The sequence below is a fragment of the uncultured Sphaerotilus sp. genome (genome assembly GCF_963924895.1).
Lineage (GTDB): Bacteria > Pseudomonadota > Gammaproteobacteria > Burkholderiales > Burkholderiaceae_C > Sphaerotilus.
Genome location: NZ_CAWURG010000012.1, coordinates 113,070 through 199,486, shown reverse-complemented (window position 1 = coordinate 199,486; position 86,417 = coordinate 113,070). Strand labels below are relative to the sequence as shown.

94 protein-coding genes, 1 tRNA gene and 2 pseudogenes (1 of these 97 only partly in view) are annotated in these 86,417 nt (G+C 68.8%); 22 read left to right on the top strand and 75 right to left on the bottom strand.

Features of this window, described 5'->3' with window-relative positions; translation table 11 throughout:
• Positions 1-284: pseudogene (locus AABN02_RS05145) on the bottom strand (transposase); the annotation flags it as partial.
• A gap of 96 nt (positions 285-380) precedes the next feature.
• The gene (locus tag AABN02_RS05140) at positions 381-1,124 is read right to left on the bottom strand and encodes a UPF0149 family protein (protein WP_338413841.1); all 744 of its coding nucleotides are present in this window, start codon (positions 1,122-1,124) and stop codon (positions 381-383) included.
• A 75-nt stretch (positions 1,125-1,199) separates the two neighbouring features.
• Between AABN02_RS05140 and AABN02_RS05135 the strand changes: the two genes are divergently transcribed.
• Positions 1,200-1,781: a cob(I)yrinic acid a,c-diamide adenosyltransferase gene (locus AABN02_RS05135; RefSeq protein WP_338413840.1), complete on the top strand. Its 582-nt coding sequence runs from the start codon at positions 1,200-1,202 to the stop codon at positions 1,779-1,781.
• Positions 1,782-1,799: 18 nt separating this feature from the next.
• Here the strand turns inward: AABN02_RS05135 and AABN02_RS05130 are convergent, their stop codons facing one another.
• The 3 genes from AABN02_RS05130 to tldD form a co-directional block, all read right to left on the bottom strand.
• Positions 1,800-2,108 (bottom strand): hypothetical protein, encoded by a 309-nt coding sequence (locus AABN02_RS05130; RefSeq protein ID WP_338413839.1) that lies wholly within the window; start codon positions 2,106-2,108, stop codon positions 1,800-1,802.
• Positions 2,109-2,168: 60 nt separating this feature from the next.
• Positions 2,169-3,290: a 3-deoxy-7-phosphoheptulonate synthase gene (locus AABN02_RS05125; protein WP_338413838.1), complete on the bottom strand. Its 1,122-nt coding sequence runs from the start codon at positions 3,288-3,290 to the stop codon at positions 2,169-2,171.
• A gap of 243 nt (positions 3,291-3,533) precedes the next feature.
• The gene (gene tldD / locus AABN02_RS05120) at positions 3,534-4,997 is read right to left on the bottom strand and encodes a metalloprotease TldD (protein ID WP_338413837.1); all 1,464 of its coding nucleotides are present in this window, start codon (positions 4,995-4,997) and stop codon (positions 3,534-3,536) included.
• A 79-nt stretch (positions 4,998-5,076) separates the two neighbouring features.
• On the opposite strand from tldD, the gene dinB reads away from it, so the two are divergent.
• Positions 5,077-6,333 (top strand): DNA polymerase IV, encoded by a 1,257-nt coding sequence (gene dinB, locus AABN02_RS05115; protein ID WP_338413836.1) that lies wholly within the window; start codon positions 5,077-5,079, stop codon positions 6,331-6,333.
• On the opposite strand, the gene AABN02_RS05110 is transcribed toward dinB, so the two are convergent.
• The 26 genes from AABN02_RS05110 to petA all read right to left on the bottom strand — a co-directional run bounded on the left by AABN02_RS05110 (position 6,288) and on the right by petA (position 23,202).
• The gene (locus AABN02_RS05110) at positions 6,288-6,773 is read right to left on the bottom strand and encodes a YbaN family protein (protein WP_338413835.1); all 486 of its coding nucleotides are present in this window, start codon (positions 6,771-6,773) and stop codon (positions 6,288-6,290) included. The genes dinB and AABN02_RS05110 overlap by 46 nt on opposite strands.
• The gene (locus AABN02_RS05105) at positions 6,757-7,221 is read right to left on the bottom strand and encodes a hypothetical protein (RefSeq protein ID WP_338413834.1); all 465 of its coding nucleotides are present in this window, start codon (positions 7,219-7,221) and stop codon (positions 6,757-6,759) included. The genes AABN02_RS05110 and AABN02_RS05105 overlap by 17 nt, the downstream gene beginning before the upstream one ends.
• Before the next feature lie 31 nt (positions 7,222-7,252).
• Positions 7,253-7,543, bottom strand: coding sequence for an addiction module antidote protein (locus tag AABN02_RS05100; protein WP_338413833.1), 291 nt, complete (start codon positions 7,541-7,543; stop codon positions 7,253-7,255).
• A gap of 5 nt (positions 7,544-7,548) precedes the next feature.
• Positions 7,549-7,842 carry a type II toxin-antitoxin system RelE/ParE family toxin gene (locus AABN02_RS05095; RefSeq protein ID WP_338413832.1) on the bottom strand — a complete coding sequence of 98 codons (294 nt, stop codon included), beginning with the start codon at positions 7,840-7,842 and terminating at the stop codon, positions 7,549-7,551.
• Positions 7,843-8,731: 889 nt separating this feature from the next.
• The gene (locus AABN02_RS05090; RefSeq protein ID WP_338413831.1) at positions 8,732-9,076 is read right to left on the bottom strand and encodes a hypothetical protein; all 345 of its coding nucleotides are present in this window, start codon (positions 9,074-9,076) and stop codon (positions 8,732-8,734) included.
• Positions 9,073-9,417, bottom strand: coding sequence for a hypothetical protein (locus AABN02_RS05085; RefSeq protein ID WP_338413830.1), 345 nt, complete (start codon positions 9,415-9,417; stop codon positions 9,073-9,075). Before AABN02_RS05085 ends, AABN02_RS05090 begins: the two co-directional genes overlap by 4 nt.
• 47 nt (positions 9,418-9,464) lie before the next feature.
• Complete coding sequence (locus AABN02_RS05080) at positions 9,465-9,902, bottom strand: single-stranded DNA-binding protein (protein WP_338413829.1); 438 nt, start codon at positions 9,900-9,902, stop codon at positions 9,465-9,467.
• The gene (locus tag AABN02_RS05075) at positions 9,899-10,303 is read right to left on the bottom strand and encodes a hypothetical protein (protein ID WP_338413828.1); all 405 of its coding nucleotides are present in this window, start codon (positions 10,301-10,303) and stop codon (positions 9,899-9,901) included. The genes AABN02_RS05080 and AABN02_RS05075 overlap by 4 nt, the downstream gene beginning before the upstream one ends.
• 361 nt (positions 10,304-10,664) lie before the next feature.
• Positions 10,665-12,518: a DUF927 domain-containing protein gene (locus AABN02_RS05070; protein ID WP_338413827.1), complete on the bottom strand. Its 1,854-nt coding sequence runs from the start codon at positions 12,516-12,518 to the stop codon at positions 10,665-10,667.
• Positions 12,511-13,497: a toprim domain-containing protein gene (locus tag AABN02_RS05065; protein WP_338413826.1), complete on the bottom strand. Its 987-nt coding sequence runs from the start codon at positions 13,495-13,497 to the stop codon at positions 12,511-12,513. The genes AABN02_RS05070 and AABN02_RS05065 overlap by 8 nt, the downstream gene beginning before the upstream one ends.
• Positions 13,494-14,066, bottom strand: coding sequence for a Bro-N domain-containing protein (locus tag AABN02_RS05060; protein WP_338413825.1), 573 nt, complete (start codon positions 14,064-14,066; stop codon positions 13,494-13,496). Before AABN02_RS05060 ends, AABN02_RS05065 begins: the two co-directional genes overlap by 4 nt.
• Entirely contained in the window at positions 14,063-14,467 is a 405-nt protein-coding gene (locus tag AABN02_RS05055; RefSeq protein ID WP_338413824.1) for a hypothetical protein, read from the bottom strand. The genes AABN02_RS05060 and AABN02_RS05055 overlap by 4 nt, the downstream gene beginning before the upstream one ends.
• A gap of 1 nt (position 14,468) precedes the next feature.
• On the bottom strand, positions 14,469-14,780 hold the full coding sequence (locus tag AABN02_RS05050; protein ID WP_338413823.1) for a hypothetical protein: 312 nt from the start codon (positions 14,778-14,780) through the stop codon (positions 14,469-14,471).
• Positions 14,777-15,151, bottom strand: coding sequence for a hypothetical protein (locus tag AABN02_RS05045; protein WP_338413822.1), 375 nt, complete (start codon positions 15,149-15,151; stop codon positions 14,777-14,779). Before AABN02_RS05045 ends, AABN02_RS05050 begins: the two co-directional genes overlap by 4 nt.
• Entirely contained in the window at positions 15,148-15,324 is a 177-nt protein-coding gene (locus tag AABN02_RS05040) for a hypothetical protein (RefSeq protein WP_338413821.1), read from the bottom strand. The genes AABN02_RS05045 and AABN02_RS05040 overlap by 4 nt, the downstream gene beginning before the upstream one ends.
• Positions 15,325-15,758: 434 nt before the next feature.
• Positions 15,759-16,142, bottom strand: a complete 384-nt coding sequence (locus AABN02_RS05035) for a hypothetical protein (protein WP_338413820.1) — start codon at positions 16,140-16,142, stop codon at positions 15,759-15,761.
• Between the two features lie 10 nt (positions 16,143-16,152).
• Positions 16,153-16,374 (bottom strand): helix-turn-helix domain-containing protein, encoded by a 222-nt coding sequence (locus AABN02_RS05030; protein ID WP_338413819.1) that lies wholly within the window; start codon positions 16,372-16,374, stop codon positions 16,153-16,155.
• Between the two features lie 172 nt (positions 16,375-16,546).
• Positions 16,547-17,143, bottom strand: a complete 597-nt coding sequence (locus tag AABN02_RS05025) for a hypothetical protein (RefSeq protein ID WP_338413818.1) — start codon at positions 17,141-17,143, stop codon at positions 16,547-16,549.
• A 94-nt stretch (positions 17,144-17,237) separates the two neighbouring features.
• A complete protein-coding gene (locus AABN02_RS05020; protein ID WP_338413817.1) occupies positions 17,238-17,474 on the bottom strand; it encodes a hypothetical protein in 237 nt (78 codons plus the stop codon).
• Positions 17,475-17,485: 11 nt separating this feature from the next.
• Positions 17,486-18,772: an integrase arm-type DNA-binding domain-containing protein gene (locus tag AABN02_RS05015; RefSeq protein ID WP_338413816.1), complete on the bottom strand. Its 1,287-nt coding sequence runs from the start codon at positions 18,770-18,772 to the stop codon at positions 17,486-17,488.
• A 175-nt stretch (positions 18,773-18,947) separates the two neighbouring features.
• Positions 18,948-19,023 (bottom strand) — tRNA-Thr (locus tag AABN02_RS05010).
• A gap of 40 nt (positions 19,024-19,063) precedes the next feature.
• Positions 19,064-19,564 (bottom strand): ClpXP protease specificity-enhancing factor, encoded by a 501-nt coding sequence (locus AABN02_RS05005; RefSeq protein WP_338413815.1) that lies wholly within the window; start codon positions 19,562-19,564, stop codon positions 19,064-19,066.
• Positions 19,565-19,607: 43 nt separating this feature from the next.
• Positions 19,608-20,222, bottom strand: coding sequence for a glutathione S-transferase N-terminal domain-containing protein (locus AABN02_RS05000; RefSeq protein WP_179634374.1), 615 nt, complete (start codon positions 20,220-20,222; stop codon positions 19,608-19,610).
• 150 nt (positions 20,223-20,372) lie between these two features.
• Complete coding sequence (locus tag AABN02_RS04995) at positions 20,373-21,152, bottom strand: cytochrome c1 (RefSeq protein ID WP_338413814.1); 780 nt, start codon at positions 21,150-21,152, stop codon at positions 20,373-20,375.
• 32 nt (positions 21,153-21,184) lie between these two features.
• Positions 21,185-22,588 carry a cytochrome bc complex cytochrome b subunit gene (locus AABN02_RS04990; RefSeq protein WP_338413813.1) on the bottom strand — a complete coding sequence of 468 codons (1,404 nt, stop codon included), beginning with the start codon at positions 22,586-22,588 and terminating at the stop codon, positions 21,185-21,187.
• Positions 22,589-22,605: 17 nt separating this feature from the next.
• A complete protein-coding gene (gene petA / locus AABN02_RS04985; protein WP_338413812.1) occupies positions 22,606-23,202 on the bottom strand; it encodes a ubiquinol-cytochrome c reductase iron-sulfur subunit in 597 nt (198 codons plus the stop codon).
• Between the two features lie 242 nt (positions 23,203-23,444).
• Here petA and mscL point away from each other — a divergent pair, with 242 nt between their 5' ends.
• Entirely contained in the window at positions 23,445-23,864 is a 420-nt protein-coding gene (gene mscL, locus AABN02_RS04980) for a large conductance mechanosensitive channel protein MscL (protein WP_338413811.1), read from the top strand.
• A 71-nt stretch (positions 23,865-23,935) separates the two neighbouring features.
• Here mscL and AABN02_RS04975 read toward each other — a convergent pair whose 3' ends face one another.
• The 8 genes from AABN02_RS04975 to AABN02_RS04940 all read right to left on the bottom strand — a co-directional run bounded on the left by AABN02_RS04975 (position 23,936) and on the right by AABN02_RS04940 (position 30,070).
• Positions 23,936-25,327 (bottom strand): amidase, encoded by a 1,392-nt coding sequence (locus AABN02_RS04975; RefSeq protein WP_338413810.1) that lies wholly within the window; start codon positions 25,325-25,327, stop codon positions 23,936-23,938.
• Between the two features lie 119 nt (positions 25,328-25,446).
• A complete protein-coding gene (locus AABN02_RS04970; RefSeq protein WP_338413809.1) occupies positions 25,447-25,749 on the bottom strand; it encodes a high-potential iron-sulfur protein in 303 nt (100 codons plus the stop codon).
• 266 nt (positions 25,750-26,015) lie between these two features.
• Positions 26,016-26,441, bottom strand: coding sequence for a helix-turn-helix domain-containing protein (locus AABN02_RS04965; protein WP_338413808.1), 426 nt, complete (start codon positions 26,439-26,441; stop codon positions 26,016-26,018).
• On the bottom strand, positions 26,413-26,751 hold the full coding sequence (locus AABN02_RS04960) for a transcriptional regulator (RefSeq protein WP_338413807.1): 339 nt from the start codon (positions 26,749-26,751) through the stop codon (positions 26,413-26,415). The genes AABN02_RS04965 and AABN02_RS04960 overlap by 29 nt, the downstream gene beginning before the upstream one ends.
• An 88-nt stretch (positions 26,752-26,839) precedes the next feature.
• Positions 26,840-26,995, bottom strand: coding sequence for a BrnA antitoxin family protein (locus tag AABN02_RS04955; RefSeq protein WP_338413806.1), 156 nt, complete (start codon positions 26,993-26,995; stop codon positions 26,840-26,842).
• Between the two features lie 127 nt (positions 26,996-27,122).
• On the bottom strand, positions 27,123-27,986 hold the full coding sequence (locus AABN02_RS04950; RefSeq protein ID WP_338413805.1) for a cupin domain-containing protein: 864 nt from the start codon (positions 27,984-27,986) through the stop codon (positions 27,123-27,125).
• 50 nt (positions 27,987-28,036) lie between these two features.
• A complete protein-coding gene (locus AABN02_RS04945; protein WP_338413804.1) occupies positions 28,037-28,786 on the bottom strand; it encodes a sigma-70 family RNA polymerase sigma factor in 750 nt (249 codons plus the stop codon).
• 87 nt (positions 28,787-28,873) lie between these two features.
• Positions 28,874-30,070, bottom strand: a complete 1,197-nt coding sequence (locus AABN02_RS04940; protein WP_338413803.1) for an amino acid aminotransferase — start codon at positions 30,068-30,070, stop codon at positions 28,874-28,876.
• Between the two features lie 215 nt (positions 30,071-30,285).
• Here AABN02_RS04940 and AABN02_RS04935 point away from each other — a divergent pair, with 215 nt between their 5' ends.
• Positions 30,286-31,173 carry a response regulator gene (locus AABN02_RS04935; protein ID WP_338413802.1) on the top strand — a complete coding sequence of 296 codons (888 nt, stop codon included), beginning with the start codon at positions 30,286-30,288 and terminating at the stop codon, positions 31,171-31,173.
• 41 nt (positions 31,174-31,214) lie between these two features.
• Here the strand turns inward: AABN02_RS04935 and lplT are convergent, their stop codons facing one another.
• On the bottom strand, positions 31,215-32,495 hold the full coding sequence (gene lplT, locus AABN02_RS04930) for a lysophospholipid transporter LplT (protein ID WP_338413801.1): 1,281 nt from the start codon (positions 32,493-32,495) through the stop codon (positions 31,215-31,217).
• Positions 32,496-32,669: 174 nt separating this feature from the next.
• Here lplT and alr point away from each other — a divergent pair, with 174 nt between their 5' ends.
• The 3 genes from alr to AABN02_RS04915 all read left to right on the top strand — a co-directional run bounded on the left by alr (position 32,670) and on the right by AABN02_RS04915 (position 34,629).
• Positions 32,670-33,800 carry an alanine racemase gene (gene alr / locus AABN02_RS04925; RefSeq protein WP_338413800.1) on the top strand — a complete coding sequence of 377 codons (1,131 nt, stop codon included), beginning with the start codon at positions 32,670-32,672 and terminating at the stop codon, positions 33,798-33,800.
• On the top strand, positions 33,797-34,207 hold the full coding sequence (gene arfB / locus AABN02_RS04920) for an alternative ribosome rescue aminoacyl-tRNA hydrolase ArfB (RefSeq protein WP_338413799.1): 411 nt from the start codon (positions 33,797-33,799) through the stop codon (positions 34,205-34,207). The genes alr and arfB overlap by 4 nt, the downstream gene beginning before the upstream one ends.
• 122 nt (positions 34,208-34,329) lie before the next feature.
• Complete coding sequence (locus AABN02_RS04915) at positions 34,330-34,629, top strand: hypothetical protein (RefSeq protein ID WP_338413798.1); 300 nt, start codon at positions 34,330-34,332, stop codon at positions 34,627-34,629.
• Between the two features lie 10 nt (positions 34,630-34,639).
• Here AABN02_RS04915 and AABN02_RS04910 read toward each other — a convergent pair whose 3' ends face one another.
• The gene (locus AABN02_RS04910; protein ID WP_338413797.1) at positions 34,640-35,272 is read right to left on the bottom strand and encodes a LysE family transporter; all 633 of its coding nucleotides are present in this window, start codon (positions 35,270-35,272) and stop codon (positions 34,640-34,642) included.
• A gap of 42 nt (positions 35,273-35,314) precedes the next feature.
• On the opposite strand from AABN02_RS04910, the gene radA reads away from it, so the two are divergent.
• Both radA and AABN02_RS04900 read left to right on the top strand, forming a co-directional pair.
• On the top strand, positions 35,315-36,691 hold the full coding sequence (radA, locus tag AABN02_RS04905; protein WP_338413796.1) for a DNA repair protein RadA: 1,377 nt from the start codon (positions 35,315-35,317) through the stop codon (positions 36,689-36,691).
• Positions 36,692-37,039: 348 nt separating this feature from the next.
• Positions 37,040-37,528, top strand: a complete 489-nt coding sequence (locus AABN02_RS04900) for a hypothetical protein (RefSeq protein ID WP_338413795.1) — start codon at positions 37,040-37,042, stop codon at positions 37,526-37,528.
• 27 nt (positions 37,529-37,555) lie between these two features.
• On the opposite strand, the gene AABN02_RS04895 is transcribed toward AABN02_RS04900, so the two are convergent.
• From AABN02_RS04895 to AABN02_RS04875, 5 genes are all read right to left on the bottom strand, one after another.
• Positions 37,556-39,997, bottom strand: a complete 2,442-nt coding sequence (locus AABN02_RS04895) for an ATP-binding protein (protein WP_338413794.1) — start codon at positions 39,995-39,997, stop codon at positions 37,556-37,558.
• The gene (locus AABN02_RS04890) at positions 39,994-40,488 is read right to left on the bottom strand and encodes a hypothetical protein (protein WP_338413793.1); all 495 of its coding nucleotides are present in this window, start codon (positions 40,486-40,488) and stop codon (positions 39,994-39,996) included. The genes AABN02_RS04895 and AABN02_RS04890 overlap by 4 nt, the downstream gene beginning before the upstream one ends.
• A 187-nt stretch (positions 40,489-40,675) precedes the next feature.
• Positions 40,676-40,996, bottom strand: a complete 321-nt coding sequence (locus AABN02_RS04885; RefSeq protein ID WP_338413792.1) for a pyrimidine/purine nucleoside phosphorylase — start codon at positions 40,994-40,996, stop codon at positions 40,676-40,678.
• A gap of 10 nt (positions 40,997-41,006) precedes the next feature.
• Positions 41,007-42,317, bottom strand: a complete 1,311-nt coding sequence (locus AABN02_RS04880) for an argininosuccinate synthase (RefSeq protein ID WP_338413791.1) — start codon at positions 42,315-42,317, stop codon at positions 41,007-41,009.
• A gap of 47 nt (positions 42,318-42,364) precedes the next feature.
• Positions 42,365-43,717, bottom strand: a complete 1,353-nt coding sequence (locus AABN02_RS04875; RefSeq protein WP_338413790.1) for a Fic family protein — start codon at positions 43,715-43,717, stop codon at positions 42,365-42,367.
• A 174-nt stretch (positions 43,718-43,891) separates the two neighbouring features.
• Between AABN02_RS04875 and AABN02_RS04870 the strand changes: the two genes are divergently transcribed.
• Complete coding sequence (locus AABN02_RS04870) at positions 43,892-45,625, top strand: long-chain fatty acid--CoA ligase (RefSeq protein ID WP_338413789.1); 1,734 nt, start codon at positions 43,892-43,894, stop codon at positions 45,623-45,625.
• A 67-nt stretch (positions 45,626-45,692) separates the two neighbouring features.
• Here the strand turns inward: AABN02_RS04870 and AABN02_RS04865 are convergent, their stop codons facing one another.
• Both AABN02_RS04865 and AABN02_RS04860 read right to left on the bottom strand, forming a co-directional pair.
• Positions 45,693-46,088 carry a type II toxin-antitoxin system VapC family toxin gene (locus tag AABN02_RS04865; RefSeq protein WP_338413788.1) on the bottom strand — a complete coding sequence of 132 codons (396 nt, stop codon included), beginning with the start codon at positions 46,086-46,088 and terminating at the stop codon, positions 45,693-45,695.
• Positions 46,085-46,336 (bottom strand): AbrB/MazE/SpoVT family DNA-binding domain-containing protein, encoded by a 252-nt coding sequence (locus AABN02_RS04860; RefSeq protein WP_338413787.1) that lies wholly within the window; start codon positions 46,334-46,336, stop codon positions 46,085-46,087. Before AABN02_RS04860 ends, AABN02_RS04865 begins: the two co-directional genes overlap by 4 nt.
• A 303-nt stretch (positions 46,337-46,639) precedes the next feature.
• Between AABN02_RS04860 and AABN02_RS04855 the strand changes: the two genes are divergently transcribed.
• Positions 46,640-47,575, top strand: a complete 936-nt coding sequence (locus AABN02_RS04855; protein WP_338413786.1) for a pyridoxal-phosphate dependent enzyme — start codon at positions 46,640-46,642, stop codon at positions 47,573-47,575.
• Between the two features lie 30 nt (positions 47,576-47,605).
• Here AABN02_RS04855 and AABN02_RS04850 read toward each other — a convergent pair whose 3' ends face one another.
• The 3 genes from AABN02_RS04850 to AABN02_RS04840 all read right to left on the bottom strand — a co-directional run bounded on the left by AABN02_RS04850 (position 47,606) and on the right by AABN02_RS04840 (position 51,145).
• Complete coding sequence (locus AABN02_RS04850; protein ID WP_338413785.1) at positions 47,606-48,439, bottom strand: sulfite exporter TauE/SafE family protein; 834 nt, start codon at positions 48,437-48,439, stop codon at positions 47,606-47,608.
• A gap of 13 nt (positions 48,440-48,452) precedes the next feature.
• On the bottom strand, positions 48,453-50,120 hold the full coding sequence (locus AABN02_RS04845; RefSeq protein ID WP_338413784.1) for a TIGR01244 family sulfur transferase: 1,668 nt from the start codon (positions 50,118-50,120) through the stop codon (positions 48,453-48,455).
• Positions 50,121-50,248: 128 nt separating this feature from the next.
• On the bottom strand, positions 50,249-51,145 hold the full coding sequence (locus tag AABN02_RS04840; RefSeq protein ID WP_338413783.1) for an MBL fold metallo-hydrolase: 897 nt from the start codon (positions 51,143-51,145) through the stop codon (positions 50,249-50,251).
• A gap of 252 nt (positions 51,146-51,397) precedes the next feature.
• Here AABN02_RS04840 and AABN02_RS04835 point away from each other — a divergent pair, with 252 nt between their 5' ends.
• The gene (locus AABN02_RS04835; protein ID WP_338413782.1) at positions 51,398-52,789 is read left to right on the top strand and encodes a sigma 54-interacting transcriptional regulator; all 1,392 of its coding nucleotides are present in this window, start codon (positions 51,398-51,400) and stop codon (positions 52,787-52,789) included.
• Here AABN02_RS04835 and AABN02_RS04830 read toward each other — a convergent pair.
• Positions 52,756-53,142, bottom strand: coding sequence for a hypothetical protein (locus AABN02_RS04830; protein ID WP_338413848.1), 387 nt, complete (start codon positions 53,140-53,142; stop codon positions 52,756-52,758). The genes AABN02_RS04835 and AABN02_RS04830 overlap by 34 nt on opposite strands.
• Between AABN02_RS04830 and AABN02_RS04825 the strand changes: the two are divergent.
• Positions 53,039-53,382, top strand: a pseudogene (locus AABN02_RS04825) (hypothetical protein). The gene AABN02_RS04830 and the pseudogene AABN02_RS04825 overlap by 104 nt on opposite strands.
• Before the next feature lie 53 nt (positions 53,383-53,435).
• On the opposite strand, the gene AABN02_RS04820 reads toward AABN02_RS04825, so the two are convergent.
• Complete coding sequence (locus tag AABN02_RS04820; protein ID WP_338413781.1) at positions 53,436-54,557, bottom strand: YeeE/YedE family protein; 1,122 nt, start codon at positions 54,555-54,557, stop codon at positions 53,436-53,438.
• 288 nt (positions 54,558-54,845) lie between these two features.
• Between AABN02_RS04820 and AABN02_RS04815 the strand changes: the two genes are divergently transcribed.
• Positions 54,846-57,239, top strand: a complete 2,394-nt coding sequence (locus AABN02_RS04815; protein WP_338413780.1) for a hypothetical protein — start codon at positions 54,846-54,848, stop codon at positions 57,237-57,239.
• Positions 57,240-57,260: 21 nt separating this feature from the next.
• Here the strand turns inward: AABN02_RS04815 and AABN02_RS04810 are convergent, their stop codons facing one another.
• Both AABN02_RS04810 and AABN02_RS04805 read right to left on the bottom strand, forming a co-directional pair.
• Positions 57,261-58,685, bottom strand: a complete 1,425-nt coding sequence (locus AABN02_RS04810) for a bifunctional serine/threonine-protein kinase/universal stress protein (RefSeq protein ID WP_338413779.1) — start codon at positions 58,683-58,685, stop codon at positions 57,261-57,263.
• Positions 58,686-58,698: 13 nt separating this feature from the next.
• A complete protein-coding gene (locus AABN02_RS04805) occupies positions 58,699-59,442 on the bottom strand; it encodes a metallophosphoesterase family protein (protein WP_338413778.1) in 744 nt (247 codons plus the stop codon).
• Between the two features lie 98 nt (positions 59,443-59,540).
• Between AABN02_RS04805 and AABN02_RS04800 the strand changes: the two genes are divergently transcribed.
• The 6 genes from AABN02_RS04800 to AABN02_RS04775 all read left to right on the top strand — a co-directional run bounded on the left by AABN02_RS04800 (position 59,541) and on the right by AABN02_RS04775 (position 65,345).
• On the top strand, positions 59,541-60,884 hold the full coding sequence (locus AABN02_RS04800; RefSeq protein WP_338413777.1) for an NAD(P)/FAD-dependent oxidoreductase: 1,344 nt from the start codon (positions 59,541-59,543) through the stop codon (positions 60,882-60,884).
• Positions 60,881-61,858, top strand: a complete 978-nt coding sequence (locus AABN02_RS04795; RefSeq protein WP_338413776.1) for a Rid family hydrolase — start codon at positions 60,881-60,883, stop codon at positions 61,856-61,858. Before AABN02_RS04800 ends, AABN02_RS04795 begins: the two co-directional genes overlap by 4 nt.
• Positions 61,855-62,703: a MipA/OmpV family protein gene (locus tag AABN02_RS04790; protein WP_338413775.1), complete on the top strand. Its 849-nt coding sequence runs from the start codon at positions 61,855-61,857 to the stop codon at positions 62,701-62,703. Before AABN02_RS04795 ends, AABN02_RS04790 begins: the two co-directional genes overlap by 4 nt.
• Positions 62,696-63,451: a lysophospholipid acyltransferase family protein gene (locus AABN02_RS04785; RefSeq protein WP_338413774.1), complete on the top strand. Its 756-nt coding sequence runs from the start codon at positions 62,696-62,698 to the stop codon at positions 63,449-63,451. The genes AABN02_RS04790 and AABN02_RS04785 overlap by 8 nt, the downstream gene beginning before the upstream one ends.
• 20 nt (positions 63,452-63,471) lie before the next feature.
• Positions 63,472-64,257, top strand: coding sequence for a glycosyltransferase family 2 protein (locus AABN02_RS04780; protein WP_338413847.1), 786 nt, complete (start codon positions 63,472-63,474; stop codon positions 64,255-64,257).
• Between the two features lie 140 nt (positions 64,258-64,397).
• Complete coding sequence (locus AABN02_RS04775) at positions 64,398-65,345, top strand: hypothetical protein (protein WP_338413773.1); 948 nt, start codon at positions 64,398-64,400, stop codon at positions 65,343-65,345.
• On the opposite strand, the gene AABN02_RS04770 is transcribed toward AABN02_RS04775, so the two are convergent.
• The 14 genes from AABN02_RS04770 to AABN02_RS04705 are packed head-to-tail and all read right to left on the bottom strand — an operon-like array spanning position 65,269 to position 77,971.
• Positions 65,269-66,657, bottom strand: a complete 1,389-nt coding sequence (locus AABN02_RS04770) for a cation:proton antiporter (protein WP_338413772.1) — start codon at positions 66,655-66,657, stop codon at positions 65,269-65,271. The genes AABN02_RS04775 and AABN02_RS04770 overlap by 77 nt on opposite strands.
• The gene (fabG, locus tag AABN02_RS04765) at positions 66,654-67,376 is read right to left on the bottom strand and encodes a 3-oxoacyl-ACP reductase FabG (RefSeq protein ID WP_338413771.1); all 723 of its coding nucleotides are present in this window, start codon (positions 67,374-67,376) and stop codon (positions 66,654-66,656) included. Before fabG ends, AABN02_RS04770 begins: the two co-directional genes overlap by 4 nt.
• Positions 67,373-67,846 (bottom strand): hydroxymyristoyl-ACP dehydratase, encoded by a 474-nt coding sequence (locus AABN02_RS04760; protein ID WP_338413770.1) that lies wholly within the window; start codon positions 67,844-67,846, stop codon positions 67,373-67,375. The genes fabG and AABN02_RS04760 overlap by 4 nt, the downstream gene beginning before the upstream one ends.
• On the bottom strand, positions 67,843-68,682 hold the full coding sequence (locus AABN02_RS04755; RefSeq protein ID WP_338413769.1) for a beta-ketoacyl synthase chain length factor: 840 nt from the start codon (positions 68,680-68,682) through the stop codon (positions 67,843-67,845). The genes AABN02_RS04760 and AABN02_RS04755 overlap by 4 nt, the downstream gene beginning before the upstream one ends.
• Positions 68,682-69,869, bottom strand: coding sequence for a beta-ketoacyl-[acyl-carrier-protein] synthase family protein (locus tag AABN02_RS04750; RefSeq protein WP_338413768.1), 1,188 nt, complete (start codon positions 69,867-69,869; stop codon positions 68,682-68,684). Before AABN02_RS04750 ends, AABN02_RS04755 begins: the two co-directional genes overlap by 1 nt.
• Entirely contained in the window at positions 69,866-70,606 is a 741-nt protein-coding gene (locus AABN02_RS04745) for a class I SAM-dependent methyltransferase (protein ID WP_338413767.1), read from the bottom strand. The genes AABN02_RS04750 and AABN02_RS04745 overlap by 4 nt, the downstream gene beginning before the upstream one ends.
• Positions 70,603-71,415, bottom strand: a complete 813-nt coding sequence (locus AABN02_RS04740) for a polysaccharide deacetylase family protein (protein ID WP_338413766.1) — start codon at positions 71,413-71,415, stop codon at positions 70,603-70,605. The genes AABN02_RS04745 and AABN02_RS04740 overlap by 4 nt, the downstream gene beginning before the upstream one ends.
• A gap of 49 nt (positions 71,416-71,464) precedes the next feature.
• Entirely contained in the window at positions 71,465-73,894 is a 2,430-nt protein-coding gene (locus AABN02_RS04735; RefSeq protein ID WP_338413765.1) for an MMPL family transporter, read from the bottom strand.
• Positions 73,891-74,475, bottom strand: a complete 585-nt coding sequence (locus AABN02_RS04730) for an outer membrane lipoprotein carrier protein LolA (RefSeq protein WP_338413764.1) — start codon at positions 74,473-74,475, stop codon at positions 73,891-73,893. The genes AABN02_RS04735 and AABN02_RS04730 overlap by 4 nt, the downstream gene beginning before the upstream one ends.
• Positions 74,396-75,427 carry an acyl-CoA synthetase gene (locus AABN02_RS04725; protein WP_338413763.1) on the bottom strand — a complete coding sequence of 344 codons (1,032 nt, stop codon included), beginning with the start codon at positions 75,425-75,427 and terminating at the stop codon, positions 74,396-74,398. Before AABN02_RS04725 ends, AABN02_RS04730 begins: the two co-directional genes overlap by 80 nt.
• On the bottom strand, positions 75,424-75,771 hold the full coding sequence (locus tag AABN02_RS04720; protein WP_338413762.1) for a 3-hydroxyacyl-ACP dehydratase: 348 nt from the start codon (positions 75,769-75,771) through the stop codon (positions 75,424-75,426). Before AABN02_RS04720 ends, AABN02_RS04725 begins: the two co-directional genes overlap by 4 nt.
• Positions 75,764-77,185, bottom strand: coding sequence for an AMP-binding protein (locus AABN02_RS04715; RefSeq protein ID WP_338413761.1), 1,422 nt, complete (start codon positions 77,183-77,185; stop codon positions 75,764-75,766). Before AABN02_RS04715 ends, AABN02_RS04720 begins: the two co-directional genes overlap by 8 nt.
• Positions 77,182-77,694, bottom strand: a complete 513-nt coding sequence (locus AABN02_RS04710) for a hypothetical protein (RefSeq protein ID WP_338413760.1) — start codon at positions 77,692-77,694, stop codon at positions 77,182-77,184. Before AABN02_RS04710 ends, AABN02_RS04715 begins: the two co-directional genes overlap by 4 nt.
• Before the next feature lie 7 nt (positions 77,695-77,701).
• Entirely contained in the window at positions 77,702-77,971 is a 270-nt protein-coding gene (locus AABN02_RS04705; RefSeq protein ID WP_310461372.1) for a phosphopantetheine-binding protein, read from the bottom strand.
• A gap of 183 nt (positions 77,972-78,154) precedes the next feature.
• Here AABN02_RS04705 and AABN02_RS04700 point away from each other — a divergent pair, with 183 nt between their 5' ends.
• Positions 78,155-78,889, top strand: a complete 735-nt coding sequence (locus AABN02_RS04700) for a class I SAM-dependent methyltransferase (protein WP_338413759.1) — start codon at positions 78,155-78,157, stop codon at positions 78,887-78,889.
• A 10-nt stretch (positions 78,890-78,899) separates the two neighbouring features.
• Here AABN02_RS04700 and AABN02_RS04695 read toward each other — a convergent pair whose 3' ends face one another.
• A complete protein-coding gene (locus tag AABN02_RS04695) occupies positions 78,900-79,028 on the bottom strand; it encodes a hypothetical protein (RefSeq protein ID WP_338413758.1) in 129 nt (42 codons plus the stop codon).
• A gap of 86 nt (positions 79,029-79,114) precedes the next feature.
• Positions 79,115-79,930, bottom strand: coding sequence for a class I SAM-dependent methyltransferase (locus AABN02_RS04690; protein ID WP_338413757.1), 816 nt, complete (start codon positions 79,928-79,930; stop codon positions 79,115-79,117).
• A 333-nt stretch (positions 79,931-80,263) separates the two neighbouring features.
• Here AABN02_RS04690 and AABN02_RS04685 point away from each other — a divergent pair, with 333 nt between their 5' ends.
• Entirely contained in the window at positions 80,264-80,584 is a 321-nt protein-coding gene (locus tag AABN02_RS04685) for an EthD family reductase (RefSeq protein WP_338413756.1), read from the top strand.
• A 414-nt stretch (positions 80,585-80,998) separates the two neighbouring features.
• Here the strand turns inward: AABN02_RS04685 and AABN02_RS04680 are convergent, their stop codons facing one another.
• The 4 genes in view from AABN02_RS04680 to AABN02_RS04665 are tightly spaced (at most 11 nt apart) and all read right to left on the bottom strand, a layout consistent with a single transcriptional unit that may run on beyond the window.
• Positions 80,999-81,853, bottom strand: coding sequence for a hypothetical protein (locus AABN02_RS04680; RefSeq protein ID WP_338413755.1), 855 nt, complete (start codon positions 81,851-81,853; stop codon positions 80,999-81,001).
• The gene (locus AABN02_RS04675; protein WP_338413754.1) at positions 81,853-83,088 is read right to left on the bottom strand and encodes a hypothetical protein; all 1,236 of its coding nucleotides are present in this window, start codon (positions 83,086-83,088) and stop codon (positions 81,853-81,855) included. Before AABN02_RS04675 ends, AABN02_RS04680 begins: the two co-directional genes overlap by 1 nt.
• Positions 83,085-83,735, bottom strand: coding sequence for a hypothetical protein (locus AABN02_RS04670; protein WP_338413753.1), 651 nt, complete (start codon positions 83,733-83,735; stop codon positions 83,085-83,087). The genes AABN02_RS04675 and AABN02_RS04670 overlap by 4 nt, the downstream gene beginning before the upstream one ends.
• Positions 83,736-83,746: 11 nt before the next feature.
• Positions 83,747-86,417, bottom strand: the 3' portion of a protein-coding gene (locus tag AABN02_RS04665) for an ATP-binding protein (RefSeq protein ID WP_338413752.1). It continues 1,133 nt past the right edge of the window; only the last 2,671 of its 3,804 coding nucleotides appear in the window; its start codon lies off the right edge, out of view — the gene reads right to left on this strand; the stop codon is at positions 83,747-83,749.

Below are 86,417 nucleotides of genomic sequence, written 5' to 3'. Positions count from 1 at the left end.
CGCCAGTTCAGTCGAGCCTTCTTGAACTGCTTGCGCCGGGCGGCGTACTCCTCACAGACGAGCTGCACCGTCGCGCTGCCCACCCGCACGCCCTCGCATTTCGAGTACCCCGCCGTGAGCCTCTGCAGGTCGAACCCGCTGAAGAACTTGCGCCGCTCCCGGATCGCCCGCGAACTCGTCTCGTTGCAGTAGTTCCACACCTGATTCACCTCGCGCGCCATCGCAGACAGCACGCCAGCGTGCTTGTCCTTGATGCGCAGCTTGAGGGTCTTCACGGCTTCCATCCGGCAACTGTATTTCCATACATGTCGGTTGACAAGCCGGAACGGCTTGAACGCTCGACCCCGGGCTGAACCCCGGGGCTTGTCGCTTCGTCCGGGTCAACTTTGATCGCGCCCGTGACAGAGCTTGAACTTGCGGCCACTGCCGCAGGGGCAGGGTTCGTTGCGGCCCACCTTGGGCATGCCGCGGCGCACGGTCGACACCCTCAGGCGCTCCGTCCGGCCGATCGCCGCCAGATCGATGACGGTGGAGACGAGGTCCTCGATCGCGGCATCCAGTGACTTGAGCGGCTGCTCTTCATCGAGTGCCTTGGTGTAGGCCTGTTCGTCCTCGGTCTGCTCCGGCAGGTGGCGGCGCAGGCAGGCCAGCAGGTCGGACAGGTCGGTGTGGCCCAGCTCTTCCAGCGCGGGGAAGTGGTTCAGCGCGTGCTCGAAACCGGTCACCCACGGGGCCAAGGCGCCTTCGATCTCGGCACGGCCGGTCAGCGGCTCATCGTTCTCGTCGAGCGGCTGCATGACGACGGGGTCGAACCATTCGTCCTCGACCATCGCGCGGTGGATGGCGTCATGGCGGCGCTGGGCCAGGGCCATCAGGCGCTCGTGCTTGGCGCCATGCCATCCCGGGGTGTCGGGCGTCAGCACCTGACCACCTTCGCCCAGGTTCCAGTCGCAGGCCGGCGGCAGCCACTCGGCGATGTCGATGGCCACCGGCTGCGCCAGCACGCCGCAGAGGTAACCGTCCAGCATCACCACGTCCAGCGCGTCGAGCGGCTGGGGGATGGCGGCGAGCAGGTCGTCGAGTTCGCCGATTTCGGCGTCGTTCAGATCGTGGACTGTGGTCATGTTCAGGCTGTTCGAGTGTGGCGGTATTGTGCCGGTTGCAGCCAGCCGATGGCGTCGGGGCGCTACGATGTCGACATGGGACATCGACTCACTCAGATCAGCACACGCACCGGCGACGACGGCACCACCGGCCTCGGCGACGGCACCCGCGTGCCCAAGGACCACCTGCGCATCTCGGCGATGGGCGACGTGGACGAACTCAACTCGCAACTCGGCGTGCTGCTGGCCGAGCCGCTGCCCGACGACGTGCGCGAACTGCTGGTGGTGATCCAGCACGAACTGTTCAATCTGGGCGGCGAGCTGTGCATCCCCGGCTACACGCTGCTCAAGGACGAGGCCGTGCTGCGGCTGGACGAGGCCCTGGCAACGCACAACGCCACCCTGCCCCGCCTGGAGGAGTTCATCCTGCCGGCTGGCACCCGCAGCGCCGCGCTGGCCCACGTGGCCCGCACGATCGCGCGCCGGGCCGAGCGCGCCGTGGTGACCTTGACCGCACAGGATCCAAGCGCGGTCAACGCCGCGCCGCGCCAGTATCTCAACCGGCTGTCGGACCTGCTCTTCGTGCTGGCACGCGTGCTGAACCGCGCCAATCTGGACGGCCTGGGCGGCGATGACGTCTACTGGCGCAGCGAGCGCCTGCTGCGCAACGCCGAATGACGCGCTTGGGCGGAACGCTCAGAAGTTGAGCGTCCGCCCGGCCACGTCGATGTGGACTGTGGCGCGGGCCGTGGCCGCGCCAGCCGCTTCGGCGAATCGCCGTGTCCAGGCATCCCCGGCCGCGAACGCTTCCGCACCCGCGGCGTCGGCAATGGCCAGCAGCTTGTCGGCCACAAGCACCTTGCCCGAGGCGCGCAGCGGCTCGCAGTCAAAGTCCAGGAACTGCTCGTCGAGCCAGCGCCGCGCGTCGTCGGCGCCCATCGACGACTCCACCGCAATGTGGAACTCGCTGTCCGGGCCGAAGGAAACGGTCATCTCGTGGTGCATGGTGCATTCTCCAAGGTGCGGCCGCACAGGGGCCGCGCAACCGCTTCCATCCTAGCGCGCTCAGCCGCGGCGTGCCTTCACCGCCCGGTCGAGGATCGCCAGAACTTGCTCTGAATCATCCCAGCCGATGCAGGCGTCGGTGATGGAGCGGCCGTATTCGAGCTTCGACGGGTCGTCCTTGCCGGCGCTGAACTTCTGCGCGCCGGCCTTGAGGTGGCTTTCCACCATCACGCCGAACACGCTGCGGCTGCCGCCGGCCAGCTGGTCGGCGATGTCGCGGGCGACAACGATCTGGCGCTCGTGCTGCTTGCTGCTGTTGGCGTGGCTGCAGTCGACCATCAGCGAGGCGGGCAGCTTCGCGGCTTCCAGGTCCTTGCAGGCGGAGGCGACGCTGTCGGCGTCGTAGTTGGTGGTCTTGCCACCGCGCAGGATGACGTGGCAGTCCTTGTTGCCGCCGGTCTCGACGATGGCGACCTGGCCGTTCTTGTGCACCGACAGGAAGTGGTGCGAACGGGCCGCGGCCTGGATGGCGTCGGTGGCGATGCGGATGTTGCCGTCGGTGCCGTTCTTGAAGCCGATCGGCGCGGACAGGCCGGACGCGAGTTCGCGGTGGACCTGGCTCTCGGTGGTGCGTGCACCGATGGCGCCCCAGGCGATCAGGTCGCCGATGTACTGCGGCGAGATCACGTCGAGGAACTCGCTGCCCGCGGGCATCCCGAGGCGGTTGATCTCCAGCAGCAGCTGGCGCGCGATGCGCAGGCCTTCGTCGATGCGGTAGCTCTCGTCGAGGTAGGGGTCGTTGATCAGGCCCTTCCAGCCGACCGTCGTGCGCGGTTTCTCGAAGTACACGCGCATGACGATTTCCAGCGTGTCCTTGTACTGCACGCGCAGCGGCATCAGGCGACGGGCGTAGTCGATGGCGGCGGCCGGATCGTGGATCGAGCACGGGCCGATGACCACCAGCAGACGGTCATCCTGGCCGCCCATGATGTTGCGGATGTTCTGCCGCGTGTCGGCCACCAGCGTCTCGACCGCGGTGCCGCGGATCGGGAAGAAGCGGATCAGGTGTTCGGGCGGGGGCAGCGGGGTCACGTCGCGGATCCTTTCATCGTCGGTCTGAGAGGTCTTGTCCACGGGTGAGGGCCAGCCTTCGGGGGCGGTGGTGGTGCTCTTGGCGTTCATGAAAGGATCTCCTGGGGATGGGGCGTCGTCGGATGCGGATGCGGAGGCTTCGGATCGGAACAGGCAAAAAAAAACCGCCGGGTATCCGGCGGTTTCTGGGAGCGCTTGCGGGCTTGTTCAGCTACGCGTTGGCCTCTCCGCCGCCGGTGCGGTGCGAGAACCAAAAGTAGCTAAAAAACACGGCGAAGCGCTGCATAGACGTCAAATGTAGGGGGCTGGATGGGGCCGCGTCAAGCCCGTTGCTCAGGCCGTTCCGCCAACCGTCAGGCCGTCGATGCGCAGTGTGGGCTGACCGACACCGACCGGCACGCTCTGCCCGTCCTTGCCGCAGGTGCCCACGCCCGAGTCGAGCGCCAGGTCGTTGCCGATCATCGACACGCGGTTCATCGCGTCCGGGCCATTGCCGATCAGCGTCGCGCCCTTGACCGGGTAGAGGATCTTGCCCTTCTCGACCCAGTAGGCCTCGCTGGCCGAGAACACGAACTTGCCGCTGGTGATGTCCACCTGCCCGCCGCCGAAGTTGCTGGCGTAGAGACCGCGGTCGATCGACGCGATGATCTCTTCGGGCGTCTTGTCGCCGGCCAGCATGTAGGTGTTGGTCATGCGCGGCATCGGCACATGGGCGTAGCTCTCGCGGCGGCCGTTGCCGGTGGGCGAGGTCTTCATCAGGCGGGCGTTCATCGCGTCCTGAATGTAGCCCTTGAGGATGCCGTCCTCGATCAGCACGTTCTTCTGGCTGGCATGGCCTTCGTCGTCGATGTTGAGCGAACCACGGCGATCGGCGATGGTGCCGTCGTCCAGCACGGTCACGCCCTTGGCCGCCACACGCTCGCCGATGCGGCCGGAGAAGGTGCTCGATCCCTTGCGGTTGAAGTCGCCCTCCAGCCCGTGGCCGACCGCCTCGTGCAGCAGGATGCCGGGCCAGCCCGAGCCGAGCACCACCGTCATCTCGCCAGCCGGCGCCGGGCGGCTGTCCAGGTTCGTCAGCGCGGCGTGCACCGCCTGGTCGACATAGGTCTGCAACAGGGCGTCCGTGAAGTAGCCGAAACCGAAGCGCCCGCCGCCACCAGCCGAGCCCACCTCGCGGCGCCCGTTCTGCTCGGCGATCACGGTGATCGACACGCGCACCAGCGGGCGCACGTCGGCGGCCAGCGTCCCGTCGGCGCGTGCGACCATCACCACGTCGTACTCGCCCGCCATGCCGGCCATGACCTGCACGACGCGCGGATCCTTGGCGCGCGCCATCTTCTCGACCCGCTCCAGCAGCGCGACCTTCTGCACGCTGTCGAGCGAGGCGATCGGGTCCATGCCCGCGTAGAGGCTGCGGCTGGCCGCGACCTGCTGCGGGGTGTCGATCTTCACGCGGCGGCTCTGGCCGGCGGCGGCGATGGTGCGCACGGTGCGCGCGGCGTCCAGCAATGCGGCTTCGGAGATATCGTCCGAGTAGGCAAATGCCGTCTTCTCGCCCGCCACGGCCCGCACACCGACGCCCTGGTCGATGCTGAAGCTGCCGCTCTTGACGATGCCCTCCTCCAGGCTCCAGCCCTCGCTGCGGGTGTACTGGAAGTACAGATCCGCATCGTCGACGCGGTGCGCCGAGATGGTGTTGAGCGCCCGGGTCAGGCTGGCCTCGGTCAGGCCAAACGGGTCCAGCAGCAACTGGCGCGCAATGGCCAGTCGTTCGAGGGTGGGTTCGCGAGAGATCATGGCCGCATTCTAGGGACGCGGCCGGACAGCGTCTGCGACAAACTGCGGAGCCCTCGCGCCAGCCCGCACAATTCGCGCGATGAGCGTACTTCCCCCGCTGCCCCGCCTCGTGGCCCACCTCGACATGGATGCGTTCTACGCGTCGGTCGAGTTGCTGCGCCGGCCGGAACTGCGCGGGCAGATGGTCGTGGTGGGCGGCAGCCGGCACCGCGCGGCCGAGTACGCCGGCGACTGGCCGCGCCTGGGCGACTACACCGGCCGCGGCGTCGTCACCACCGCCACCTACGAGGCCCGCGCCCGCGGCATCCACTCCGGCATGGGGCTGATGAAGGCCGCCGCACTCGCGCCGCAAGCCGTGCTGCTACCGGCCGATTTCGAGGAATACCGCCGCCTGTCGCGGGCCTTCAAGGCGGCGGTCGCGGAGATGGCGCCGGACATCGAGGACCGCGGCATCGACGAGATCTACATCGAACTGACCCACCTGCCCCGCGTGCGCGACGCCGTCGGCCACGACCCGCTGGGCGGCGCGCGGGCGCTTGCGCAGGACATCAAGAACAACGTGCGCCGCGCCACCGGCCTGTCGTGCTCGATCGGGCTGGCGCCGAACAAGCTGCTGGCCAAGATCTGCAGCGACCTCGACAAGCCGGACGGGCTGACGGTGGTGATGGCGGGCGATGTGCCGACACGGATCTGGCCGCTGCCGGTGCGCCGCATCAACGGGATCGGCCCGAAAGCGGGGGCCAAGCTGGACGAACTGGGCGTGCACACCATCGGCGAACTCGCGGCCTGCGCGCCGGACTGGCTCGTCACCCACTTCGGGTGCAACCACGGCCTGTGGATGCACCAGGCCGCGCAGGGGCTGGACGACCGACCGGTGGTCACGCACAGCGAGCCGGTCTCCATGAGCCGCGAAACCACCTTCGAGCGCGACCTGCACGCCCGCCACGACAAGGCCGCGCTCGGCGCGATCTTCACCCGGTTGTGCGAGCAGGTGGCCGGCGACCTGCAGCGCAAGGGCTACGTCGGCCGCACCATCGGCATCAAGCTGCGCTTCGACGATTTCCGCATCGTCACACGCGACCTGACGCTGCCCGCACCCACCGCGCAGGCCGAGGCGATCCGGCGGGCCGGCGGGCTGTGCCTGAAGCGGGTCGATCTGAGCCGGCGGCTGCGGCTGCTGGGGGTGCGGGTCGGCGGGCTGTCGAAGGCCGGTGCGCGCCCGACACCGGGCAGCCGATCAGCGCTGCAGGACGCCAGTGCCACGCCAGCCGAGACGCCGACGTCGATGCGTCAGACCTTGCCGCTGTTCCCCGACGACGAGGCGCCTTCGTCCTGAGGCTGCATCTGGGGCTGCGGCGGCAGTGCCTCGCGGGTCGGCAGGTGCCACAGCCACCACGCCACGGCCGCGCAACACACGGCGGGCAGCCATTGCAGGCGCGGCAGCGTGAACGCCGCCGTGACCGAGCCGATGGTCATCATCACCAGCGCCAGTTGCTTGGCGCGCAGGGGCACGGCGCGGTGCGCGCGCCAGTCGCGCACCATGGGGCCGAACTGGGGATGGCCGAGCAGCCAGGCTTCGCAGCGCGTGCTGCCACGCGAGAAACAGGTCGCCGCCAGCAGCACGAACGGCGTGGTGGGCAGCAGCGGCAGAAAGATGCCGGCAATGCCCAGCAACAGGCTGGTGCCCCCCGCCAGCAGCCACAGCACACGCTGCCAGGTGGGGCGACGCGGAACAGGCAGCAGCGCCGGGCCGTCCATGTCAGACCTTGCCGCCATAGGCCAGCAGGCGCAGGGCCGCCAGCACCTGGGCGTCGGCCGCGTGGAAGGTGGTCAGGTGCATGGCGCCGGAACGCACCACCAGCCGGGGCACCACCAGCCAGGACAGCCGCGGCACCTGCAGGAGCTTGACCTGGGTGATGTCCGCCAGCGCGACCTCCTTGGGCCAGAGCCAGCTCTGGCGGATGCAGCGGTCGTCGATGCTGGTGCGGCTGGTCAGGATGCCCCAGTAACCCGAGGCGATGACGACACCCACCGCCAGCACGAACAGCCCGGCTTGCCAGCCGAACGCACGCCAGGGCTGGCGGTCGATCAGCTGCCAACCCTGTGCGCACAGCAGCCCCACGAACAGCGTGGCCAGCACCTTCACGGCCAGCGGAAACGAAGGGCCCTCGATCCGCACACCTGCGGCTGAGGACGGCGGTGGATTCGTGGAATTCAGGGTCATCGGTTCAAGGGTGTTTGTTCACCGATATCGGTCATGCCTGCTGCAGTGTCCACTTGAACCCCATCGCCCGGCTGACCTTGAGCACCGTGGCGAAGCTCGGGTTGCCTTCACCAGACAACGCCTTGTACAGCCCCTCGCGGGTCAAGCCGGTGTCTCGTGCAAGCTGGGACATGTTGCGGGCACGGGCCACGATGCCCAGCGCATGGACGATGAACGCGGGATCATCGCCGCCTTCTTCCATCACGGCAGCCATGTACGCTGCAACGTCCTCTTCGGTCTTGAGGTACTCGGACGAATCCCATGTGGTGGTCTGAACGGTCATGAGGGTCACTCCAGTTGCCCAGCCATCGCCAGGGCGGCTTCAATGTCCTGCTGCTGCGTGCTCTTGTCTCCGCCACATAGCAGGATGACCAGCAGCGATCCGCGCTGCACAAAGTAGACCCGGTATCCCGGCCCCACGTCGATCTTCATCTCGGACACGCCACCCGTGAGCACCCGGTGTTGTCCAGGGTTGCCGCAGGCCAGGCGGTCGATGCGAGCCTGAACACGCACACGCACCATGCGGTCACGCAGTCCCTTGAACCAGGACTCGAACTCATCTGTCTTGCGGATGTCAACCATGTGTCAACTGTAGTCAACACATTGAGCATCTGTCAACCAAAGTTGGCAGATGAGACAACTTTCGGGGCTCTTCGGGCATGAAAAAAGCCCTAGAGCGTTGATTCTCTAGGGCTTTTCTTGTCTGTCGTGGCCTCTCGGGGCCTGATGTGGTGGACTATCCGAATCGAACAGCCGGCGTAAGTGGTTGATCTGAAACGGTTTCACGCTGGCGCTCGTTGGAACCTGCCCCCAAACCTGCCCCCACGCCTCGCCGCAGCGCCCCGATTCTGCCTGATCGGCCGGAAACAGCCCCGGCCCGGACCATCTCGCGCACGTCCTCCAGATGGTCGGCACCGGCTTCTCTGCCGTGTCCATGGGACAGCCGGCCAGCGGTCGCGGGGACAGCCGGCCAGGCCGAACCGGGAAGGGTCCGGGCACGATCAGCGCCAGCCGTTTGAACACCCGTTTGAACGCGGCACTTCCAGCAGCCTGCGCACAAACTCAGCCAGGCACTCGACCAGCTCGCCGACGTTGCCGGCTGGGTGCCGGCGGTGCGCTCGCTTTCCTTTCCCGGCTCGGTCCCCTGCCCTCTTGAGTTACATGGCGCACCCCATGAACAGGCCACGCATTGCCCCGACAGACCCCGATAAACCACGGTTACTAGCGATAACTTTGCATTATCGCTAATCAGGAACCGGGCGGTTTCGGGTCATGTTTCCCGGCTCGGTTCAGGCTGGTTCCTGTAACTCGCTGGCACCGAATCCTGTAACTCGGGGCAAGTTTTCGGCCGGCGCCATACCTTGAGGGGGTCGATTCAGCCAGGAAGAGCGAGAACCCGGTTTCAGCCAGGAACGACAAAGCCCGGACGTGCCGGGCCTCGGGGTGGTTCAGAACTCAGGTTTCCTCAGGTTCACGGCCATTTCCGAACGTGAGTTTTCGGGACCACTTCGCCGACTGGCGGGACTTGCGGGACTGGAGTTTTCTGGAGCGGTGCCGGTCTGGTCAGTGTCGCCACCATGCGCCGTGCAGCGGGCCTGACGGCAAACCGGCACGCCAGCGGCGCCATCTTCAGCCAGGCGGCCCGGTGCGGCCCTTCCAGCGTGGCCAGGTGCAGCGCCAGCGCCTGAGCGTCAGCGGCAGGGCCACGGCGCAGCAGCTGGGCGGCATCGTCCAGAAGATCGGCCAGCAGCTCGCGCATCAACCCGGACACCACCAGCGGGTGTAGGTGTTCGTTCTGGTCGGCGGGTCGGCTCATGCGTCGCGCTTCGACCGATTGGACAGCGGGCCCATGCCTCCGCCCAGCGCGTCCCGTGGTCGAAGGATCTCTTCGGCCGTGCGGGGCTTGTGCTGGTGGGGCTTGCGCGGTGCCGGGCTGGTGTCGGTGGTCGGCGGTGCCTGCACTGCAGGTTTCTGCAGGTTGCCGTACTGGCTCCGCGCGCCACAGGCACCCAGCAGCGCCACAGCGAAGGCGAACGGGTCGCGCAGTGCCTCGGTGATGCTGGCGTGCGCCTGGGCGGCGTCTGGCGGTGCCTGCACGGCTCGCGTGCCGTCCTTGTCGTGGCGCAGGTGCTGCGGGGTGTTGGTGGGGCTTGTCATGGGGTCGCCGAATACTTTTCGTCCATAAAAGGCAGGGCCTGCGGAAATCAGTTTTCCGGCCAGTCCTGCGGCCCGAAGTCCTCGGGGTCGTGCTGGCGCTGCTGGTGGGGCTGCTGGTTGCCTTGGCGGGCCTGCGCGGGGCGCTCCTGCGGCTCGGGTTCACCAGCAGCAGCAGCGCGGCGGCGCTTCAGCCCGTACAGCGTCAGCACCTGGGCGGCCACGAGGTCCAGACCCGGGCGGGGGTTGCCCTCGCGGTCGATCCAGGCGCTTGGCTTGAGCGTGCCGGCCAGGGCCAGCGAGTCGCCGGCATCCAGCGCCAGCAGGGCAGCGCCGGCCGATTCCGAGAACGCCACGACGTTGACGAACACGCCTTCGGCCTCGCCGACAGCGGCGCGCACCTTCGCGGTGACGAACGGGCGCCCGCCCTTGCTGGTGCGTTCCTCGGCTCGCTGGTGCAGCTTGCCGGTGATGAGTGCTTCGATCATGGGTTCCCCCTCGTTGTGTTGATCTCGCGGGCCACGGCGGCCCATGCGTCCGGCGTGCCCTCCACGGTCCATTCGTAGCCGGTCCAGTAGTCGCGCTCCTGCAGTGCCAGGTGAACGCCTACCGGCCACACGGCGCGCCACTGGTCGCGGTCGCGGCGGTACAGCAGCACGGGCAGCAGACCAGCCGGGCGGGCCTGGGCGACTGCCTGCGCCCACCATGCCGCGATGTCGCCGCGGCTGGCGCTGGCATGGCGCTTGATCTCGACCGACCAGCCCGGCACGCCTTCTAGGTCGGAATCCCCGTCGTGTTGCCGGACCCTGCGGCGCACGTCCCAGCCGGTCAGGTCGCGGATCAGGGCGGCGGCTTCCCGCTCGCCGGTCTGGCCCTTGGTGCGGCTCATGGCACCCATCACGCGCCCCCCTTCTTGGTCTGGTGTCCGGCCTGCATCTCGGTTTGCCTGTTCTGGCGGTGTTGCTGGTGTTGCAGGTGTTGCGGCAGGCCTTCCACAGAGGGAAGACACCCCCGAATGGCCTGCAACACCGGGTGTTGCGGCCGGTGTTGCGCGGTGTTGCAAGCCTCGCCACAGCGGGCAGCGGCTCGGTTTTCAGCCACTGCAGGGGCGTTCCGACTCGCTGCAACACCGTGCAACACCGGGTGTTGCGGCAGGTGTTGCAGGCCGAACCGGGCGGTTCTCCCTCTGCGGCGGAGTCGTTGCAACACCTGCAACACCCGAAACACCGGAAAAGGCGCTGAACTCGCTTTCATGCCTCGCTGCCCTCCCAGACCTTGCCGGTGAAGACGTAGACGCGGGCGGCCGGGATGCCCGGCAGGCGCGTTGATCGGCTCGCCTTGCCGTCCTTGCCGGGCTGGATGACACCAGCCTTCACCAGCACCTGCGCGGCAGCCTTGGCCTCGAAGCCTTGGCAGACCTCACGCTTGAACACCTCGGGCAACACGAGGAACTGACGGGCTCCGTCCTCGCCATCGCGCCAGAAGCCGGCCCGGTTCGGGATGCGCTGCTCTACCGTGGCGGCCACATCCTCAAAGCGGGATGCGCCATGCACCTCGAAGAACGCCCGCACCTGCCCGAGTAGGGCGCGGTCCTCGCGGCTGCTGTCGCCCCCGAAGCCATCCAGCCAGGCCGTGAAGCACTTGCCGACAGCCTCGAATGCCTCGCCACCCTTCCAGCCCGTCAGCTCGCCGGCCAGCTCGCCAGCAGCAGCCACCAGCCCGAAGCGACGCGCCACGCGCATCACCTGCCCGGGGGAGTCCGGCCGGGTGTGTTCGGCGACGAACTCGCGCACCAGCTCGCCGGCCCGTTCAGCCAGGCTGACACGATCCGCCACCACGCGGCGCAGCCACTCGACGCCGACGGCTCCATGGTGCTGCGCGGCGCCATCCTTCAGCGCCAGCGACAGCGCGGCGCCGGTCGGGTGGTCGTGCAGCGTCTCGAAGGCTCCCAGCCCGGCCCCTGCATCCGCCTCGATGTCTGCCAGGCGCACCTCTTGCCCAGCGTTGGACCGCTTGCCAGCCCGGCCCATCATGGCGGCAAGGGATTCCTCCCCAGCAGACAGGAACAGCAGGCGCCAGCGGGCAGGCTGTCGCGCCATGCCGGCCCGGCTTGCCCGGGTCTTGCCCTGCCCGTTCGCCAGCAGATAGGCGGCGTCTCCGGCGTCCTTGGGGTCCATCTGTGACAGCTCATCCAGGATCAGCACGCAGTCGCTGTGCACGGCGGCCAGCCCCTCCAGGCCGTTCGTGGTCGTGCGCCACAGCCGGGTGAAGCTCGCCGGGTTGCCCCAGACGGACGCGGCCAGCGCCAGCGCAGTCGACTTGCCGGAACTGCTCTTGCCTCGCAGGTGGAAGCCTCCCGAGTCCTCGCCGACTAGCGCAGCCAGGGCAGGCGCGAAGGCGCAGGCGATGGCGAACACCATTCGACTGTTGCCAGCTGCCAGCGTGGCCACACCGTCCCGCCGGTGCGCAGCGGTGCCGGCCTGGGCATAGGCGGGTTCCACGGCGGCGGACGACTGGAACACCACGGCTTCGGCCTCGGCTCCGATGGCCTCATCGGGCAGCACGTATACGGCACCATGCCAGCCCAGCCGCTCCACGCAGCGCGCCCGCTCGGTCACGGGCCACACCTGCATGTACGTGCTCAGCATGTCGCGGGCACGCTTCGACGGTGCCACCTCCAGACCCAGCCGCATCAGCTCGCGGCGCACCTCCAGGCCGTCGCCGGCCAGCAGCTCAGCGGGAACCGCCCAGCGGTGCGGGCGGCCATCAGGGTCGCGCCATTCCAGCAGGCGGCCCCAATCGGCCGACTTGGTGCCCCGAGTCTTGGCGATGATCTGCAGCGGCGCGCACACCCACAGCGGCGCCTTGGCGTTGCCCTCCTGATCGAAGCCGGTGAAGTACACGCCCGCCGACTCGCCGGCCTTCGGGTGTTCGATCAGCTCGAACGATCCGCCTTCGTGGCGGGACTGCGGCGGGCGGGCGTCAGGCTTGCGGCGGGTCTTGCCGCTGGCAGGCTCGGGCACATCCCGCACCTCCACGCCGTCACCTGCAGCGATGCCGGACAGTCGGTTCAGGTCGTCGGCGTTGTCGTGGTTCTCATGCATGGGCGGTGCCCTCCGCGGTCAGGGGTTCGGGGCACTCGTCACGGCTCGCCCATACGTCGCACCAGTCCATTCCAGGCTGTGACGGGATGGCGCGATGCACGCGCAGCCCGGCCGACAGGGCGCGTTCAGCCAGGCTGTCAGCAGCTTCCAGCCCGGCCGGGTCGTTGTCGCCACAGATGGCGATGTGCCGGGCCTCGGGTGGCCACTGCCACGCGGCCAGCGCCCCCGCAGAGTAGGCGGCCACCACGGGCAGCCGGCCGGCCAGGGACGCGGCCAGCGCGGTTTCCACGCCCTCCGCGACGCCGATCAGCCCGGCCTCGGTCGGCGTGGCCAGCCGGATGCAACCGCCCATGATCGGCCCGGATGCTGCTGACAGCTTCTTGGCGGGTGCGCCCTCGGGCAGGGTGGCCTTTCGGCCGGACGGATCCAGGTAGGTGCGATGCAGCGCCAGCAGCTCGCCGGCCGGGCTGGTGATGGCAGCCACCAGCGCAGGGAAGGTGCCGATGCGCTGGCCGTCGTGCCAGTAGTCCACGCCAGGGTGAAAGCGCAGCGCCTCCGGCAGCACCTCGGGCAGCGCACGCAGTCGGCGGCGCAGGTAGCGGCACGCCACGTCCTCGGGATCGAGAACCCGGCAGGCGGCCCACAGCCGGGCATTGCGCCGGGCGTTCTCTGCCCACTGCTGGCGCTGCTGCTCGGCACTGCGGGCGGATGCCTCGGCACGCTCGCGGGCACGCTGCAGCCGATCAGCCGGGCTCAGGTAGCCGCGCCGGCCAGCCTGCCAGGATGCGCTGATCTGCTGGCGCTTGCAGCCGTAGCAGCCCCCGTCGCCATCGGCGAACCACTTCAGCCAGCCGTCCCGGTTGCTCGGCTTGCCGTTGGTGGGGAAGCGGACGAACTCGCCGGCCTGCACGCGGTCGGCGTCTGGTGCGTGCCCCAGCTCGGCACGCACGGCGTTCAGGAAGTCGTGAAGGCCGTTCATGCTGCACCACCTTCCAGCGGAAGCGCCAGTTGCACCAGCTCGCGCAGCGCCTCGATGTGCTTCAACAGCCGCGGCTTCTCCTTGCGGCGCTGGTTCATGCCCTGCGAGTGAACACGGGCACGGGCGAACGACTGTGCTTCCGCCTGTTCGGCCTCGATCAGACGGGCGTGAAGGCCGGCAGGGGCGCGGGTGACGCCCTCCAGTACATCCAGCACCCAGCGGCGGAACGCTTCGGCCTTGGGCGTGCGGGCCAGCATCCCCAGCAGGTAGGCGCCACGCAGGGAGAAGATGCGGACCTTCTGCAGCCCCTTGGCCGTCTGCAGCTTCACCAGTGCCGTCATGTCGGCGGTGAACTCGTGAGCATGGCGGGCGAAGACGCGGCGCATCGAAGCCTCCGCGGAAGGGGTAACACTTCTGCTACCCCCTTGAGCACCTGGGGTGACAGAAGTGTCACCCCCTTCGGTGCCGCTGTAGAGCGCGGCCGTGATGTCGCGCATCGTCAGCCAAGTCTGGCCGTGGTGGTCGATCACCTTGAACTCGACCGTCTGGAACGTCAGGGGGCGGTTCATGCTGCAGCCCCTCCCGTCTGGTTCGCCAGTGCATAGGCGCGGCTCACCAGTGCTTCGGCCTCGGTCTGGTGGTCGATGAAGACGTTCACGGCAACCCGTGCCAGGTCGCCGACCAGCTCAAGCGGTTCGTCCATCATCGGATCGCGCCAGCCTTCGACAGCCGCGGCAATCCGCTCGTTGAACCCCTTGTCCCGGTTGGCGGCTTGCTCGATGCCGGACAGCACGCGGTGGCAGTTGGTCAGGTTCTCCAGGGCGCGCAGCAGCGGGGAAACGTCGTGCTTCAGGCGGCTGTGAAGGGTGTCCAGTTCGCCGGCCAGGTGGGCAACCGAGCGCAGAAGGTCGGCGGTGGGCAATGCAGCGGCTTGACCGGCAGCCTTGCCGGCGGTGTTCTTGGTGGCCATGTCAGGCTCCGGGGTGTTCGGTGGTGGTGTCGCTGGCGCTGGTCGCGGCAGTGATGGCGGCTTGCAGAGCGCGGAAGGCGATAGGGGCCAGCGGGTTGACCCGTGCAGCCTCCTGCAGCTCTTCCAGCGCCATCACGGCGCAGCGCAGCAGCTCGGGAGCGCCGGCAATCAGGTAGACGTTCGCGTCGTGCTGCTGACTGCCATCGGCGACCATGATGTTCACGAATGCCAGCGCGGCACCAGATGGAAGCGTCACACGGGAGCGTGCCGCGTCACAGCGCCACGGGCCGGGGGTGTGGGTGGTGGTGCTCATTGCAGACCCCCAGCCACGACACCCGCGGGGATGACCAGCAGCAGGAAACCGGGTTCCAGGTCTTCGGCCTCTTCCCTGCACAGGGCTTCGACGGTGGCCAGGTCGGCGGGCGGCTCTTCGGTGATGGCGGCACCAATGCCGGGGCGGCCATCGGCCAGGATCGCCACGACGGCAGCGCCCCAGCTTCCCAGCTCAAGCCCCGTCAGGCGAGCAAAGGGCAAGCCCTTTCGGCGCATGCTGGCCAGCACTTCGGCCAGGTCGTTGCGCTGCCTCCGGTTCATGCCTGCGCACTTGGCGATGTGCTTCACCAGAGCGGAATCGTTCTTGAAGGTCTGCACGATGGCGCGCAGGTACAGGACGGCGGCGTTCATCGCGCACCCCCGATCCGGTCAGCTGCGATCAGCTCGAAGGCCTTGGCGCGCAGTGCCTCGCGGCGGGTCGCCTTGCTGGCCAGGGTGTGCGCCAGGCGGCGCAGGTAGTGGGCGGGGACGTAGCGGGCAGATGCCGCAGCGGTGCCGGGCGTGCCGGCGTTCGGGGTCTTCATGGCTTCAGGCTCCTGAACGAGCTTCTGAGAACCACCCTCCACGCGGACTAGGCGCAGCGGGTGGGGCTGGGGATAGTCACACGAGTTCAGTCGTGCCGCCGGCCTTGCGGGTGGGCGCTCCCAGCCCCAAAACCTGACGGTGTTCGGGCATGGCAAACCCGCACTGACGTGGCGGGTGGACGCTGAACTGATGAAGGTGTGACTAGCACCTGTGCGCAGTTTGCCACCTTGGGGCGCCTCGTGGCAATACGTGGCCATCACTGCGCACCCTGAACCGACAGGCTCCGATGCTGCAACACCGTGCAACACCGGGTGTTGCGGCAGGTGTTGCACCCACAGAATGCCGGTTTCCCTGGGGAAGCGGCCCTTTGCAACACCTGCAACACCGGCAACACCGGAAAACGGGTGCTTCTTGAAAAACAAGGCGCGGAACATCACTGCACCCCCTGAATCGCGTTCGACCCCAGCACGCGGCGTGCCTTCGGGCGGTCGTCCTCGGTCAGGCGGTAAACGCCGATCTCGACCTTCTGGCCGTCCCGGTCCTTCGACCCCTTGCGGGTGCATGGGATGGCCAGGCCGAAACGCTGGCGGATGCGCAGCACCTCATCCGGCCCGTTCGATGCACCTGCAGCGCGGTCGATCTCTTCGCGTGTGCGGTCGCGCACCAGCAGCGCCAGCAGGATGCGCCGGGCACGAGGTGTGAGGATGGCGGGCAGTTGCTGGCGCTGGTCGCCTGCCGTAGCATCTGCACCGGTCTGCATGGGGGTCGTCGCGCTGGTAACGCGGCGGCCCTTTCCGTTTTCTGGGGTGGTCTGCATGGCCTGCCCCTTACTTCGCGGCGGCGGTGCTGGTCGATTCCAGCCAGCGGCGCACCGTGCCGGCAGACCAGCGAACGCACTTCGGGCCGTCGCGGTGGTCGGCGGGCGGGAACTTGCCGGCCTTCACCATGTCGCGTATCGACTGCTCGCCGCGGCCGATCAGGGCGGCCACGTCCCGGACGGACAGGCGCTGAAGGTCGGCGAGTTCGGGGGAGACACGGGCGGCCGTCATGCGAGCCGGGGCGGGCTTGCGAAGCGGGGCAATCGGGGTGATTTGGGGGTGTGTGGTGTTGTGCATGGGTCGGCAGTTTTCCGACCGAACGCACCGCCGAATAGCCGGGCAGGTTCGGAAAACTTGCCCACCCCATAGGCCGAAACCTACCCCCCGGGGGGGTGGGTAGGGGTCATCCAGGGGTCTTGCCAGGCCCTCCGCCAGTCTGCCAATTCGCCACCGTAGAGCACTCGGTCATTGCCTGATTCACGGGGTTTCCGTCCTCATCGGCTAGACCGAATCCGGCGGCACGCTCTCGCAACCATCGCTCAAGCGTCTGCTTTGCGCTCTTTCCGGGGGCGGCGTCTTCCACGGCCAGCCAGGCACTGACAGCGGCGGCCAGCTTCGGCGAGTACCTGGGGTTCTTGGGGTCCAGGTATCCGGGCGTTCCAGCCTCTTCGTTCTGAAAGAAGAACCCCGACGTGAACCCATGCGAGCGAAGCCAGGTCTTGAGGTCATCAACGCTCACAGACGATTCGCACCAGTTCATGGCCGGCTCGGTTCTGCAATCTGGCTCATCCCAGTACCTGAGCTTCGCCGGCAGACTTTCCGCCATGATGGCCCTGATCATGGCGCTCTTGACGGCCAGATACCCCTTGGGCTGCTCGTGCTCTTTCCAGCGGTCGCAGTTGGCGCCTTCCTCGCTGCTCGGGTCAACGCCGACGGTAAGCAAAGCGGCATGAACGATGCTCAGCTCATCGCACAGGCGCCAGTAGTCCAGTGATTCCATGCGTTCCCCAACGCAGCCCCACCGATGAAGTGCCGCGCCGACCAGGTGGGGCGCCTGGGGTTCGGGGATCAGCCTAGGCGCGGCGGGCCAGATGCTACCCGTACAGGGGCGCACCGGAAATCGTCACCTCTTCCAGGCACAGGTTCACGCAGCGTTCGGGCGCCTCGAAGTCCTCGGCACCGGCCACGCGGCGCACGTTGGTGGCGCACTGGTGGCAGTGGCGCACCTGCGGGTCATCGGTCGGCGCCATGTCGTCCCACTCCTGAAAGCACCTCAGCAGGCGCACGGGCCGGCCGAACACCTCGATCTCGACGGGTTCACGGTCTTGCATCTCTTCCCCCTTCACGCGGCCTTGAACGGGATCACCTGCGCACCATCGCGCAGGTGGCCCAAGTAGTCCGCCCATGTCTGCATCATCTGGCGGCGCTGGTCCATGAACTCCGCGCGGTCATAGGCCATGCCCAGCGGTCCGGCCTTGCCGTGCGCCAGCTGCGCCTCAATCACGTCAGGACCGATCCCCGGCAGGCGCTCCACGATCAGCGTGCGCGCCATCGCCCGGAAGCCATGCGCGGTCATCTCTTCGTTCGTGTACCCCATGCGGCGCAGCGCGGCCCTGATCGTGTTCTCGCTCATGCACTCGCCGCCACCCATGAGGGACGGGAACACGAACCGGCCGCGGCCCGTCAGCGGTCGCAGCTCTTCCAGGATGGCCAGGGCCTGCCCAGCCAGCGGCACGAGGTGCGGGCGGCCGTTGATCTTGCCGTGAACCGTGCGCTTCATCTTGGCGGCCGGGATCGTCCACAGGGCGGCCTCGGGGTCGATCTCGCTCCACTCCATCGCCCGCACGTTGCCCGGACGCTGGAACAGCAGCGCCGACAGCGCCAGCGCGGCACGGGTCACAGGGTGCCCGGCGTACTCGCCGATGTTGCGCAGCAGCGCGCCAACCTGCACCGGCTCCAGAACGGCGGCCATGTGGCGCACCTGGGCGGGCTTCAGGGCGCCGGCCAGGTCGGCGGCGGGGTTGCGCTCACAGTGCCCGGTCTGGATGCCGTAGCGGAACACCTGCCCGGCGTACTGCCGCAGGTCGTGCGCTGACACGCGGGTGCCTCGCGCTTCGACCAGGCGCAGCACTTCCAGCAGCTTCGGCGCGGTGATGTCCGCCAGCGGCAGCGCCCCCAGCCTGGGGAACAGGTCGCGGGCGCAGTAGGTCAACCACTTGCCGGCGTAGGACGCTGACCAGCCCTCAGCCTTGCCGGCGTGGAACTCTCGCGCCACATGCTCGAAGGTGCCCGGCAGCGGCTCGCCGGCGGCGGCCAGGGCTTCGGCGTGCTGCTGGCGCTGGTGTTCGGCCTTGCCAGCCTTGCGGGCCTCGCTCGGGTCGGTGCCGGCGGCCACCAGTGCGCGGGCCTCGTCTCGACGCTTGCGGGCATCGGCCAGCGACACCTCGGGGTATGTGCCCAGCCCGATCCGCTTTTCCTTGCCCTCGAAACGGTACTTCAGACGCCACCACCTGCCCCCGTTCGGCTGCAGTTCCAGGTAAAGCCCTCCGCCGTCGGACAGCTTGCGGGGCTTCTCGCCGGGCTTCGCCTTGCGGATGGCGGCGTCTGACAGGGTGTTCGTGGTGGCCATGTGGGGGCAGGTTTTCCGGTTGGCGGGGGCAGATTCTGGACCTGCCCCCATTGTTGCCCCCAGACGGGGGCAGGTTCAACCGTGGTTATCCGTGGCCATGCGGGCATGAAAAAAGCCCTAGAGCGTTGATTCTCTAGGGCTTTTCTTGTCTGTCGTGGCCTCTCGGGGCCTGATGTGGTGCCGACTATCCGAATCGAACGGATGACCTACTGTTTACAAGACAGTTGCTCTACCAACTGAGCTAAGTCGGCACGGGGTGCGGATTGTAATGAAAAATCCGCGGCGCCTGCCTTACTTGACGCGCTTGAGCGACGGGCGCCCACCGGCGGGCGGTGCCGATGGCGGCGGCTCATCGCTGTCCGGCTTGGCTGTCGTCGGCTCGCTGGCCAGACGCAGTCCCGAGGGGGCGGGCGCCGGGGCCAGTGTCGCCTCCTGGGAACTGGCACCCAGCGTCGACGGCTCTGTCGGCACCGGGAAGGCCATGCCCTGCCCGTTTTCACGGGCATAGATGGCGATCACGTGGTCGATCGGAACCGTGATGTCGCGCGGAATCCCGCCGAAGCGGGCCTTGAAGTCGATGAACTCGTTGCCCAGACGCAGACCACTGGTCGCGTCGAAGCTGACGTTCAGCACGATCTCGTTGTTCTTGACGAACTCCATCGGCACACGCACCGATTCGTCGACGTGCACGGCCAGCAGCGGCGTGAAGCCGTTGTCGGTGCACCAGTCGTGCAAGGCGCGCACGAGGTAGGGCCGCGTGGACGTGCCCTGGGAATCAGAATCGATGGACATGGCGGATGGCGGCGTGCGTGGACAGCGGATCGGCGGTCTGCGCTTACTTGCGCATCACCTTTTCGGACGGCGTCAGTGCTTCGATGTAAGCCGGGCGCGAGAAGATGCGCTCGGCGTACTTCAGCAGCGGCGCCGCGTTCTTCGACAGCTCGATGCCGTAGTAATCCAGACGCCACAGCAGCGGCGCGATCGCCACGTCGAGCATCGAGAAATCGTCGCCCAGCATGTAGCGGTTCTTCTGGAAGATCGGCGCGAGCTGCGTCAGGCGGTCACGGATCTGCGAGCGGGCCTTGTCGAGTTCCTTGTCGGTGGGCTTGCCACCGCTGCGGTTCTCGAGCGTGTTCACGTGGGTGAACAGTTCCTTCTCGAAGTTGAAGAGGAACAGGCGCACACGGGCACGCGCGACCGGGTCACCCGGCATGAGCTGCGGGTGCGGGAAGCGCTCGTCGATGTACTCGTTGATGATGTGCGATTCGTACAGGATGAGTTCGCGTTCGACGAGGATGGGCACCTCGTTGTACGGGTTCATCAGCGCGATGTCTTCCGGCTTCGCGTACAGATCGACGTCGCGGATCTCGAAGTCCATGCCCTTTTCGAACAGGACGAAACGGCAGCGATGCGAGTAGGGGCAGGTCGTCCCGGAGTAAAGCACCATCATGGCTGGGATCGCTCCTTGGCGTATCAGGGAGAGAGACCACAGGACACCCCTGTGATCCGGTCTCGGAAAAAGAAAATCGCGCAGAGGCGTTCAAGCACCTCTGCGCGGCAGACGCCGGCCCGTGACGGGCACGGCGTCAGGACATCGACATCACTTGATGTCCTTCCAGAACGCAGCGTTCAGGCGCCACGCAATCACGGTGAACAGTCCGAGGAACAGCAGGACCCACACACCCAGCTTGGTGCGGTAGTTCTGCGCCGGCTCTCCCATCCACTGCAGGTAGGCGACCAGATCGCCCACGGCGCTGTCGTAGTCCTGCGCGGACAGCTGGCCCGGCTTGATCTGCTCGAAGTTCTTGAAGACATGCGTCTTCTTGGCGGCATCGTGCGGATCGCTGACTTCCTCGAACACCGCGCGGCGCTCGCCCTGCAGTTCCCACAGCACGTGCGGCATCGCCACCAGCGGGAAGGCCAGGTTGTTCCAGCCGGTCGCCTTGGTCTCGTCGCGGTAGTAGGTGCGCAGGTAGGTGTACAGATAGTCTGCACCCGAACCATTGGCACCCGCACGCGAGCGGGCGATCACGGTCAGATCCGGCGGTGCCGCACCCAGCCAGTCCTTGGCCTGGCGCGGATCGATCGAGACCGCCATCGTGTCACCCACCTTGTCGGTGGCGAACATCAGGTTGGTCTTGATCTGCTCTTCGGTCAGGCCGATGTCGCGCAGGCGGTTGTAGCGCATGTACGCCGCCGAGTGGCAGTTCAGACAGTAGTTGACGAACAGCTTGGCGCCACGCTGCAGCGCGGTCGTGTCGGTCAGTTTCTGCTCGGGGAACTTGTCCCAGGCCATACCGCCGGTGTTGGCTTGTGCCGGTGAAAGCACAGCCAGACAGGCCGATGCCGCAACGAGCAGGGAAGCAATGAACTTTTTCATGGTTGTCGGGGCTCCGTGTCCGTGGGCAGGCATCAGTGCGGCTGGAAGGTCACGCGGTCGGGGACCGGCTTGAACTTGCCAAGCTGCGTCCACCACGGCATCAGGAGGAAGAAGCCGAAGTAGAACAGCGTGCCGACCTGGGCGGTCAGGGTGCCGGCGACCGACGGCGGTTGAATGCCCAGGTAGCCCAGCACGACAAAGAAGACGACGAACACCGCGTACAGGTACTTGTGCCAGTCAGGACGGTACCGGATCGACTTCGCCGGGCTCTTGTCCAGCCAGGGCAGGAAGAACAGGATGATCACGGCACCGCCCATCACGACCACGCCCCAGAACTTGGCGTCGAAGGTCTTGAGCAGCACAGCCGCCACCACCGCGGCCACCAGCACGACGATCTTGGCCTTGCCCGGGACCAGGCCCTTGAGCACCGCCAGCACCGCCGACAGGCCGATGATCACGCACAGCACGTTGACGAGGTCGTCGGTCGTGGCGCGCAGCATCGAGTAGAACGGCGTGAAGTACCAGACCGGGGCGATGTGCGCCGGGGTCTTGAACGGGTCGGCCGGGATGAAGTTGTTGTACTCGAGGAAGTAGCCACCCAGTTCAGGCGCGAAGAAGATGATCGCGGTGAACACCATCAGGAACACGGTCACGCCCAGCAGGTCGTGCACCGAGTAGTACGGATGGAAGGGGATGCCGTCGAGCGGGTGACCGGTCTTCGGGTCCTTCTTGGCCTTGATCTCGACGCCGTCCGGGTTGTTCGAACCCACTTCGTGCAGCGCGATGATGTGCGCGACCACCAGGCCCAGCAGGATCAGCGGCACGGCAATGACGTGGAAGCTGAAGAAGCGGTTCAGGGTCGCGTCACCGACGACGTAGTCGCCGCGGATCAGCAGCGCCAGGTCTTCACCGACGAAGGGCACAGCGGCGAACAGGTTCACGATCACCTGGGCGCCCCAGTAGGACATCTGGCCCCAGGGGAGCAGATAACCCATGAACGCTTCGGCCATCAGGCACAGGAAGATCGCGCAGCCGAACACCCAGACCAGCTCGCGCGGCTTGCGGTACGAACCGTACAGCAGGCCACGGAACATGTGCAGGTAGACCACGACGAAGAACGCCGATGCGCCCGTCGAGTGCATGTAGCGCACCAGCCAGCCCCAGGGCACATCGCGCATGATGTACTCGACCGAGGCGAACGCCAGCGCGGCGTCGGGCTTGTAGTGCATCACCAGGAAAATCCCGGTGACGATCTGGATCACCAGCACCAGCAGCGCCAGCGAGCCGAAGAAATACCAGAAATTGAAGTTCTTCGGCGCGTAGTACTCGGAGAGATGCTCCTTGTACAGCTTGGACGCCGGGAAGCGGTTGTCCACCCAGGTCAGCAGCTTCTCGCCTGCGGAAGCGTCGGGGGGAGCGACTTTGAATTCAGCCATGTTGGACCTCAGTTCCTTCAAGCCTTCTTGTCTTCACCAATGAGCAACTTGGTGTCGGACAGGTACATGTGGGGCGGGACTTCGAGGTTGTCCGGCGCGGGCTTGTTCTTGTAGACACGGCCCGCGAGGTCGAAGGTCGAGCCGTGGCAGGGGCACAGGAAGCCGCCCTTCCAGTCGTCCGGCAGCGAAGGCTGCGGGCCGGCCTGGAACTTGTCCGACGGCGAGCATCCAAGGTGCGAGCAGATGCCCACGACCACCAGATACTCGGGCTTGATCGAGCGGCCGGCATTCTTGGCGTACTCGGGCATCGGGAAGGCCTTGCGCTCCGAATTCGGATCGGCCATCTGCGAATCAAGCGACTTGAGCGCTTCGAGCTGCTCGGGGGTGCGGCGCACGATCCACACGGGCTTGCCGCGCCATTCGGCCGTGAGCTTCTCGCCCGGCTTGATGTCACCGATATCGACTTCCACCGCTGCACCGGCCGCCTTGGCGCGCTCGGAGGGTGTGAAGGTGCTGACGAAGGGCACGGCAGTCGCTAAACCGCCGACAGCGCCGGCGCAGCCCGACGCGATCAGCCACGTCCGCTTGGCCTGGTCGACTTGCTGGTCACTCATGTGATTCCTCGGGAAAAGAAGGTCCGGTCTGAGATGGGGACAACCCCTGATTCTAGCCCAGCGGCACGCTGGTTCTCCACATCTGGCAACAGGCTCCCCCACAGCAGGCGCGCTTAAGCTGGGGCAAAAACAACACGCCTGCACCGCGAGATTCCGACTTGACAGAAAACTGACGCCGGTAATACTTCACGCCAGCGTAACGGCATGTTGTCAAGCGCTTAATCAGAAAACAGGAGAAACCAATGAGCATGGCCAGTGAGTTCAAGGAATTCGCCCTCAAGGGCAACGTGATGGACCTCGCCGTCGGTGTGATCATCGGCGGTGCATTCGGCAAGATCGTCGACTCGCTGATCGGTGATGTCGTGATGCCGATCGTCGGCAAGATCTTCGGCGGCATGGACTTCAGCAACAGCTTCATCGCGCTGAACGGTCAGACCGCAACCACCCTGGTCGAAGCGAAGAAGGCCGGTGCCGTGCTGGCCTACGGCAACTTCATCACCATTGCCATCAATTTCGTGATCCTGGCCTTCATCATCTTCATGATGGTCAAGACCATGAACCGCATGAAGCGTGAAGCCCCCCCGGCACCCCCGGCACCGCCCGCCCCGCCGGCCGAAGACGTCGTGCTGCTGCGCGAAATCCGCGACGCGCTCAAGCGCTGAGCCAGCGACAGCCCATGTCGTTTCAAGGGTGGCCTGGTGCCACCCTTTTTCATGCCCGGATCACGTCCGAGTCATGCCGCCGGACCGGGCCACGCCCGCTGCGCGCCGCGCAGCCGCTCCCACAGCCGACTCATCCGCAGCACCCCCAGATCGTCATGGCGCCGCCCGACAATCTGCAGCCCGATCGGCAGCCCCGCATCGTTCCAGCCCGCGTTGACCGACGAAGCCGGCTGTTCGCTCATGTTCCACGGCAGCGTGAAGGCGATGTGCTCGAACGGCCGCTGCGGGTCGTTCAGCGGACTGGCCCAGTCGGCGGCGAATGCCACGCAGGGCGCCACCGGCGAGAGCACGAAATCGAAGGGCTGCGTCGCCGCCACCGCCGCGTCGCGCATCGCGGCCATCTGGCTGTATCCATGGAAGACCTGGGCAGCGGTCAGATCCGCGCCGGTCGCAACCCACTCACGGATATAGGGCAGCACCTTGTTCCGGCGCTCGGCCGGTAGCGCCGAGATGTCCAGCCACGAGCGCATCCGCCAGAAGCGGTCCATGCCGTCGGCCATCTCGCGGGTCATGAACGCGGGCATCGGCTCGACGACGGCCCCGGCGGCTTCGAAACGCCGCGCCGCGTCCTCGATCGCCGCCCTCACCTGCCCGTCCAGCGCCATGCCCCAGCCGGCGTCCAGCTGCAGCCCGAGGCGCAGGCCGCGCGCGTCGATCTCCAGCGCGTCCCAGTCGATGTCCTGCGCTGGCAGGCTGGTTGCATCGCGCCAGTCCGGCTGACTCAGCACGCGCATCATCAGCGCGGCATCGGCCACCGTGCGTGTCATCGGGCCGGCGACACGGCCGGCGTACGGCGGCTGGATGGGGATGCGGCCCAGGCTCGGCTTGAGCGTGAAGACCCCGCACCAGCTCGCCGGCAGGCGGACCGAGCCACCGATGTCCGTGCCCAGGTGGAGCGGGCCGTAACCCGCCGCCGCGCCCGCCCCGGCGCCCGCGCTGGAGCCGCCCGGGTTCTTCGTCAGATCCCACGGGTTGCGCGTCAGCGGGTGGAAGCTCGACAAGCCGGACGACAGCATCCCGTAGTCCGGCATCGTCGTCTTGCCCAGCAGCACGGCGCCCGCCTCGCGCAAGCGGGCGGCGGGCGGGGCGTCGACCGGTGCGGGGTTGAGGATGGTCGCGGCAGTGCCCAGCGGCGTCGGGGTGCCGCGGGTGGCAATGTTCTCCTTGACCATCGTCGGCACGCCGTCCAGCAGGCCGCAGGGCTCGCCGCGGCGCCAGCGCGCTTCGGCGGCTTGCGCCTGCTGCAGCGCACCGTCCGGGTCGAGCGCGTAGGTGGCGCACAGATGCGGCTCCCAGCGGGCGATGTGGTCGAGCACGGCGCGGGTCACCTCCACCGGCGAGACGTCGCCGTGGCGGTAGAGGGCAAGCAGCGCGGTAGCGGGGAGATCGTGCAGATCGGCCATGGGCACTCCGAGGGGGTTCGGCGCCATTCTGCGACAGCCCGGGCGCAAAAAAACGCAGCGGGTCGCGGCACGCTGGCCGGACCCGCTGCGCGGTCGATCAGGACTGGATCAGGCGACGGTCAGGCCTTCTTGGCCCAGGCGCTGCACCAGCCGGCGCCGGCCACTTGCTTGCCGGCGAACAGCGGGCATGCCCCAGCCTTGTCCGCGGCCTTGCCTTGGTAGAGCGCGCAGTTGGCGCAGTTCTGGCCAGCGGCGTACTTCGGGAACTTTTTGGTATCAGCCTTCTTGGCGTCAGCCACATAGCCGAGGCCGGCGGCGGCGGGATCCTTCTCGTCGACCATGGCTTGCGCCTGGGCGGCAGTGCCGATCACGGCGCCGGAGGCAGCCAGGGTCATCAGGAAAACACGGCGTTGCATGGTCATGGTCGGGGTCCTTTGGTGTGGATGGAATCAGGGTACGGAACCGAAGCAGCATACGCAAGACGCTGGGGTACCAAGCGCTTGCGCGGGATGGGAAAGCCGGGCCGACAGGTACTCGGCGACAAAGGCGTTGCAGCGGGGATTTTGCTGCGCGGGGTGGGCCGGATCATGATCTCGATCAAGGTCGGCGGGATCTGTGCGGATTTCTGGCTACAGCGGGTCTGACTGCTGCGAATGTGAGGACAACTGTCGCTCTTTTTGCAGCGACTTCAAGGCTGGTCCAGGAGACCTTGCCTGCGCAAGCGCTCCAGCGTGTCGGGGTAACGCGCCGCGAGCCACAGCAGTTGCCGCGCCGCCCCGGTCGGCTGCACGCGGCCCTGCTCCCAGTTCTCCAGCGTACGCCGGGACACTCCCAGCGCCTGCGCGAACTCGGCCTGTGACAAGCCGCTGCGCGTGCGGGCGGCGACGAGTTCCCACTTCGGGCCGCTGAGGATCTCGTCGGCCTCGACCGTACCGTCGGATCGCTCGACGCGGCGGCGCACGGTGCCGTCCGGCTGTGGCTCGAATGTGGTGCGGCGACCCCAGCGGCCCGCCTTGAGGTCGCGCACCGATTGCAGCAGTTCGGCACCGAGGTCGCGGCGGGCGTCTCGGGCGGCGAGTTCGGCGTCAGTGAGGCGGGGCGTGGTGGTGGTCATCGTCGAGTTCCTCTTTCAGGGCCTTGAGGACGGCGCCGGGGATCGAGGCGCGCACGCTCTTGGCATAGATCAGCAACAACAGAATCTGTCCGGCGTGGGTCCGCACGTAGTAGCAGACACGCACACCGCCCGATTTGCCCGTCCCCGGTCGCGCCCAGCGCAGCTTGCGCACGCCGCCGGAGCCACGGATCAGGTCGCCGGCGTCGGGGAACTCGCACAGGTGTTCCTGGAGCACGGCCAGTTCGTCGTCCGGCAAGTAATCGCTGACGGTCGCGGTGAACAGAAGGGACTCGACAGATCCGAAGCGCATCACTGCATGAATACGCTGTTAGCGTAGCAGCAAGAAATGGGGCCGTTGGGTCGCGGCTGCGGTGTGTCGGGTCAGTGTCGGGGGAGACTCAGCGTGGGGCTATCCCTCTGGGGTGGGGAGGGGGGCAGTTCCCACCAATCCCCTGCACCAACGCCTCCCGCAGCACCGCATTGATCCGCGTCTGCCACCCCGGCCCGCTCGCACGGAAGCGCGCCACCAGATCGGCATCAAGCCGCAGCGTCACCTGCGCCTTGGTCGTGCTGCCCAGCGGGCGTCCTCGGCGGGCGTCGGCAGGATGGTTCCGGCTTTAAGTTTCGACATAGCGCTGGATCTCCCGGCGGTTGGCCTTGCGCAGGCTGATGACACGGCGCTCACCCCAGGAAATGCAGCTCGATGTCCCCATGCGCGTAGATCACGACCCCCGTGTCGGTCTGCGTGACGATGTGTTCGCTGCCGGCCGGGGCCAGCTGGTAGTCGAAGGTCTGCAGCAGCACGTCGTCGAGGAACAGCTCGCCCTGCAGCATCAGGCACTCCTCGTCGTGGCCGTGGTCGTGGCGCGGCAGCATGGCGCCGGGGGCGGCGTGGTAGAGCATGGCCGCCTGGGTGCCGCGCTGCCAGAGGATGCGGCGCCGGATGCCGGGGGCGAGTTCGGGCCAGCCGGCTGCGGCGTCGAACACGGTGTGCGCCGCCTCGCCCGGCAGGGCCTCCAGCGCCGACTCGCGCCAGAAGAGCAGCGTGTGTTCCGCCGCGTGCAGCGTCGGCATCGGCTGGCCGCTGGGCAGGACGTGGTAGTCGCGCTGGGACAGCGTCTGGCCGGCCAGTTCGACACGGCCAGACAGCACCAGCAACTCGCGGTGGCAACGCCCGGCGGCAGCGCCATCGTCCAGCACCTGCACCGGCACCGTGGCACCGGGCGCCAGCTCCAGCAGCCGCGCCCGCAGCGGCTCGCCCGGCCGCAGGGGACGGCCGCTGGCAGCGCGGTAGAGGTCTTGCGCCTGCACCCCGGCGGCCACGACCATCCGCGGCAGGCGTCGGTGGCGGCGGGTGGTCATCGGGGCCGACACTGCACTCGATGCGGCCAGGCGCTGCGCCAGGCGCTCGCGCAGGGAGGCCGGCGGCGCCGGGGACTCCCAGGCGCTGGCAAAGGGCTCCTGCAGCAGCAGCTCGAAATCGTGATCCACCAGCGCCGGCGGGCGCCCGATGGGCAGCAATTCGTTCTTCGGTGTCGGGTTCATGGTGACAAATTCTCAGGCGATCCAGGGCATCGGTACAGGACAGTGGGCGCTCAGGAGACCGGCATGGGCAAGCCGCTCCCGCCCAGCAGCTGACGCAGGCTGATCAGTGCGCGTCGGATCTGCGATTTCACGGTGCCCAGCGGCAGGGCCACCTCCTGGGAAATGTCCTCGTGGCTGAGCCCGCGAAAGAAGGCGAGCGCGAGCAGCTGCCGCGGCTGCGCACTCAGCTGCATCAGCGCACGGTGCAGATCGGCGTGGTCGCGCGAGGCGTCCAGCAGCTCATCCGCAGCGGGCTGGTCCGCCACCGTCTCGGGCAGCGAGTCGTCGTCCAGGCTCTCGTGCTGGAACCGGGCTTCGCGGCGCATGGTGTCGATGGCCCGCGAGCGCGCCATGTTCAGCAGCCAGGTCATCACCTTGGCGCGTGCCGCGTCAAAGCGCACCGCCTGGCGCCAGACCTGGAAGTAGGTGTCCTCCACCACCTCCTCGGCCAGCGCCGGCTTGCGCAACATGCGCAGCACGAGGCCGTAGACCCGCGACACCGTGGCGTCGTACAGCGCCGCGAGGGCACGCTGGTTGCCATCGACGATGGCGTCGATCCATTCGGTGAGCTGGCCTTCGTGGACGGCCACCGCCGTGCACGCGGGGGTGAGCACCGCCTCGGCCACCTCGGCGACCTCGGCTGCTTCGGCCACGTCCGCCCCCGGATCGTCGGGATCCGGATGTACGGCGTCCGTGTCACCAAAGAGCGCGTCTTCGTCTGAGCGGGAGGCGGACTGCTTCGAGAAAAGTATGGTGTTCATGCGGCCGTGTGGGGAGTGAAGTGCGCTTGGCGTCGGCGCGCAAATGCGATGCTTCCCCATGGTACCCCCACCACCGCAGAAGCGCCCTTACCCCGCCAGCACGGCGGCCATCGCCTCGGCCGTGCGCTCCACGTTGCCGCTGTTCAGCCCCGCCACGCACATCCGCCCCGAGCGGACCAGGTAGACCCCATGCGTCTCGCGCAGCACATCGACCTGCTGCGGCGACAGCCCCGTGTAGCTGAACATGCCGCGCTGGGTCAGGAAGTAGCTGAAGTCCCGCCCCGGCACCTTGTCGGACAGGACGGCGTGCAGCCGCTCGCGCATGGCCTGGATCCGCACGCGCATCGCGTCCAGCTCGTCCGTCCACGACTGGCGCAGCGCCGCATCCGCCAGCACGCGGGCGACGATCTGGCCGCCGTGGGTCGGCGGGCTCGAATAGTTCTTGCGCACGGCGACCTGCAGCTGGCCAATGACCAGCCCGGCCTCCGCTACCGTCGGACAGACCACGCTCAGCCCGCCGACCCGCTCGCCGTAGAGCGAGAAGCTCTTGGAGAAGCTGTTCGCCACGAAGAAGGCGATGCCCGCGTCCGCCAGCGCCCGCAGCGCGAAGGCGTCTTCCTGCACGCCGTCGCCGAAGCCCTGGTAGGCGATGTCGACGAAGGGGATCAGGTCACGCTCGACCAGCACCGGGATCAGCTCGGCCCACTGGGCTGCCGTCAGGTCCACGCCCGTCGGGTTGTGGCAGCAGGCGTGCAGCAGCACGATGGAGCGCGCCGGCAGACCGCGGAGGGTCTCCAGCATCGCGTCGAACTTCAGACCGCCGGTGGCGGGGTCGTAGTACGGGTAGGTGTGCACCGCGAAGCCGGCGCCCTCGAAGATCGCCCGGTGGTTGTCCCAGGTCGGGTCGCTGATCCAGGCCGTGCTGTCGGGGAAGTATTTCTTCAGGAAGTCCGCGCCGACCTTGAGCGCGCCGGAGCCGCCCAGGGTCTGGATCGTCACGGTGCGGCCGCTGGTGACCGCCTCGTGGCCGGCGCCGAACAGCAGGTGCTGGATCTGCTCGCGCGTGTTGGTGGCGCCCACCATCGGCAGGTAGCCACGCGGGCCGATGGACTGCAGCATCGCCGTCTCGGCAGTGCGCACGGCCTGCATCACCGGCAGGCGGCCGGCGTCGTCGAAGTAGATGCCGATCGACAGGTTGATCTTGCCCGGCCGGGGGTCCTTCTGGAAATTCTCGTTCAGCGTGAGGATGGGATCGCCGGCGTAGGCATCGACGTGTTCGAACATGGGAAGTGCTCCTGCGAGGGGGTCGCAGATTATCCGCCGAGCCGCCACACCATGAAGTCGGGGATCGATCCTGAAAATTCGTGCGGTCCACCGTGCATTCCACCTCGAAGGGTGGTCGGTACCACATCGTATTGAGGGGGATCGGCGCCTTGACGCTGGGCGGGGCGTCTCCAAGAATCGACTTGTCACACCACAGTTACAGAGCGGAGTCCCCCATGCGTACCGTCGCCCAGCGAATTGCCATCGTCGGCTTCAGTGCGTTCGAGCGCCAGACGCTGGAAAGCTACTTCCGGCTGGTGGATGCCGTGCCGGTCTACACCGTGGGCGAATCGGTCACCGACTGCGACTGGCTGGTGGCCGATGCGGACCAGCCGGACGCGATCCTGGCGGTCGGGCGGGCCGGGCGGGTGCGTGACACGGTGTTCATCGGCGGATCGAGAACGCCCCCGACCGCCGGCGCCCACCTGAACCGCCCGATCGACGCGCTGCAGCTGCGCCGCGCGCTCGACGACCTCAAGAGCCGCCGCGCCGCCCGTGCGCTGCGCGAGTCCGGACTGGCCCCACGGCTGCGGCTGGCGGCCAGCGGCCCGAGCGGGCTGACCCGGCAGCAGGCGATCAATGACCACGACGTGCAGGACTTCCGCGCCAGCTCCGGCTACAGCAACGCGGTGCTGACCGACGGCGAGCAGCGGCTCGACCAGGTGCTGGTGGTGAGCAACAGCCCGGCCGAATGCCGGCTGCTGCGCGAGCGGCTGATGGCCTTCGGCTACCGGGTGACGCTGACCCGGACCAGCGACGAGGCCGTGGCGCTGACCAGCCGGGTGGTGTTCGGTTTCGTGTTCCTCGGCGTGGGCCAGGGCGGCTCGGCCGGCTTCCAGACCTGCCGCCGCATCCGCCGCCATCCGACGCTCGCCGGCATGGCGCCTGTGGTGGTGGCGCTGACGCAGAAGCTGGCGCCGATCGAGCGCATCCGAGCCACCTTCGCCGACTGCGACGCCTGCCTCACCACCCCGCTGGACGACCACGCGCTGGAGCAGTTGCTGGCCCGCCACGACCGCACCTTCGACCGCGTGTTCCAGCCGACGGCGCCGATGGCGCTCTGATGGCGTCCTGAACTGGCGTCGACGCGGGCGCAGTGCCCGCGTCAGTGCCCGCCGTCGCTGCGGGCAATGGCCATCAGGCGATCGACCTCGTCGCGGTGCTCGACCGCATTGCGGCGGTGCCAGCGGCGGATCAGCTCCATGGTGCCGGCCACCAGCAGGCCGAAGATCGTGATCGCGCCGAAGGCCGACAGCCCGCCGCGGGTCATGCCGGTGTAGAACGCGCCCAGTGCCAGGATGCAGGCCTGCTCGTTGAAGTTCTGCACGGCGATCGAGCGGCCGGCGCCCATCAGGTTGTGGCCGCGGTGCTGCAGCAGCGCGTTCATCGGCACCACCAGGAAGCCCCCCAGCCCGCCCAGCACGATCAGGAAGGGTGCGGCCAGCCAGACGTTGTCGATGAAGTTCATCAGCACCACCAGCAGGCCCATCGCCACGCCCAGCGGCATGACACGTGTGGCGTGCTCCAGCCGCATCAGCATCGACGCGGCCACGGCGCCCACCGCCGTGCCGACCGCCACCACGCCGACCAGCGACGAGGCCTGGGTCGTGCCGTAGCCGAGTGCGGCCGCGGCCCAGGCCAGCACGATGTAGCGCAGGTTGCCCGAGACGCCCCAGAACAGCGTGGTCGTGGCGAGCGAGATCTGGCCCAGCCGGTCGTTCCACAGGCGCGAATTGCACTCGGAGAAGTCCCGGATCAGCGCCATCGGATCGCTGGAGAGCGGCTGCAGCGGCGCGTCGGTGCGCGGGATGTAGAGGTTGAACACCGCGGCGATGATGTAGAGGAACACCAGCGAGGAGATCGCGGCCTCGGGCGGCGTGTCGACCCCCAGGTCGAGCAGCGGGAAGTCGAAGGCGAGCAGGTGCGGCGCGATGTGCGGCCCCACCAGCTGTCCGCCGAGCAGCACGCCCAGGATGATCGAGGAGATCGTCAGGCCCTCGATCCAGCCATTGGCCTTGACGAGCTGCGAAGGGGGCAGGAGTTCGGTCAGGATGCCGTACTTGGCCGGCGAGTAGGCGGCAGCCCCCAGGCCGACGATGGCGTAGGCGGCCAGCGGGTGGGTGCCGAACAGCATCATCAGGCAGCCGACGACCTTGATGGTGTTCGAGAAGAACATCACCCTGCCCTTGGGCACCGCGTCGGCGAAGGCCCCCACGAACGGCGCCAGGATCACGTAGAACAGCGCGAACATCGGCACCAGCGCGGCACGCTGCCACTCGGGCGAACCGGAAGTCCGCAGCAGCTCGACCGCGGCGACGAACAAGGCGTTGTCTGCCAGCGAGCTGAAGAACTGCGCCGACATGATGGTGTGGAAGCCTTTTTTCATCCGGCTGAGACGGCTCTGTTGGTAGTGGAGATGGGCACGGGGACGGGGACCGAAAACAGGGACAGACCAGTCGGCGACGGGCGCCGCTGCAGTGCGGCGCGGTTATAGCATGCGCCCCTGCGCGCACCGCTGGTGAAATCCTCAGGTCGCGGGGGGCTGGCACAATCTTTCGCCATGCCACGTCCGATCGAAGCCCTCCTCCATCCCGATGCCCTGGCCAGCAATCTGCGGGTTGCCCGCCGACACGCGGGCGACTCCCGCCTCTGGGCCGTGATCAAGGCCAATGCCTATGGCCACGGCATCGAGCGGGTCTGGCCCGGCCTGCTCGGCGCCGACGGCTTGGCGATGCTCGATCTGGAAGAGGCGCAGCGCGTGCGCAACCTGGGCTGGCGCGGGCCGGTGCTGCTGCTGGAAGGCTGTTTCGAGCAGCGCGACCTGGAGCTGTGCTCGCGGCTGAACCTCTGGCATGTCGTCCACCACGAGACGCAGATCGACTGGCTCGCCGCGCACAAGACCCACCAGCCGCACCGCGTCTTCCTCAAGATGAACAGCGGCATGAACCGGCTGGGCTTCACCGGCGCGCACCTGCGCAGCGCCTGGACCCGGCTCAACGCGCTGCCGCAGGTCGACGAGATCTCGCTGGTCACCCACTTCTCCGACGCCGACGGCCCGCGCGGCATCGCGCACCAGGTCGCCGCCTTCCACGCCGCCACGCACGACCTGCCCGGCGAGCGCAGTCTGAGCAACAGCGCAGCCATCCTCCGCCACGCCGCCGACACCGAGGTGCGCGCCGACTGGGTCCGCAGCGGCATCCTCAGCTACGGCAGCGCGCCCGACTTCCCCGAACACGGCATCGCCCACTGGGGCCTGACGCCGACGATGACGCTGCGCTCGCGGCTGATCTCGACCCAGGCGCTGCAGCCCGGCGACACGGTCGGCTACGGCAGCCGCTTCCGCGCCGAACAGGCCATGCGCATCGGCGTCGTCGCCTGCGGTTACGCCGACGGCTACCCGCGCCACGCCCCCACCGGCACGCCCGTGCTGGTCGACGGCGTGCGCACCACGACGGTGGGCCGCGTCTCGATGGACATGCTGGCCGTGGACCTGACGCCTGTGCCGCAGGCCGAGGTCGGCAGCGAGGTCACGCTCTGGGGCCACGGCCCGGACGGCACGGTGCTGCCCATCGACGAGGTCGCGCACGCGGCCGGCACCATCGGCTACGAGCTGATGTGTGCGCTGGCGCAGCGGGTGCCCACACGGGTACTCGACCTGGACGGACGCCACCCCGCGCCGGCGCAGCCATGAAACCGCCCGTGATCGACCCGCGCGAGGTCGATTTCACGGCCATCCGCGCCCAGGGCGCGGGCGGGCAGAACGTCAACAAGGTGTCGAGCGCGGCGCACCTGCGCTTCGACATCCGGGCGTCGTCGCTGCCCGAGGCCGTGAAGGAGCGCCTGCTCGCGCTGCCCGACAGCCGCATCGGCAGCGACGGTGTGGTCGTCATCAAGGCCCAGGACCACCGCAGCCTGCCGCGCAACCAGGCCGACGCGCTGGTCCGGCTGCAGGACATGGTCGACCGCGCCGCCCACGTGCCCAAGGCCCGCCGTGCGACCAAGCCGACCTATGGCTCGACCCAGCGCCGGCTGGAGTCCAAGACCCGGCACAGCGCGACCAAGGCGAAGCGGGGCCGCGGCATCCTCTCCTCTGACTAGGACCGGGCGCGCCAGCGTCGTCCGTCCATCGACACTGGTACCGCAAAGGATCACACTCGTGGCAGCCGCTGCCCCACCAGTGGCCGGGACCGCCGCCCGTCTCGGCGGACAGGAGTGTCCAGATGATCACGTTCCTTCGCACAGCATCCATCGGTCCAGGCAAGGTCGGCAGCGCGCTCGGCTTCGCCCACGAGATTTCCGGCTACATCAAGAGCCACTTCGGTGTGGACGTGACGGTCCACATGCCGATCGGCGGCAATCCGAACCGCGTGGCCTGGAGCGCCAATTACGACAACCTGGCGGCCTTCGAGGCCATGCAGGTCCGCATGATGTCCGACAAGGACTACCTGGGCATGGTCGCCAAGGGGAGCGAGAACTTCCTGCCCGGCTCCTTGTACGACACGATGTGGCGCACGGTGTGAGCGTCCGGCCTCAGGCGCGCCGGAACAGCCCCAGCACGGCCCCCGCGACGATGAACAGGCTCCCGAAGGTGCGGTTCATCCAGCGGAGCTGCTGCGGCTCGCGCAGCAGTCCCAGCACGCGCGAGGCCAGCGCCACATAGCCGCTCATCACCAGAGACTCGACCACACCGAAGGTGGCGCCGATCGCCAGGTACTGCGCCAGCAGCGGCCGCGCCGCGTCGATGAACTGCGGCAGCACGGCGATGAGGAACACCGTGCCTTTCGGATTGAGCGCGTTGACCATCCAGCCGCGCAGGAACAGCGTGCGCGCCAGATGGTCATCCGACGCAGCCTCGCCCGCCGGTGCCACCAGCGGGCGGACCGGCGCGCGCCACTGCTGGATGCCGAGCCAGACGAGGTAGGCCGCGCCCACCCACTTGACGACCGAGAAGGCCACCTCGGAGGTCGACAGCAGCAGCCCCAAGCCGAAGCCCACCACCAGCGTCTGCGTCCACACCCCCATCAGCAGACCGAAGGCGATGACCTGCCCGCGGCGAAACCCGTGGTTCAGGCCAGCGCCCATCGCGGCAATCGCACCCGGGCCGGGGGACAGGCTGATCGCCACGGCGGCGGCGAGAAACGTGAGCCAAGTATTGAATTCCATGGACACATCCTGCCACACGGCGCGCAGGGGACAATCCGCTGCATGGCACGCGACAAGACGATCTACACCTGCCGCGACTGCGGCGGCACCAACGCCAAATGGCTCGGCAAGTGCCCGCACTGCGGCGCATGGAACACGCTCGACGAGACCATCGCCGAACCGGTGGCCGGCCCGGGCGGCAGCAAGAACAACCGCTTCCAGGCGCTCGCCAAGAGCCAGCCGGTCGCCACGCTCGCCGACATCGAGGCCGCTGACGTGGCCCGCACGCCCACCGGGCTGGAGGAACTCGACCGCGTGCTCGGCGGCGGCATCGTCGAAGGCGGCGTGGTGCTGATCGGCGGCGACCCCGGCATCGGCAAGAGCACGCTGCTGCTGCAGGCGGCCGAGGCGCTGTCCCACCAGATGAAGGTGCTCTACGTGACCGGCGAGGAATCGGGGGCGCAGGTCGCGCTGCGGGCGCACCGGCTCGGGCTGGGTGGCACGCAGCTTCGCGTGCTGGCCGAGATCGGGCTGGAGCGCATCCAGGCGACGCTGGCGCTGGAGCAGCCGGCGTTCTGCGTCATCGACTCGATCCAGACCCTCTACTCCGACCAGCTCACCTCCGCCCCCGGCTCGGTCGCCCAGGTCCGCGAGTGCGCGGCGCAGCTCACCCGCACCGCCAAGTCCAGCGGCTGCACCATCGTGCTGGTCGGCCACGTCACCAAGGAAGGCGCGCTGGCCGGCCCCCGCGTGCTGGAGCACATCGTCGACACGGTGCTGTACTTCGAGGGCGACACGCATTCGAGCTTCCGCCTGGTGCGCGCCATCAAGAACCGCTTCGGCGCGGTCAACGAGATCGGCGTGTTCGCGATGACGGAGAAGGGCCTCAAGGGCGTGGCGAATCCGAGTGCCATCTTCCTGTCGAGCCACAGCGAGCCGGTGCCGGGAGCCTGCGTGCTGGTGACGCTGGAGGGGACGCGGCCGCTGCTGGTCGAGATCCAGGCGCTGGTGGATGCCGGTGGCCCCAGCCCGCGCCGGCTCAGCGTCGGCCTGGACCGGGACCGGCTGGCGATGCTGCTGGCGGTGCTGCACCGGCACGCGGGTGTTTCCTGCGCGGACCAGGACGTGTTCGTCAACGCGGTGGGCGGCGTGCGCATCAGCGAGCCGGCGGCGGATCTGGCGGTGCTGCTGGCGATCCAGAGTTCGCTGCGCGGGCGGCCGCTGCCGAAAGGTTTCATCGCGTTTGGCGAAGTCGGGCTGGCGGGCGAGGTGCGGCCGGCGCCGCGGGGACAGGAGCGGCTGAAGGAAGCCGCCAAGCTGGGCTTCACCGTGGCGCTGGTGCCCAAGGCCAACGCGCCGAAAAAGCCGATCGAGGGCCTGACCGTGCACCCCATCGAACGCATCGAAGAGGCGATCGAAACGGTCCGCCAGCTCTCCTGAGCGTGGGGCCACCGCGACACCCTGTCTCTACCAGAACGGCTCGAGCGCGCAAATCCTCCATCAGCGGGCAGAGGCCTCTGGCATTAGGGCCAAACCCCTATTCGTGATTAATTTCATTCGATTTCATATAAGCAATTGATATCAAATGAATATATTTCAGGCAAGTCTCTGCTTGCGAAAGAAATCAATCGGCCAGAATTGTTCCATATTTATCGTTTTCGGCGGCAGTCCCCTACACTTTCCTGGCCGGCGAGCACAGTATCACCCCCCCTCATGCGCGGGGTTAATACCTTTCGTTACGCGGCCCTGATGCAGGCTTCCATCCACTACGGCGATAAAATTCGGTACATGAGAGTTCCATTCCAACGCACCATCAACGCTGTCCTGGCGGCGTCCGCCCTACTTGCTGGCTGGTGGGCCTTTCGCTGGGCCGGTCTGGCTCTGGCGATCACGGTCATGGCCTTCTGGACGATCCTGCAGTTCAACCGCGCATCCCGCCAGTTGCGCAACGTGGCAGACCGACCCAAGGGCATGGTTGACAGCGTCGTGACGCTGCAGTCGAAACTCGCCCACGGCATGCACATGTCCGACGTGCTGGCGATTTCCAACAGCCTGGGTCAGCGCTTGAACGAGCGTGGCAACGACTGGCTCTGGCGCGACAGCTACGGCAACCAGATCGTCGTGACCTTGCGCCGCGGCAGCGTCGAACGCTGGAGCGCCACGCGCACCGACGGCCAGTACGCAGTCCCGGCCCCGGCCCCGGCTGCTGCCCGCCCTGCTGCGGCTGCGCCGGACACGATGCGCGGCGTCGAGCACGCCTCGGTCGCGGCCGCCTGACCCTTCCGGAACGAAAGAAACGGGCGCTCAGGCGCCCAGCCAGCCCAGTCGGGTCGCCATGTCGCGGGCAGCCTCGAACTGCTCGCGCAGACGCTGCGCCATCTGCTGCGCAGCCTCCTCCGTCAGCAAGGCCGCCTCCGCTTCCAGCCCCTTGGCCGTCTCGGCCAGCTCCTGCAGCCCGAGGCTGGCCGCCGCCCCCTTGAGGCGGTGCGCGGCCTTCGTGCGATCGTCCGCGCCCCCACCTTCCGTGAGCAGGGCCAGCAGGTCGGACAGCGAATCGCTCTCGTCCGACATGAACCCGGCCAGCAGCGTGCGGTAGGCATCGGCGGAGAGCGCGGCACAGGTGTCGGCGATGTGCGGCAGGTCCAGCACCCGCGCCGGCTCGCCCGGCTTGATGCGCACGCGGCGCCGCGCCGGCTTGTCCGGCACCGGGGCCGCCGCCTTGGGGGCCTCAGCCGGTGGTGCCACCGCGACCACCGAAGCGGGCGCGCTGGCCGGCACCACGGCGGCTTCGGTCGGCATGGGCGCGGCCACCGACATCCCCATGCTGCCCAGCGCGCGCGCGCCGAAGTGCTTGCGCAGCATCTCCTCGACGTCGTGCAGCTGCACCGGCTTGGCCAGGAAATCGTCCATGCCCGACTGCCGCACCCGCTCGCGGGACTCGGCAAAGGCATCCGCCGTCAGCGCCACGATCAGCACCCGGGACTGCGGCACCGGCAGGCCGCGGATCGTCCGGGCGGCCGTGAGTCCGTCCATGACCGGCATGTGCACGTCCATCAGCACGAGGTCGCAGGGCTGCTCGCGCACGATCGCCACAGCCTCTTCGCCATTGGTCGCCAGCAGCACCCGGTGCCCCAGCCGCTCCAGCAGCACCTGCATGAACTTGCGGTTGACCGGGTGGTCGTCCGTGACCAGGACCTGCAGGCTGCCCGCGGCCGGTGCACCCGGCGCGGCGCGGTCGGACAGTGCCGAGGCCGGCGACTCCGCTGCCCCGATCCGGCCCGAACCACCACCGCCACTCGCGGCCAGCGCCCCCGCGTCCAGCACCGCCAGCGGCAGCACCACGGTGAACTCGCTGCCGCGGCCGACCTGGCTCGTGACGGTGATCTCGCCTTCCATCAGCTCGGCCAGCGTGCGGGAGATTTCCAGGCCGAGGCCGGTGCCGCCAAACCGGCGGCTGATGCTGTTGTCGCCCTGGCTGAAGCGCTGGAACAGGCGGGCGCGGGTCTCCTCGCCCATGCCGATGCCGGTGTCCGTGACGCGGAACCGGATGCCGGCTTGGCCGGTGGACATGTGGCCGCGGTCCACCACCAGCCCCACCCGGCCGGAGTCGGTGAACTTGATGGCGTTGCCCAGCAGGTTGAACAGGATCTGCTTGACCCGCTTGGCGTCGGCCTGCACGGCTTCCGGCAGGTCCGCGGCGACTTCGACCTCCAGCTTCAGGGCCTTGTCGCGGGCCTGCGGCGCCATCAGCGCCTGCACCTCGTTCACGGTCTGTCGCAGGTCCGTCGGTCGCGCCACCAGCTCCAGCCGGCCGGACTCCATCTTCGAGACGTCGAGCACGTCGTTGAGGATGGTCAGCAGGTGCTCGCCCGACTGGCGCGCGATGCCGAGGTATTCGCGCTGCTGCGCCGTCAGCGCCGAGCGGTCCAGCAGCGACATCATGCCGAGCAGGCCGTTGAACGGCGTGCGCAGCTCGTGGCTCATGTTGGCGAGGAAGGCGCTCTTGGTGCGGCTGGCCTGCTCGGCCTCCGCCCGCGCTTCCTGCAGGCTGTGGGCCAGCGTTTCCAGCTCGCTGCGGCGCTGCTCCAGCGCCCGCACCTGCCGGACCACCACGAACGCGAACGCGCCGATCATCAGGAACTGGAAGATCGTGAGGCCGATGCCGATGCGGTTCTGGTCGCGCACCGCTTCATTGCGCCTGGTGATGGTCTCCGCCACCGCCTGGTTGGCCGCCAGCGACAGGTCGCGCACCGACCGCCCCAGGGCATCGAATTCGTTCAGGAAGGGCCGGAGCCGGCGGGGATCGATCTGGTCTGGCGCGTCCGGGCCGAGCACCGGATCGAGGCGCGACACCAGATCGTGCAGCTGGGCCAGCACCTGGCGCTGCAGGTCCAGCTCGGGCATCACCTCGCGGGTGCGCTGCGGCTCGACCAGACTGATGCGGCTGACAAACAGCTCGTAGCGCTCCCGCAGCGCCTCGTAGTGGCCGACCGACTGCTCTTCGGCGACACCGTGCAGCTGCTGCCCGAGCCGCAGCGACTCGGTCTCGAGCTGGAAGAAGCTCCAGACGATGTTGTCACCCTGGTAGATGACATTGGCATTGAGCAGGGCCAGCGACTGGGTCTGCAGCCAACCGATGCCGCCGAAGACGGCGGACAGCAGCACCACCATGAGCACCATCAGGCGCCCGACACGGGAGGTCGGCGCCTTGGCGGCGACGGGCTCGGTCGGGACGTCGTCGGTCATTCCAGCACGTCGATGGACTTGACCTGCCAGGCGGCGCGGCTGTAGTAGCGCTCGGCCCGCAGGGTCTCGTCCGAGTCGAAGGGGTAGATGATGAACAGGGGGCCCTTCTCGCGCACCGGCATCGGCTTGTCGTCCATCAGGCGGGCGAGCACCAGATTGAACTTCAGCGCATCGCCAAGCGGCAGGTCGACCTTGTACTCGTTGAGCGCGATGGCCCGCAGGTTCTTGCCCTGGGCATCGACCGCGGCCAGCACATCGCGCAGCAGCGGGCCGGTGAACTTGCGCGCCTCCGGGTACCACGGGGTCTTGGTGGAAAAGGAATGCTGCGGCAGCGCGGCCAGCATGTCCATGTCGAACTCGGCGACGGTGCCGGCATTGCGGATGCCGATCTTGCCGCTGACGGTGAGCACCACCTTGCCCTTGGGTCGGTCGAGCGCGAAGACCGGAAGCGTTGCCGCACCCAGCGCCACCGACGTGGCAGATGCGACCATGAAATGACGACGAGAGATCATTGGACGGGTTCCCTTTTCACTGGTCTGGAGCCGGCTCGGAATCGAACCGGCTCGGATCATGCCGCATCAATACCCCAAGTCGGGGGAGGACCGCCGCGCCCCCCTGCGCGCGGTGTGACGTACGGCACTGAGCGCGCCGCACGCACCAGGTCCCCCTGGGCCGGGATCAGCCGAAATGGCAGATGTAGTGGTAAGGCTCGCCCTCGACCTTGATCTGGAAGCTCGCGTTGCCCGGCACGTTGAAAGACTGGCCCGGCCCGAAGGTCTGCCATTCGTTCTGGCCCGGCAGCAGGACGCTGCACGCGCCCGCCACGGTTTCCATGACTTCCGGTGCCCCGGTGTTGAAGGTCAGCGACGCGGGCAGGATCACGCCCACGCTCTTCTTCGTGCCGTCGGCCAGGGTGATGCCGTGCGAGACGCAGCGGCCCTCGAAGTAGACGTTGGCCTTGGTGCCGACGCTGGCGACGCTCAGTTGTTCGTTGCTCATGTCCAGCTCCTCAGGCGGTCTTCTTGGCCGCGGCCTTGCGGGCAGCGGGCTTCTTCGGCGCAGCAGCCTTCTTCTCGACCGGCTTCGGCGCGCGCGCCGCACGGGCGTTCGCGGCGATGCGCAGGCGCAGCGCGTTCAGCTTGATGAAGCCGCCGGCGTCCGCCTGGTTGTAGGCGCCGCCGTCGTCGTCGAAGGTCGAGATCTTCGGGTCGAACAGCGAATCGGTCAGCGACTCGCGGCCCACGCACATGATCGTGCCCTTGTAGAGCTTGAGCTTGACGGTGCCGTTCACGGTGGCCTGCGAGGCGTCGATCAGCCCTTGCAGCAGCACGCGCTCCGGCGCGAACCAGTAGCCGTTGTAGACCATGCGCGCGTAACGCGGCATCAGGTCTTCCTTCAGCGCCAGCACTTCGCGGTCGAGCGTGATCGACTCGATGGCGCGGTGGCCGGCCAGCAGGATGGTGCCGCCAGGGGTTTCGTAGCAGCCGCGGCTCTTCATGCCGACGTAGCGGTTCTCGACCTTGTCCAGGCGACCGACGCCGTGCAGGCCGCCGATCTCGTTCAACTTGGTCAGCACCTGGGCCGGCGACAGCTTCTCGCCGTCGATGGCGACCACGTCACCCTTTTCGTAGGTCAGCTCGATGGTCTGGGGCTTGTTCGGCGCCTTTTCCGGACTGCGCGTCAGGCGCCACATGCTGTCTTCCGGCGCGAAGTTCGGGTCTTCGAGGATGCCGCCTTCATAGCTGATGTGCAGCAGGTTGGCGTCCATCGAGTACGGGGCGCCGCCGCCCTTGCGCTTCTTGAAGTCGACCGGAATGCCGTGCTGGTCGGCGTAAGCCAGCATGCTTTCGCGGCTGGAGAGCGTCCACTCGCGCCACGGAGCGATGACCTTCACGCCCGGCATCAGCGCGTAGGCGCCCAGCTCGAAGCGGACCTGGTCGTTGCCCTTGCCGGTGGCGCCGTGCGAGATGGCGTCGGCTTCGGTCTTCTGGGCGATCTCGACCAGGCGCTTGGCGATCAGCGGGCGGGCGATGGACGTGCCCAGCAGGTACTCGCCTTCGTACAGCGCATTGGCGCGGAACATCGGGAACACGAAGTCGCGCACGAACTCTTCGCGCAGGTCCTCGATGTAGATGTTCTCGGGCTTGATGCCCATCTTGATGGCCTTGGCGCGGGCCGGCTCGATCTCCTCGCCCTGGCCGATGTCGGCCGTGAAGGTCACGACCTCGCACTGGTACTCGTCCTGGAGCCACTTGAGGATGATGGAGGTGTCCAGACCGCCCGAATAGGCGAGGACGACGCGCTTGATCTGTTGGGACATGGTGACTGCCGCGGCGTTGCGCTGCGTTGAATGAGCAAACCTCGATTTTAGGCGCGCCGCTGCCAGTTCAGGAACTCCGACGGACGCAGACCGTAACGGGCCAGCACGCCTTCATGCAGCCGGCGCAGCTCTTCGATGGCCAGCGCCTGCACATCCGCCCGCTCGCTCGCCGGCACGCCGGCCCTCGACACCGCCTCGTCGATCAGCGCCAGCGGGTCACGGTCGGGCTGCGTGACCACGGAACGGATGGTCTCGCGGATCAGGTCGCGCCAGTGCAGCCGCAGCGGATCCGGTTCGGCCAGCGTCTGCCGGATCGCCAGGTACTCCTGCGTCGAGCGCTCGTAGGCCCAGACGAACAGGTCCCGCAGCAGCTCGACGCGGGTCATCTCGTAGACCCCCAGCGTGGCGCTGCCGTAAGCCGACTCGGGCACATCGACGAAGGTCAGCGGGCAGAGGTTGGCGCGGAACAGCGGCAGGTTCGCCATGAGGCGCGAGGTGCGCTTGTTCATGTCCGCGAACGGCTGCAGATACGGCAGATGCACCAGCAGGAACAGCGACTGCTCGAATGGATCGGTGATGCGCGCCGCCTTGCCGAGCATCGTCACGAGCGCCGCTTCAATGGCCACGGATCCAGACAGCGGGCGGTACACGCTCTGGCCGATGTCCACGGCGTGCTGGCGGATGCGGCCTTCGTCCGCCGGATTCGGCAGCAGGTTCTCGGCCAGCGCGCTGTGCAGGTTCAGCAAGGTGTAGCGGTCGAACCCGGCCGTCTCGATGTTCTCCACCAGCAATTCGATCGCCGTCTTGTGGTTGAGGATCATCTGCGTCTCGATCGTGGCCTTGCCCTGCGCGACCCGTCCCTGCTCGATCAGTGCGCGGGTGTCGAGCCGGGTGTAGGTGTTGCCCTCCAGGTGGCTGGACGCCCACGACAGGTCAATCAGCAGGCGGTTCAGGATGGCCCGGCTGTAGGTCCCGGCGGGCGCGCCAACCTGCGCGGTGCGCCCCATGCGGTGCAGTTGCCGGCGCAGGGGTTCGGAGAGGTAGTGGGTTTCGCCAGGTCGATAGCGCTCCAGAAAGTCCGGCTGGTAGCCCACGGGCTTGCGGGCCTGCACCGGCTGACTGACGTACGCCAAGACATCGCCACTGTCTGCCGACAGGGGAATGGCACTGGCCCAAGGCAGCGGCATGGTCGTCTGCGGCCCGGCGACAGGGACGACCACCCGATAGCGTCGGGCACGGCCCGCCCCCTGCGCCTGAAGGCGTCCATCCCCGAGCAGCTGCTGGATCCAGCGCTGCGCCGTGCGGCGCGACACGTTCGGGCGCAAGACCAGCAACTCGGCCAGTGTCAACCCGACCGCGGACGAAGCGAGGGCATCGATCAGATCGGCGGGTGTGGACATGGCGCAGTTCTTCCAGGAATGTGGCGCGATTTTGGCGCAGTTTGAAAACCGCGCCACCTGCAGTGATCCTCGGGTCTGTCCCGACCGCGACAGCTCCTCAGGGACGTCCCGATGCCATACGCCCGGGGACCGGCGTATACCTTCGCCACATCCGAACAGTGCAGCGAGTACCCCATGCCCATCCCCGCCAACCGCCCCCACCTGAAGCACTGGCCCAAGCGCCTGCCGCTGGACCTCGTGCTGCCGGAGACTTCGCTCTGGTTCAACCTCGAAGCCAGCGCGCAGCGTTACCCCGACCGCGCCGCCTACCTCTTCTTCGGCCAGCCGCTCACCTACCGCGAACTGCACCGCCAGGCCGAGGCGCTGGCCGGCTGGCTGCAGGCGCAGGGCGTCGGCAAGGGGGACCGGGTCGCGCTCTTCCTGCAGAACTGCCCGCAGTTCATCGTCGCGTTCTATGCCGTGGTGCGGGCGAACGCGGTGGTCGTGCCGGTCAACCCGATGAACCGGGTGGACGAGTTCGGCCACTACATCACCGACCCCGACACCAAGGTCGTCATCACCAGCGCGGACCTGGCCGCCATCGTCGCCGAGGCCGATGCCCGGCTGCCCGAGGCGCAGCGCCTGCGCGCCATCGTGGTGACACGCTATGGCGACTACCTCGGCGACGAGGCCACCGCCAATCCGGCGCTGGCCCCCCCACCGTCGATGGACGCGTGGCTGCGCGCCGCGCCCGCCCTGCCCGCCGGCTGCACGCCGCTGGCCGAGGCGCTCGCCGCCGGCCTGACGCCCTCGGCGCACACCGCCGGCCCGGACGACATGGCGCTGCTGCCCTACACCTCCGGCACCACCGGCCTGCCCAAGGGCTGCATCCACACCCACCGCACGCTGACGAGCAACATCGTCGGCGGCAGCCTGTGGGGCTACACCAGCGCCGAGACGGTGAGCCTGGGTGTCGTGCCCTTCTTCCACATCACGGGGATGCTCTACGGCGTGCTCAGTCCGGTGTGGTGTGGCGCGACGGTGGTGATCCTGCCGCGCTGGGACCGTGACCTCGCCGGGCGGCTGATCTCGCACCACCGGATCAGCCACTGGACCTGCATCCCGACCATGATCATCGACCTGTTCGCCAGCCCGAACTACCGGAGCTTCGACCTGTCGAGCCTGCGTTACCTCTCGGGCGGCGGGGCGGCGATGCCGCAGGCGGTGGCCGAGCGGCTGCAGACCGAGTTCGGCCTGACCTTCGCCGAGGGCTATGGCCTGACCGAGACCGCCGCGCCCAGCCACGCCAACCCGCCCGAGCGCGCCAAGCTGCAGTGTCTGGGCATGCCGCTGTTCGGCACGGACGCGCGGGTGATCGACCCGACCACCTTCGAGGAGCTGCCCGTGGGCGAGGTCGGCGAGATCGTGACGAACGGGCCGATGGTGTTCAAGGGCTACTGGAAACATCCGTCGGCGACCGAGGCCGCGTTCATCGAACTGCCTGCGGTGCCGGGCCAGAAGTTCTTCCGCACCGGCGACCTGGGGCGCATGGACGACGAGGGCTATTTCTTCATCACCGACCGGCTCAAGCGGATGATCAACGCGAGCGGCTACAAGGTCTGGCCGTCCGAGGTGGAGCTGATGATGTACCGCCACCCCGCGGTGGCCGAGGCCTGCATCATCGGCACGCAGGACGCCTACCGCGGCGAGACGGTCAAGGCCGTCATCGTGCTGCGGCAGGAGGCGCGTGGACAGACCACCGAGCAGGACATCATCGACTGGGCGCGCGAGCACATGGCCGCGTACAAGGCACCCAAGCTGGTCGAGTTTGTCGAGGCGCTGCCCAAGTCGGGGACGGGGAAGGTGATGTGGCGTTTGTTGCAGGACAAGGAGCGGGAGCGGCAGGCCGCTCAGAGGTCCGGCGCGTAACGCTGGACCATGTCCTCCCGCGTCGCCGGGAGGACGGCGGCGAGGGTGTCGATGGTCATGGGGCGCATCACAACAAGCGTGCTGCCTGTCCCTGTGCCTTGACCAGCGACACCGCTTTTCTGTCGAACGAAACAAAGGTCTCGCCGCCGAGCCAGGCACCTTCATGGGCGATGACGCCATCGGCGAAATCCCCGCCCGCTTCGAGCACCGCCAGCCCTGCCTCGACAGCGGGCCGGTTCACTTCCACGTTGGCGATGGCCAGCAAGGCGCGGATCGCGGTGGCTGCGTCAGCGGGCTGGAAGCCGTAGACCCTGCGCAGCACCCAGACGAATTCACAAAGGCAGGGCAGCGCGACCGCGATCAACTCGGCCTCGGCCAAGACCTTGGCGGCGATGCCGGCTTGCACGGGGTCGTCCTGCACGACCGCCCGCACCAGCACATTGGTGTCCACCGCGAGCCTCATTCCTCACCCGCCCAGCCTTGCGCGGTGGCGGCGTTGAGTTCTTCGAGGGTGGCGACCTTCTGTGTCCGTCCGGCCAGTAAGCCGACGAAGCCGCTGATCGTGCCCGTGCGCTGCGCGGCCCGGAGAACACCTCGGCCGTCCGGCAGCAAGTCCAGCTCGATCTTGTCGCCGGGCTGGATGCCGAGGTGCTGCAGCACGTCTTTCCGGAACGTCACTTGGCCTCGGGCGGTCACGGTCAATGTGGTCATGGGGATGTCCTCGTCGCCTGTTGATTGGCGCCAGACATGGTAATGTAAAAATCCATTACCTGACCGACCACTGTGCAAACCCTATCCGCAGTGCACCCACATCCGCAGCACCTTCACCGTCCGCGCCTCTGGCAAGACCTCGTACACAAGCCGGTGCTGGATGTTGAGGCGCCGGCCTTCGCTGGCGATGCGCGCCAGTGCCTCGCGGCCTGCGTGCGGCGGCAGGGCGCGGTCGCCGCGTGAGTCGGCGGGCAGCCTGACGGGCGGACAATCCGTCCGTTCGCCAGCCAACCCGCCAACACCATGTCCGCACCGCTGCACATCCCCACCCCGCTCCTCGAATCCCGCCCGCTGAGCCTCGCCACCGGCCGCGCCGTGTGGCTCAAGATGGAGGCGCTGCAGCCCTCCGGCTCGTTCAAGCTGCGCGGCATCGGGCTGGCCTGCCAGACCTACCAGGCGCGGGGCGCACGCCGCTTCGTCTCGTCCTCGGGCGGGAATGCCGGGCTGGCGGTGGCGGTTGCGGGGCGGCAGCTCGGGGTGCCGGTCACGGTCGTGGTGCCGCAGACGACGACGGCGCGGGCGCTGGACCTGCTACGGCTCGAAGGCGCCGAGGTCATCGTCCACGGCGCCTCGTGGCAGGAGGCGCACGCCCACGCGCTGTCCCTGCTCGACCCGGACCGCGACGCCATGCTCCACCCCTTCGACGACCCGCTGCTCTGGCAGGGCCACGCGTCGATGGTCGACGAGGTGGCCGCCGCGGGGCTGGTGCCGGACGTCGTGGTGCTGGCGGTGGGCGGCGGTGGGCTGCTGTCCGGGGTGGCCGAGGGGATGCGCCGCCACGGGTGGGACGGCGTGCCGATCCTGGCCGTCGAGACCGCGGGCGCCGCGTCCTTCCATGCGGCCACGCTGGCGGGCCGGCCGGTGCCGCTGGAGCGCATCGACAGCGTGGCCACTTCGCTGGGCGCGCGGCAGGTGTGCGAGCAGGCGGTGCAGTGGTGGCGCGAGCGGCCGGTGCGCAGCCTGCGGGTGTCGGACGCGAGCGCGCTGCGCGCCTGCGAGCAGTTCCTGGCCGACCACCGGGTGCTGGTGGAGCCGGCGTGTGGGGCGGCGCTGGCTGCGGTGTACGACGCGGAACACAGCGACGCGCTGGCGGAGTTTCAGCGGGTGCTGGTCATCGTCTGCGGCGGGGCGACGGCCACGCTGGACCAGATCCGGGCGTGGCAATCCGGGTCGGTCTGAGCACCGCCAGGCGCACCCCGCGCCAGCCGGCTACAGGGTGAGCCAGCCCATCCCGCGCACGAAGAGCAGCAGCGACACCGCGCCACTGGTCACGGCGAAGGCCTGCTGAAGCCGCGCCCCGGCCAGGCGGGCCGCGATCAACCGGCCCAGCAGCAGCGCGACGATCGCACCGGCAGCAAATGGCGCAGCGATGTTCCAGGCGATCGACCCTTGCCAGGCGGCGGCCGCGACGCCCCCCACGGACACCAGCGAGATCACCGCCAGCGAGGTGGCGAAGATGCTGCGCATCTGCAGGTTGGTGAAGCGGTTGAGCGAGGGCACGATGACGAAGCCACCACCCACGCCCAGCAGTCCGCTGAGGAGGCCCGAGACCGCGCCCGTTCCGGCCAGCGCCCAGGCACACGGCATGGTCCAGATCAGGCGGCCTTCGGCGGGGTTCAGCACGCACGGCAGCCTGGACTGTTCCTGGATGGACTCCGTCTGTCCGGTCGGAATCCGCCGGGCCTGCTTGAACATGCGCACGGCCACCAGCGCCAGCACGGCGGAAAACGCCACCGTCAGCGGTGCGTTGGGGATCACGCTGGCCAGGCGCACACCGACCGGCGCGAGCGCCATGCCGGTGAAGCCGATCACGGCGGCCGCGCGGTAGCGCACCACCCCTTCGCGCAAGCCCAGCACAGCGCCGAACGCCGAAGCCGCCCCCACGGCGATCAGCCCGACCGGTGCGGCCTGCATGATGCTCAGGTGCAATCCGAACACGAGCAGCGGCACGGCCAGGATGCCGCCCCCTGCGCCGGTCAGCGCGAGAATCAGTCCGACCACCGAGCCCAGGCCGGCCGACAGCAGCGTCACGTCCATGTCCATGTCAAGGCTCCGCTCATTTGGTCATCTCGGGCTGGGCCATCCACTCGCGGCCCTTGAGCATCGCCTGCCAGTACAGGGGCGGCAGCACGCGCTCCTTGAGGTACCAGGCCAGCGCCGACGGGCGAGTCCCGTCGATGAGCCACTTCGGGAAGCTCGGGGCCACCTTGCCGCCGTAGAGGAACTCCGCCAGCACGATCTTGCCGCGCTCGACCGTCAGCGGGCAGGAGCCATAGCCGTCGTACCGGGCCTCCCCCTGGACCGCGCCGCGCAGGGCCAGCAGGTTGTGCGCCACCACCGGCGCCTGCTTGCGGGCAGCGGCGGCGGTCTTGGCGTTCGGGGTGTTCCCGGCATCGCCGAGCGCGAAGATGTTCGCGAATTGCTTGTGCCGCAGCGTGCCCGGATCGATGTCGATCCAGCCTGCCGCATCGGCCAGGGGGCTGACGCGAATGAAGTCGGGCGCCTTCTGCGGCGGCACCACGTGGATCATGTCGAAGTCATGGGTGATCTTCTCCTTCGTGCCGTCGGCATTGGCCTTCATGAAGGTGGCTTTCCGGGCCGGTCCGTCGACAGCGACCAGCGTCTGACCGAAGTTCAGGCCGATGCCATAGGCCTTCACGTACTCCATCAGCGCCGGCACATAGTCCGCCACGCCGAAGAGCACCGGGCCGGCATTGCAGAACTGGATGTCGACGTCCTGGAGCACGCCAGCCCGGCGCCAGTGGTCGGCCGACAGGTACATGGCCTTCTGCGGCGCACCCGCGCACTTGATGGGCATGGGCGGCTGCGTGAAGAGCGCCTTGCCGCGGCGCAGCTGCTGCACGAGCTGCCAGGTGTAGGGCGCCAGGTCGTAGCGGTAGTTGGAGGTCACGCCGTTGCGGCCCAGCGTCTCGGGCAGGCCCTCGATGCCGTGCCAGTCGAGCTTCAGGCCCGGGCAGACGATGAGCTGCTGGTACTTGACCACGCGGCAGCCATCGAGGATGACGGCGTCACGCTCCGGCTCGAAGGCTGCCACGGCCGACTGGATCCAGTGCACGCCGCGGGGCAGCACGGACCCCATCGTGCGGGCCGTCGTCTTGGCGTCGAACACACCCGCGCCGACCATGGTCCAGCCGGGCTGGTAGTAGTGGATGTCGGCGGGGTCGATGATGGCGATGTCGAGCTGCGGGCTGCGCGCCAGCAGGCTGGAGGCCACGGCAATGCCCGCGGCACCGCCGCCGATGATCACCACCTCGTGGGTCGCGTCCGCCACCTCGACGGGGGTCTTGCCTCCGTTGACGATGCGCCGCACCACGCCCTTGAGGTCGTAGCCGGCCTTCGAGGCCAGCTCGATGATCTGCGGCAGCGGCCGCTGCCCGGCCTGCGACAAGGCCCACATCGTGGTAGAGCGCATCCCCGTGCGGCAGTAGGCCAGCACGGGTTTCGGCACCTCCGCCATCAGCGCGCCGAACGCAGCCCCCTGCTGGTCCGTGACCTTGCCGGACTCCGCCGGCAGGTAGCGGATCTGCAGACCCTGCGCCTGGGCCGCGCGTTCGATCTCGCTGAAGAGCGGCTGGTCCGAACCCTCGCCATCCGGCCGGTTGCAGATGACCGAGCGAAATCCGGCCTCGGCCACTGCGCGCAGGTCGGCGATGAGGAGTTGGGGGGCGACCGACAGTTCGGCGGTCAGTGACTGGATGTCCATGGTGTCTCCTGCTACGTCCTTGGGGCGATGCCTGGCCGCCTTGCTGCTGGCCCCGGTGTTTCTGGCGGCTCTGAAAACCACGATGCCCGGTCCTGATCTGGCCGGGCATCGCGGGGAGTCGTCGCGGACTAGACCGCGTTCAACGGGATCTTGATGTAGCGCACACCGTTGTCTTCCGGCTCGGGCAACTGGCCGGCGCGCATGTTGACCTGCACCGACGGCAGCAGCAGCGTGGGCATGCCGAGCGTCGCGTCGCGGGCACTGCGCATCGCGACGAACTCCTCTTCGCTGATGCCATTGCGCACGTGGATGTTCTGCTCGCGCTCCTCGGCCACGGTGCTGACGAAGCGCAGCTCACGCCCGCCGGGCTGGTAGTCGTGGCACATGTACAGCGCGGTTTCCGGCGGCAGGCCGAGCACCTTGTTGATCGAGCGGAACAGGGTGCGGGCATCGCCGCCCGGGAAATCGCAGCGGGCCGTGCCGTAGTCCGGCATGAACAGCGTGTCGCCGACGAAGGCCGCGATGTCCTGGTTCGCACCCTCGCCATCGCTCACCACATAGGTCATGCAGGCCGGGGTGTGCCCGGGGGTGTGCATCGCTCGGGCGGTCAGGCTGCCGATGCGGAAGGTCTCCTCGTCGGCGAACAGGTGGTCGAACTGGCGACCGTCTTGCGCAAAGTCGGCGCCGGCGTTGAAGAGCGCGCCGAACACCCGCTGCACGGTCGCAATGTGCTGACCGATGCCCAGCTGCCCACCGAGGGTCTCCTTGAGGTAGGGCGCTGCCGAGAGGTGGTCCGCGTGGACATGGGTTTCGAGGATCCAGTCGACCCGGGCATCGAGTTCACGGACCCGCGCAATCAGGCGGTCGGCGCTGGTGCGCGCGGTGCGGCCGGATTTCGGGTCGTAGTCGAGCACGCTGTCGATCAGCGCACACGCCCGCGTCTTCCTGTCGAAGACGAGGTAGCTGATGGTCTGGGTGGCGGGATCGAAGAAACCTTCGACCTGCATGTTGCTGCGAGTGTTCATGGTGGCCTGCACAGGGTCGTCACGGGCATTACAGACTCAAGATCCGTGCCAATCAGCGCATACACCGGCAGGTACACCTAACGCATTGATTTGCAACAACATATTGGAAAATCAAGCGCCTGCCAAAACGTTCGAACATCATCAGCACTGCCGCCGTGGCAGTTGAATGGCAGATGCGTGGCAGAAATGGCCAGCGCGTTGGCAGCTTTGGCAGATGGCCGCACAATCGCCCGAAACCCGAGAAAGCCGACGATGCCGAGCGCCAGACCCCACGCCGACGACCACGCGCCCGCCCCGACCGACCTCGCCAGACGCGGGAGCCTCGATTCGACGGAACAGGTGCAGGCGCTGATCTCGTTTCTGGAACACGAGGCCCAGCCGATGATCGTGCTGGACCCCGACTACAACATCCTCGCGGCGAACACGGCCTACCAGCGCCAGTTCGGCACCGCGGGCAAGCCCTACATCGGCCACAAGTGCTTCCGCATCTCGCACCACTACGACGTGCCCTGCGACCAGGCGGGCGAGCATTGCCCGATGAAGAAGGCCTTCGAGCTGAAGGGACCGGACCGCGTGCTGCACATCCACCACACGCCGCGCGGACCGGAGCATGTCGATGTCGAACTGCGGCCGATCCTCGATGCCGAGCGCAGCGTGGTGGCCTATGTCGAGCGGCTGGTCACCGTGCGCAGTGCGTCCGCACGGCCGAGCGCCGAGGGGTTGGTGGGGCGGGCCGAGGCGTTCAACGCGGCGCTGTCGGCGGTGCAGCGCGTGGCACCTTCGATGCTGCCCGTGCTGCTGCTGGGCGAGTCGGGCACCGGCAAGGAACTCTTCGCGCGCGCCGTGCACGAGGCCAGCGAACGGGCGAGCGGCCCGTTTGTCGTGGTGGACTGCTCGGGCCTGACCGAGAGCTTGTTCGAGAGCGAATTGTTCGGCTATGAAAAGGGCGCCTTCACCGGCGCCAACGCACGCAAGAAAGGGCTGGTCGAAACCGCCGACGGCGGCACGCTGTTCCTCGACGAGATGGGGGACGTGCCCCTGCCGATGCAGGTCAAGCTGCTGCGGCTGATCGAATCCGGTACCTTCCGCCGCGTCGGCAGCATCGAGACCCAGCAGGCCAATTTCAGGCTGGTCGCGGCGACACACAAGCCCTTGCAGCAGATGGTGGCGGACGGGCGCTTTCGCCAGGACCTGTACTACCGCATCAGCGCCTTCCCGATCCACCTGCCGCCGCTGCGGGAGCGGGTGAGCGACATTCCGGTGCTGGTGGACTCCTTCCTGCAGCGCGGCGCGTCGACCCGGCACCGGCTCTCGATCGATCCCGCGGCCATCACCCGGCTGCAGGCGCACGACTGGCCCGGCAACATCCGCGAATTGCGCAACGTGCTCGACCGGGCGCGGCTGTTCGCCGACGACGGCATCGTGCGGACGGAGCACCTGCCGGACCATGTCGGGCCCCATGTTGCCTCCGCGCCCGCGGCCGATCCGGGCCGTTCCGCCGCGCCAACCCGGCACCGGGACGACGATGTCGAACTGAGGCAGCTGGCCCGGGAAGGCCGGCTGACACGCCTGGAGATGGCCCGGCAGCTGGGCCTCAGCGAGCGCACGCTCTACCGGCGACTGAAGGCGCTCGGGCTGGCCTGACAGGCGCCGCACTGCCGGACTCTGCCACTAGGGTGCGTTTGGCAGACCGAATTGACAGCAATGGCAGGCTTCATGCGGCCGGCCAACGGCTTTCGCCATGTGCAGGCTGTGGCATGGAACTTGTACTGAAATCCCGCATGCCCACCCGGCAAGGAGCCGACCATGAACACCACCCTTCCCATCGCCTGCCCGGCCTTCAGCGCCACACCGAGCGATCCTGAAAAGCGCCAGTGGCTCATTGCCACCGGCGTGGCCGGTGGCGTGGCGGCGCTGGCCACGGCGTTTCCGCTCGTCTCGAGCTTCGAACCGAGCGAGCGCGCCAAAGCGGCTGGCGGGCCGGTCGCGGTCGACATCTCGGACATCCCGCCGGGCGGGACCAAGGTCGTCGAATGGCGCGGCAAGCCGGTCTGGGTCGTGCGGCGCACCCCCGCGATGCTGGCCGCGCTCGAAGGCCACGACGCCCAGCTCGTCGACCCGCTGTCGCTGCGGGCCGCGTCTTCAAGAACAAGCCCGCGCCGACCAACCTCGAGATCCCGCCCTATCGTTTCGCGAGCGGAACGAGCCTCCTCATCGGCGAAGACGCCCAGGCCTGAAGCAACAGCCACCACGGCGACTGCCGCCGTGCAAGCGTTGGACGGCAGCCTGTTCAGACGTCGCTGCGTTCGACCCGCCAGGTCTGCAGGCGCAAGGCCAGCCAGGCACCAGCCACCATGCCGGCCACGGCGATGCAGGAACCGGCGGACAGCAGCGACAGGCCGCTGACACCCTGGCCAATGGAGCACCCCATCGCGGTCACGCCCCCGAACCCCATCAGCACGGCACCCGCCAGATGGTTGCCCATGTCCTCGGCGTTGTGGAAGGACTCGACGCGGAACTCCTTGCGCACCACCGCGGCGACCGCGCTGCCCAGCAGGACACCGAGCGCCACCACCACGCCAAAGCTCACCGTGGTGTTGCTGTCCGACCAGAGCGTCAGCAGATCGAGGCCATGCGCGATCGGGGCGGCGAAGGTCAACGCTTCCGGCCGGTGGGAGTAGGTGCCCATCCAGGTGGTTTCGAGCGTGTCGGGGTGCTCGGGGATGAAGCCGACCAGGCCCGTGAGCGCCCAGGCGGCCAACACCAGCAAGCCGAAGCCGACACCGCCGATCCAGTGGCCGCGGTCCATCGTCCGCCTGGAGCGCCACGCCAGCACCAGGACGAACACGAGCAGGCCCACGAGCGCAGCCCAGCGCATGGCCGACGGCGAGGCGCCGATGTAGGGCGACAGCATGGAGCCGAGGTCCTGCGGATGGGTCAGCTGGACACCGACCGCATCGAGGACGCCAACCCGCGGTGCTGCCAGCACGCCGCGCAGCGTCATCTGCGCGGTGATGGCAGCGACGACCAGGGTCACCCAGGCCTTGAGGCTTCCCGCGCCGGCTTTCACCAGATTGCGCTGCGGGCAGCCCGAGGCGAGCACCATGCCGACACCGAACAGGGTGCCGCCGACGGCGTAGGAGAGCCACAGGAATCGATCGCTCCAGGCCACCGTGTGTGTGGGGTCGAACCAGCCGACGCCGATCAGGCCCATGGTCCCGCTGGCGGCCACCGCCACGGCCAGCGCCCACATCGTCAGCCGTGCCGTCCCGCCGTAGCTGAACCAGTCGGCCAGGGCCCCCATGGTGCAGAAGCGCGTGGCCTGGGCCACCGCCCCGAGCGCCAGGCCGATCAACAGACCGCCCCAGATCACGGCCTCGGCGGCAGCGGCGGGACTCAAGGGGAGGCTCATGTCAGGAATCCGTCTTCGATGGATGGCGGCTGGCCGTTAACGCCAACGCGTGCGCCATGATGCCGCAGGTCGGACGCATGCACCGGAAACGCGGATTGTGGCGACCTGTCTCTGCCTGTGCGCATGGCTGGTTGGCGCGGCCCCCGTTCCTCAAGATCGAATGGGTTTCCCCGATAGATAGCCCCAGACCTCTGATTTCCAGACCGCCAGGGAGCGACCATCGTGCAGAAACCCGTCATCCGTCCCCTTCACCCAGGCCACCGACTTCGGCCCACGGCGCGCGCGTCCATGGCCCTCGCCCTGGGCGCGGCCCTCAGCGGCTGTGGCGGCGGCGCCGGGGAGGCCGCCACGCAGACGGACACGGGCTACCAGGTCGAGAGCGGCGTCGCGCAGAAGGGGCCGCTGACGATGGGCTCCTCGGTCAGCATCAACGAACTCAACGCCAGCACGCTGGTGCCGCTCGGCACGAGCTACAACTTCGAGATCCGCGACGACTTCGGAAACTTCCAGCCAGCCGGCACCGTCTTCAAGCAGCGGCTGCTGGAGACCACGGCGTCGGGCTACTACCTCGACGAACTCACCGGCCAGGTCTCCACGGACACCGTGACGCTGCGGGGCATGAGCGACCTCTCGGTCGACCGGACCATCAACGTCAACCTGCTGACCGATCTGTCCAACGCCCGCATCCGGGCGCTGATGACGCGGGCCGCGGCGCCGCTCGGCTTTGCGGCTGCACGGGCCCAGGCGCAGCGCGAAGTGCTGGCTGCGTTTTCCATCTACAACAGCACCGAACTGCTGGCCGGCGGCCCCCAGCCCGCGAGTTTCGGCGAGCTGGACCTGAGCAAGAACCGCAACGCCGACCAGGCCCTGACCGCCCTGTCGGCCGTGGTGACGCAGATCGGCGTGACGGGCGGCGGCATCACGCGCTTCATCAACCAGTTCGAGAAGGACCTGGCCGATGACGGCCTGCTCAACAACTCGCCGAAGTTCGCCGCGCCGCTGGCGCCGCAGATCAGCGCCGCCGGCAAGGCCGTCGACTTCGACCGGCTCGCCCTGACCCTCAACAGCTTCTACAACACCACGCTCTACACCGCCGAGTCGCTGGCACGCTGGGTGGACACCTCCGGCGGCGTCGACATGGTCATCGACCGCTTCAAGAGCGAGACGGCCAACGTCGCGGTCAGCACGGAGAGCAAGTCGCCCGCCTATGTCGCCGGCAGCGACGACAACGGCCAGTGCCTGTCGGCCTCGGCGGGCCTGAAGCTCTACCGGAGTGGACAGCTCGTCACCACGGCCACGGTCAAGGCGACCAAGGGCGAGCAGTACGCCATCGGGCTGACCGGCTCGCCCACGCAGGCCGAGGCGATCGGCTATCTGCAGCGCAGCGCGCCGGTAGGCGGCAACTGCCCCGCGACCCTGCCCACCACCGGCCTCACCCGGCTGGCGCAGCATGCGATTTCCGTCGCGGGGGTCGTCGATGCCCGGACGGTGCTCGATGTCTACGAGAACTCCGTGGCCGAGGACCGCAAGAACGCAGCCGTCTACGCCCTGCGCGGCGACGGCAGCGTCTGGTACTGGAACGCCAGCACCCGCGGCGTGCCGACCTTCCTGTTCAAGGACGCCACCCTCACCCGCTTCCTGCCGAACAGCGACGGCCAGGTCCGCCTGCTGCTGAAAAGCGGCGTGGCGGGCACGGCCAGGATTGTCTACAACACGCGGCTCGCCAAGTGGACCGCCACCCTCGTCAAGGACACCAGCACGCAGGTCTGCAGCACGCCCGCGCCGGACAGCAGCACGGTCTCGCTGAAGAAGGACGGCCGGATCTGGGTGAAAGGCGCCAACGCCAGCGGCCAGTTGGGCGACGGCACGATCTTCCCGGTCTTGAACGAGAAGGTGATCGGCTCCGGCTACGCCAGCATCGTCTGCACCGGCGGCTACGCGCACGCGGCCACCGCGCCCGGCATCCTGGCGCTGAAGAAGGACGGCACCCTGCTGGCCTGGGGCGGCAACAGCACGGGCGTCCTGGGCGACGGCACGACCGCCAACGTCCTGACACCCAAGACCATCGGCACCGGCTTCGCCAGCGTCCAGAGCAATGGCAGCTCCGCCGTCGCGCTGAAGCTGGACGGCAGCGTCTGGAGCTGGGGCAGCAATGCGACCGGCGTCCTCGGCAACGGCACCGCCACGGCCACGCTCGTCCCCCAGAAGGTCGGCACCGACTTCCGCACCGCCGCGATCGTCGGCGGTGACCGGGTCATCGCGGCCAAGACCAGCGGCGATCTCTGGGCCTGGGGCAACGGCGCTGCCGCCCTCATCGGCAGCAGCGGCCACCTCTACAGCCCGATGGCGCTGGACCCGGCTTTCGTCTCGGTCCAGAGCGATGAAGTGACCGCCAGCGGCGCGCCGAACATCGCCTTCGGCTTCAAGAAGGACGGCAGCGCCTGGGGCTGGAGCGCCAATGCGGCGGGACAGCTGGGCAATGGCACCACCACCCCCACCCCCAGCCCGAGCACGCCGCAGCCGCTCGGCACCGGCTACACCAAGCTGCTGGGCCAGGGCGACCATGTCTTCGGCATCAAGTCCGACGGCACCCTCTGGGCCTGGGGCAGCAATGCTTGGGGCCAGTTCGGCGATGGCACGACCAGCGACAGCCTGACGCCGAGGCAGATCGCGCTGCCCTGACGGCGCCCCGGAGGACCGCGCTCAGCTGTCCTCCACCTCGCCCTGCGCCGGCGGCACCCGCACCACCGTGACCGTGCAGTCCGCCTGCGCCACCACCTCGGACGACACGCTGCCCAGGTAGCGCCGCAGCGCCGAACTCGCCCGCGCGCCCATGACGATGTGGTCGACCTGCGTGCGGCGGGCGAACTCGACAATCGCCGCGGCCGGGTCCGGCGCCTCCAGCACGTGGAAGGTCAGCAGGCCGGTGCTGAGGCCCAGCCCCTGCGCGATCGGGCGCGCCCAGTGCTTCAGGCCGACGAGCTGCTTGACGTGCAGGCTCTGGCCGGCCTTGTCGGTCAGCTCGTCGATGCCGATGCGGTTGATCTTCATCACGCCCACACAGGCCAGCCGCGCCCCCGGTTCGGTCGCCACGATGCGGCGCACCGTCTCGCGCAGCAGGTCCAGCAGCGGCTCGGCGGCGTTTTCCACATCGACCGCGGCCAGGATGATCGGCGCCCGCTTGAGCTGGTCGCCCACTGTGCCGCGCACCGAGGGCTCCGCCCCCAGCGCGGAGAACCAGCGCTTCCAGGTCTGCAGCCGGCTGGGCGCGCTGTCGCGGGTGGCGCGCTCGGTGAGCGGCATCTGGTCGGGGTGCAGCAGGTCGTGGGCGAGGTGGGCGGCGCTCGGGTGGCGCTGCTCGGCCTGGACTTCCAGGCAGCGCAGGATGATTTCCTGCAGCCACGGCGGGCAGTCCGGGCGGTGGCGGCGCGGGGCGATCGGCTGCTGGTAGAGCCGCTCGCGCAGGCCGCGCACGCTGTCGGGCGAGCCGAACGGCCGCTCGCCCGTCGTCAGGTGGTAGAGCATCACGCCGAGCGCGAACAGGTCCGAGCGCGGCTCGCTGCGCAGAAACTGCACCTGCTCGGGCGACATGTACGGCCCCGTGCCCATCGGCAGGTTGAACTCCTCGTCGAGCAGGTCCGGCAGGTGGTCGTGCCGGCTCAGGCCGAAGTCGACCAGCACCGCCTCGCCGGTCGGGCGGAAGAGGATGTTGCTGGGCTTCACGTCGAGGTGGATGACGTGCTGGCGGTGCAGGTCGTGCAGCGCGGTCGCCACCCGGGCGCCGATGCTGGCGATCTCGTCGATCGGCAGCGGCGCCTCGTCCAGCCGGGGGCGCAGCGACTCGCCGGGGATGTGCTCCAGGACGATGTAGGGCCGGGTCGCGAAGTCGCCCTTGGCGATGAAGCGCGGCACGTGCACGCCGCGCAGCATCGGCAGGATCATCATCTCAACCTCGAAGCCGACGATGGTGGCCGGGTCCTCCCCGCCCTTGATGCGCGGCACCTTCATCAGCAGCGGGCCGCGGTGTTCGGGGTGGGTGACACGCCAGAGATTGGCCATGCCGCCCTGGTGGACCCGCTCTTCCAGCAGGAAGCCGTCGACCATCTCGCCGGCCGAGAAATTCACCATGCCACCGCTCATCTCAGGTCCCCTGGTGCAGCCGGTCGCCCAATGCCCGGGGCAAGCCCGCGGCGATGATCTTCGCGGCGGTGGCATCGTGGTCGTACGGGACGCGGTGGAAGGTCAGCGTCAGCCGCGCCAGATCGAACATCGCCCAGCTGGCCGCCGGATTGCCGTCGCGCGGCTGGCCGCAGGAGCCCGGCAGCGCCAGCCACTGCCGATGTCCCGGTACAGGCACCGCCACCCCCGGCACCGGCGTGAAGTTGGCGATCTTGCCGGTGCTGGAGAGGTGGTAGAGCGCGGGCTGGTGGACGTGGCCGCAGAAGGTGTGGCGCGCCTCGGTGGCCATCATGCTGCGCACGGCCTCGTTGCGGCCGAGGATGTAGTCCCAGGCGGGCGGCGCAAAGGCGTTGGCGTGGACGAAGAGGCAGCCCAGGTCTTCCCGCGTGTAGGGCAGCGCGCCGAGGAAATCGAGCTGCGCAGGCGTGAGCTGCGCGCGGGTCCACTCGATGGCGCGGCGGGCGTCCTCCACCAGATGGTCGCTCGGCCCGCGTGCCACCGCCTCGTCGTGGTTGCCGCGCACGGCGATCGCCCCCTGCCCGACCATGTCCCGCACCTGCTCGACCACCCAGCCCGGATCGGCGCCATAGCCCACGAAGTCACCGAGGAAGGCCAGCCGGTCCGCGCCGTGCAGGTGCGCCTGCTCCAGGCAGACCTCGAAGGCTTCGCGGTTGGCGTGGATGTCGGTGATGAGGGCGAGCTTCATAGGGATCCGTCTCGTGTTGTGAACATGCGCCAAGCGTGAAAACTGTAACGCATCCCCCCACCCTAAAATCACTCTCGTCTTATCGACCGCCTTCCGCCATGACCAAGCTGCCATCACCTTCTGATCCGATCGACGGACGCGCAGTCCGGCGCTGCGATGTGCTCGTCATCGGCGGTGGTCCAGCCGGCTCCACGCTCGCCACCCTGCTCGCCCGCCAGGGACGCAGCGTCACCGTGATCGAGAAAGCGCACCACCCGCGCTTCCACATTGGCGAATCGCTGCTGCCGGCGAACGTCTCGCTGTTCGACGACCTGGGCGTGCGCGCAGAAGTCGAAGCGATCGGCATGCCGAAGTGGGGCGTCGAGTTCGTGTCCCAGGACCACGCCCACCGCAGCTACCTCGAATTCGGCGACGCGCTCGACAAGTCGATGCCCTACGCGTGGCAGGTGCGCCGCGCCGATCTCGACGAGATCCTGTTCCGCAACGCCGCCAACGCGGGTGCGGTAGCGCTCGAAGGCCACCGCGCCCGAGGCGTCGAGTTCGACAGCGATGGCGCCAACGTCGAGATCGAGTCAGACGATGGCGCTCGGCAGACCTGGCGCTGCCGCTATGTCGTCGATGCAACAGGCCGCGACACGCTGCTCGCGAACAAGTTCAAGTCGAAGCAGAAGCACCCGGATCACGCGAGTTCGGCGCTCTATGGCCACTTCCGCAATGCCCGCCGCCTCGAAGGCAAGCAGGAAGGCAACATCACGATTCTCTGGTTCGCGCACGGCTGGTTCTGGTTCATCCCGCTCGCGGACGGCACGACGAGCGTCGGCGCGGTCGCGTGGCCGCACTACATGAAGTCGCGCAAGAAGCCGGTGCTCGAGTTCTTCCGCGACACGATCGCGATGTGCCCCGAACTCGCGGACCGGTTGAAAGACGCCGAACTCGTCGACGACCTGGTCCACGCCACCGGCAACTACTCGTACACCGGCTCACACTGCACCGGCGAGCGCTACGCCATGCTCGGCGACGCCTTCGCCTTCATCGACCCAGTGTTCTCCTCGGGCGTCTACCTGGCGATGCAGAGCGCCTATGCCGCGCTGCCGCTGGTGGAGGCGTCGCTCGACAAGCACCCGTCGTCCTGCACGGTGGAGCGCGCGGCGTTCGAGCGCTTCATGCGCGCGGGGCCGAAGGAGTTCAGCTGGTTCATCTTCCGCGTCACCAACCCGACGATGCGCGAGTTCTTCATGGCGCCGGCCAACCCGCTGCGCATGCAGGAGGCGCTGCTGACGGTGCTGGCCGGCGACATCTACAGCAGCACGCGCTTTCGCGGCCCGCTGAATGCCTTCAAGAGCCTGTACTGGCTGGTCTCGCTGGCGCATCCGCTGCGCACGTGGAAGGCGTGGCGGCGGCGGCAGCACAACCTGCGCGATGTCGAGGTGGCCGCCGCGTGAGCCTGCAGTTCGAACGTCGGCCCCACAGCGCCGACCAGACCCGCACCGCGGGTGTCCTTCCGCTCGGTCAGCGCGACCTGCACCCGGGTGTCGCACAGGCCGGGCTGCCAGCCGTGCTGCATCCGGCCCGCGTGATCACCGAACGCTGGACCAGCGCCAGCCCGGTCCGCCACGGCCGCACCGGGCTGGTCTGCCACCAGGACGACGGCCAGTGGCTCTACGGCGAGGCCGTGGTGCCGATGCCGGCGACCGGCGTGGCGCTGCAGGCCCTGACGCACCAGCTCTACACCGACCTGTTCCGCACGCTGCGTGCACACGGCGGCCGGCACCTGCTGAAGGTCTGGAACTACCTGCCGCAGCTGAACACCACGCTGGACGGGCTGGAGGTCTACCGCCACTTCAACATCGGGCGCCAGCAGGCGTTTCTGGACGCGGGTGCGGCGGCCTTCGACGGCGCGCCGGCCGCCTGCGCGCTCGGCACGGACGGGGTACTGGTCTCGCTGGCCTTCCTCGCCGGACCGCAGGCGCCGCGCCCGGTCGAGAACCCGCGCCAGACCAGCGCCTACCACTACCCCGCCGACTACGGCCCGCGCAGCCCGACCTTCTCGCGCGCCGCGCTGGTCGCGCTGGTGCCGGGGCGGGAGACGCTGTTCGTCTCGGGCACGGCCAGCATCGTCGGCCATGCCTCGGTGCACCCGGGCGACGTCGTGCAGCAGACGCAGGAGACGCTGCGCAACCTGCGTGCCGTGCTCGACGCCGCCCACGCCGTGACCCCCGCCCGCTTCGCGCTGGAGCGGCTCGCGCACACCGTCTACGTCCGCCACGCCGCCGATCTGGACGCCGTGCGCGCGGTGTTCGAACAGGCCGTGGGCGCAGACTCGCCGGCCGCCCGCGGGGCGGTCTATCTGCAGGCGGATGTGTGCCGCAGCGAATTGCTGGTCGAGATCGAATGCCACGGAGAGTCCCCCCCATGAAGATGAAGTACACCGCGTTTGCCTGCGCCCTCACCGCGGCCCTGGCCGCCCTGCCCGTCCGGGCCGAACCGGAACCCGAGGGACCGCGCCGGCCGCTCTGGGAGCTGGGCATCGGCGCCGCCGCGGTGCAGCTGCCGGACTATGTCGGCGCCGACGTGTCGCACCGCTACCTGCTGCCGGTGCCCTTCATCGTCTACCGCGGCCAGTGGCTGCGCGCGGACCGCGAGGGCGCGCGCGCCGTGCTGATCGACGCCCCCGGCTGGGAGCTGACCCTGAGCGCCCATGCCTCGGCGCCGGTGCGCAGCCACGACAACCCGGCCCGGCTCGGCATGGCCAACCTGCCCGCGACCGTGGAACTCGGTCCGAAGCTCACCGCGCAGCTCTGGAACGCGGCGGACGGATCGGCCCGGCTGTACGCCAGCCTGCCGGTGCGGGCGGTCGTCGGTCTGACCCGCAGCACCCCCATGCTCGGCACCGTGGTGACTCCGACGCTGAATCTGGACCTGCCGCGCTGGTCGTCCGGCTGGAACCTGGGCCTGCAGGCCGGCCCGAAATGGGGCTCGCAGCGGCTGCACGCCCATTACTACGGCGTGACCGCGGCAGACGTGACCACCGACCGTCCCGCCTACACCGCCCGCAACGGCTACGCCGGCTGGCAAGCGCTGGCGGCGGTGTCGCAGCGCTTCGACCGCACGTGGATCGGCGCCTTCGTGCGCTACGAGCGGCTCGACGGGGCCACCTTCGCCGACAGCCCGCTGGTGCGCCAGCGCCAGGCGGTGTCGGCAGGCGTGGCGGTGGCCTGGTTGTTCGCCCACTCCGACGAGGAAGCCCGTTCGGATGACTGAGCAACGCCAACCCCCTCTGCCGCTGCGCCTGCTGCTGACGCCGTGGCTGCTGCTGGTGCTGTGCTGGCTCGGTGTGCTCTCGCTGGCCTGGAACCTGGTCGCGGTGGTGCTGCACCCACTGCTGCCGGAGGCGCGTGGCCGGACGGTCGGGCAATCGGGCGTGTCCTGGGTCTACCGGATCTTCTGGGCCAGCGCACGCCTGAGCGGCCTGCTGCGCATCGACAACACGGCGCTCGCCGCGCTGCGCGACGAACCGGGCGGCCTGATCATCGCGGCCAACCACCCGAGCCTGCTGGACGCGCTGATCATCATTGCCCGCGTGCCGCGCACGGTCTGCATCATGAAGGCCTCGCTGATGGACAACGTCTTCCTCGGCGCCGGCTCGCGACTGGCCCGCTACATCGCCAACAACTCGCCGCGGCACATGATCCGCGGCGCCGTCGAGCGGCTGAAGGCGGGCGACCACCTCGTGCTCTTCCCTGAGGGCACCCGCAGCCCTTCGCCGACCACGGTCCACCCGCTGATGCCCGGCATCACACTGATGGCCCAGCGCGCGGGCGTGCCGATCCAGACGGTGCTGATCGAGACCGACTCGCCCTACGCCGGCAAGGGCTGGCCGCTGTGGCGCCTGCCGCCGCTGCCGGTGGTCTTCCGCGTGCGGCTGGGCGAGCGCTTCGACCCCGACGCCGACCACGAAGCGCTGCGCCAGCGCCTGCAAGCCTATTTCTCGAAGGAACTCGCCCGGTGACCGTGACCACGCCTTCGTCTTTGCCTTTGCCCTCGCGCACCCACGCGGTGATCATCCCCAGCTACAACACCGGCGCCAAGGTGTATGAGACCGTGCGCGAGGCGCGCGCGCAGTGGGCGCCAGTCTGGGTCGTCGTCGATGGCAGCGACGACGGCACCGCCGACGGCCTGCGCGCGATGGCGGCGCAGGACGCGCAGCTGCACCTGATCGTGCTGCCCGAGAACCGCGGCAAGGGCGCGGCCGTGCTGACCGGCCTGCTCGCCGTGCGCGAGGCCGGCATCACCCACGCCCTGACCATGGACTCCGACGGCCAGCACCCCGCCGACCTGATCCCCGCCTTCATGCAGCGCTCGCAAGCGCAGCCGGACGCGATGGTGCTGGGTCGGCCGGTGTTCGACGCCTCGGCGCCGCTGCTGCGCGTGCGCGGGCGGCGCATCTCCAACGGCTGGACCGACCTGGAAACGCTGGGCGCGGGCATCGGCGACTCGCTCTACGGCTTCCGCGTCTACCCGGTGGCCGATCTGATCGCGGTGATGCGCCGACAGCCGTGGATGCGGCGCTTCGACTTCGACACCGAGGCGGTGGTGCGGCTGGCGTGGCGCGGCGTGGCGCCCCTCAACGTGGATGCGCCGGTGAAGTACCTGCGCCCGGAGGACGGCGGGGTCTCGCACTTCCGCTATGGGCGCGACAACGTGCTGCTGACCTGGATGCACAGCCGGCTGATGCTGGAATTCGTGCTGCGGCTGCCGTGGCTGGTGGCTCGCCGGCTGAGACGGCGTCCGCCGTTTCACCTGCTCGGACGTTGAGAACCGGTACCCCCCGCGGTTCCTCCGGGTCCAGAGCGTTCCAGATACCGAATTGCGGGAATCTTTCAGGTGCGCTGCTGGTCAGGTCGTTGCCCGGTGGGCACACTGGCAGTCCATCCACCCACGAGGTCCGAATGCGAATGAGCCGAGACACTGCCGATACCTCCCGCCGACGCGTTCTGGCCGCCGCCGCGCTTGTCCCGCTGCTGCCAGCGCTGGGGGCGCTGGGCGGCTGCGCATCGGCCCCGCTGTCGCCGATCGACGCGAAGGAAACCACCGATCCGGCCGCGCTGGCCCTGTTCAACGAGTGCGCCGCCGCCCACGGCCTGCCCGCCTGGCGCCGCGTGAAGGACCTCAACGTGAGCTACAGCGGCGAGTGGCGCCCGCTGATCGGCCGCATCCAGCCCGAACTCACCGACACCCGCTTCCGACGCAGTTCGCAGGAGCGGCTGCTGACCGCCGAGGGCCTGATCGCCCAGACCCACATTGGTCCGGGCGGCCACAAGCAGGTCGTGCGCCGCATGGGCCAGGGCACCGGCACCGGCGAGGTGCAGGTCTGGTACAACGGCCGCCCGACCACCGACGAGCCACTGCGCCAGGCCTCGGCGCTGGTGGCCGATGGCTACCGGCTCTTCCTGCTCGGCCCGCTGGCGCTGGTCGACCATCCGCTGGTGATGAAGCTGGCCGGGCTGGAGCAGGTCGGCGACTACGCCTGCGAGCGGCTGATGGTGCGGCTGGTGCCGGGGCTGGGTTTCTCGCCGGTGGAGCAGATCGTGCTGTGCATCGACCGGCGCACCCGGCTCGTGCGGCGCGTGCGCTTCACGCTGGAAGGGCTGGCGTCAACGCGCGGCGCGGTGGCCGAGGTCGATCTGTCGGACTTCCAGAACTTCCAGGGCATCGAGTGGCCGACGCGCTTCCAGGAGCGCCTGCGCAAGCCCATTCCGCACCTGCCGGTGCACGACTGGCAGCTCACCGGCCTCGACCTCAACCGCGGCTGGAGCGCCGCGGACATCACCGGCTCGCAGTTGGCAGGGGTGGCGAAGACGGCGGCGAAGGCATTGCCGGGGAGCAATCCGGTCCTGAGCTGAGCACCCGGTCGCCGCGCAGGGCCGGCAGCCAGCGGCGCAGCATCGGCGTGGTGACGATGGTGGAGAACACCGCCATCAGCACCAGCATCGTGAACACCTCGCGGCCGATCACGCCCAGGTCATGCCCGACGTTGATGATGATCAGCTCCATCAGCGCCCGCGTGTTCATCAGGATGCCGACCAGCTTCGCCGCTTGAGGCGATAGCCCGGCGACGCGGGCCGCCAGCGCGCAGCCGCCGAACTTGCCCAGCGTCGCCAGCGCGATCAGCAGGCCACACCAGCCCCAGGCCGCCCCGCTGGACAGCGCACCGATGTCGGTGCGCAGCCCCGTGTAGGTGAAGAAGATCGGCAGGAAGAACACCTGCACGAAGCTGCCGACCTTGAGCTGCCAGGCCTCGGCGAAGTCGCGCTGGCGGTGCAGCAGCACGCCGGCCATGAAGCCGCCGAAGATGGCGAAGATGCCAAGCTGGTAGGTGCACATGCCCATGGCGAACACCACGGCGATGACGACACCCATCAGCGTCGGGCCGAGCACGCCCCCGTCCGCGGCCATGCGGGCACGGGCGAAGCGCTCCAGCGGCGGGCGGATCACGAGCCAGGACAGCGCGCCGAACCCGAGTACCAGCGCCACCTCCCGCGCAAACGCACCGGCCGAAAACGCCGCCGTGCTCAGCGCCGTCACCAGCGCCAGCAGCAGCCAGCCCACCACGTCGTTGATCGCGGCGGCGCTGATGGTGATGACGCCCAGCGGCGTGCGGGTCAGGTCGAACTCGATCAGGATGCGGCCGAGGATGGGCAGCGCGGTGATCGAGAACGCCGTGCCGACAAACAGCGCAAACGCCAGCCGCGGCGCCCCCGCCACCTGGTACACCTCGGGCAAGCCCCAGGCGAAGGCGAAGCCCAGCCCGAACGGCGCCACCAGCCCCGCCAGCGCCACCCACCACACCGCGCGCCTGTTGCGCCGCTCCGAGAGGTGGCCGAAGTCGAACTCCAGGCCGATCTGGAACATCAGCAGCAAGAGGCCGATCTGCGACAGGATGGTCAGCGTCTGCGGCGGGCTGGAGCGGAAGACCAGCGCGAACAGGCCGGGCGCCAGCGCACCGAACAGCGAGGGCCCGAGCAGCAGCCCGGTGACGATCTCGCCCACCGCCGCCGACTGCCCCAGCCGCCGCGCCACCACCCCGCCCAGCCGCCCGGCCAGCACGATGACGACCAGCTGCATCAGCACCGAGAACAGCAGCGCCTCGCTCGCGTGGACACCCGCCGCGCGCGCCGCCGCCGATGCCGCTAGGGCGACCGATTCAACCGTCATCCGACCATCCCGCCATTGACCGAGATCACCTGCCCGCTGATGTAGCCGGCGTCTGGCCCGGCGAGGAAGGCGACCAGCGCGGCCACTTCGTCCGGCGTGCCGGCGCGCTTGGCGGGCACGAGCTGGGCGATGGCCTGGGCGTCGAAGGCGGCATCCGCCATCGCCGAGGCGATGATGCCGGGCGCCACCACATTGACCGTGATGCCGCGGCTGGCCAGCTCCATCGACAGCGCCTTGCTCGCCGAGTGCAGCGCGCCCTTGGCGGCGGCGTAGTTGACCTGCCCGCGGTTGCCGGCCACGGCGGCGACCGAGCTGATGCTGATGATGCGGCCCCAGCGGGTGCGGATCATCGGCAGCGTCAGCGGCTGGGTGACGTGGAAGAAGCCGTTCAGCGAGACGTCGATCACCCGGTGCCACTGCGCAGCGCGCATCCCCGGGAACACAGCGTCGTCGTGGATGCCGGCGTTGTTGACCAGCACCTGGACGGGACCGGCCTCCAGCACCGCGGTCAGCGCGGCGAGGCTGCCTTCGGCGTCGGTGACATCGAAGGCCACCGCCTCGGCCGAGCCACCCTCGGCACGGATCTGCGCGGCGACCGCCTCGGCCTCGGCCAGGCGGGTGTTGGCGTGGGCGATGACGTGCAGGCCGTCGCGGGCCAGACGCAGCGCGATGGCGCGGCCAAGGTCGCCGCTGGCGCCGGTGACGAGGGCTCGTTTCATGTCGGAATCTCGGGTTCGAGCACCACGGTCAGCCGGCCGTCGGCCACCGGCTGGCCACCGTGCGTGAGGGTGAAGGCGTAGAGCCACTGGCGCGCGTCGCCGGCCTGGCGCTCGGCGGTGATGGTGAGCGGGCCGGGCAGATCGTCGAGCCGCCAGCGGTGGAACTGCACCGACCGGGCGCTGGCGAGCATCCCGCCCCGCACGCCCGCGCCAGCGGCAGACCCGGACGCCGCTGCGATCAGCCCGCCGTGCAGCGCGGCAGCCTGCGCGGCGTATTCGATCGCGGCGGGCGCGAGCAGGCCACCCGCGCTGCGCAGCGGGTGGTCGGGCGCGGTGTGGCCGGTGGCGGTGCAGCGGATCGTCGTGGCGTCCCAGGCCTGCAGCGTGTCGAGCAGCGCCATGCGACCGGCGTGGGGGACGAGCGCGCGGATGCCGGCCGCGTCCAGCAGCGGCGCCGTGGCCGCACTCATGCCGGCACCACCTCGATCACCAGCACCAGCGGCGCTGCGGCGGCGATCACGACCGTGGCCGCCACGCCCCGGGCGAGTGCTTCCAGCAGCGGCAGCGCGCGCGCGGCGGGGATCTGCTGGCGCAGCGCCTCCAGCGCGGCGTCGCGGCAGGGCGTTTCGGGCGGTGCCTGCTCGGCCGGGCAGAGTGTCACGCACAAGGTCATCGCGTTCGCGGCGTCCGGGGTCTCGCCGGTCGGCACGGGCGCTAGCACCAGCGCCACACCCAGCGTATCGGGCAGGTGGCGCACCGTGTGCAGCGGCTCGGGGTAAGGCGTGTCGCTGGCGACCAGCAGCAGCGGCGTGCGTGCCGCGTGCACCTGCGCCAGCGCGGCGATCAGGCCGGCGCTGAAGCTGGCGTCGAAAGCGCACAGGCTGGTCGACGCGGCGCGGCTGCCCACGGCGATGTGCCAGTAGCCCGCGGGGGCGTTGTGGACCGAGTTGGTGAAGCGGGTCGGCGAGACCAGGCGGTCGGCGGGGTTCGGGTTGCCGAGCGTCTCGCACAGCGTGTGGCAGTTGTTGCCGTCGCCGCTGGACGAGGTGAAGACGCTGCCGAGCGTCTGCGGATCGGCGCCAGCGTCGGTGCAGGCGGCGTCGGCGACCGCCATGGCGATCTTGATCGCGGTGCCGGCACGGCGGCGCTCGGCCGCTGGCAGGCGCGGCGACGCCGGCACCACCGCAGGCGCCGGCCCATACGCCGCATCGCCCCGCAGCACCGCCTGCGCCGCCGCCCACGACACCAGCCCCGGCCCGGTCAGACCGACCCCGCGCACCACGACAGAAAGGGGCCGCACCGCCATCACGCCGCCCCCAGCACGAGGCTTGCGTTCGAGCCGCCGAAGCCGAACGAGTTGCTCAGCACCCGCTGCAGCGGCGCCAGCCGGTTCTCGGTCAGATAGGCCACCTGCAGCGCCGGGTCGCGCTCGCGCAGGTTCAGCCCGCCCGGCATCCGCCCGTCGCGCAGCGCCAGCAGCGAGAGCACCGCCTCGACACCGCCCGCCGCGCCCAGCGTGTGGCCGGTGGCGCCCTTGGTGGAACTGCAGGGCACGCCCGTGCCGAACACCGTGCGCACCGCGCGGTCCTCGGCGGCGTCGTTGTTGGGTGTGGCGGTGCCGTGCAGGTTGATGTAGTCGATCTGCGCGGGCGCGAGGCCGGCTTCGGCCAGCGCCTGGCGCATCGCGGCGATGGCACCGAGGCCTTCGGGGTGGGGTGAACTCATGTGGTGACCGTCGTTGCTCTCGCCGACGCCGAGCAGGTGGCCGGCCGGCGTCTGGCCCGGCACTGGCGCGCGCTCCAGCAGCGCGAACGCCGCCGCCTCGCCGAGCGAGAGGCCGCTGCGCCCGGCGTCCCAGGGGCGGCAGATCTCGGGTGAAAACAGTTCGAGGGACTGGAAGCCGTACAGCGTCGTCAGGCACAGGCTGTCCACGCCGCCGACGATGGCGGCATCGGCCCAGCCGGCGTCGATCAGCCGCGCCGCGTCGCCGAAGACCTTGGCGCTGGACGAACACGCCGTGGAGACCACCCAGCTCGGCCCGGTGATCCTCAGCGCGGTGCGCACGAAGTCGGCGATCGAGAAGGTGTTGTGGGTCTGTGCGTAGTGGAATCCGGGCTGCAGCGCGCCGTCCGCAGTGCGGTGGCGGTAGGCGAGTTCGGTCTCGAGGATGCCGGAGGTGCTGGTGCCGAGCAGCACGGCCACGCGGTGCGCCCCCCAGCGGGCGCGGGCGGCGGCCACGGCCGGGATAAAACCGTCCTGCTGCAGGCCGCGCCACGCCAGGCGGTTGTTGCGGCAGTCGAAGGCGGACAGGCCGGCGGGCAGGGCCACGGCGTCCAGCCCGTCGACGGCGCCGATCCAGCCGGGCAGCGTCACATCGTCGAACACGCAGGGTTGCAGGCCGGAGCGGCCGGCGGCCACCGCCTCGGTGTGCGCGGCGCAACCGGCGCCGAGCGCGGTGGTCAAGGTGGCGTGGGTGATCGGCAACGGGGTCATGCGGCAGTTCCTTGGCTGCGTTGCGCCACCAGCAGCACGTTGGCAAACGGCGTGCCCTGGCTCATGGGCCGCGCCTCGACGTCGAAGCCCAGCGTCTGCAGCTGCGCGATCCAGGCGGACAGCGGCCGGCCATGCGTCGGCGGCGCGACGTGGCCGCGCACGCTGGTCACCAGCTTGTCCACCCACTGGCTGATCGCGAAGCCGCGGCGCGCGCCGGCATCGCCCACGCGCAGCAGCAGCCGCCCGCCCGGCACCAGCGCATCGCGCACCCGGGCCAGCACCCGGTCCTGCGCCGGTACATCGACGTAGTGCAGCACGTCGAGGATCACCACCACGTCCGACACGGGCAAGTCCGCCGCGCACATGTCGCCGCAGACGAAGGTGGCCGTGTCGGCGCCGGCCAGCGCCGTGCGGGCCCGCGCCACATCACGCGCCATCAGCTCGATGCCGGTGAAACGGACGACACCGGCACCACGCGCCAGCAGCAGGCTGGCGAGCAGCCCCTGGCCGCAGCCGATGTCCAGCACCCGCGCGTCCGGCGGCAGCAGACCGGCCACGAGCAGGTGGCGGAAGACGGGGTCCATGCCGAGCTTGCCGCGGGCGAAATGCCAGGCAAAGCGGCCGGCGCGGCGGTAAGGGGCGCTGGCGCGGTCCAGCAGCGCCCGCCAGACGCCATCGTCGGCGGGGTCGCCCGCCAGCGTCACCGCATTCGGTGCAGAGTGGTGCATCGTGTTCATGGGGTTGTGCGCAGCCCTTCGGAGACGGTCACGGGCTGCAGCCCGGCGTCCCGGAACGCCGTCAGCAGCGCCGGCAGCACGGCCAGGATCACCGGCTGGCCATCGGGCAGGCGGGCGGCGTGGCCGTCGTGCAGCAGCAGGATGTCACCCGCTGCCAGCCCGCGCGTCAGGCGGTCGAGCACCTGCTGCGGATCGGCAGTGCGGGTGTCGAAGGCGCGGCGGGTCCAGCTCGTCAGCGTCAGGCCGCGCCGGTGCAGCACGGGCGCGAGGAAGGGATTGCGCAGCCCGGCCGGGGCGCGGAACAGCGTCGGCGCCTCGCCGGTCAGCGTGGTGAAGGTGGCCTGCGCAGCGTCGATCTCGCGGGCAAAGCCGCGGGGGCCGAGCAGCGAGAAGGTGTGGCGGTGGTGCTGGCTGTGGTTCTGCACGCTGTGGCCGCGGCGGCGGATCTCGTGCAGCAGCGCGGGGTGGGCTGCGGCGCGGTCGGCGATGCAGAAGAAGGTGGCCTTGGCGCCGGCGGCGTCGAGCTGGTCGAGCACGGCGGGGGTGACCTCGGGATCGGGGCCGTCGTCGATGGTCAGCGCCACCTCGCGCCGCGCGACCGCGGCGGGCGGCAGGCGCAGCAGGTTGGCGCCCAGCGCGGTAGAGCGTGGCCAGAGGCCACAGGCGGTGAGCACCAGGTGGTTCAGCGCCAGGGCCGCCAGCGCCCAGGGCCAGCGGGCGGGCGCGGTCAGCAGGAACAGGACGGCACCCAGGTGGAGGGCCGCGCTGGCTTGCAGCAGCGGCGGCAGCGGCCAGGGCGTCGGGGGCATCGAGGGAGATCGAAGCGGCGGCGACTTGACGGGCATGGAAAGGGACTACTCAATGGAGCCGCGCAGGGGTCTGCGGGCGGTCGATTCTCCCATGCCGTCCCAGCGCGGGCATGAATGCGGCCGACAGGGCCAGCGCCAGCAGCGCCCCCGGCGCCACCGCCTGCCCGACGGCGGCCAGCGCCGGCACCGAGGCCGTGGCCAGCAGCCCGAACGACACCACGGTGGTCACATTGGCCATCAGCAGCGAGGCGAGCGTGTCGGCATCGGGGCCGGGGCTGGAGCCGCCGGCCGTGCCCAGCTCTGCCACCGCCTGCAGGTGGTCGAAGAACAGCGCGTAGTTCGACCCCACCGCCGCCACCAGCAGCAGCCCCACGAGGTGCAGGATGCCCAGCGCCTGGCCCGACAGCGTCAGCCCCGCCAGCACCAGCACCACGCTCGCCACCAGTGGCAGCAGCACCCGCCCGAGCCGCCGCGCCGAGCGCAGGTGCCAGGCCAGCAGCGCGACCACGGCCAGCGCGCCGAGGCCCGCCTGCCAGCGCGCCTGCTGCAGGTAGTGGGCGTAGAGCGCGTCCAGTTCGGTGCCGATCTGCACGACGCGGGTGTCCGGCAGGTCGTGCAGGGCGGTGCGCAGCCGGGCCGTGTCCACCCCCGACGCACCGGCCGGCGCCTGCAGGTTCATCAGCACGGTCCACGGCCGCCCTGCCCGGGCCGGCGTGAGCTGCGCCTGCACGGCGCTGGCCAGCACCGGGGCGGCCGACTTCAGTCCGGCCAGCGTGACCGGGGCGAGCGGGCGCTGGGCCTGCACCTCGTCGATGAAGGGCGCCAGCTTCTGCGCTGGCAGCGGGCCGCCCTCGGTCGCCTGCGCCAGCCGCTCGCGCAGGAGGGCCGCCTCGGGCAGTGCAGCGCGGCGGGCGAGCTGGGTCGCCGGACTCGGCAACAGGCGCGCGGGCGAGTCGTAGCCGAGCAAGGCGCCCTGCTCCACCAGCGTGTCGAGCCGGGCACCGGCCTGCTCGGCGCGCTGCAGCGCGGTGGCCTCGTCCGGCGCCTCGATGGCGACCAGCGTGCCGGCCTCGGACGCACCGAGGTCGGCGCGCAGCGAGGCGTCCAGCGCCAGCGCGTCGGCCGACACCGGGCTCAGCGCCGCGAGCGTGCCGCGCCACGGCGACGGCAGCACCACCAGCAAGCCGGCGGCGACCAGCGTCACCGACAGCAGCGGCCGGCGCCAGACCGGCAGGACCGCGCACAGCCGCGCCGTCACCCGACCGAGCGCCACGCGCAGGCCCTGCCCGGGACTGCCCTGCGGCGCGAGCACGGGCAGCAGGTAGCGCGTCGTCAGCGCGGCAGCCACCAGCCCGCTCATCGAGAACACGCCCAGCTGCGCCAACCCCGCGAAGCCCGAAAACGCCAGCGCCGCGAACCCCGCCAGCGAGGTCCACAGCCCGAGCCGCACCGTCGGCCAGCTGCTGCGTTGCCACTGCGCGTGGCCGCCCGCGCGGGCCTGCACGAGGTAATAGACCGCGTAATCGACCGCCTCGCCGATCAGCGTGGTGCCGAAGCCGAGCGTCATGCCGTGGACCTGCCCGAAGCCCAGGTCCACCGCGACGATGCCCGCCAGCACGCCGCTGGCCACCGGCAGCAGCGCGATGCCCAGCGCCCGCAGCGAGCCGAAGGCCACCAGCAGCAAGGCGACCATCGCCACCGTGCCGGCGGTGGCCAGCCGCTCGACCTCGCTCTGGATGCGCGCCCGCGACTCGACGCCGAACACGCCCGGCCCGCTCATTTCCAGCGTCAGACCCGGCGCCGCGGCCGCCAGCGCCGCGAAGCGCGTGCGCACCAGCGCCTGCGCCTGCGCCTGCCCGTCCAGATCGCCGCCGTCGGCGCGCACCGTCGCCAGCAGCAGCGCCCGCGGCTGCTCGCGCGACACCCACACGCCGCCGTCGCTGCGCGGCGCGTTGGCCGGCAACATCGCCTCGGCCATGCGCGCCGTCTCGCCGGTCGGGTCGCGCCAGAGCAGCGGCTTGAGCGGCACGCCCGCCGGTGTGCCGAGCAGCGAGACGGTGTCGGCGATGCCTTCGCGCAGGCCGTCCACCGTGAACCGTTCGGCGCTGACCGCCGGGCTGAGCAGGTAGCGGTGGCGGAAGAGGAACTCGCCGGTGGTGGCGTCCGCGGCGTGGTCGCCGTTGTGGACCGCCTCGAACAGGCCGCTGCCGCGCAGCGCCTCGGCCAGCCGCAGCGAGGCGTCCGTCCGCTGCGCCGGTTCGCCGCCGCGCAGGCCGATCATCAGCACGCGCGCGGTCGCACCGTTCTGCAGCTGCGCCATCAGCACCCGCTGCGCGCCGGTCGGCGCCGCGGGCAGGAAGGCGGACAGGTCGGCCACGTAGGTCGCCCGCACGCAGCCCCACACCGCCAGCGCCATCAGCGCCAGCCAGACCCACAGCACCCGGGCGCGCATGCCGCGTACGCCGCTCAGGCCGCTCACGGGCTGCGCTCGGTGGTCACCGGCTCGATCTGCATCACCGAGCGGTCGCCGTCGGTCATCGTGATCTGCACCTCGCGCAGCTGGCCCTGCCGGCCGCTGACGCGCACCTGCGCCACCTGCCCGCGCAGCCGGGCATCGCGCGGCACGAGGTCCAGGCTCCAGCGCTCGGCGCCGCCGAGCAGCTGGGTGGTGAAGTAGCGCTCCAGCGTCTCGCGGTTGCCGGTGAGCGTGCCGCGGATCGCCTCGACGATGACGACCGCCTCGGGCACCGAATCGAGCGTGGTCGAGCGGCTGCGGCTGCCCTGGCTCACCGTGAGCTGGTTGCCGACGACGGCCATGCGGTCGCGGCGCGGCTTCAGGGTCTCGCGGGTGAAACTGTCGGGGGCGGCGAAGCTGAGGCGGCCGCTCGATTCGAGTGTCTGGTCGAGCTGGAAGACGGTGCGCTTCTCGGTGAAGGTGGCTTCGCCGGACTTCACCTGGGCGAGATGGGCCATCAGCGCGTCAAGGTCGAACGCCGCCGCCCGGCTCGGCGACAGGGGCAGCAGCAGGCCCAGCACCAGCGCGCACAGCATCGCCCCCATCGCTCGCCGCACCTGCAGCCCAGAAATCGAAGAAGTTGAACCAGTTGTAAGGCGTCTCACGGCACAGATCCTCCAGTAGGCGCACATAGCGCGACATTGCGTCGTGGATCGACGCGTCCAGCGCCTCCCGCGCGCCCGGACCGCGCGGCGGGCGCTGCGTGAAATCGGCCAGCGGCGTGAAGCGCAGCTCGTAGCGGCGCCCGCCATGGTAGAGCCCGGTCATGAACACTACCGGCCGCCGCAGCAGCGCCGCCAGCCGGAACGGCCCGTCCGAGAAGGTCGCCGACTGGCCGAGGAAGTCGAAGCGCTGCGTGCGCGCCCGCTGCGCCGCGCCGGCACCGGGCGGTGCGTTGAGCGTGCGGTCGGCCAGCAGACCGGCCACGCCACCGCCGTCGAGCCACTCGCTCAGCGCCATCATCGCTTCGAGCCGGCCGAGGCCGATCACGTGCAGGTCGGCGTCCGGCGCGATGGCCTGCAGCGCGGCGTTGATCTGCCGGGCGTTGTCCTCGTACATCACCATCGCCACGCGCAGCCCGCGCCGCGCCTGCCCGAGCGAGCGCAGCGCCTCGAAGCTGCCCAGGTGCGCGCCCACCAGCAGCACGCCACGGCCTTCGAGCAGCACCCCGTCCAGGTGGTCCACCCCCGTGGCCTGGATCTCGAACTGGTCGAACTGCCCGCGCAGCAGGTAGACCCGGTCCAGCACGGTCGCGGCGAAGTGGTGGACGTGGCGGTAGCGCTCGGTCCAGCGCGGCGCGCGGCCCAGCACCCGCGCCAGATAAGCCGACGAGGCTTGCGTCGCCGGGCCGCCGGAGCACAGGAAATACAGCGTGATCGGGTGCAGCACGAGCCGCGACACGCGCCGCCCGAGCGTGGTGGCGATCCAGCGCATCATGCGCAGCGCCAGCAGGTTGCTGCGCTCGCGCTGGTGGGCCCAATCGGCGCGGTCCGTCATAGGGCGGCGGGACCAGCGTCGAACTGGCCCGTCGCGGCGAGCACCCCAGCCGCATCGTCGCCCGGACCATGCCGGCGCACCTCGAAACGCAGCCGGCTGCCGGCGCCCGGCGGCGTCCAGCAGACGGCCAGATCGGCGCCCGGCAGCACAGGTGCCACGAACTTGACCGCACTCAGCCGCGGCGCCTCGCCCAGCCAGGCCGCGGCCTCGGGATCGGCCCGCAGCGCCTCGACCACCTGCGCCAGCAGCACGACACCCGGCAGCAGCGGCCGGCCGGGGAAATGTCCGTCGAAGGCGGGATGGTCGCGCGGCACGGCCACCGGCACGCAGCGCAGCTCAGCCACCGGCGCGCCCCTGCCCATGCCCCTGCCCCTGCGCGGCCAGCAGCGACTCGGCCAGCACCGACAGCCGCGCCGCGGGCAGCTTGCCGGTCGCATCCCGCGGCAGCGATTCCACGCGCAGCACGCGCCGCGGCAGAAACGCCGCATCCACCCGCTGCCGCAGCGCCGCCAGCAGCGCATCACGTGTCACCTCGGGTGCCACGACCAGCACGACCAGCCGCACGATGTCCTCGCCGCCCGTGTCCGGCGGCAGCCAGAAGACGCCGTCCTGCACCCCGGCAATGCTGTTGAGGTGGTAGTTCAGGTGCGCCAGCGAGCTGCGCTTGCCGGCGACGTTGATCAGGTCGTTCGAGCGGCCGAGCAGCCGGAAGCGCGTCGGCGACAGCACCTCCAGCACGTCCGCCAGCGGCGTCGGCACCGGCACATGGCCGCCGCGCACCACCACCTGCTCGCCATCGCCGGAGAGCGTCAGGCCGTCGAAGGTACGCCACTCGGGGCCGTCGGTGGTGCGGCGCGTGGCGACCTGCCCGGCCTCGGTGCAGCCGTAGATCTCCACCAGCGGCCCGCCCAGCGCGGCCTCGGCGCGTGCGGCCAGTTGCGGCGACAGCGGCGCGGTGGCGCACAGCGTCAGGTCGACCGGCGGCAGCGCCAGCCCTGACTCGACCAGCGTCTTCAGATGGAACGGCGTCGTCACCAACACCCGCGGCCGTGGCACGCTGGCCAGCACCTGCACGATGTCGCCGGGAAAGAACGGCCGCTCCGCCGCAAACGCCGCTCCGCCGAGCAGCGCCAGCAGCACGGTCGATTCGAAGCCGTACATGTGGTGCGCCGGCACCGTGCCGACGAGGGTCACGCCCTGCAGATCCGTCCGCCCCAGCGCCTCGGCCAGCCGCGCCGCCTCGGCGCGGAGGTTGACGTTCAGCAGATCCCAGCGCTTGCCATGCGGCATCGGCGCGCCGGTCGAACCGGAGGTCAGCACCTGCGCCGCCTCGTGGTCCCCGGCGATCCGCGGCATGTCCGTGTCATTCCCGCGCAAGCGGGAACCCACGCCCGCCACCAACCCCTCCGCCCCCACCGACTCCACCAAAGACACCACCGGCAAGTCCACCCCCGGCGCCTCGTCATCGGCCAGCACATACGCCCCCGGAAACAGCCCGCGCAGCCGCTCGACCATGTCCGGCGTGTGGTTCGGCGGCATCAGCCCCGCCTGCCCGCGCACCAGCGCCGCGCCCAGCGCCAGCGCGAAGCGGTAGCGGTCGCCAGTCATGGCCAGCACCGGGCCACCCTCGGGCAGCGTCGCGGCCAGTGCGGCCACATCCTGCAGATACTGTCCGCGCGACAGCGGCTGCCCGCCGCGCCAGGCCAGCGGCGTGTCGAGGCCTGGCCCGTCGGCCAGCAGTGGCAAGGAGTCGTTCATGCCCGTGAACCCCGATCCGTCCGGTGGTCGCGAAAGGCGCGCATCGCGGCGCTGAAGTCGACCCGCTCGAACTCCGGGTGCAACCGGTAGCGCAGCACGTATTCGCCGACGAACATCGCGAGCGAGGCCACTGGCGTGATGGCGTTGACCAGCAGCGACCACGCGTGCAGTTGCCCGCTGGCGTACAGCCCCAGCGACACCACGGCCATCGTGAGGAAGTAGAGCACCCAGGCCAGCGTGACCTGCCGCGTGTAATGCGCCATGGCGGGGGTCAGGTCGCCGTGCACACGCTGCGCCAGCTGGGAGATCAGCGGCTGGTGGCCGCGGCGCAGCGTGGCGCCGAACCAGAGGGCCAGCGCGGCGTGGACCCCTGCGTGCTGCGCGAGGAACAGGCCCTGCACCAGCGGCGCGAACGTGGACTGTGCCGCCCACGTGAGGAGCCAGTGCGAGCCCAGCGCCACGCCGATGGCCGCCAGGACCAGCAGCAGGAGTCGCCCGCGCGCCGACATGCGCGGCTCAGACCGTGCGGTGCGCGGCGATGTGGTCGGCCAGGCTCGCCAGCGACGAGAAGATGCGTACGTTCTGCTCGTCGTCGGAGCGGAGCTGGAAGCCATAGCGCTTGGAGACGACCAGCGCCACTTCGAGGATGTCGATCGAATCGAGGCCGAGACCTTCGCCGTAAAGGGGGGCCTGGGGGTCGATGTCTGCCGCGGGGGTGTCGAGATTGAGCGCATCGACCAGCAGTGCGGCAACTTCCTGAAGCAATGGTGTGTCGGCAGTGGTCATGTCAGCCTGTCCTGAGGGGAAGCGCAGCGGTCAGAGGAAACCCGCATTTTACCAAACGCTTCAGACTCGATCGGGCGGCACGGCGTGGCCCGCATTACCATCGGCCAGATTTCATTGCAAATACAGGGCTACTCCACCATGGCGCAACCGTCCACTTCGTCACACGAGGAGCCTTCCTCGCTCGTGCACCTGCCCCATGCCCCGCTGCCGGCCTACTACCGCAGCGGCGATGCCGGGGCCCGCGAGCAGTTCCTGCGCGCCACCTTCGACGACACCGCCGTCGACTACAACCGGCTGGAGAAGATCCTCGGCCTGGGCACCGGCTCGTGGTACCGCCACCAGGCGCTGCGCCGGGCCGGGCTGGCCAAGGGGATGCAGGTGGTCGATGTCGGCATGGGCACCGGCCTGGTGTCGCGCGAGATCCTGAAGATCACCGGCGAGCCGTCGCGGCTGATCGGCGTCGATCCCAGCCCGGGGATGATGAAGGAAGCGAAGTTCGACACGCCGGTCGAGTGCCGCGTCGGCCGCGCCGAGTCGATTCCCGTGCCGGACGCCAGCGCCGACTTCGTCGTGATGGGCTACGCGCTGCGCCACATCGCCGATTTCGCGGCGGCCGCGGCCGAGTTCCGCCGCGTGCTGAAACCCGGTGGCCGGCTGCTGATCCTGGAGATCACCCGCGCCGAGAGCCGCTGGGGCAACGCGCTGCTGAAGGCCTACATGCGGGGCGCCGTGCCGCTCATGGCAAAGCTGGTGTCGAAGGCGGAAGGCACGCCGATGCTCTGGCGCTACTACTGGGACACGATCGAAGCCTGTGTGCCGCCCGCCGAGGTGGTGCACACGCTCGCCGCGCACGGCCTGCTCGACGTGGACCGCCACGTCGAGCTGGGCATCTTCTCGGAGTACCGGGCGCGCGGCTGAGCCGCCACGCTCACAGCGGCTTGACGCGCTTCCAGCTGAAGGGACCGAAGGCCACCACCGGGTCGGACGTGCCGCCTCCGCAGGCCGCGAGCGTGGAGGTGAACAGCAGGGTGGCAAACGGCAAGGAAGCGAGGCGCATCGGAGGAATCCTGGTGTTGTGCCCCGGAGTCTCCGATTCGACTGTGACAATTTGACGGGCGCTCTGATGGGCGCTCGGATGGGCGCTCAGATGCGGCCGATGCCCACGTGGGCCCACATCGGAAACGCCACCCCCCCGGCATCCCGGTAGCGGGCGACCATCGGCTCGACGTCAAGCCGGACCGCGTCCAGCAGCGCCGCACGCGCGGGCGCGGTCAGCTGCGCAAACGCCGGCACCGCGGCCGCCGAACTCGCCACCGCCAGCGGCACGAAGCGCTCGGCATCCGGAAACCGCACGGTGGTGGACACCGGCAGCACCTCCGCGGACGGGAAGCCCGAGGCCACCAGCAACGTCCGCAGCGCCTCGCTCTCCGGCAAGTCGAACGGCGTCATGACCGCGTCGATCGGCAGTTCGAGGTGGTGCGCCACCGCGGTCATGAGCACCTCGAAGACCGGGTGCAGCGCCAGCGCCTGCAGGACCATCACCTGCACCCGACCGCCGGTCGCCAGCACGCGGCGTATCTCGCGCAGGGCGCCCACGCGGTCGGGAAAGAACTGCAGGCCGTGCTGGCAGAGGACGGTGTCAAAGCTGCGGTCCGCGAAGGGCAGCGCCATCGCATTGCCCTCCCGCCAGTCGATCGCGGCACCGGCCGGCGCCGGCAGCGAACGCCCCACGGCCAGCATGGCGGGGTTCATGTCCAGGGCGACCACCTGGCCGCCCTCCCCGACCAGCGGCGCCGCCTCGCGCGCCACGATGCCCGTGCCGCAGGCCACGTCGAGCACCCGCGCCCCCGGCTGGATCGCGGCATGGCGCAGCAGCAGCGCGGACCAGGGCCGGAACATCGCGGGCACGAAGTGGCGCTCGTACATCTCGGCCGGGCTCAGCGGCAAGGGCTGGTTCATGGCGTGCTCCTGTTCCGCGGGACAGCGCGGATGCACCCCCATCATGCGGCAACGCAGGGCAGCACGGCGACCATCTCCTCACTGTCGTCAATGCCACGTTCGACGAAACCGAAGCTGGCGTAGAAGCGCTGCGCCGCGGTGTTGTCGGGCATGCTTGCGCACGAACTGCAGCGAGGCGTCGCGGATCTCCAGCTCGGTGGCGGCCATGCAGCCTCGGGCGGGAGGGTTTGCCGCCTCGTCGCAGGACGCGGGCCCGCGCATGATGCGCTGGCGGGACGCGGTCTGCATGGATGGCAGGACAGTCCCCCGACACCCCCAACCAGGAGCAAACCCATGATCAAGGTCAGCGTGATGTACCCCAACCAGGCCGGCGCCCGGTTCAACCACGACTACTACCGCGACCAGCACATGCCGCTCGTGAAGGCGCGCATGGGCGACAGCTGCCGCTACTACACCATCGACAAGGGACTGGCCGGCGGGATGCCGGGAACACCGGCCACCTACATCGGGATGTGCCACATCTTCTGCGACTCCGTGGAGACCTTCCAGGCCGGCTTCGGCCCCCACGCCAAGGAGATCATGGACGACATCCCCAACTACACCGACCTGGCGCCCGTGCTCCAGATCAGCGAGGTCGTCGTCGGGCATCCCTGAACGGCAGACGCCGGGCGGGGAACGCTGGCCATCCGGCTGTTCAGGGTAAGCGGGGCTCGGTCGCCGGACCGCAGGGGGGGTCTGCCGGGGTCGGTCAGCGACCTCTTGTCTAATACGGTCTCGAATGGCCACCACAGTCTGCAATGCTCGTCGACGGTAAACCCTTGTCCCATAAAGAAAAAATCGGCTCCGACAAGGAATCGGCCGGCCACACGCCGATGATGGCCCAGTTCCTGAAAAATCAATGCCAACAACGGCCCAGATCGTTGTTACATGTTTTGATACACCACAGCCACAGATTTTTTGAGCCTTGAACGTCGCCGTTGCAAGCCGGTCGGCACCCATGGCACTGGAAATCTACGGGCGGCGCCATGCCTTAACGCCTGCATCTTTCTGAACATGACGACGGGCGATTCAGTCGGCCTCCTCCGCTTCTCGGTGCTTCGGGGTAAGGAGCATCCGCTCCTGGGTTACGCCACTGCGAAGCTTTCGTAGCTCGACCCAAGCCGAACGCACATCAGGGTGAGCCGCGCGGTCCAGACCCAGCCGAGCCTTCTGGTCTTGTTCGTCGAACAACTGACGACCTCGCACGGTCTCCGCAGCTTTTCGAAGCCAAGCGACGGGCGGCAGAACGACTCTTTCCAGTCGCTCGGCGGGCAGCGCGTTTGCGATAACGAGCCCAGCGGGGTCGAAGTCGACAAAGGCCCAGACGGGCTCCGAGCGTGTTCGAACAAGTTTCAGTGCATCACCGGTGGACAACGCCGAATCTCCTCGATAGACAGCCAGAACAGCAAGGCCCCGGTAGTCAATCCAGTTGTAGCGCTCGAGCTGCCGAAACGTCTCCAAGTTCTCAACGAGCATAAGCCTGTCACACGTGACGCGGACCGCGACCTCCGGAGCGGCAACAAGGTACGTGCCCTCAGGCGTCCTGAGCGCAGAGGCGTTGAGCATGCAGTCACCGATACACTTGATACCGACTGACCCAGCGTGAGGTGCTGCGCTCAGTGCTTTCTCCGAAAGCCCCCCGAATGCAGCCACGTCTGAACGACTCGCCCCAGCTGCCATCGGCGTCACCGGGAGGTCGTGGTTGCGCAGGAGCGACTCTGCCATGCGGTGGTGTTCATCGCGATACTCCACCTGTCGCCCGACCATTGTGCCGAGGCTGTAATGCTCGCAAAAGTGCTGCGAGACCTCACCCACCCGCCGCTGCGTCGGCCTCTCTCTGACCAATCGCTGGAGGAACAGGATTTTTTGCGCGTTGAAGGGCATCAGGCCACCTCTGGCGGCGGCCTGCGTACTTCGACGTCGTAGAACGCCTCGTTGATGGGGAACGGGTCCATGGCGAGCTGCTCCACGAAGGTCAAGCGCAGTCCGCCGCCCTTGAGTTGCAGGCAAGAGAACATCAGCCAAGCCTCGTCGCTCACGTCGACCAACTCCGTTCGACCTCGCTTCCAGTCAAGCAGCGAGATGGGCGATGCTGAGTGGCTCGCGTGGGTCACCAACTCTCGAAGGGCCCGCTGGGCCGGGTCAAGTGACTCCTCGACATCGGTGCCATCGTCTTCGAGGAGCAGTTGCGGCCCTGATTCGGCCCGAGGGGCTGCGGGTACCTGCTTAGGCGGAAGCTTGGCCACAGCGGCAAGGAGTCCGTCCCAAGCCATGGGGTCGGCGTCCGCAACGTCTGGCTGAGTGCAAAGCTCGATGTGTTCGGGCCGGAAGATGGCCACGTTGACGCTCTCTTCCACGGCAAGTTCCCAGCCGTCGACGGTCTTATGCCGCGTCAGCCAAAGGGCGAACCGGGACAGCTGCTTGAGTCGGTCTTCCATCAGCTTGGCTTCGAACAGCCGCTTGCTGATGACGGCCTGCGCGTCCTTGATTTGTGACGTCCAGTTCAGACATCGAGCGCCCAGCCGGCGGGTGACCAAGTGCCGAACGTCCCCGAGACCTGCGGCGATAGCCTCCTCGGCGATTTGCTCAACGAAAGCGTCGATGCGCTCGACGTCTCGGAGGAACTGAGTCACCTGCCTAGCGTAGTAGCGGTTCTGCCTCAGCTTAGAGCTCAGGTCGTCAACGTTGCCGTACTGGGTAGACAAAAGCGAATGGAGCATGGCGAGGTTGTGCTCGATGGTGTACGCCATCTCCACAATAGACTCATCGAGCGCCGCGTAGAGCCGCCCGACATCCTTTGAGGCTCCAGCCACCTTCAGGCGCCGCAGCTCTCTCCACTGCTCCTGCGCTTGCCGCATCGTGCCGGACATTCGCCGCAGCGCCTGGAAGGCGTGGTAGCTTGAAAAGTAGTCCGCAAAGAACTCGCGCAGCCGCGGGTTTAGCCGATAGCAGTCCTCGTCGTACGGCTTGAGGACACCCAGCCCGAACAGGGCCTCAATCCCAGCGCTCCGCTGCTTGTCACCGCCCGAGACAGCGCCATCGAACGCCTCGGCGATGAGGTCTGCGTGCTTGGCAAGGCTTGCCAGCAGCTTCTGAACCTGGTCGCCACACTCGTTCATGTCGCAACCCCCTCGTCCGATTGAGCGACATCGACGAGGTCTCCGGCCGTATCGTCTGCTTCCCGGTCATCGACCTCGGCATCGCGAATGATCTTGTTCTCGTCCAGAAACTGAAGCACAGCATAGAGCTGCTCAATCTTGCCGGTGACTTGGTACGTGCCCGAGTCCTTGTTCGCCAGGATGGCGTAGCCGTCCTTCACCAACTGGTCCAAAAGCCATTGCAGATTCTTGTGGTTGGTGTTGCGCTGCGCGGCGTTGCCGATGACGCTCAGGAGACTCTTGAGCTGGGTCTCCAGCATCGTCGACTGCGATACCGCAGCGTCAAGCTCGTACAGCGCGATGTACTCGCCGGGGCTCAGAAAAACCCTTCCAGCATCGCTCTGCCGGATGAAGTCCAGGAGCAGAACGGCGGGCCCGTACTCGTCGCGGAACTTGAGCAGCTCGTTCTTGACCTGCGTGATGTCCTTCGATCCGATGCAGGTCGGCGCCGTGAAGAACGCACCGTCCTCCCCAAGCCTGGCGAGCCGCATGTTCAGGCTCCCCAGCCAAGTGTTGACCGCCTCTTGCTCGTCGGAATCTTCGAGGAGGCTGAACTCGTCACGGAAGCGTACCGAACAGATGTACTCGCCGCCGAGCAGCAGCTTCAAGACACGGGGGTTCATTGTTGGACTCCCTCTGCGACCGGCATCGCAGCAGCGGTCATGACAGAGTCCAGCGGCCTGTATTCGCGAATCCGCCCCCGGTCCTCGAACAGGTACCGCTGGGCGAACATGGCCTGTTGCGTGGGTCCAAGCTCCGGTGACGCGGTCACCACGTCGATGCGGTTGTCACGCAGTCGCTGCATGAGCGCGCGGAAGTTCTTGGGGTCGAACTTGCCCACCTCGTCGGTGACCCAGGGCACATGCACTGGCTCCGTCCCGCGGATGGTGTTGAGCAAGGCCGTCATCAGCGTGATAAGGACGAGCGAGGTCAGCCCCTCCGACGAGATGTTCTCCAACTCGCTGGAGCGCTTGAACTCCTTATGTTGCCCGTTGTCGGAAACGCTGCCCTTCAGCGTGATGTGCTGAGAAAGGTTCACTTCCACGTTTCCGTCTGCACCGAGAACGCTCATGAACTCGCCAAGGGCTCGTGCCGTCTCGTCCGGCGGCAGCTCTCGCGTGTAGTCCTTCGCTTCATTGGCATGCTGGCGAACCACCTCCTCCATGCGCGACAGCTTCTTGTAGAAGCCGAGACCATCGAAGTTCGTCACGATGTCCAGGCGCAAGTCCTTGACTCGCTCAAAGCACTTGACCTCGGTCAACCCCTCTTGCAACCGACGGTTGAAGGTCGATACCTCGCGCTCAAAAGCTTGGATGGCCTTCTGGAAGGCGCCGATGTTGGCCAACAGTGTCCTGAGCGTGAGGTTCACATCGTTGGCAACCTGTGGACCGACTTGCCGGTAGCAGATGGAGAGCGCGGTGGCCCGGCTGATGACGTTGTCGCCAACAGCTTGTTCGAGGCTGGCATCGACGAACTCCTTGACGGCGCTGCTCTTGGCAGTCAGCGCCTGGCGCAGAGTGGAGGTGCGCCGGTTGACGGATTCCTCCAGCTTGTCGATGTCTGCGCGGACGCCACGCATCTTTGTGCGCAGCTCACGCGCAGTGGTCTTCGTGTCAATGACCGATTCGCCGCTGGCCAAGTAGTCGCCAAATCCCTCATTGAGTTCTTCCAAGACCTTGACTTCGTCAGCGATGTCGCTTTGGCGGCACGCGTGATGGTTGGCGGCAGTGTCGTGAGCGCGGGCGCTCTTCTCCGCTGCTTGCTCGAACTCTGTCACCTTCGCGGCCGCCGCGCCCGAAGCCGCCGCAGCCCAGACCGCCGCAGTCTTCAGGGTCTCGACACGCGTCGGGCCGCCTGCCTCCAGCCAGGTCTTCCAGGCGTCGACCAGGGACTGGCGGTCCTCGCGCTCCCGAATGGCATTGCGCAGGCCGCTGACCTCGCCACGCAGACTATTGAGGCGCGCTACGTCGACACCCGCTTTGCTGAGATGTTCGTTCAGCTGTTCGATGAAGCCGCGAAGGGTGGTCTCAAGCTCCTTCTGCAATCGAGCCGCCTGGGCATCAATGGCCGCAATTGCCTCGTCACAGAGTCGCTGGGCATCCGTGCGCTGTTTGTCATGCGCCGTCTTGACACTCGCACGAGTAGTGGCATGGTCGCCATCAAGCGCCTTGCGCTGCTTCTTCAAGTCGCCGATAGCGCTTCGCACCTTCGCCAACTCGGCCGCAGCCTTGTCTCGGGCATCGCGTCTTTCAGTCTCGACGCGCTGGCGGGCCGTGTCGCGCTGAGACTTCCGTTGGTCGGTCTGACTCTTCAAAACAGTCAGCCGAGCTTGCGATGTCTGGACCTTCAGCGTGGCGTCGTCGCGGCCACGGCCTCGCTTGGTCAGCTCGCCTTCCTGCTCCGTCACCCTTGACTCCGCCGCAGTCACCCGGGTCCTGGCTGCCTCGACGGCTTGACGCACCAGCGCATCTTCTGTCCAGTCAGGTGCGGCAATGACACCGATGTTCATCTGCCAGCCATACAGCGCATCCACCGCATCTTCGGCCGCTGTAGGGGCAAGGTCGTCGCGGCCCAGAAGTTCCGGATTGATGACCTTGGCGAGATTGCGCATCCAATCATCGCTTGGATGCGAGCGCAGCGTCGCGAGCAGCGTTCCCTCGGGAGGGTTGAGCCTCGCCTGCACCGCTGCCAAGCCAGACTTGGCCTCCATTTGGTCCATCCTTGCCTTGCGCACTTCGGCCTCTTGCCGCTCAAACACATGCGTAGCAGCCTGAAGCTCCCTCTCCGCCATACCTGCAACCTGCTGGACCTGATTGACATCCTCAAGGTGACGTTGCAGTCGCTTCTCGGCCTCTTCAGCCTCCCAGAGAGCTTCCGCTGACGCGCCGGGGCTACTCTGTCTGGCCTCCCAGGCGCCCTCATGCCCGTGAAGCGGCCCCAACTGGTCGTCAAGCTCCTGCCTACGTGCGACAACCCTGTCGTCGCAGAAACTCAGTGCCGCATCCTCGGCTGCGCCAATCCGGCGTTGCGACTCGACCAGCCGCTGGCGATGGGGCTCTTTGCCCCGCTCGAGGGCGAGGCACTGCTCACCTGTCTGCGTCCTGGCTTCCCCTTGTAGCCTTTCGTACTTCACGGTCGCTTGAGCTTGCTCGGACTCTGCCGCCGCAATCTGCGAGTCGAGCGTTTGAGCGCGCAGCCTTAGCCCGGGCAGCTCCTCAACGAGCTTCTCCCAGTGGGCGGCCTTTCCCGACTCGAAGCGACGGGCCTGTTGGTCCGCATCGTCGAAGGCC

Bases quoted from the DNA above. Each gene is read 5' to 3' on its own strand.
- AABN02_RS05140 (WP_338413841.1), bottom strand. From the start codon at position 1,124: ATGACCACAGTCCACGATCTGAACGACGCCGAAATCGGCGAACTCGAC.
- AABN02_RS05135 (WP_338413840.1), top strand. From the start codon at position 1,200: ATGGGACATCGACTCACTCAGATCAGCACACGCACCGGCGACGACGGC.
- AABN02_RS05130 (WP_338413839.1), bottom strand. From the start codon at position 2,108: ATGCACCACGAGATGACCGTTTCCTTCGGCCCGGACAGCGAGTTCCAC.
- AABN02_RS05125 (WP_338413838.1), bottom strand. From the start codon at position 3,290: ATGAACGCCAAGAGCACCACCACCGCCCCCGAAGGCTGGCCCTCACCC.
- tldD (WP_338413837.1), bottom strand. From the start codon at position 4,997: ATGATCTCTCGCGAACCCACCCTCGAACGACTGGCCATTGCGCGCCAG.
- dinB (WP_338413836.1), top strand. From the start codon at position 5,077: ATGAGCGTACTTCCCCCGCTGCCCCGCCTCGTGGCCCACCTCGACATG.
- AABN02_RS05110 (WP_338413835.1), bottom strand. From the start codon at position 6,773: ATGGCGGCAAGGTCTGACATGGACGGCCCGGCGCTGCTGCCTGTTCCG.
- AABN02_RS05105 (WP_338413834.1), bottom strand. From the start codon at position 7,221: ATGACCCTGAATTCCACGAATCCACCGCCGTCCTCAGCCGCAGGTGTG.
- AABN02_RS05100 (WP_338413833.1), bottom strand. From the start codon at position 7,543: ATGACCGTTCAGACCACCACATGGGATTCGTCCGAGTACCTCAAGACC.
- AABN02_RS05095 (WP_338413832.1), bottom strand. From the start codon at position 7,842: ATGGTTGACATCCGCAAGACAGATGAGTTCGAGTCCTGGTTCAAGGGA.
- AABN02_RS05090 (WP_338413831.1), bottom strand. From the start codon at position 9,076: ATGAGCCGACCCGCCGACCAGAACGAACACCTACACCCGCTGGTGGTG.
- AABN02_RS05085 (WP_338413830.1), bottom strand. From the start codon at position 9,417: ATGACAAGCCCCACCAACACCCCGCAGCACCTGCGCCACGACAAGGAC.
- AABN02_RS05080 (WP_338413829.1), bottom strand. From the start codon at position 9,902: ATGATCGAAGCACTCATCACCGGCAAGCTGCACCAGCGAGCCGAGGAA.
- AABN02_RS05075 (WP_338413828.1), bottom strand. From the start codon at position 10,303: ATGAGCCGCACCAAGGGCCAGACCGGCGAGCGGGAAGCCGCCGCCCTG.
- AABN02_RS05070 (WP_338413827.1), bottom strand. From the start codon at position 12,518: ATGCATGAGAACCACGACAACGCCGACGACCTGAACCGACTGTCCGGC.
- AABN02_RS05065 (WP_338413826.1), bottom strand. From the start codon at position 13,497: ATGAACGGCCTTCACGACTTCCTGAACGCCGTGCGTGCCGAGCTGGGG.
- AABN02_RS05060 (WP_338413825.1), bottom strand. From the start codon at position 14,066: ATGAACCGCCCCCTGACGTTCCAGACGGTCGAGTTCAAGGTGATCGAC.
- AABN02_RS05055 (WP_338413824.1), bottom strand. From the start codon at position 14,467: ATGGCCACCAAGAACACCGCCGGCAAGGCTGCCGGTCAAGCCGCTGCA.
- AABN02_RS05050 (WP_338413823.1), bottom strand. From the start codon at position 14,780: ATGAGCACCACCACCCACACCCCCGGCCCGTGGCGCTGTGACGCGGCA.
- AABN02_RS05045 (WP_338413822.1), bottom strand. From the start codon at position 15,151: ATGAACGCCGCCGTCCTGTACCTGCGCGCCATCGTGCAGACCTTCAAG.
- AABN02_RS05040 (WP_338413821.1), bottom strand. From the start codon at position 15,324: ATGAAGACCCCGAACGCCGGCACGCCCGGCACCGCTGCGGCATCTGCC.
- AABN02_RS05035 (WP_338413820.1), bottom strand. From the start codon at position 16,142: ATGCAGACCACCCCAGAAAACGGAAAGGGCCGCCGCGTTACCAGCGCG.
- AABN02_RS05030 (WP_338413819.1), bottom strand. From the start codon at position 16,374: ATGACGGCCGCCCGTGTCTCCCCCGAACTCGCCGACCTTCAGCGCCTG.
- AABN02_RS05025 (WP_338413818.1), bottom strand. From the start codon at position 17,143: ATGGAATCACTGGACTACTGGCGCCTGTGCGATGAGCTGAGCATCGTT.
- AABN02_RS05020 (WP_338413817.1), bottom strand. From the start codon at position 17,474: ATGCAAGACCGTGAACCCGTCGAGATCGAGGTGTTCGGCCGGCCCGTG.
- AABN02_RS05015 (WP_338413816.1), bottom strand. From the start codon at position 18,772: ATGGCCACCACGAACACCCTGTCAGACGCCGCCATCCGCAAGGCGAAG.
- AABN02_RS05005 (WP_338413815.1), bottom strand. From the start codon at position 19,564: ATGTCCATCGATTCTGATTCCCAGGGCACGTCCACGCGGCCCTACCTC.
- AABN02_RS05000 (WP_179634374.1), bottom strand. From the start codon at position 20,222: ATGATGGTGCTTTACTCCGGGACGACCTGCCCCTACTCGCATCGCTGC.
- AABN02_RS04995 (WP_338413814.1), bottom strand. From the start codon at position 21,152: ATGAAAAAGTTCATTGCTTCCCTGCTCGTTGCGGCATCGGCCTGTCTG.
- AABN02_RS04990 (WP_338413813.1), bottom strand. From the start codon at position 22,588: ATGGCTGAATTCAAAGTCGCTCCCCCCGACGCTTCCGCAGGCGAGAAG.
- petA (WP_338413812.1), bottom strand. From the start codon at position 23,202: ATGAGTGACCAGCAAGTCGACCAGGCCAAGCGGACGTGGCTGATCGCG.
- mscL (WP_338413811.1), top strand. From the start codon at position 23,445: ATGAGCATGGCCAGTGAGTTCAAGGAATTCGCCCTCAAGGGCAACGTG.
- AABN02_RS04975 (WP_338413810.1), bottom strand. From the start codon at position 25,327: ATGGCCGATCTGCACGATCTCCCCGCTACCGCGCTGCTTGCCCTCTAC.
- AABN02_RS04970 (WP_338413809.1), bottom strand. From the start codon at position 25,749: ATGACCATGCAACGCCGTGTTTTCCTGATGACCCTGGCTGCCTCCGGC.
- AABN02_RS04965 (WP_338413808.1), bottom strand. From the start codon at position 26,441: ATGACCACCACCACGCCCCGCCTCACTGACGCCGAACTCGCCGCCCGA.
- AABN02_RS04960 (WP_338413807.1), bottom strand. From the start codon at position 26,751: ATGCGCTTCGGATCTGTCGAGTCCCTTCTGTTCACCGCGACCGTCAGC.
- AABN02_RS04950 (WP_338413805.1), bottom strand. From the start codon at position 27,986: ATGAACCCGACACCGAAGAACGAATTGCTGCCCATCGGGCGCCCGCCG.
- AABN02_RS04945 (WP_338413804.1), bottom strand. From the start codon at position 28,786: ATGAACACCATACTTTTCTCGAAGCAGTCCGCCTCCCGCTCAGACGAA.
- AABN02_RS04940 (WP_338413803.1), bottom strand. From the start codon at position 30,070: ATGTTCGAACACGTCGATGCCTACGCCGGCGATCCCATCCTCACGCTG.
- AABN02_RS04935 (WP_338413802.1), top strand. From the start codon at position 30,286: ATGCGTACCGTCGCCCAGCGAATTGCCATCGTCGGCTTCAGTGCGTTC.
- lplT (WP_338413801.1), bottom strand. From the start codon at position 32,495: ATGAAAAAAGGCTTCCACACCATCATGTCGGCGCAGTTCTTCAGCTCG.
- alr (WP_338413800.1), top strand. From the start codon at position 32,670: ATGCCACGTCCGATCGAAGCCCTCCTCCATCCCGATGCCCTGGCCAGC.
- arfB (WP_338413799.1), top strand. From the start codon at position 33,797: ATGAAACCGCCCGTGATCGACCCGCGCGAGGTCGATTTCACGGCCATC.
- AABN02_RS04915 (WP_338413798.1), top strand. From the start codon at position 34,330: ATGATCACGTTCCTTCGCACAGCATCCATCGGTCCAGGCAAGGTCGGC.
- AABN02_RS04910 (WP_338413797.1), bottom strand. From the start codon at position 35,272: ATGGAATTCAATACTTGGCTCACGTTTCTCGCCGCCGCCGTGGCGATC.
- radA (WP_338413796.1), top strand. From the start codon at position 35,315: ATGGCACGCGACAAGACGATCTACACCTGCCGCGACTGCGGCGGCACC.
- AABN02_RS04900 (WP_338413795.1), top strand. From the start codon at position 37,040: ATGAGAGTTCCATTCCAACGCACCATCAACGCTGTCCTGGCGGCGTCC.
- AABN02_RS04895 (WP_338413794.1), bottom strand. From the start codon at position 39,997: ATGACCGACGACGTCCCGACCGAGCCCGTCGCCGCCAAGGCGCCGACC.
- AABN02_RS04890 (WP_338413793.1), bottom strand. From the start codon at position 40,488: ATGGTCGCATCTGCCACGTCGGTGGCGCTGGGTGCGGCAACGCTTCCG.
- AABN02_RS04885 (WP_338413792.1), bottom strand. From the start codon at position 40,996: ATGAGCAACGAACAACTGAGCGTCGCCAGCGTCGGCACCAAGGCCAAC.
- AABN02_RS04880 (WP_338413791.1), bottom strand. From the start codon at position 42,317: ATGTCCCAACAGATCAAGCGCGTCGTCCTCGCCTATTCGGGCGGTCTG.
- AABN02_RS04875 (WP_338413790.1), bottom strand. From the start codon at position 43,717: ATGTCCACACCCGCCGATCTGATCGATGCCCTCGCTTCGTCCGCGGTC.
- AABN02_RS04870 (WP_338413789.1), top strand. From the start codon at position 43,892: ATGCCCATCCCCGCCAACCGCCCCCACCTGAAGCACTGGCCCAAGCGC.
- AABN02_RS04865 (WP_338413788.1), bottom strand. From the start codon at position 46,088: ATGAGGCTCGCGGTGGACACCAATGTGCTGGTGCGGGCGGTCGTGCAG.
- AABN02_RS04860 (WP_338413787.1), bottom strand. From the start codon at position 46,336: ATGACCACATTGACCGTGACCGCCCGAGGCCAAGTGACGTTCCGGAAA.
- AABN02_RS04855 (WP_338413786.1), top strand. From the start codon at position 46,640: ATGTCCGCACCGCTGCACATCCCCACCCCGCTCCTCGAATCCCGCCCG.
- AABN02_RS04850 (WP_338413785.1), bottom strand. From the start codon at position 48,439: ATGGACATGGACGTGACGCTGCTGTCGGCCGGCCTGGGCTCGGTGGTC.
- AABN02_RS04845 (WP_338413784.1), bottom strand. From the start codon at position 50,120: ATGGACATCCAGTCACTGACCGCCGAACTGTCGGTCGCCCCCCAACTC.
- AABN02_RS04840 (WP_338413783.1), bottom strand. From the start codon at position 51,145: ATGAACACTCGCAGCAACATGCAGGTCGAAGGTTTCTTCGATCCCGCC.
- AABN02_RS04835 (WP_338413782.1), top strand. From the start codon at position 51,398: ATGCCGAGCGCCAGACCCCACGCCGACGACCACGCGCCCGCCCCGACC.
- AABN02_RS04830 (WP_338413848.1), bottom strand. From the start codon at position 53,142: ATGTCGACCGCGACCGGCCCGCCAGCCGCTTTGGCGCGCTCGCTCGGT.
- AABN02_RS04820 (WP_338413781.1), bottom strand. From the start codon at position 54,557: ATGAGCCTCCCCTTGAGTCCCGCCGCTGCCGCCGAGGCCGTGATCTGG.
- AABN02_RS04815 (WP_338413780.1), top strand. From the start codon at position 54,846: ATGGCCCTCGCCCTGGGCGCGGCCCTCAGCGGCTGTGGCGGCGGCGCC.
- AABN02_RS04810 (WP_338413779.1), bottom strand. From the start codon at position 58,685: ATGGTGAATTTCTCGGCCGGCGAGATGGTCGACGGCTTCCTGCTGGAA.
- AABN02_RS04805 (WP_338413778.1), bottom strand. From the start codon at position 59,442: ATGAAGCTCGCCCTCATCACCGACATCCACGCCAACCGCGAAGCCTTC.
- AABN02_RS04800 (WP_338413777.1), top strand. From the start codon at position 59,541: ATGACCAAGCTGCCATCACCTTCTGATCCGATCGACGGACGCGCAGTC.
- AABN02_RS04790 (WP_338413775.1), top strand. From the start codon at position 61,855: ATGAAGATGAAGTACACCGCGTTTGCCTGCGCCCTCACCGCGGCCCTG.
- AABN02_RS04785 (WP_338413774.1), top strand. From the start codon at position 62,696: ATGACTGAGCAACGCCAACCCCCTCTGCCGCTGCGCCTGCTGCTGACG.
- AABN02_RS04775 (WP_338413773.1), top strand. From the start codon at position 64,398: ATGAGCCGAGACACTGCCGATACCTCCCGCCGACGCGTTCTGGCCGCC.
- AABN02_RS04770 (WP_338413772.1), bottom strand. From the start codon at position 66,657: ATGACGGTTGAATCGGTCGCCCTAGCGGCATCGGCGGCGGCGCGCGCG.
- fabG (WP_338413771.1), bottom strand. From the start codon at position 67,376: ATGAAACGAGCCCTCGTCACCGGCGCCAGCGGCGACCTTGGCCGCGCC.
- AABN02_RS04760 (WP_338413770.1), bottom strand. From the start codon at position 67,846: ATGAGTGCGGCCACGGCGCCGCTGCTGGACGCGGCCGGCATCCGCGCG.
- AABN02_RS04755 (WP_338413769.1), bottom strand. From the start codon at position 68,682: ATGGCGGTGCGGCCCCTTTCTGTCGTGGTGCGCGGGGTCGGTCTGACC.
- AABN02_RS04750 (WP_338413768.1), bottom strand. From the start codon at position 69,869: ATGACCCCGTTGCCGATCACCCACGCCACCTTGACCACCGCGCTCGGC.
- AABN02_RS04745 (WP_338413767.1), bottom strand. From the start codon at position 70,606: ATGAACACGATGCACCACTCTGCACCGAATGCGGTGACGCTGGCGGGC.
- AABN02_RS04740 (WP_338413766.1), bottom strand. From the start codon at position 71,415: ATGCCCCCGACGCCCTGGCCGCTGCCGCCGCTGCTGCAAGCCAGCGCG.
- AABN02_RS04730 (WP_338413764.1), bottom strand. From the start codon at position 74,475: ATGGGGGCGATGCTGTGCGCGCTGGTGCTGGGCCTGCTGCTGCCCCTG.
- AABN02_RS04725 (WP_338413763.1), bottom strand. From the start codon at position 75,427: ATGACGGACCGCGCCGATTGGGCCCACCAGCGCGAGCGCAGCAACCTG.
- AABN02_RS04715 (WP_338413761.1), bottom strand. From the start codon at position 77,185: ATGAACGACTCCTTGCCACTGCTGGCCGACGGGCCAGGCCTCGACACG.
- AABN02_RS04710 (WP_338413760.1), bottom strand. From the start codon at position 77,694: ATGTCGGCGCGCGGGCGACTCCTGCTGCTGGTCCTGGCGGCCATCGGC.
- AABN02_RS04705 (WP_310461372.1), bottom strand. From the start codon at position 77,971: ATGACCACTGCCGACACACCATTGCTTCAGGAAGTTGCCGCACTGCTG.
- AABN02_RS04695 (WP_338413758.1), bottom strand. From the start codon at position 79,028: ATGCGCCTCGCTTCCTTGCCGTTTGCCACCCTGCTGTTCACCTCCACG.
- AABN02_RS04690 (WP_338413757.1), bottom strand. From the start codon at position 79,930: ATGAACCAGCCCTTGCCGCTGAGCCCGGCCGAGATGTACGAGCGCCAC.
- AABN02_RS04685 (WP_338413756.1), top strand. From the start codon at position 80,264: ATGATCAAGGTCAGCGTGATGTACCCCAACCAGGCCGGCGCCCGGTTC.
- AABN02_RS04680 (WP_338413755.1), bottom strand. From the start codon at position 81,853: ATGCCCTTCAACGCGCAAAAAATCCTGTTCCTCCAGCGATTGGTCAGA.
- AABN02_RS04675 (WP_338413754.1), bottom strand. From the start codon at position 83,088: ATGAACGAGTGTGGCGACCAGGTTCAGAAGCTGCTGGCAAGCCTTGCC.